This window comes from Helicobacter pylori SA213A (assembly GCF_000476275.1).
GTDB classification, from domain to species: Bacteria; Campylobacterota; Campylobacteria; order Campylobacterales; family Helicobacteraceae; genus Helicobacter; species Helicobacter pylori_CL.
Map to the genome: position 1 here is coordinate 1 of NZ_CBOM010000001.1, position 115,343 is coordinate 115,343.

General features: G+C 39.4%; 110 protein-coding genes, 1 tRNA gene and 4 pseudogenes (1 of these 115 running past the window's edge). 64 read left to right on the forward strand and 51 right to left on the reverse strand.

Annotation, left to right across the window (positions count from 1 at the left end):
- Together QT74_RS00005 and ppsA are read right to left on the reverse strand one after the other, a co-directional pair.
- Positions 1-823 (reverse strand): DUF874 family protein (locus QT74_RS00005; RefSeq protein ID WP_033763699.1); only part of this gene is annotated, 823 nt, incomplete at its 3' end.
- A gap of 103 nt (positions 824-926) precedes the next feature.
- A complete protein-coding gene (gene ppsA, locus QT74_RS00010) occupies positions 927-3,359 on the reverse strand; it encodes a pyruvate, water dikinase (protein ID WP_033763700.1) in 2,433 nt (810 codons plus the stop codon).
- Between the two features lie 180 nt (positions 3,360-3,539).
- On the opposite strand from ppsA, the gene QT74_RS08775 reads away from it, so the two are divergent.
- From QT74_RS08775 to QT74_RS00050, 7 genes and pseudogenes are all read left to right on the forward strand, one after another.
- Complete coding sequence (locus tag QT74_RS08775) at positions 3,540-3,671, forward strand: hypothetical protein (RefSeq protein ID WP_001892720.1); 132 nt, start codon at positions 3,540-3,542, stop codon at positions 3,669-3,671.
- Positions 3,672-3,710: 39 nt separating this feature from the next.
- Positions 3,711-5,549, forward strand: coding sequence for a threonine--tRNA ligase (gene thrS, locus QT74_RS00020; protein WP_033763701.1), 1,839 nt, complete (start codon positions 3,711-3,713; stop codon positions 5,547-5,549).
- Positions 5,546-6,157 (forward strand): translation initiation factor IF-3, encoded by a 612-nt coding sequence (infC, locus tag QT74_RS00025; protein WP_000089212.1) that lies wholly within the window; start codon positions 5,546-5,548, stop codon positions 6,155-6,157. The genes thrS and infC overlap by 4 nt, the downstream gene beginning before the upstream one ends.
- Positions 6,138-6,332: a 50S ribosomal protein L35 gene (gene rpmI, locus QT74_RS00030; protein WP_001125542.1), complete on the forward strand. Its 195-nt coding sequence runs from the start codon at positions 6,138-6,140 to the stop codon at positions 6,330-6,332. The genes infC and rpmI overlap by 20 nt, the downstream gene beginning before the upstream one ends.
- A gap of 94 nt (positions 6,333-6,426) precedes the next feature.
- Positions 6,427-6,777 carry a 50S ribosomal protein L20 gene (rplT, locus tag QT74_RS00035; RefSeq protein WP_033763703.1) on the forward strand — a complete coding sequence of 117 codons (351 nt, stop codon included), beginning with the start codon at positions 6,427-6,429 and terminating at the stop codon, positions 6,775-6,777.
- A gap of 199 nt (positions 6,778-6,976) precedes the next feature.
- Complete coding sequence (locus tag QT74_RS00040; RefSeq protein WP_000750179.1) at positions 6,977-7,837, forward strand: outer membrane protein; 861 nt, start codon at positions 6,977-6,979, stop codon at positions 7,835-7,837.
- Positions 7,838-8,206: 369 nt separating this feature from the next.
- A pseudogene (locus tag QT74_RS00050) lies at positions 8,207-8,637 on the forward strand (DUF1104 domain-containing protein).
- Positions 8,638-8,936: 299 nt separating this feature from the next.
- On the opposite strand, the pseudogene QT74_RS08860 reads toward QT74_RS00050, so the two are convergent.
- A pseudogene (locus QT74_RS08860) lies at positions 8,937-9,127 on the reverse strand (hypothetical protein).
- Between QT74_RS08860 and QT74_RS00055 the strand changes: the two are divergent.
- On the forward strand, positions 9,051-9,911 hold the full coding sequence (locus QT74_RS00055) for a hypothetical protein (protein WP_033763705.1): 861 nt from the start codon (positions 9,051-9,053) through the stop codon (positions 9,909-9,911). The pseudogene QT74_RS08860 and the gene QT74_RS00055 overlap by 77 nt on opposite strands.
- Before the next feature lie 617 nt (positions 9,912-10,528).
- Here QT74_RS00055 and QT74_RS00060 read toward each other — a convergent pair.
- Complete coding sequence (locus QT74_RS00060) at positions 10,529-11,896, reverse strand: L-serine ammonia-lyase (RefSeq protein WP_033763707.1); 1,368 nt, start codon at positions 11,894-11,896, stop codon at positions 10,529-10,531.
- Positions 11,896-13,137, reverse strand: a complete 1,242-nt coding sequence (locus QT74_RS00065) for a serine/threonine transporter (RefSeq protein WP_033763708.1) — start codon at positions 13,135-13,137, stop codon at positions 11,896-11,898. Before QT74_RS00065 ends, QT74_RS00060 begins: the two co-directional genes overlap by 1 nt.
- Before the next feature lie 181 nt (positions 13,138-13,318).
- On the opposite strand from QT74_RS00065, the gene QT74_RS00070 reads away from it, so the two are divergent.
- The gene (locus QT74_RS00070; RefSeq protein ID WP_033763709.1) at positions 13,319-14,668 is read left to right on the forward strand and encodes a class II 3-deoxy-7-phosphoheptulonate synthase; all 1,350 of its coding nucleotides are present in this window, start codon (positions 13,319-13,321) and stop codon (positions 14,666-14,668) included.
- A gap of 289 nt (positions 14,669-14,957) precedes the next feature.
- Complete coding sequence (locus QT74_RS08780; protein WP_001222899.1) at positions 14,958-15,092, forward strand: hypothetical protein; 135 nt, start codon at positions 14,958-14,960, stop codon at positions 15,090-15,092.
- Positions 15,093-15,340: 248 nt separating this feature from the next.
- Here the strand turns inward: QT74_RS08780 and QT74_RS00080 are convergent, their stop codons facing one another.
- The 4 genes from QT74_RS00080 to QT74_RS00095 are packed head-to-tail and all read right to left on the reverse strand — an operon-like array spanning position 15,341 to position 18,641.
- Complete coding sequence (locus tag QT74_RS00080) at positions 15,341-15,799, reverse strand: peroxiredoxin (protein ID WP_033763710.1); 459 nt, start codon at positions 15,797-15,799, stop codon at positions 15,341-15,343.
- 9 nt (positions 15,800-15,808) lie between these two features.
- On the reverse strand, positions 15,809-16,444 hold the full coding sequence (locus tag QT74_RS00085; protein WP_033763711.1) for a LutC/YkgG family protein: 636 nt from the start codon (positions 16,442-16,444) through the stop codon (positions 15,809-15,811).
- Positions 16,437-17,882 (reverse strand): LutB/LldF family L-lactate oxidation iron-sulfur protein, encoded by a 1,446-nt coding sequence (locus QT74_RS00090; protein ID WP_033763712.1) that lies wholly within the window; start codon positions 17,880-17,882, stop codon positions 16,437-16,439. Before QT74_RS00090 ends, QT74_RS00085 begins: the two co-directional genes overlap by 8 nt.
- 30 nt (positions 17,883-17,912) lie before the next feature.
- Entirely contained in the window at positions 17,913-18,641 is a 729-nt protein-coding gene (locus QT74_RS00095; protein WP_033763713.1) for a (Fe-S)-binding protein, read from the reverse strand.
- Between the two features lie 218 nt (positions 18,642-18,859).
- On the opposite strand from QT74_RS00095, the gene QT74_RS00100 reads away from it, so the two are divergent.
- On the forward strand, positions 18,860-20,509 hold the full coding sequence (locus QT74_RS00100; RefSeq protein ID WP_033763714.1) for an L-lactate permease: 1,650 nt from the start codon (positions 18,860-18,862) through the stop codon (positions 20,507-20,509).
- A 56-nt stretch (positions 20,510-20,565) separates the two neighbouring features.
- Positions 20,566-22,221 (forward strand): L-lactate permease, encoded by a 1,656-nt coding sequence (locus QT74_RS00105; RefSeq protein ID WP_033763715.1) that lies wholly within the window; start codon positions 20,566-20,568, stop codon positions 22,219-22,221.
- Between the two features lie 23 nt (positions 22,222-22,244).
- Here QT74_RS00105 and QT74_RS00110 read toward each other — a convergent pair whose 3' ends face one another.
- The gene (locus tag QT74_RS00110; RefSeq protein ID WP_080247105.1) at positions 22,245-23,231 is read right to left on the reverse strand and encodes an adenine-specific DNA glycosylase; all 987 of its coding nucleotides are present in this window, start codon (positions 23,229-23,231) and stop codon (positions 22,245-22,247) included.
- Positions 23,232-24,680 carry a DASS family sodium-coupled anion symporter gene (locus tag QT74_RS00115; protein ID WP_033763717.1) on the reverse strand — a complete coding sequence of 483 codons (1,449 nt, stop codon included), beginning with the start codon at positions 24,678-24,680 and terminating at the stop codon, positions 23,232-23,234.
- Between the two features lie 169 nt (positions 24,681-24,849).
- Between QT74_RS00115 and ccoN the strand changes: the two genes are divergently transcribed.
- From ccoN to QT74_RS00155, 8 genes are all read left to right on the forward strand, one after another.
- Complete coding sequence (gene ccoN / locus QT74_RS00120; protein WP_033763718.1) at positions 24,850-26,316, forward strand: cytochrome-c oxidase, cbb3-type subunit I; 1,467 nt, start codon at positions 24,850-24,852, stop codon at positions 26,314-26,316.
- 12 nt (positions 26,317-26,328) lie between these two features.
- Positions 26,329-27,027, forward strand: a complete 699-nt coding sequence (gene ccoO, locus QT74_RS00125) for a cytochrome-c oxidase, cbb3-type subunit II (protein ID WP_000490777.1) — start codon at positions 26,329-26,331, stop codon at positions 27,025-27,027.
- Positions 27,028-27,037: 10 nt separating this feature from the next.
- Positions 27,038-27,256 carry a cytochrome c oxidase, cbb3-type, CcoQ subunit gene (locus tag QT74_RS00130; protein WP_001847091.1) on the forward strand — a complete coding sequence of 73 codons (219 nt, stop codon included), beginning with the start codon at positions 27,038-27,040 and terminating at the stop codon, positions 27,254-27,256.
- A 1-nt stretch (position 27,257) separates the two neighbouring features.
- Positions 27,258-28,136, forward strand: a complete 879-nt coding sequence (ccoP, locus tag QT74_RS00135) for a cytochrome-c oxidase, cbb3-type subunit III (protein WP_000346835.1) — start codon at positions 27,258-27,260, stop codon at positions 28,134-28,136.
- A gap of 10 nt (positions 28,137-28,146) precedes the next feature.
- Complete coding sequence (locus tag QT74_RS00140) at positions 28,147-28,353, forward strand: DUF4006 family protein (RefSeq protein ID WP_033763719.1); 207 nt, start codon at positions 28,147-28,149, stop codon at positions 28,351-28,353.
- Positions 28,354-28,453: 100 nt separating this feature from the next.
- On the forward strand, positions 28,454-29,041 hold the full coding sequence (locus tag QT74_RS00145; RefSeq protein ID WP_033741318.1) for a hypothetical protein: 588 nt from the start codon (positions 28,454-28,456) through the stop codon (positions 29,039-29,041).
- Positions 29,042-29,053: 12 nt separating this feature from the next.
- Entirely contained in the window at positions 29,054-29,635 is a 582-nt protein-coding gene (locus QT74_RS00150) for a hypothetical protein (RefSeq protein WP_033741320.1), read from the forward strand.
- 88 nt (positions 29,636-29,723) lie between these two features.
- A complete protein-coding gene (locus QT74_RS00155; RefSeq protein WP_033763720.1) occupies positions 29,724-30,491 on the forward strand; it encodes a hypothetical protein in 768 nt (255 codons plus the stop codon).
- Here QT74_RS00155 and QT74_RS00160 read toward each other — a convergent pair.
- Positions 30,488-31,351 carry a menaquinone biosynthesis family protein gene (locus QT74_RS00160; RefSeq protein ID WP_033763721.1) on the reverse strand — a complete coding sequence of 288 codons (864 nt, stop codon included), beginning with the start codon at positions 31,349-31,351 and terminating at the stop codon, positions 30,488-30,490. The two genes, QT74_RS00155 and QT74_RS00160, sit on opposite strands and share 4 nt — an antisense overlap.
- 97 nt (positions 31,352-31,448) lie before the next feature.
- On the opposite strand from QT74_RS00160, the gene recA reads away from it, so the two are divergent.
- The 6 genes from recA to QT74_RS00190 are packed head-to-tail and all read left to right on the forward strand — an operon-like array spanning position 31,449 to position 36,137.
- A complete protein-coding gene (recA, locus tag QT74_RS00165; RefSeq protein WP_000952098.1) occupies positions 31,449-32,492 on the forward strand; it encodes a recombinase RecA in 1,044 nt (347 codons plus the stop codon).
- Positions 32,493-32,504: 12 nt separating this feature from the next.
- The gene (gene eno, locus QT74_RS00170; protein WP_033763722.1) at positions 32,505-33,785 is read left to right on the forward strand and encodes a phosphopyruvate hydratase; all 1,281 of its coding nucleotides are present in this window, start codon (positions 32,505-32,507) and stop codon (positions 33,783-33,785) included.
- A complete protein-coding gene (locus tag QT74_RS00175) occupies positions 33,778-34,053 on the forward strand; it encodes a hypothetical protein (protein ID WP_000146212.1) in 276 nt (91 codons plus the stop codon). Before eno ends, QT74_RS00175 begins: the two co-directional genes overlap by 8 nt.
- A 16-nt stretch (positions 34,054-34,069) precedes the next feature.
- A complete protein-coding gene (locus QT74_RS00180) occupies positions 34,070-34,666 on the forward strand; it encodes an AMIN domain-containing protein (RefSeq protein ID WP_033763723.1) in 597 nt (198 codons plus the stop codon).
- Between the two features lie 4 nt (positions 34,667-34,670).
- Positions 34,671-35,159 carry a shikimate kinase gene (locus tag QT74_RS00185; protein ID WP_001164288.1) on the forward strand — a complete coding sequence of 163 codons (489 nt, stop codon included), beginning with the start codon at positions 34,671-34,673 and terminating at the stop codon, positions 35,157-35,159.
- A gap of 21 nt (positions 35,160-35,180) precedes the next feature.
- Positions 35,181-36,137 (forward strand): PDC sensor domain-containing protein, encoded by a 957-nt coding sequence (locus tag QT74_RS00190; protein ID WP_000952271.1) that lies wholly within the window; start codon positions 35,181-35,183, stop codon positions 36,135-36,137.
- On the opposite strand, the gene rfaJ is transcribed toward QT74_RS00190, so the two are convergent.
- On the reverse strand, positions 36,134-37,252 hold the full coding sequence (rfaJ, locus tag QT74_RS00195) for an HP0159 family lipopolysaccharide 1,6-glucosyltransferase (protein ID WP_033763724.1): 1,119 nt from the start codon (positions 37,250-37,252) through the stop codon (positions 36,134-36,136). The two genes, QT74_RS00190 and rfaJ, sit on opposite strands and share 4 nt — an antisense overlap.
- Before the next feature lie 151 nt (positions 37,253-37,403).
- Here rfaJ and hcpD point away from each other — a divergent pair, with 151 nt between their 5' ends.
- Entirely contained in the window at positions 37,404-38,324 is a 921-nt protein-coding gene (gene hcpD / locus QT74_RS00200; protein ID WP_033763725.1) for a Sel1-like repeat protein HcpD, read from the forward strand.
- Between the two features lie 662 nt (positions 38,325-38,986).
- On the opposite strand, the gene QT74_RS00205 is transcribed toward hcpD, so the two are convergent.
- From QT74_RS00205 to QT74_RS00265, 13 genes are all read right to left on the reverse strand, one after another.
- Positions 38,987-39,709 carry a YebC/PmpR family DNA-binding transcriptional regulator gene (locus tag QT74_RS00205; protein ID WP_033763726.1) on the reverse strand — a complete coding sequence of 241 codons (723 nt, stop codon included), beginning with the start codon at positions 39,707-39,709 and terminating at the stop codon, positions 38,987-38,989.
- The gene (hemB, locus tag QT74_RS00210; RefSeq protein ID WP_033763727.1) at positions 39,710-40,681 is read right to left on the reverse strand and encodes a porphobilinogen synthase; all 972 of its coding nucleotides are present in this window, start codon (positions 40,679-40,681) and stop codon (positions 39,710-39,712) included.
- 74 nt (positions 40,682-40,755) lie between these two features.
- Complete coding sequence (arsS, locus tag QT74_RS00215; RefSeq protein ID WP_033763728.1) at positions 40,756-42,039, reverse strand: acid-sensing histidine kinase ArsS; 1,284 nt, start codon at positions 42,037-42,039, stop codon at positions 40,756-40,758.
- Between the two features lie 23 nt (positions 42,040-42,062).
- Positions 42,063-42,740: an acid response regulator transcription factor ArsR gene (gene arsR, locus QT74_RS00220; RefSeq protein ID WP_033763729.1), complete on the reverse strand. Its 678-nt coding sequence runs from the start codon at positions 42,738-42,740 to the stop codon at positions 42,063-42,065.
- A gap of 234 nt (positions 42,741-42,974) precedes the next feature.
- Complete coding sequence (locus QT74_RS00225; protein ID WP_033741354.1) at positions 42,975-43,466, reverse strand: CiaD-like domain-containing protein; 492 nt, start codon at positions 43,464-43,466, stop codon at positions 42,975-42,977.
- Entirely contained in the window at positions 43,457-43,720 is a 264-nt protein-coding gene (locus QT74_RS00230) for a tetratricopeptide repeat protein (RefSeq protein ID WP_033763730.1), read from the reverse strand. The genes QT74_RS00225 and QT74_RS00230 overlap by 10 nt, the downstream gene beginning before the upstream one ends.
- A 46-nt stretch (positions 43,721-43,766) precedes the next feature.
- Complete coding sequence (locus tag QT74_RS00235; RefSeq protein ID WP_033763732.1) at positions 43,767-45,035, reverse strand: peptidase U32 family protein; 1,269 nt, start codon at positions 45,033-45,035, stop codon at positions 43,767-43,769.
- A gap of 2 nt (positions 45,036-45,037) precedes the next feature.
- Positions 45,038-45,757 carry a protein phosphatase CheZ gene (cheZ, locus tag QT74_RS00240; protein ID WP_033763733.1) on the reverse strand — a complete coding sequence of 240 codons (720 nt, stop codon included), beginning with the start codon at positions 45,755-45,757 and terminating at the stop codon, positions 45,038-45,040.
- Between the two features lie 69 nt (positions 45,758-45,826).
- Positions 45,827-46,918, reverse strand: coding sequence for a peptide chain release factor 2 (gene prfB, locus QT74_RS00245; protein WP_033763734.1), 1,092 nt, complete (start codon positions 46,916-46,918; stop codon positions 45,827-45,829).
- Between the two features lie 60 nt (positions 46,919-46,978).
- Positions 46,979-48,154, reverse strand: coding sequence for a molybdopterin molybdotransferase MoeA (locus tag QT74_RS00250; RefSeq protein ID WP_033763735.1), 1,176 nt, complete (start codon positions 48,152-48,154; stop codon positions 46,979-46,981).
- A 9-nt stretch (positions 48,155-48,163) separates the two neighbouring features.
- Positions 48,164-48,931 carry a flagellar biosynthetic protein FliR gene (gene fliR, locus QT74_RS00255; RefSeq protein WP_033763736.1) on the reverse strand — a complete coding sequence of 256 codons (768 nt, stop codon included), beginning with the start codon at positions 48,929-48,931 and terminating at the stop codon, positions 48,164-48,166.
- The gene (locus tag QT74_RS00260) at positions 48,925-49,653 is read right to left on the reverse strand and encodes an EI24 domain-containing protein (protein ID WP_033763737.1); all 729 of its coding nucleotides are present in this window, start codon (positions 49,651-49,653) and stop codon (positions 48,925-48,927) included. The genes fliR and QT74_RS00260 overlap by 7 nt, the downstream gene beginning before the upstream one ends.
- A gap of 103 nt (positions 49,654-49,756) precedes the next feature.
- Positions 49,757-49,981: a hypothetical protein gene (locus tag QT74_RS00265; RefSeq protein WP_033763738.1), complete on the reverse strand. Its 225-nt coding sequence runs from the start codon at positions 49,979-49,981 to the stop codon at positions 49,757-49,759.
- Between the two features lie 147 nt (positions 49,982-50,128).
- Here QT74_RS00265 and cbf2 point away from each other — a divergent pair, with 147 nt between their 5' ends.
- From cbf2 to efp, 3 genes are read left to right on the forward strand one after another with little or no spacing between them, the layout of a single operon-like run.
- Positions 50,129-51,028 (forward strand): peptidylprolyl isomerase CBF2, encoded by a 900-nt coding sequence (gene cbf2 / locus QT74_RS00270; protein WP_033763739.1) that lies wholly within the window; start codon positions 50,129-50,131, stop codon positions 51,026-51,028.
- 16 nt (positions 51,029-51,044) lie between these two features.
- Positions 51,045-51,968 carry a class II fructose-bisphosphate aldolase gene (locus QT74_RS00275; protein WP_000960451.1) on the forward strand — a complete coding sequence of 308 codons (924 nt, stop codon included), beginning with the start codon at positions 51,045-51,047 and terminating at the stop codon, positions 51,966-51,968.
- 21 nt (positions 51,969-51,989) lie between these two features.
- Entirely contained in the window at positions 51,990-52,553 is a 564-nt protein-coding gene (gene efp / locus QT74_RS00280; protein WP_033763741.1) for an elongation factor P, read from the forward strand.
- 540 nt (positions 52,554-53,093) lie between these two features.
- Here the strand turns inward: efp and pseI are convergent.
- Genes pseI through QT74_RS00295 form a run of 3 tightly spaced genes read right to left on the reverse strand, consistent with a single transcriptional unit; the run spans position 53,094 to position 56,034 of the window.
- Positions 53,094-54,116: a pseudaminic acid synthase gene (gene pseI, locus QT74_RS00285; RefSeq protein ID WP_033763742.1), complete on the reverse strand. Its 1,023-nt coding sequence runs from the start codon at positions 54,114-54,116 to the stop codon at positions 53,094-53,096.
- Positions 54,117-54,118: 2 nt separating this feature from the next.
- On the reverse strand, positions 54,119-54,760 hold the full coding sequence (locus QT74_RS00290; protein WP_000588202.1) for an ABC transporter ATP-binding protein: 642 nt from the start codon (positions 54,758-54,760) through the stop codon (positions 54,119-54,121).
- A gap of 2 nt (positions 54,761-54,762) precedes the next feature.
- Positions 54,763-56,034, reverse strand: a complete 1,272-nt coding sequence (locus QT74_RS00295; protein WP_033763743.1) for an apolipoprotein N-acyltransferase — start codon at positions 56,032-56,034, stop codon at positions 54,763-54,765.
- A 223-nt stretch (positions 56,035-56,257) separates the two neighbouring features.
- Here QT74_RS00295 and QT74_RS00300 point away from each other — a divergent pair, with 223 nt between their 5' ends.
- Genes QT74_RS00300 through QT74_RS00320 form a run of 5 tightly spaced genes read left to right on the forward strand, consistent with a single transcriptional unit; the run spans position 56,258 to position 61,108 of the window.
- Positions 56,258-56,959: a CvpA family protein gene (locus QT74_RS00300; RefSeq protein WP_033763745.1), complete on the forward strand. Its 702-nt coding sequence runs from the start codon at positions 56,258-56,260 to the stop codon at positions 56,957-56,959.
- Positions 56,960-56,968: 9 nt separating this feature from the next.
- Positions 56,969-58,474 carry a lysine--tRNA ligase gene (gene lysS / locus QT74_RS00305; RefSeq protein ID WP_033763746.1) on the forward strand — a complete coding sequence of 502 codons (1,506 nt, stop codon included), beginning with the start codon at positions 56,969-56,971 and terminating at the stop codon, positions 58,472-58,474.
- On the forward strand, positions 58,474-59,724 hold the full coding sequence (locus QT74_RS00310) for a serine hydroxymethyltransferase (RefSeq protein WP_000323130.1): 1,251 nt from the start codon (positions 58,474-58,476) through the stop codon (positions 59,722-59,724). Before lysS ends, QT74_RS00310 begins: the two co-directional genes overlap by 1 nt.
- Before the next feature lie 10 nt (positions 59,725-59,734).
- Positions 59,735-60,277 carry a DUF1882 domain-containing protein gene (locus QT74_RS00315; RefSeq protein ID WP_000138102.1) on the forward strand — a complete coding sequence of 181 codons (543 nt, stop codon included), beginning with the start codon at positions 59,735-59,737 and terminating at the stop codon, positions 60,275-60,277.
- Between the two features lie 21 nt (positions 60,278-60,298).
- Positions 60,299-61,108, forward strand: a complete 810-nt coding sequence (locus QT74_RS00320; protein ID WP_033763748.1) for an SPOR domain-containing protein — start codon at positions 60,299-60,301, stop codon at positions 61,106-61,108.
- 381 nt (positions 61,109-61,489) lie between these two features.
- Here the strand turns inward: QT74_RS00320 and QT74_RS00325 are convergent.
- Positions 61,490-63,204, reverse strand: a pseudogene (locus QT74_RS00325) (DUF262 domain-containing protein).
- 151 nt (positions 63,205-63,355) lie between these two features.
- On the opposite strand from QT74_RS00325, the gene QT74_RS00340 reads away from it, so the two are divergent.
- Positions 63,356-63,889, forward strand: coding sequence for a TIGR00645 family protein (locus QT74_RS00340; protein WP_000890457.1), 534 nt, complete (start codon positions 63,356-63,358; stop codon positions 63,887-63,889).
- 6 nt (positions 63,890-63,895) lie between these two features.
- On the opposite strand, the gene clsC is transcribed toward QT74_RS00340, so the two are convergent.
- Genes clsC through QT74_RS00360 form a run of 4 tightly spaced genes read right to left on the reverse strand, consistent with a single transcriptional unit; the run spans position 63,896 to position 69,076 of the window.
- Entirely contained in the window at positions 63,896-65,404 is a 1,509-nt protein-coding gene (clsC, locus tag QT74_RS00345; protein WP_033753705.1) for a cardiolipin synthase ClsC, read from the reverse strand.
- 20 nt (positions 65,405-65,424) lie between these two features.
- The gene (locus QT74_RS00350) at positions 65,425-66,162 is read right to left on the reverse strand and encodes a fumarate reductase iron-sulfur subunit (RefSeq protein ID WP_001282382.1); all 738 of its coding nucleotides are present in this window, start codon (positions 66,160-66,162) and stop codon (positions 65,425-65,427) included.
- On the reverse strand, positions 66,155-68,299 hold the full coding sequence (locus QT74_RS00355; protein ID WP_033763750.1) for a fumarate reductase flavoprotein subunit: 2,145 nt from the start codon (positions 68,297-68,299) through the stop codon (positions 66,155-66,157). Before QT74_RS00355 ends, QT74_RS00350 begins: the two co-directional genes overlap by 8 nt.
- Positions 68,300-68,308: 9 nt before the next feature.
- Complete coding sequence (locus QT74_RS00360) at positions 68,309-69,076, reverse strand: fumarate reductase cytochrome b subunit (protein ID WP_001183639.1); 768 nt, start codon at positions 69,074-69,076, stop codon at positions 68,309-68,311.
- Positions 69,077-69,290: 214 nt separating this feature from the next.
- Between QT74_RS00360 and QT74_RS00365 the strand changes: the two genes are divergently transcribed.
- The 10 genes from QT74_RS00365 (at position 69,291) to QT74_RS00410 (ending at position 76,530) form a co-directional block, all read left to right on the forward strand.
- A complete protein-coding gene (locus tag QT74_RS00365; RefSeq protein WP_033763751.1) occupies positions 69,291-69,995 on the forward strand; it encodes a triose-phosphate isomerase in 705 nt (234 codons plus the stop codon).
- 9 nt (positions 69,996-70,004) lie between these two features.
- Complete coding sequence (fabI, locus tag QT74_RS00370) at positions 70,005-70,838, forward strand: enoyl-ACP reductase FabI (protein ID WP_033763752.1); 834 nt, start codon at positions 70,005-70,007, stop codon at positions 70,836-70,838.
- Entirely contained in the window at positions 70,838-71,848 is a 1,011-nt protein-coding gene (gene lpxD / locus QT74_RS00375) for a UDP-3-O-(3-hydroxymyristoyl)glucosamine N-acyltransferase (RefSeq protein ID WP_033763753.1), read from the forward strand. Before fabI ends, lpxD begins: the two co-directional genes overlap by 1 nt.
- Before the next feature lie 64 nt (positions 71,849-71,912).
- Positions 71,913-73,070 carry a methionine adenosyltransferase gene (gene metK / locus QT74_RS00380; protein ID WP_033763754.1) on the forward strand — a complete coding sequence of 386 codons (1,158 nt, stop codon included), beginning with the start codon at positions 71,913-71,915 and terminating at the stop codon, positions 73,068-73,070.
- A 66-nt stretch (positions 73,071-73,136) separates the two neighbouring features.
- Positions 73,137-73,550 (forward strand): nucleoside-diphosphate kinase, encoded by a 414-nt coding sequence (ndk, locus tag QT74_RS00385; RefSeq protein ID WP_000813730.1) that lies wholly within the window; start codon positions 73,137-73,139, stop codon positions 73,548-73,550.
- 25 nt (positions 73,551-73,575) lie between these two features.
- Positions 73,576-73,932: a DUF177 domain-containing protein gene (locus tag QT74_RS00390; RefSeq protein ID WP_001159170.1), complete on the forward strand. Its 357-nt coding sequence runs from the start codon at positions 73,576-73,578 to the stop codon at positions 73,930-73,932.
- A 15-nt stretch (positions 73,933-73,947) separates the two neighbouring features.
- Positions 73,948-74,094: a 50S ribosomal protein L32 gene (gene rpmF, locus QT74_RS00395; RefSeq protein ID WP_000290431.1), complete on the forward strand. Its 147-nt coding sequence runs from the start codon at positions 73,948-73,950 to the stop codon at positions 74,092-74,094.
- 77 nt (positions 74,095-74,171) lie between these two features.
- Positions 74,172-75,191, forward strand: a complete 1,020-nt coding sequence (plsX, locus tag QT74_RS00400; RefSeq protein WP_033763755.1) for a phosphate acyltransferase PlsX — start codon at positions 74,172-74,174, stop codon at positions 75,189-75,191.
- Between the two features lie 24 nt (positions 75,192-75,215).
- Complete coding sequence (fabH, locus tag QT74_RS00405; protein ID WP_033763756.1) at positions 75,216-76,208, forward strand: ketoacyl-ACP synthase III; 993 nt, start codon at positions 75,216-75,218, stop codon at positions 76,206-76,208.
- Between the two features lie 19 nt (positions 76,209-76,227).
- Complete coding sequence (locus tag QT74_RS00410; RefSeq protein ID WP_001912884.1) at positions 76,228-76,530, forward strand: hypothetical protein; 303 nt, start codon at positions 76,228-76,230, stop codon at positions 76,528-76,530.
- A gap of 724 nt (positions 76,531-77,254) precedes the next feature.
- Here QT74_RS00410 and QT74_RS00415 read toward each other — a convergent pair.
- On the reverse strand, positions 77,255-77,638 hold the full coding sequence (locus QT74_RS00415; protein WP_033763757.1) for a hypothetical protein: 384 nt from the start codon (positions 77,636-77,638) through the stop codon (positions 77,255-77,257).
- Between the two features lie 15 nt (positions 77,639-77,653).
- Positions 77,654-80,762: pseudogene (locus QT74_RS00420) on the reverse strand (ATP-binding protein).
- On the opposite strand from QT74_RS00420, the gene QT74_RS00425 reads away from it, so the two are divergent.
- Positions 80,727-81,965: an Mrp/NBP35 family ATP-binding protein gene (locus tag QT74_RS00425; protein WP_080247116.1), complete on the forward strand. Its 1,239-nt coding sequence runs from the start codon at positions 80,727-80,729 to the stop codon at positions 81,963-81,965. The pseudogene QT74_RS00420 and the gene QT74_RS00425 sit on opposite strands and share 36 nt — an antisense overlap.
- A gap of 51 nt (positions 81,966-82,016) precedes the next feature.
- Here the strand turns inward: QT74_RS00425 and QT74_RS00430 are convergent, their stop codons facing one another.
- Both QT74_RS00430 and QT74_RS08625 read right to left on the reverse strand, forming a co-directional pair.
- A complete protein-coding gene (locus tag QT74_RS00430; RefSeq protein ID WP_033763759.1) occupies positions 82,017-83,057 on the reverse strand; it encodes a glycosyltransferase family 8 protein in 1,041 nt (346 codons plus the stop codon).
- A gap of 26 nt (positions 83,058-83,083) precedes the next feature.
- A complete protein-coding gene (locus QT74_RS08625; protein WP_033763760.1) occupies positions 83,084-83,209 on the reverse strand; it encodes a glycosyltransferase family 8 protein in 126 nt (41 codons plus the stop codon).
- Between the two features lie 144 nt (positions 83,210-83,353).
- Between QT74_RS08625 and hofA the strand changes: the two genes are divergently transcribed.
- Both hofA and htpG read left to right on the forward strand, forming a co-directional pair.
- Complete coding sequence (gene hofA / locus QT74_RS00440; protein ID WP_033763761.1) at positions 83,354-84,706, forward strand: outer membrane beta-barrel protein HofA; 1,353 nt, start codon at positions 83,354-83,356, stop codon at positions 84,704-84,706.
- Positions 84,707-84,809: 103 nt separating this feature from the next.
- A complete protein-coding gene (htpG, locus tag QT74_RS00445) occupies positions 84,810-86,675 on the forward strand; it encodes a molecular chaperone HtpG (RefSeq protein ID WP_033763762.1) in 1,866 nt (621 codons plus the stop codon).
- Positions 86,676-86,875: 200 nt separating this feature from the next.
- On the opposite strand, the gene hcpA is transcribed toward htpG, so the two are convergent.
- From hcpA to mnmG, 4 genes are all read right to left on the reverse strand, one after another.
- Positions 86,876-87,628: a Sel1-like repeat protein HcpA gene (gene hcpA / locus QT74_RS00450; protein WP_033763763.1), complete on the reverse strand. Its 753-nt coding sequence runs from the start codon at positions 87,626-87,628 to the stop codon at positions 86,876-86,878.
- Positions 87,629-87,960: 332 nt separating this feature from the next.
- Positions 87,961-88,107, reverse strand: coding sequence for a hypothetical protein (locus tag QT74_RS08035; protein WP_162971673.1), 147 nt, complete (start codon positions 88,105-88,107; stop codon positions 87,961-87,963).
- Entirely contained in the window at positions 88,104-89,255 is a 1,152-nt protein-coding gene (gene dapE / locus QT74_RS00455; RefSeq protein WP_033763764.1) for a succinyl-diaminopimelate desuccinylase, read from the reverse strand. Before dapE ends, QT74_RS08035 begins: the two co-directional genes overlap by 4 nt.
- A 10-nt stretch (positions 89,256-89,265) precedes the next feature.
- Positions 89,266-91,131 (reverse strand): tRNA uridine-5-carboxymethylaminomethyl(34) synthesis enzyme MnmG, encoded by a 1,866-nt coding sequence (mnmG, locus tag QT74_RS00460; RefSeq protein ID WP_033763765.1) that lies wholly within the window; start codon positions 91,129-91,131, stop codon positions 89,266-89,268.
- A 95-nt stretch (positions 91,132-91,226) separates the two neighbouring features.
- Here mnmG and QT74_RS00465 point away from each other — a divergent pair, with 95 nt between their 5' ends.
- The 4 genes from QT74_RS00465 to QT74_RS08465 are packed head-to-tail and all read left to right on the forward strand — an operon-like array spanning position 91,227 to position 95,003.
- The gene (locus QT74_RS00465; protein WP_033763766.1) at positions 91,227-92,885 is read left to right on the forward strand and encodes an SLC13 family permease; all 1,659 of its coding nucleotides are present in this window, start codon (positions 91,227-91,229) and stop codon (positions 92,883-92,885) included.
- A 12-nt stretch (positions 92,886-92,897) separates the two neighbouring features.
- A complete protein-coding gene (locus tag QT74_RS00470) occupies positions 92,898-93,698 on the forward strand; it encodes a phosphatidate cytidylyltransferase (protein ID WP_033763767.1) in 801 nt (266 codons plus the stop codon).
- Complete coding sequence (gene dxr / locus QT74_RS00475) at positions 93,699-94,799, forward strand: 1-deoxy-D-xylulose-5-phosphate reductoisomerase (RefSeq protein ID WP_033763768.1); 1,101 nt, start codon at positions 93,699-93,701, stop codon at positions 94,797-94,799.
- Positions 94,800-94,832: 33 nt separating this feature from the next.
- The gene (locus QT74_RS08465) at positions 94,833-95,003 is read left to right on the forward strand and encodes a hypothetical protein (RefSeq protein WP_154195316.1); all 171 of its coding nucleotides are present in this window, start codon (positions 94,833-94,835) and stop codon (positions 95,001-95,003) included.
- 68 nt (positions 95,004-95,071) lie between these two features.
- Here QT74_RS08465 and QT74_RS00480 read toward each other — a convergent pair whose 3' ends face one another.
- Positions 95,072-95,623 carry a YbhB/YbcL family Raf kinase inhibitor-like protein gene (locus QT74_RS00480; protein ID WP_033763769.1) on the reverse strand — a complete coding sequence of 184 codons (552 nt, stop codon included), beginning with the start codon at positions 95,621-95,623 and terminating at the stop codon, positions 95,072-95,074.
- A 145-nt stretch (positions 95,624-95,768) separates the two neighbouring features.
- On the opposite strand from QT74_RS00480, the gene QT74_RS00485 reads away from it, so the two are divergent.
- The 6 genes from QT74_RS00485 to msrB all read left to right on the forward strand — a co-directional run bounded on the left by QT74_RS00485 (position 95,769) and on the right by msrB (position 101,612).
- Complete coding sequence (locus QT74_RS00485) at positions 95,769-96,230, forward strand: helix-turn-helix domain-containing protein (RefSeq protein ID WP_000444096.1); 462 nt, start codon at positions 95,769-95,771, stop codon at positions 96,228-96,230.
- Between the two features lie 169 nt (positions 96,231-96,399).
- Positions 96,400-97,563, forward strand: coding sequence for a NifS family cysteine desulfurase (locus QT74_RS00490; protein WP_033763771.1), 1,164 nt, complete (start codon positions 96,400-96,402; stop codon positions 97,561-97,563).
- Between the two features lie 21 nt (positions 97,564-97,584).
- Positions 97,585-98,565, forward strand: coding sequence for an iron-sulfur cluster assembly scaffold protein NifU (locus tag QT74_RS00495; protein ID WP_033763773.1), 981 nt, complete (start codon positions 97,585-97,587; stop codon positions 98,563-98,565).
- A gap of 154 nt (positions 98,566-98,719) precedes the next feature.
- Positions 98,720-98,953 (forward strand): ribbon-helix-helix domain-containing protein, encoded by a 234-nt coding sequence (locus QT74_RS00500; protein WP_000750558.1) that lies wholly within the window; start codon positions 98,720-98,722, stop codon positions 98,951-98,953.
- Between the two features lie 109 nt (positions 98,954-99,062).
- Positions 99,063-100,409: a DNA repair protein RadA gene (gene radA, locus QT74_RS00505; protein WP_033763774.1), complete on the forward strand. Its 1,347-nt coding sequence runs from the start codon at positions 99,063-99,065 to the stop codon at positions 100,407-100,409.
- Between the two features lie 123 nt (positions 100,410-100,532).
- Positions 100,533-101,612: a peptide-methionine (R)-S-oxide reductase MsrB gene (gene msrB, locus QT74_RS00510; protein WP_033763775.1), complete on the forward strand. Its 1,080-nt coding sequence runs from the start codon at positions 100,533-100,535 to the stop codon at positions 101,610-101,612.
- Between the two features lie 380 nt (positions 101,613-101,992).
- Here the strand turns inward: msrB and QT74_RS00515 are convergent, their stop codons facing one another.
- Both QT74_RS00515 and hopM read right to left on the reverse strand, forming a co-directional pair.
- A complete protein-coding gene (locus tag QT74_RS00515; protein WP_033763776.1) occupies positions 101,993-102,826 on the reverse strand; it encodes a sulfite exporter TauE/SafE family protein in 834 nt (277 codons plus the stop codon).
- A gap of 212 nt (positions 102,827-103,038) precedes the next feature.
- On the reverse strand, positions 103,039-105,126 hold the full coding sequence (gene hopM / locus QT74_RS00520; RefSeq protein ID WP_033763777.1) for a Hop family outer membrane protein HopM/HopN: 2,088 nt from the start codon (positions 105,124-105,126) through the stop codon (positions 103,039-103,041).
- Positions 105,127-105,389: 263 nt separating this feature from the next.
- On the opposite strand from hopM, the gene QT74_RS00525 reads away from it, so the two are divergent.
- Positions 105,390-106,547, forward strand: a complete 1,158-nt coding sequence (locus QT74_RS00525; protein WP_021436565.1) for a SulP family inorganic anion transporter — start codon at positions 105,390-105,392, stop codon at positions 106,545-106,547.
- Positions 106,548-106,596: 49 nt separating this feature from the next.
- On the opposite strand, the gene QT74_RS00530 is transcribed toward QT74_RS00525, so the two are convergent.
- The 3 genes from QT74_RS00530 to kdsB form a co-directional block, all read right to left on the reverse strand.
- Positions 106,597-106,671 (reverse strand) — tRNA-Asn (locus tag QT74_RS00530).
- A 112-nt stretch (positions 106,672-106,783) separates the two neighbouring features.
- Positions 106,784-108,235, reverse strand: coding sequence for a porin HopA (gene hopA / locus QT74_RS00535; protein WP_033763778.1), 1,452 nt, complete (start codon positions 108,233-108,235; stop codon positions 106,784-106,786).
- Positions 108,236-108,427: 192 nt separating this feature from the next.
- Positions 108,428-109,159: a 3-deoxy-manno-octulosonate cytidylyltransferase gene (gene kdsB, locus QT74_RS00540; RefSeq protein WP_033763779.1), complete on the reverse strand. Its 732-nt coding sequence runs from the start codon at positions 109,157-109,159 to the stop codon at positions 108,428-108,430.
- 104 nt (positions 109,160-109,263) lie between these two features.
- Here kdsB and dsbK point away from each other — a divergent pair, with 104 nt between their 5' ends.
- The 4 genes from dsbK to QT74_RS00560 are packed head-to-tail and all read left to right on the forward strand — an operon-like array spanning position 109,264 to position 112,444.
- Positions 109,264-110,055 carry a protein disulfide-isomerase DsbK gene (gene dsbK, locus QT74_RS00545; protein WP_033763780.1) on the forward strand — a complete coding sequence of 264 codons (792 nt, stop codon included), beginning with the start codon at positions 109,264-109,266 and terminating at the stop codon, positions 110,053-110,055.
- 15 nt (positions 110,056-110,070) lie between these two features.
- Entirely contained in the window at positions 110,071-110,721 is a 651-nt protein-coding gene (locus QT74_RS00550; RefSeq protein ID WP_033763781.1) for a UPF0323 family lipoprotein, read from the forward strand.
- Positions 110,722-110,741: 20 nt separating this feature from the next.
- Positions 110,742-111,914, forward strand: coding sequence for a glutathionylspermidine synthase family protein (locus tag QT74_RS00555; RefSeq protein ID WP_033763782.1), 1,173 nt, complete (start codon positions 110,742-110,744; stop codon positions 111,912-111,914).
- The gene (locus QT74_RS00560; protein WP_033763783.1) at positions 111,914-112,444 is read left to right on the forward strand and encodes a membrane protein; all 531 of its coding nucleotides are present in this window, start codon (positions 111,914-111,916) and stop codon (positions 112,442-112,444) included. Before QT74_RS00555 ends, QT74_RS00560 begins: the two co-directional genes overlap by 1 nt.
- 778 nt (positions 112,445-113,222) lie before the next feature.
- Here the strand turns inward: QT74_RS00560 and hcpE are convergent.
- The 3 genes from hcpE to hemC form a co-directional block, all read right to left on the reverse strand.
- Positions 113,223-114,290, reverse strand: coding sequence for a Sel1-like repeat protein HcpE (gene hcpE / locus QT74_RS00565; RefSeq protein ID WP_033763784.1), 1,068 nt, complete (start codon positions 114,288-114,290; stop codon positions 113,223-113,225).
- Positions 114,291-114,403: 113 nt separating this feature from the next.
- Complete coding sequence (locus QT74_RS00570; RefSeq protein ID WP_033763785.1) at positions 114,404-114,775, reverse strand: c-type cytochrome; 372 nt, start codon at positions 114,773-114,775, stop codon at positions 114,404-114,406.
- On the reverse strand, positions 114,775-115,343 hold the 3' portion of the coding sequence (hemC, locus tag QT74_RS00575; RefSeq protein WP_033763786.1) for a hydroxymethylbilane synthase. 352 nt of this gene lie beyond the right edge of the window; only the last 569 of its 921 coding nucleotides appear in the window; its start codon lies off the right edge, out of view — the gene reads right to left on this strand; it ends in the stop codon at positions 114,775-114,777. Before hemC ends, QT74_RS00570 begins: the two co-directional genes overlap by 1 nt.

Here is a 115,343-nt window from a genome sequence, read left to right on the forward strand (position 1 = left end):
GGTTTGTTTTTGCAGGTTTAGGGGTTTTGCATTCAGCTTCTATTTCTATAGCAATACCGGTAGTAATACCGGTCTTAATTCTTGCTCTTTTAATAAATAATTGACCATGTTTTTCTTGGCAATTTTGTTCTGTTTCTTTAATGAAATCTTTCTGTTCTTTAATCAAATCTCTTTGTGTATTAATTGTCTTTTGTTTTTGCTGTTCTAACTCTATCCCACTCTTATTTGCTTTTTGTTTTTCTTGTTCTGTCTTTTGTCTTTCTTGTTCTGCTTTTATTTGACTATTAGCGAGTTCTATCCCACTCTTGTTTGTTTTCTGTCTTTCTTGTTCTAACTCTATCCCACTCTTATTTGTCTTTTGTCTTTCTTGTTCTGTTTTCTGTCTTTCTTGTTCTAACTCTATCCCACTCTTATTTGCTTTTTGTTTTTCTTGTTCTAACTCTATTTGTTTATCAATATCACCAACATTACAAGCGGCTAATAATAAACTTGTCGCTATTGTTAATCCTGAATATTTCCACCAATTGATTTGATTTTCTTTTTCAGCCTGTTTGGATTTATCTTGGACTTTATCGTCTAATTCTTTTGCCCTCTTGCATGCAGCATGGGTTAATACTACTAATGCCGCCTTGCTTTTCTTGGGGTGTTTTTTTACAAGTTCTCTAACTCTCTTCATAATCTTTGTAAAAAACCCACCAATTGATCTGATTATATTTGTAATGGCACTCACTTGTTTAAAATGAGTCTCTTTATTTGCCTTTGCGTTAACCATCTCTGTGTTCTTGCCAACCTTATTTGTTTTTCCTATTTTTACTGATTCCATTACCAACCTTTTTTCAAAAAACAATCTTACCCATCAAATCTCTAAATTATATCATGGAAACTAATACGAAAAATCCACTCAAGTTAGATCAACCCCTTTATTATCAAGTTAAGCCATGTTCTTTCAACTCTTTTTCTAACTTGGCTACAGCGTTCCAAGTGGGGATCACGCTATCAGGGTTTAAAGAAATGGAAGTGATGCCCTCTTTGACTAAAAACTCTGTTACTTCAGGGTAATCGCTTGGGGCTTGCCCACAAATCCCGCAATATTTGTTGTGCCTTTTACAAGCTTCAATCGCTTTTTTAAACATTCTTAGCATCGCTTCATTCCTTTCATCAAAGACATGGCTGACTAATTCGCTGTCTCTATCCACGCCTAAAGTGAGCTGGGTTAAATCATTAGAGCCAATAGAAAAGCCATCAAACAAGCTTAAGAAATCATCAGCCAAAATGACATTCACCGGTAATTCACACATGATATAAATTTCAAGCCCGTTTTTACCGGATTCTAAATTGTTTTTTCTTAAGATTTCTAGGACTTTTTTACCCTCTTCAATGGTGCGCAAAAAAGGGATCATCACTTTCATGTTCGTTAAGCCCATTTCTTCCCTTACTAACGCTAAGGCTTCACACTCCCACGAAAACGCTTCGTTATAGCTTTCTGAATAATACCGACTAGCCCCCCTATAGCCAAGCATGGGGTTTTCTTCATTGGGTTCATAGCTAGAGCCGCCAAGCATGCGCATGTATTCATTGGATTTGAAATCGCTCGTTCTCACAATGACAGGTTTAGGGTAAAACGCCGCACTGATCATGCCAATGCCTTCAGCGATTTTTTTCACAAAAAAATCTTTAGGGTTAGCATAGCCTGCCATGAGGTTTTCAATTTCATTTTTTTCTTTCACGCTTTTTTTGTGGTGCAAATCCACTAAGGCTAAAGGGTGGGCTTTGATTTGATTTAAAATAATCATTTCCATTCTGGCCAGCCCTACGCCGTGATTAGGGAGCTGAGAAAAGCCAAAGGCTTTTTCAGGGTTTCCAATATTGATATAAATTTTTGTTTGGGTTTCTTGCATGTTAGAAAGCTCCACCCTTTCAATTTCATGCTCATAAATGCCCGCATACACATAGCCCTCTTCGCCCTCAGCGCAAGAAACCGTGATTTCCATGCCGGTATAAAGGCTATCAGTCGCCCCGCTCACCCCAACAATGGCTGGCACGCCAATTTCTCTCGCCACAATCGCCGCATGGCAAGTGCGCCCTCCACGATTAGTGATAACCGCGCTCGCTTTTTTCATGCAAGGCTCCCAATCCGGATCGGTATTATCCGTAACTAAAATTTCGCCCTCTTTAAAAGAATTCATGTGTTCTAAATCATTGATGATGCGCACTTTCCCTGAGCCAATTTTACTCCCAATCGCTCTGCCTTGCAAGATAATTTCTTTCTTTTCGTTAGGGTTTTTGAATTTGAATTTTTCAAAGACTTGATTTTCTTCTTTACTTTTTTGGCTTTGAACGGTTTCTGGGCGCGCTTGAACGATAAAGATTTCCCCACTATCGCCATCTTTAGCCCATTCTATATCCATGGGGCGGTATTGTTTGGCTTCTTTAGAGTAGTGTTTTTCAATTTCAATGGCGTATTTGGCTAAAATCAGCACGTCTTCATCGCTCAATGAAAAGGATTGCCATTCTTTTTTGGTGGTTTTAATGTTTCTAGTAGGGTGTTCGCTACCCCTTGGGGCATAGACCATTTTTTGCGTTTTATTGCCGAGTTGGCGTTTGATAATGGGGCGTTTGTTTTGCTCTAAAGTAGGCTTAAACACATAAAATTCATCAGGGTTTATCGTGCCACCCACCACATTTTCGCCTAACCCCCACGCTGAAGTGATAAACACCGCGTCTTTAAAACCGGTTTCAGTGTCAATAGAAAACATCACGCCTGCGCTGCCTTTATCCGCTCGCACCATTTTTTGCACCCCCACGCTGAGTGCGACTTTTAAATGATCAAACCCACGACTCGCTCTATAACTAATCGCTCTATCGGTAAAAAGCGATGCTAAACAAGATTTGATATAGTGGATCAATTCTGTTTTACCCTTAATGTTTAAATAAGTGTCTTGCTGCCCGGCAAAAGAAGCGTCCGGCAAATCTTCTGCAGTAGCGGAGCTTCTTACAGCCACATCGGCTTCTTTCATGTGGTATTGCTGGCTTAAAATTTCATAAGCTTGGAAAATCTCATCTCTTAAATCGCTTGGAAAAGGCGTGCCAAAAATAAGCTCTCTGATTTGTTTGGAGCGGATTTTAAGCACATCAATTTCCGTGGCATCAACATTTTCTAAAAGCTCTATGATTTTTTGTTTAGCCCCCCCTTGCTCTAAAAGATACCAATACGCTTCGCTAGTGATCGCAAAGCCATCAGGCACTTTAATCCCAATCGGCACTAATTCTTGAAACATCTCGCCAATGCTAGCGTTCTTGCCCCCAACCAGATTCACATTTTTATTATTCAACTCTTTGAAAAACTTGATATATCGCACAAAACTCCCTTAAAATTATCATTAAGTCTTTTAAAACAAAAATATGATAATGATAGCATGATAGAGCTTTAGTTTTAGCTAGTTTGTATTCTAAGCTTTCCAATAGGGGGTATTTTTTGGTTTATGATTTTATTGTATAATAGTCAGTTAGCTAGGTATTTTTGAATAGAAAGGGTAGTTTTGTATAGGCGGTTGTTATTGAATTTGCTTTGTATGGTGTTTTTACAAGCGTGTTTAAAGCCTATGAGCGACCCTAAAGCTGAGAAAGTGGATTCGCAAGTGCAATGCGGGTTTGGCTCAAAAGATTGTTAAATTTTAAGGTTTAAAGAAAGGAAACATAAGTTTTAAAGAATGAGTGCGGAACTGATTGCCGTTTATAAAGACGAGCAAATAATAGATTTAGAGAGCGCAAAAGTCTTAGGACTGAGCGATGGGGTTAAGGCGTTAAAAGGGAGCGAGCCGATATTTTTTGATGATTCGCCTTTGGCTTTAGAAGTGATTAGGCATTCATGCGCGCACTTGCTTGCACAAAGCTTGAAAGCCCTTTATCCGGATGCGAAATTTTTTGTAGGCCCTGTGGTGGAAGAAGGCTTTTATTATGATTTCAAAACCGCTTCAAAAATCAGCGAAGAAGATTTGCCTAAAATTGAAGCGAAGATGAAAGAGTTTGCAAAATCAAAGCTTGCTATCACTAAAGAGGTTTTAACCAGAGAGCAAGCCTTGGAGCGTTTTAAGGGCGATGAATTAAAGCATGCGGTGATGAGTAAAATCAGTGGCGATATATTTGGCGTGTATCAACAAGGCGAGTTTGAAGATTTGTGTAAGGGGCCTCACCTCCCAAACACCCGTTTTTTAAACCATTTCAAGCTCACTAAATTGGCTGGGGCTTATTTGGGCGGCGATGAAAACAATGAAATGCTCATTAGAATCTATGGCATCGCTTTTGCCACCAAAGAGGGCTTAAAAGACTATCTTTTCCAAATAGAAGAAGCGAAAAAACGGGATCACAGAAAGCTAGGTGTGGAGCTAGGGCTTTTTAGCTTTGATGATGAAATAGGAGCGGGCTTGCCTTTATGGCTGCCTAAAGGGGCAAGACTTAGGAAGCGCATAGAAGATTTATTGAGTAAGGCGTTACTTTTAAGAGGCTATGAGCCGGTCAAAGGCCCTGAGATTTTAAAAAGCGATGTGTGGAAAATCAGCGGGCATTATGACAATTACAAAGAAAACATGTATTTCACCACGATTGATGAGCAAGAATACGGCATAAAGCCTATGAACTGCGTGGGGCATATTAAAGTCTATCAAAGTGCTTTACACAGCTACAGAGATTTGCCTTTAAGATTTTATGAATACGGCGTGGTGCATCGGCATGAAAAAAGCGGCGTGTTGCATGGGCTTTTAAGGGTTAGGGAATTTACCCAAGACGATGCACATATTTTTTGCTCTTTTGAACAGATCCAAAGCGAAGTGAGCGCGATTTTAGATTTTACGCATAAGATCATGAAAGCGTTTAACTTTAGCTATGAAATGGAATTATCCACTAGACCGGCTAAATCCATAGGCGATGATGAAGTTTGGGAAAAGGCCACTAACGCTTTAAAAGAAGCCCTAAAAGAGCACCGCATTGATTATAAGATTGATGAAGGGGGAGGGGCTTTCTATGGGCCTAAGATTGACATTAAAATCACTGATGCTTTAAAGCGTAAATGGCAGTGCGGCACGATTCAAGTGGATATGAATTTGCCTGAACGCTTCAAGCTCGCTTTCATTAATGAACACAATCACGCTGAACAGCCGGTGATGATCCACAGAGCGATTTTAGGCTCGTTTGAAAGGTTTATTGCGATTTTGAGCGAACATTTTGGGGGGAATTTCCCTTTCTTTGTCGCGCCCACTCAAATCGCTCTCATTCCTATTAATGAGGAGCATCATGTTTTTGCTTTGAAATTAAAAGAGGAATTAAAAGAGCGCGATATTTTTGTAGAAGTGCTGGATAAAAACGACAGCTTGAATAAAAAGGTGCGATTAGCCGAAAAGCAAAAAATCCCTATGATTTTAGTGTTAGGGAATGAAGAGGTGGAGACCGAAATTTTATCCATTAGAGACAGAGAAAAACAAGCTCAATATAAAATGCCCTTAAAGGAGTTTTTAAACATGGTTGAATCTAAGATGCAAGAGGTTAGTTTTTGAGTAGAAACGAAGTGTTGTTAAACGGAGACATTAATTTTAAAGAAGTGCGTTGCGTGGGCGATAATGGCGAAGTGTATGGGATTATTTCTTCTAAAGAAGCGCTCAATATCGCTCAAAATTTAGGTTTGGATTTGGTTTTGATTTCAGCGAGCGCGAAACCTCCCGTGTGTAAGGTGATGGATTATAATAAATTCCGCTACCAGAATGAAAAGAAAATCAAGGAAGCCAAGAAAAAGCAAAAGCAAATTGAAATCAAAGAGATCAAGCTTTCCACTCAAATCGCGCAAAACGATATTAACTATAAAGTCAAGCATGCGAGGGAATTTATTGAAGCCAATAAGCATGTCAAATTCAAAGTGGTTTTAAAGGGTAGGGAGAGTCAAAATTCAAAAGCCGGGTTGGATGTGCTTTTTAGAGTCCAAACGATGATGCAAGATTTAGCCAACCCTGAAAAAGAGCCAAAAACCGAGGGGCGTTTCGTTTCGTGGATGTTTGTGCCTAAGGCTAAAGAAACCCCCAAAAACGAAAAGAAAACCAAAGAAAATAACCCGCCTTTTAATCGTATTAACCTTATGAAAGGAGAAAATCATGCCAAAAATGAAGACTAATCGCGGCGCGTCTAAGCGTTTTAAAGTTAAAAAGAACTTGATTAAGCGTGGCAGCGCTTTTAAAAGCCATATTTTGACTAAAAAAAGCCCTAAGCGTAAAGCCAATTTAAACGCGCCAAAACATGTGCATCACACTAACGCGCATTCTGTCATGTCGTTGCTTTGCAGGGCTTAAGAATGTTAATTAGAAAGTGGAGTTAATCCCCTTGTTTAAGGGAAAGTCGTTTAAAAAACGCACCTAAAAATATTTTAAAAAGAAAGGTAAAGAAATGAGAGTTAAAACAGGCGTTGTGCGCAGAAGACGCCACAAAAAAGTCTTAAAACTCGCTAGAGGGTTTTATAGTGGCAGAAGAAAGCATTTTAGAAAGGCTAAAGAACAGCTTGAAAGAAGCATGTATTACGCTTTTAGGGATCGCAAACAAAAGAAAAGAGAGTTCAGGAGTTTGTGGGTGGTAAGGATTAATGCGGCTTGCAGAATGTATGAAACAAGCTATTCGCGTTTCATGCATGCTTTAAAAGTGGCTAACATTGAATTAGACCGCAAGGTTTTAGCAGACATGGCGATGAATGACATGCAAGCCTTTAAGAGCGTGTTAGAGAGCGTGAAAGAGCATCTTTAATCTCTATTGGCTGTTAGGTTTTAGTTTTAGCCTAAAAAAGGTGAGAGGATTTAGGAATTTTTACTAAAAAGTTCCTAAAATTGATTTTTGTTTCAATTTATTCTCATTCAATCGCTATATTTAATCAAAAAGAAAGCAATTTTATAGTAGAATGTAGCATTTAGAACTCAAGTAGAGAAAATGTAGAAGGAAGGAATACATGAAGAAATCTGTTATAGTAGGTGCTATCTCTCTAGCGATGACAAGCTTGTTGTCAGCAGAGACCCCTAAGCAAGAAAAAGCTATTAAGACTAGCCCTACCAAAAAAGGTGAAAGAAATGCTGCTTTTATAGGGATTGATTACCAGTTAGGTATGCTCAGCACTACCGCTCAAAATTGTTCCCATGGGAATTGTAATGGTAATCAAAGTGGGGCTTATGGCTCTAACACGCCTAACATGCCCACAGCAAGCAATCCAACAGGAGGGCTTACCCATGGTGCTCTAGGGACTCGTGGGTATAAGGGCTTGAGTAACCAACAATACGCTATCAATGGTTTTGGGTTTGTTGTAGGGTATAAGCATTTTTTTAAGAAAGCCCCGCAATTTGGAATGCGTTATTACGGATTCTTTGATTTTGCAAGCTCTTATTATAAGTATTACACTTATAATGATTATGGCATGAGAGACGCTCGCAAGGGTTCTCAAAGTTTCATGTTTGGCTATGGGGCTGGCACAGATGTGTTGTTTAACCCAGCTATTTTCAATCGTGAGAACTTGCATTTTGGGTTTTTTCTTGGCGTTGCGATCGGCGGTACCTCTTGGGGTCCAACAAACTATTATTTTAAGGACTTAGCTGAAGAGTATAGAGGGAGTTTCCACCCATCGAATTTCCAGGTCTTAGTGAATGGAGGGATTCGCTTAGGCACGAAACACCAAGGTTTTGAAATTGGCTTGAAAATCCAAACCATTCGCAACAATTATTATACCGCTAGCGCGGATAATGTTCCTGAAGGGGTTACTTATAAATTCACCTTTCACCGCCCCTATGCCTTTTATTGGCGTTACATTGTAAGCTTTTAAGGTGTTTTAGGGTTAATTTATGGGGGGGCATAGAAAAGGGCTTTTGCTCTTTATGGCCTTTTATGATTTTCTTGTATCAAAGCCGTTGCTTAATCAATACGGCCACTCAGTAAAAATTAAATCGTAATCCTTACAAACAATCGCAATCTTTATAAGCAATTGAATTCACCAACAACCGCACACAGACAAGTCTTTGAAAAATCAAAAATGAGTTCATTATTTTTAAAAATAAGGGATATAGGTTAGCTGTTTTATAATAGAGTGCTGATCATAAAATCTAAAAATCAATTTGCTATTAAAACGCTATAAGTTATCTTTAATCAACCAGATGATAGAATTTATTCTTTATTTTTGAATTGGGAGCATTTGATGAAAAAATTAGCGGTTTCTTTATTATTTACAGGGACTTTTTTGGGGCTTTTTTTGAATGCGAGTGATTTTAAGAGCATGGATAATCAGCAACTATTAGAGCAAGCAGGGAAAGTCGCTCCTAGCGAAGTCCCGGAGTTTCGCGCAGAAGTCAATAAACGATTAGCGGCGATGAAAGAAGAAGATCGTAAAAGTTATAAAGCGGATTTTAAGAAAGCGATGGATAAGAATTTAGCTTCTTTAAGCCAAGAAGATCGCAACAAGCGTAAAAAAGAAATTCTTGAAGTGATTGCTAACAAAAAGAAAACAATGACCATGAAAGAGTATCGTGAAGAAGGGCTAGATTTGCATGATTGCGCATGCGAAGGCCCTTTTCATGACCATGAAAAAAAGGGAAAAAAGGGAAAAAACCAAGCCATCATAAGCATTAACGCTTAGGGTGTGCTAACTTTTTTTGATTTTTGTAAAACCACGCCATAAGTCCCTAGCTTTTGGCTAGGGGGATGTAAGGCGTTTTTTTTGTTATAATTCTGTCATAGCGTTTAGGTATTGACTCTTAAAATAGAGGCTATTTGCTTGGTGGGTGGGCTTTGTTGCTCTCAAATCCTTTAGCTGTAAAGAGCGTCTCAAATTTTTAGGGTTAAAGTTTTTGGAGTGTTTGTATTTTTTGGATATTTATAGTATCATACCCAATAGTAAAGACCCTTTGAAAGTCTGTATTTTAAGACGGCTAAGACAGCTTGAATTCTAGGTGGTTTTTTATCAATAGAATATTTCAAAAGAGAGCTTTTATGAAGAACGGTATCTATTTTTGTTGCGGTTATATATTAATTAGGAGTTTGGTGTGAAACGGATTTTATTTTTTTTAGCGGCTACGACTTTTTTGTTGAGAGCAGAAACGGATTCTGCCACTATTAACACTACAGTTGATCCCAATGTTATGTTTTCTGAAAGCTCCACAGGGAATGTGAAAAAAGACCGCAAGAGGGTTTTAAAGAGCATGGTTAATTTGGAAAAAGAGCGCGTGAAGAATTTTAACCAGTATTCTGAAACCAAGATGAGTAAGGGCGATTTATCCGCTTTTGGAGCTTTCTTTAAGGGGAGTTTGGAAAGCTGTGTGGAGCAAAAGGTCTGTTATTATGAGCATAAAGATGGTAAGGTTTCTTTTGTGGTGAATGACAGAGAAAAGTTTTATAAACATGTGCTTAAAGACTTAGGGACAGAGCTTTCACTCCCCTTGTTCAATTGGCTTTACAAAGGCTCGGATTTTGGGGCTTTGCATGAGCAGTTTGGGGATATGTATGATGGGTATATCAAATATTTGATCAGCATGGTTAGGGTGAGCCAAAAAGAAAAGGCTAGAAAACTGGATGCAGCCACTTTTAAGAAAATGGAAGAACAAGCTGAGAAAGACACTAAGGCAGCGTTTCAAAAGAGGAGCAGTGGGGAGCTTGAAAGCCATACTGATAGCCCTGAATTTATAAGCTCTTCTAAGAAAACACAGACTTCTTCTAACCCGGATCTAGATTCTACGACCAATGCTAACGCACTCAAAGAAACAGCTTCAAAAGAGCCAGAGACTTCTTCAAAAAAAGAGAAAAAGTCTAAGAAAAAACGCCGCCTTTCAAAGAAAGAAAGGCAACAACAAGCCTTGCAACAAGAGTTTGAAAAACAAATTAGCGACTCTAGTAAGTCTGAAAAATAGCAAAACAGCCCTAGCTTACTTTTGAGTAGGGGGCTTTAAATAAGTTTCTTAAGCACTCCTTTTTAGGCTTTTAGCTTTCTATCACTCTGTCTTATGTTAAGGCTATCTCTTGAAAAACCACCGCTTTTTTAGAATCTTTAAACTTTTTGGCTTTCTTTTGTGGTAACGATTGGTAATAATTAGCTTAAGGTTTTGTTGCGCAAAAATCTTTGAATATAATGGTTGATAGAGTTAAACATAAGACATGCCAACGCATTTCATAGAGCGTGTAAAAATATTTTAATGGAGTGTTGGTAATCAAATTGATGCCTTTGAGTGTTTTTGCCATCAAAATAAAAGAGCCTGCGTAGAGAGTGATAGTTTTTCATGACGCACTTTTATAGGGTTATGGGGAGTTTTGGGGGGTTAGGGGAATGATTTCAAAATGCTTCCTATCCTTTTATGAGTTTTAAATAAACTTTTTACTACAAAATGGAATCCAAAACGATGCAATAACGCTTTAAAACCCTATGTTTAAAAATTTTTGAAGGATATTAAAATTGGATAAGATTTATTTGCATTTGATAAAAACAAAGCCTTTTTAGGAACTTAAAACCCCTAAAGGTTTATTTTATCCCTTAGCATTTTAAGGTTTTAGCTAACCCCCCTAACGAAGTCTCTTTGTATTTTTCATTCATGTCTTTCCCGGTCGCATACATCGTAGCGATCACTTCATCTAGGCTCACTTTAGGCTTGTATTCATCTTCTAAAGCCAGTTTAGAAGCGCTGATCGCTTTAATCGCTCCTAAAACATTGCGTTCAATGCAAGGGATTTGCACCAAGCCCCCCACCGGATCGCATGTCAATCCTAAATGGTGCTCCATAGCGATTTCACTAGCGATCAAAACCTGTTGCGTGGTCGCTTGGCACAAATGAGCTAACCCCCCCGCAGCCATAGAGCTTGCCACGCCAATTTCAGCCTGACACCCCGCTTCTGCACCGCTCAAGGAAGCGTTTTTCTTGTAAAGATAGCCAATCGCCGCGCTGGTGAGTAAAAAATCATTGATGGCCTTTTGCGATAAATTTTCAAACAAATGGTTTTTAGCGTATAAAAGCACGCTTGGCACCACCGCACACGCTCCATTAGTGGGGGCGGTTACCACCTTGCCTCCACTAGCGTTTTCTTCAGCAATGGCGCGAGCGTAAAGCGAAATGTAATCAATCAACGCTAAGGGATCTTTCCCGCTTGTGGGGTGTTTTTCTAAACGCACTTTAATGCTTGGGGCTAATCGTGTTACTCTCAAAGAACCAGGCAGATACTTTTCTTTAGAATTAGCCCCATTATCATAACACTCAAGCATCGCATGATAAATTTTAACCATCGTTGCATCAGGGCGGTTTTTCAGGGCATATTCTCTCAAACGCACGATTTCAGCGATGTTTTTTTGGTGTTTTTGGCATAATTCTAGCAATTCCTTAGCGCTTGAAAAATCATAAGCAATACTTCCATTCCCGTCCTCTTCAGACAAGTTGTCTAATTCTTTTTCAGTATAGACAAACCCTCCACCGACAGAATAATAAGTCTCTTCTTTTAAAACTTCATTTTTAGAGTTAAAAGCTTTTAGAATGAGAGCGTTTTGGTGTCTGGCTAAAGGTTTGTTGTCAAAAATCAAATCTTTAGAATAATCAAAATGAATGCGATGCTGGTTAGCGAGTTTTAAAACCTTGTTTTCAAGCGCTTCATGCAATAAGGCTTTTTTGGTTGTTAACTCTAATTCGTTAGCGTAAATGCCATGCAAGCCAATTAAAACCGCCTCATCGCTCAAATGCCCTTTACCGGTTAAAGCTAATGAGCCATGCAAGGTGATTTGAACGCGCACAACCTGCTCTAAAACGCCTTTTAACGACTCGCAAAATCTCGCTCCCGCTTCCATAGGCCCTATAGTGTGTGAAGAGCTAGGCCCCACGCCGATTTTAAAAATGGATAAAATAGAAAAACTAGCCATTAAAATAGTCCTAAAAACACGCTCAAAGCCGTCAAGCTCCCAAAAATAAACACAAAAATATCCACTTTGAAATTTCTAAAACGCTTCAAACTAGAAACGCTATAAAAAGCTATCATGGGCATCACAAACAGAATGAGCGCGATAATGGGGCCGCCTAAATTTTCAATAAAATCCAAGATATTAGGGTTAATATAAGCCACAAGCGTGATAGTCAGCCATAAAAAAATCGTTACGCTAATACTCAAGGGTTTAGAAGCTTTTTTCAATTTTAAACTTTGAATAATAATGCCCTCTAAACCCTCCTTAGCCCCATAATAATGCCCAAAAAAAGATGAAAAAATCGCTAAAAAAGCCACCACAGGCCCCGCATAATTGATTAAAGGGTTGTTTAAAGTGTTAGCAAAATAGCTTAAAATGGGGATGTTTTGTTCCCTTGCTTTCACAAAATCATCAGCATTCAAGCACATGACGCACGAAAACACAAAAAACATCACAAACCCCAAAAGCATCAGCGATGTCCCTAATTCAATTTGATTGAGTTTATACTCTTTGAAAGCGCCGTATTCTTTTTCCACATTTTGGGTGAAAGTTGAAATGATGGGGCTATGGTTGAATGAAAACACAAGCACCGGTAAGGTTAGCCAAATCGCTAACACAAATTCTTTGAAACTCGGCACCACAAAAAGATTAGCGCCTTGCCAATAAGGGATAAGATACAAAGAAAAAAGCAATAAAATCAAGCATAAAGGATACACTAAAGCGTTACAAATGCGCGTAACAATCATAGCGTTAAAGACCATTACAAGCATCATTAAAGAGACTAGCGCTACAGCCAGTAAGCCCCGATGAAAAGGCGCTAAATGTAACTGGTTAGTGAAAAAATGATCAAACACATTAGTGATACCCACCCCATAAGCCAAACAAATAGGATAAATCGCCAAGAAATAAAGCAAAGTGATAAGAAAACCCCATTGAGCGCCAAAATGAGAGCGAACGACCATGGTAATGTCTTCTTTATCTTTAGATCCTATGAAATAAGCTAAAGCTCTATGCCCCAGATAAGTTAAAGGGAAGATGATCGCGCTCATCACCACAATAGCCCATATCCCATGCCCACCGGCTCTAATAGGCAAAAATAAAATCCCAGCCCCCACCGCCGTGCCAAATAAAGACGCCATCCAACGCAAATCAAACGCGTTGAGTTTTTTAGGATCTTTGATGACCGCTTTTTCTTGTGCCATGCTATTAAACCGCCCTTTTATCGTGTTAAAGAGCTCTCATTGTAGCATAAAGCTTTTTATGATTGGGGTTTTTTGAGATTATGGGGGTGGTTTTTAGCGCGCATTTATTTTCTAAAATCCACGATTTAACCCGCACAAGCTATAATAACGCTTAAAAAAAGATTAATAAAGGATTGTAGAAATGTCAAAAACAACTTGGTCGCCCGCTTCATGGCATTCTTTTAAGATAGAGCAACACCCCACTTATAAAGATAACCAAGAATTAGAAAGGGTCAAAAAAGAATTGCGCTCCTACCCTCCATTAGTGTTTGCTGGCGAAGCGAGGAACTTGCAAGAGCGTTTAGCCCAAGTCATTAACAATAAAGCGTTTTTGTTGCAAGGGGGCGATTGCGCGGAGTCGTTTTCTCAATTTAGCGCCAACAGGATTAAAGACATGTTTAAAGTGATGATGCAAATGGCGATTGTCTTAACTTTTGCTGGCTCTATACCGATCGTGAAAGTGGGGCGCATTGCCGGGCAATTTGCCAAGCCTCGCTCTAATGCGACTGAAATACTAGATGATGAAGAAGTGCTAAGCTATAGGGGGGATATTATCAACGGGATTTCCAAAAAAGAAAGAGAGCCAAAGCCTGAAAGAATGCTTAAAGCCTACCATCAAAGCGTAGCGACTTTAAACCTTATCAGAGCTTTTGCTCAAGGCGGGTTAGCGAATTTAGAGCAAGTGCATCGTTTCAATTTGGATTTTGTCAAAAACAACGACTTCGGGCAAAAATACCAGCAAATCGCTGACCGAATCACGCAAGCTTTAGGGTTCATGCAAGCGTGTGGGGTGGAGATAGAAAAAACGCCTATTCTTAGGGAAGTGGAATTTTACACCAGTCATGAAGCGTTACTGCTCCATTATGAAGAGCCTTTGGTGCGTAAGGATAGTTTGACTGACCAGTTTTATGATTGCTCCGCGCACATGCTGTGGATTGGCGAAAGGACAAGAGATCCTAAGGGTGCGCATGTGGAGTTTTTAAGGGGGGTTTGTAACCCTATTGGCGTGAAAATCGGGCCTAATGCGAGCGTGAGCGAAGTGTTAGAATTGTGCGATGTTTTAAACCCGCACAACATTAAGGGGCGTTTGAATTTGATCGTGCGCATGGGTTCTAAGATGATTAAAGAGCGCTTGCCTAAGCTTTTACAAGGGGTGTTGAAAGAAAAACGCCATATTTTATGGAGCATTGATCCCATGCATGGCAACACGGTTAAAACCAGCTTGGGGGTTAAAACAAGGGCTTTTGATAGCGTGTTAGATGAAGTGAAAAGCTTTTTTGAAATCCATAGGGCTGAAGGGAGTTTGGCTTCAGGGGTTCATTTGGAAATGACAGGTGAGAATGTTACAGAATGTATCGGTGGCTCGCAAGCAATCACCGAAGAGGGTTTGAGCTGCCATTACTATACGCAATGCGATCCAAGACTAAACGCCACCCAAGCCCTAGAACTCGCTTTCTTAATCGCTGACATGCTTAAAAAACAACGCGCTTGATTGAAATCAAGATAATAAGAGGCTTTAGTCAAGCGATCGTTTCTTGTAATGCGTTCTATAGGGGGATTTAGTTGGGGGTTGTAGGGGGGGAGTTATTTCAAAATACCCCAGTTATCCCCTTAAGAGAATGAGTTTTGTGTAAAGTAAAGTTTTAAAAATTAAAGGATAATAAGGTTAAATAAGGTTTTGAGTGCCGACATTTGATGAAAACAGAGCCAAATATTAATCTATCTTTAACTCTTTTTCTTTATAATTATCGTAAGCATTTTAATATTCAAAGGAGCTTGAAATGAGAATTTCTCTTTTAGCTGTAATTTTAGCGTTATTGTTTGTGGCTTGCCACGAAACTAAAAAACAAATCTTACAAAACGAAGCCGATAGCACCCCTTCAGAAAAAACCATTTGGCAGCCTGAACAAAAATAAAAATTGTAAAAATCCTCAAAGGCGTTTTTTAAAAAACATAATAAAAAAGCTAGTGGGTGATAGTTTTTTGTAAAGCGATCTTAGGGTTGTAGGGGAATGGTTTCAAAAACATTCCCTATCCCTTATGAGTTTTTATTATCAAACTAAAACGGAGTTTAAAAAAACAAGTTTTTAAAAGCAAAAGAATAGCTAAAAAGCCTAAAATTAAAAAATCTCAAATTAAAATGGGCGAAATCTAGAGAGTTAAACTACAAACTCTCTAAAACCTTTTGAGCATGGCCTTTCGCTTTGACATTGTAGAAGCATTTTTCTAAAACGCCTTGCGTGTTGATAATGAAAGTGGAGCGGATAACCCCCAAATGCTCCTTCCCATAAAGCATGCGTTTGCCATAAGCTTTGTAAAGATTGGCGGCTTTTTTATCTTCATCGCAGAGCAAAATCACATTCAAAGAGCATTGGCTGATAAATTTTTGATGCGATTGCGCGTTATCAGGGCTTACGCCTACGACAACAGCGTTTTTCTTTTCAAATTCACTAAACAGAGCACTAAAATCTTTGGCTTCTAAAGTGCATCCGGGGGTGTTGTCTTTAGGGTAGAAATACAGCACCACTTTTTTATGGAGCAAATCTTTTAAAGAAATTTCTACGCCATCGCTGTTTTTCAATCTAAAATCAGGGGCTAATTGCCCTACTTCTAATTTTTCCATTCTTATCCTTTAGTAGAGAATGATAGCGACTTTTTGAGGCCCATGCACCCCAAAAACGGTTTTTAATTCAATATCGGCTGTCCGGCTAGGCCCGCCAATAAGGAGCATGTTTGTGGGTAAGACGCCGTTTTTACTCTGGTTTTTTAAAGCTTGCACGCCCTCGCTTAAATTGCGCACAATGGATTCTTTTTTCAATAAAATGATGCAATTAAGGGTGATGAGTGAAAGCAATCGCGGGCTTGCATGCGAAGAAACCGCCCCAATCATGCCCAAGCTTGAAATCCCACAAACCCCATGCAATAAAGCCGTATCAATCTCAAACAATTCTTCACGCATCGCTTCAATTTCTTTATCATAAGGCTGCAAAGTAAAATCCTTAAACGCTTCAAAATTCAAATTCAAATCTGTAGAGTGTAAGACTTTTTTGCTTTTAAAATTTTCTAAAGCCTTTAAGATGGCTTGCTCTAAATTTTCTTTAGCGCTTTCAATGACTTCAGCTTTATTCAACACCTGGAAATGCTTGTATTCTTCCACCAAGTCTTCAAACTCCACTTTAATGATATTCCTATAAATAGGGTTCGCTCCTTGAATGGCATGCTTGGCTCTGGCTTCTTTAATGCACTTTAAAATAAGCTCTTTACTCATAAATCACCCCTTCTAAGCGCTGGACTTTTGCATGCAAGCTTGTGTCCATATTGGGTAAGGTTCTCACGCTCGCCCACTCTTTGACTAAAGGCAGTATGGGAGCTAAAAGCTTGCCTAAAGGCGAGAAAAATTGAGCCATTTTCAATTGGAAACGCCACTTAGCCCCATCGCTTGCCATTTTGGCAAACATTTTCATAGAGAATTTTTCCATCCCGCTGTGTTGGGTGCTTTTAGCCCCCTTAATTACACCCCTGCCCTCGCCCACTTTATCCGATCGTAAATCTCTAATGAGTTCGGCTAAAGGGATTTCTACGGGGCAAACTTCAGTGCAACGCCCGCAAAGACTGCACAAATTAGGGATATGCCCGTAATTATTCAGGCCAAAGAGTTGGGGGGATACCACCACGCCTATAGGGCCAGGATAAGTGGAAAGATAAGCATGCCCACCGATCTTATCATACACAGGGCAGTGGTTCAAGCAAGTCCCGCAACGGATGCATGAAAGAGCGCGATAATACTTTTCATCAGCCAAAATATTAGAGCGGTTGTTGTCTAATAAAATGATGTGGGCTTCTTTAGGGCCGTCTAAATCGCCCTCTTTTCTGGGGCCTGTGATAATGTTTTGATAACATGTGATAGGCACACCCACAGCGCTTGGAGCGAGCAGATTGTTTAAAATCGCCGCATCATCAAAGCTTTCTACTAATTTTTCAATCCCGCAAATTGCGACATGCACATCGCATGCGGTGGTGCTCATTCTGCCATTGCCTTCATTTTCCACTAACCAGATCGCTCCTTCGTTAGCGATAGCGAAATTAACCCCACTAATCCCCATTTTAAAGCTTTCAAATTCTTTGCGCATGTGTTTTCTGGCGATCGCATTAAGCTTTTCAGGCTCTTCTTCATAAGCGGCGTTGAGTTTTTCTTCAAAAATTTTACCGATTTGCTTGCGGTTTTTATGGATAGCTGGCACGACAATATGCACGGGGTGTTCATTGATGAGCTGGATAATCAATTCACCCAGATCCGTTTCTTGCGCTTGAATGCCCTTTTCTTTCAAGTAATGGTTCAAGCCAATTTCTTCGCTCGCCATGGATTTTTGCTTTAAAATGCGCTTGATATTTTTTTCTTTAGCGAGGTTGTAAATGATTTCATTAGCTTCATCGCCGTCTTTAGCGTAATGGATTTTAAAGCCGTTTTGAGTGGCGTTTTTTTCAAACAATTCCAAATATTCATCAAGCCTGGATAAGATTTTAAGCTTGACTTCTTTGCCTAATTCCCTTAAATTTTCCCACTCGCTGTAACGATTTTTAAGGAGATTCTTACGATTAGCCCTTAAGGTATCCATTGCAGAACGCAAATTTTCCCTTAATTGCATATCGCCTAATTGGTCGGTGATGATTTCTTCGTATTCTTGGTCGCTATGATATTTTTCCATTGATTATTCCTTAAAACAATTCTTTAAATGTTAAAGCCCAAGTCTTGAGGCTAAAAAGTCATAAAAATGCATGGGTTTTGTGGATGAGCCCATTTTTTGCATAGCGGTGCTGATATTCATCAAACACCCAGCATCCGCTGAAACAATCACATCCACATGACGGCTTTCTATGTCTTTAATCTTTTCTTTGACCATAACCGCTGAAATTTCAGGCTCTTTAACCGAAAAAGTCCCCCCAAACCCGCAGCATTCTTCTTCTTTTTCCAATTCAATGAGTTCCACATTTTTAAGCTGTCTGATGAGGTTTTTCGCCGAGTCAATCACTTTAGCCACCCTTAAGGCATGGCAATTAGAATGCCATGTGATTTTAAGGGGTTCGCCCTTATCTTCATATTTGACTTGCAATTTTTTATCCAAAAATTCGCTCAATTCATACACCCTAGAGCAAAAATCTTTAACCATGTTAAATTCCGCATGCCCTTCAAACAATTCCAAATAATCATGCCGCATCATCCCTGTGCATGAACCGCTAGGCAAAATAATAGGATAGTCGTTATTGGAATAAAGTTTGATATTGTATAAAACGACTTTTTTTGTCTCTTCATAATATCCTGAGTTATAGCTTGGCTGGCCACAACATGTTTGGTCTTTTTTAAAAACCACTTCCAAATTTTCCTTACGGAGTAATTTGATAGCGTTAAGCGATGCGTTGCTGTATATGGCTGCTCCTAGACAAGTAGCAAAGAAATTGACTTTCAAAGAAGGCTCCTTAAAATTCCAAATTAAGAGTTTCAAACACAATATAATACTCAAAATTAGTAAGATTGTAACCACAAGTTGATAAACCACTCGCTCAAACATTGTTACTAAAATAAACCACAAGCCCATTAAATTTGACTTAATATTAAATGCTACTTAAAATTAGTTTTTTCTTTTAAGTAAGATAAAAAATACTTTTAATTATTCAAGGAAAATTTATGGAATTTTATCAAGTTTATGACCCATTAGGCCATATTTGGCTGAGCGCTTTAGTCGCACTTTCGCCCATTGCACTCTTTTTTGTCTCTCTTATTGTTTTTAAACTTAAGGGGTATAGCGCTGGGTTTTTAAGCTTATTGCTTTCAATCATTATTGCGTTATTTGTGTATAAAATGCCCGCTCAAATGGTGAGCGCGAGTTTTTTCTATGGCTTTCTTTATGGCTTGTGGCCGATCGCATGGATTGTGATCGCTGCGATTTTTCTTTACAACCTTTCAGTGAAATCCGGGTATTTTGAAATTTTAAAAGAAAGCATTTTAACCCTAACGCCAGATCACCGCATTTTAGTGATTTTGATTGGCTTTTGTTTTGGCTCGTTTTTAGAAGGAGCGATCGGTTTTGGAGGCCCGGTAGCGATCACAGCGGCGATTTTAGTCGGCCTTGGGCTAAACCCCTTATACGCTGCCGGGTTGTGCCTGATCGCTAACACCGCTCCTGTAGCTTTTGGTGCGGTGGGTATCCCTATTACGGCAATGGCTAGCGTGGTGGGTATCCCTGAATTAGAGATTTCTCAAATGGTGGGCAGGGTGTTGCCCATTTTTTCCATTGGTATTCCTTTTTTCATCGTGTTTTTAATGGATGGTTTTAAAGGGATTAGAGAGACTTTTCCTGCAGTGGCCGTTACCGGGTTTAGCTTCGCTATCGCGCAATTTTTAAGCTCTAATTATCTAGGGCCACAGCTCCCGGATATTATTTCAGCTTTAGTGTCATTGATTGCTACTACTTTGTTTTTAAAATTCTGGCAGCCCAAACGCATTTTCACCAGCAATGGCAAAGAGCCCACGATAAACACAGAAAAACACCATATTTGTAAGGTGGTTGTGGCGTGGATGCCTTTTGTGTTGCTCACGATTACGATTATCATATGGACGCAACCCTGGTTTAAAGCGCTCTTTAAAGAAGGCGGGGCTTTGGCGTTTTCTAGCTTTGCGTTTGAATTTAATTCTATCAGTCAAAAGATTTTCAAAACCGTTCCCATTGTTACTGAAGCGACCAATTTTCCTGTCGTGTTCAAATTCCCTTTGATTCTAACGACAGGCACTTCCATTTTTGTAGCCGCTCTTTTAAGCGTGTTTTTGTTGCGCGTGAAAATCAGCGATGCGATAGGGGTGTTTGGGGCCACTTTAAAAGAAATGCGTTTGCCGATTTTAACCATTGGCGTGGTTTTAGCGTTTGCGTATGTGGCTAATTATAGCGGCATGAGCGCCACACTCGCTTTAGCGCTAGCGGATACTGGGCATGTTTTCACTTTCTTTTCGCCTGTTGTAGGCTGGCTTGGGGTGTTTTTAACCGGAAGCGATACAAGTTCTAATCTTTTATTTGGCTCTTTGCAAATGCTCATCGCTACACAGCTTGGCTTGCCTGAAGTGCTTTTCTTAGCGGCAAACACTTCAGGGGGTGTTGTGGGTAAAATGATAAGCCCTCAAAGTATCGCTATCGCTTGCGCGGCGGTGGGGTTAGTGGGGAAAGAGAGCGAATTGTTCAGATTTACAGTAAAATACTCTATCGCTTTGGCAATCATTATGGGGATTGTCTTCACTCTTATTGCTTATGTCTTCCCCTTTATTATCCCCATCATTCCTAAATAAGGGGGTTTTTAAAGAGAACTAGCGCTAAGAGAATATTTTTAAAAAGGGATTTTTTAGTGCTAGAATTTCATCAAGTTTATGACCCTTTGGGTAATATTTGGTTGAGCGCTCTTGTAGCCTTATTGCCGATTTTGTTATTTTTCTTATCTTTAATGGTTTTTAAACTCAAAGGTTACACAGCGGCCTTTTTGAGCGTGGCCTTATCAGCCATTATTGCGGTTTTAGTGTATAAAATGCCTGTTAGCATGGTGGGTTCAAGCTTTCTTTATGGCTTTCTTTATGGCTTGTGGCCGATCGCTTGGATCATTATTGCGGCGATTTTTTTATACAAACTCAGCGTTAAATCCGGCTATTTTGAAATTTTAAAAGAAAGCGTCCAGTCCATCACTTTAGATCACCGGATTTTAGTGATTTTGATTGGCTTTTGTTTTGGCTCGTTTTTAGAAGGGGCGATTGGTTTTGGAGGGCCTATTGCCATTACCGCGGCGATTTTAGTGGGCTTAGGGTTAAGCCCTTTATATTCTGCCGGATTGTGCCTAATCGCTAATACCGCTCCTGTAGCCTTTGGCGCAGTGGGTATCCCTATAAGCGCTATGGCGAGCGCGGTAGGGGTGCCAGCGATTTTAATTTCAGCCATGACGGGTAAAATCCTCTTTTTTGTGAGCTTGTTAGTGCCGTTTTTCATTGTGTTTTTAATGGATGGCTTTAAGGGGATTAAAGAGACTTTTCCGGCCGTTTTTATCGCGGCTTTTTCTTTCGCTGGCGCGCAATTTTTAAGCTCTAATTATTTAGGGCCAGAATTGCCCGGCATTATTTCAGCCCTTGTTTCACTCGTTGCAACGGCGCTCTTTTTGAAATTTTGGCAGCCTAAAGCGATTTTTAGAAGCGACGGCAAAGCAGCTTCATTCACTAAGAGTAACCATCATATCTGTAAGATTTATGTCGCTTGGTCTCCTTTTGTGATTTTAGTTTTAGTGATTGTGTTATGGATACAGCCTTTTTTTAAAGCTTTATTTGAAAAAGACGGCTTGTTAGCTTTTTCTAATTTTTATTTTGAGTTCAATAACATCAGCAACCACATCTTTAAAAGCCCGCCTTTTGTAGAAGCCAATCAAAGCGTGAGTTTTCCGGTGGTGTTTAAATTTCTCTTAATCAACACGGTTGGCACTTCCATTTTTTTAGCCGCTCTTATTAGCATGCTCGTTTTAAGGGTGCGAGTGAGCGATGCAATGAGCGTTTTTGGCGAGACTTTAAAAGAAATGCGCTACCCCATTCTCACCATTGGTTTAGTCTTAAGCTTTGCCTATGTGTCTAATTACAGCGGGATTTCTTCCACTCTAGCCTTAGCGCTCACCCATACGGGTTTGGCTTTTACTTTTTTCTCGCCCTTGATCGGGTGGGTAGGCGTGTTTTTAACCGGGAGTGATACAAGCTCTAATCTTTTATTTGGCTCTTTACAGCAACTCACCGCCCAACGATTGCACCTCCCTGAGATTTTAACCCTAACGGCTAATACCGTGGGTGGCACTTTAGGCAAGATGATAAGCCCTCAAAGCATCGCTATCGCTTGTGCGGCAGTGGGATTAGCCGGGAAAGAGAGCGATTTATTCAAATTCACGGTTAAATACTCCCTTATTTTTGTAGCGATCATGGGAGTCGTGATCAGCGCGATTGCGTATTTGATCCCTGAAGTGGTGCCTGCGATAAAGTAGAGCCATTTTGGATTTGGCAGGGTTTAACCCCCAAATAAATTTTTTTGTTTTAAAAAATTCAAGATTTTAAGCGTCATAGAGCTTATGGGTAAGGTTTCTAAGTCTTTAAGGCTATAAAAACGAACGGGGTTTTTTAGATCCTTTATTGTAGCTGAATAGAGGTTTAAATTGAGCTTGAATTTAGTGTGGCTGTGTTTGATGGTGCCTAAAAAGGGGAGTTTGCATTCTAAATTTTCTTTTAAGTCAGGGAAATGGTGCATCCCCAAATAGAGTTTTTGCTCTATTTTTTCTAAAGCGATTTGGTTATTTTGGATCACAACGCCTAAATAACGCTCTTCTTGAATGATCTCTTGTTTTTTCTTAAGCGTGTGTTTTTCTAGGTGGTTTTTACCTAAACAATAAGGATTGAAAGGGCAAATCGCGCATTTGGGTTTAGGGGAGCAGATTAAAGCCCCTAGATCAATTAGGGCTTGGTTGTGATTAAAGCTTTCATTAAGATTGAGAAAGTCATTCGCCTTAATTTGTAAGTCTTTAGCGTGGATATTAGGATCCAAACCAAAAAGCCTTAAAAGCACGCGCTTGATATTAGCGTCCACGCATGCGCTCTTTTCTCTAAAGCCAAAACATAAAATCGCATTAGCCGTGTATGCACCAATCCCAGGGAGTTTTAACAGGCTTTGATAGTCATTGGGTAGCTGTGAGTGGTGTTCTTTCACGCAAATTTCAGCACTTTTTTTTAAATTTTTAGCCCTTGAATAATAGCCAAGCCCTCTCCAAAGCAATAAAACCTCCTCTAATTGAGCGTTCGCTAAGTCTTTTAAAGTGGGGAAAGCTTCTAAAAAAGGGGAATAAAAACGCTCAACCACCGTGTTGATTTGGGTTTGTTGGCTCATCACTTCACTGATATAGACTTCATAAGGAGCGTTAATGCCCTTTAAATTCCTAAAAGGTAAATCCTTTCGCCCACATTCTTCATACCATTTTAAAAGGGCGTTGTGTAAAGTTTCCAGCTACAACCACCTATAAGCGATGAATTTGACCCAAGGTGTGCACACGCTTAAAAACACGATCAAATACACCATACCAAAAATAAACCCCCATTTCCAAAAATCCTTGCTTGGAATATACCCGCTCCCGTAATAAATGGTGGATGGGCCTGTGCCATAGGGCGTTAAAATCCCCATAATCCCTAAAGAAAGCATTAAAAACAAGCTCAATTCTTGCAAATTGACCCCTTGAATGTGTGAACCAATCCCTACAAAAAGCGCGAATAACGCGCTCACATGAGCGGTGATGCTAGCGAAAAAATAGTGCGACAGATAGAATAAAGCTACAATAAACAATACCGCTATTAACGGATCCAAGTGAGCATGCTCTAAAAAATTTTGAGCCGCATTGCCGATAAAATTTAAAAAACCCACATTTTTAAGCCCGCCAGCCATCGTGAGCAGCGATCCTAGCAATAAAAAAATGTTAAACGCACTCTTGTTTTTAATGATGTCTTCATAGCTTACAATCTTACAAAACGCCATTAAAACCATGACAATCAAAGCCGTCGCGCTCGCATGCAGGCCTAAAGGTTTGCCAAAAATCCAACCTAATAAAGCCAATAAAGTGAGGCTGAGCATTAAAATTTCTTTTAAAGAAAACCTCCCCATGCCCTCTAATTCTTTTTTGGCCCACAAACTCACTTCTTTTGAGCCTTTTAAGGTGGGTTTGCAGATTTTATACGCTAATAAAGGCACAAGCAAGATCAAAACCACCCCACAAGGCAAGAACGCTAAAAACCACGAAAACCATGAGATTTCATTCACGCCCATTTTGGTAGCGATCTCCATTGCTAGGGGGTTAGGAGCGAGCGCGGTTAAAAACATGGACGAAGTGATGCAAGTTGAAGCCAAAGCGACCCACATCAAATACGCGCCGATTTTGTCAGGGTTATTATTGGGAGTAGAACCCATTAAAGGCGGGATAGATGAAACGATTGGATAGAGTATACCCCCACTTCTAGCGGAATTGCTAGGGATAAAGGGGGCTAGACACAATTCGCTCAAACCAATCGCATAGCCTAAACCTAAAGGGGTTTGCCCTAAAAACCTAATGAGCAAAAGAGCGATCCGTTTCCCTAACAAGCTTTTTTCATACCCTAAACCCAAAATAAAAGCGACAAACACAAGCCACACCGTTTTATTCGCATACCCGCTCAAACCCCATGAAATAGCCTTATTAGCGCTCGCTACTTCACTGCTCGCTCCAATTTTTAACGCCACGCACAACACTAACGCACTCAACGCTATCAAACCTGCTGGCACTGGCTCTAAAACTAGCCCTATAATCATGCCTATGAAAATACAAAAATAAAGCCATGCGTTAGGGTTTAGCCCGTCCGGTGCACCTAAAAAATACAATAGCGTTGCGATAAAAAAAGGGGCAAGAATGGTGAGGGTTTGTTTAATCATGTTTAACCTTTAGCCAAAGATAGTAATAATTTGGCTTAAAAATGCCATTCAAATTGGATTGAGTTATTACAATGTTACAGAAAAAGATTAAAAATTAAGCTTTTTGAAAAAGATAAAGTTTTATAATTGTATTTGTCTTTGTTGAATTTACTACAAATAGGAGTATTGCATGCAAGAAAATGTGCCTTTGAGTTATGATTATTCCATTAGCAAATTGTTTCTTTATGCGATGGTTGGCTTTGGGATAGTGGGCATGTTAATAGGGATCGTGTTAGCTTTTGAATTGTCTTTCCCTAACTTGAATTACATTGCAGGGGAGTATGGCGTTTTTGGCCGCTTACGCCCCTTACACACGAATGCTGTGATTTATGGATTCACTCTTGGGGGGATTTGGGCGAGTTGGTATTATATCGGTCAAAGGGTGCTTAAAATCACTTATTACCAACACCCCTTTTTGAAAATTGTAGGGTTATTGCATTTTTGGCTTTGGATTCTTCTTTTAATTCTAGGGGTCATTAGCCTGTTTGCTGGTCTTACTCAATCTAAAGAATACGCCGAATTGATGTGGCCTTTAGATATTATTGTGGTTGTGGCATGGGTGCTATGGGGGGTTAATATGTTTGGGAGCATGAGCGTTAGGAGAGAGAATACCATTTACGTGTCTTTATGGTATTACATCGCTACTTATGTGGGTATAGCGGTGATGTATATCTTCAATAACCTTTCTGTCCCCACCTATTTTGTCGCTGATATGGGGAGTGTTTGGCATTCTATTTCTATGTATTCAGGCAGTAATGATGCGCTCATTCAATGGTGGTGGGGGCATAATGCGGTCGCTTTTGTCTTTACGAGTGGGGTGATTGGCACGATTTATTATTTCTTGCCTAAAGAGAGCGGCCAGCCTATCTTTTCTTACAAACTCACTTTGTTTTCCTTTTGGAGCTTGATGTTTGTTTATATTTGGGCGGGCGGGCACCATTTGATTTATTCCACCGTGCCTGATTGGGTGCAAACCCTTTCTAGCGTGTTTTCAGTGGTGTTGATCTTGCCTTCGTGGGGGACAGCCATTAACATGCTACTAACGATGAGGGGGCAATGGCACCAGCTCAAAGAAAGCCCTTTGATCAAATTCTTAGTTTTAGCTTCAACTTTCTACATGCTTTCCACTTTAGAAGGCTCTATTCAAGCCATTAAGAGCGTGAACGCCTTAGCCCACTTTACCGATTGGATTATAGGGCATGTGCATGACGGCGTGCTTGGTTGGGTAGGCTTCACTTTGATTGCGAGCATGTATCACATGACGCCTAGGCTTTTCAAAAGAGAGATTTATTCAGGTAGGCTTGTGGATTTCCAATTTTGGATCATGACTTTAGGGATTGTGCTTTACTTTTCGTCCATGTGGATTGCAGGGATCACGCAAGGGATGATGTGGAGGGATGTGGATCAGTATGGGAATCTCACTTACCAGTTCATTGACACGGTTAAGGTGCTAATCCCTTATTACAATATTAGAGGCGTTGGGGGTCTTATGTATTTTACCGGATTTATTATTTTTGCTTACAATATTTTTATGACAATCACGGCAGGCAAAAAATTAGAGCGTGAGCCCAATTACGCCACGCCTATGTCTCGATAGGGGAGGTTGGAAATGTTTAGTTTTTTAGAGAAGAATCCGTTTTTTTTCACTCTTGCGTTTATTTTTGTGTTTGCGATCGCAGGCTTGGTGGAGATTTTGCCTAACTTCTTCAAATCCGCTCGCCCCATTGAAGGCTTACGGCCTTATACGGTTTTAGAGACAGCAGGGAGGCAAATTTATATCCAAGAAGGTTGCTATCATTGCCATTCCCAACTCATTCGCCCTTTCCAAGCTGAGGTGGATCGATATGGCGCGTATAGTTTGAGCGGGGAATATGCGTATGACAGGCCATTTTTGTGGGGTTCTAAAAGGATTGGCCCTGATTTACACAGGGTGGGGGATTATCGCACAACCGATTGGCATGAAAAGCACATGTTTGATCCTAAAAGCGTTGTGCCGCACAGCATCATGCCAGCCTATAAGCATTTATTCATAAAAAAGAGCGATTTTGATACCGCTTATGCGGAAGCTTTGACGCAAAAAAAGGTTTTTGGTGTGCCTTATGACACCGAAAACGGCGTGAAATTAGGGAGCGTAGAAGAAGCGAAAAAAGCCTATTTAGAAGAAGCTAAAAAAATCACAGCCGACATGAAAGACAAGAGAGTGCTAGACGCCATTCAAAGAGGTGAAGTGTTAGAAATTGTGGCTTTGATCGCTTATTTGAATAGCTTGGGTAATTCCAGGATCAACGCTAATCAAAACGCTAAATAAGGGGTGAATGATGGATTTAGAAAGTTTGAGAGGTTTTGCGTATGCGTTTTTTACCATTCTTTTTACGCTCTTTTTGTATGCCTATATTTTTAGCATGTATAGAAAGCAAAAAAAGGGTGTCGTGGATTATGAGCGATACGGGTATTTAGCGTTAAATGACGCTTTAGAAGATGAGTTGATTGAACCACGCCATAAAGAAGTTCATGATAAGGGCATAAAGGAAAGTTGAAATGGATTTTTTAAACGACCATATAAATGTTTTTGGCTTGATTGCAGCGCTTGTGATTTTAGTTTTAACCATCTATGAATCCAGTTCGCTCATTAAAGAAATGCGCGACAGCAAATCTCAGGGTGAGCTTATGGAAAATGGGCATTTGATTGATGGGATAGGGGAGTTTGCCAATAATGTGCCAGTAGGCTGGATCGCAAGTTTTATGTGCACGATTGTGTGGGCTTTTTGGTATTTTTTCTTTGGCTATCCGCTGAATAGCTTTTCTCAAATCGGGCAATACAATGAAGAGGTTAAAGCGCACAACCAAAAATTTGAAGCCAAATGGAAGCATTTGGGTCAAAAGGAATTGGTGGATATGGGGCAAGGCATCTTTTTAGTCCATTGTTCGCAATGCCATGGCATCACCGCTGAAGGCTTGCATGGGAGCGCTCAAAATCTGGTGCGTTGGGGTAAAGAAGAGGGCATTATGGACACCATTAAGCATGGCTCTAAGGGCATGGATTATCTCGCTGGGGAAATGCCCGCTATGGAATTGGACGAAAAAGACGCTAAAGCGATCGCGAGCTATGTGATGGCAGAAATTTCTAGCGTTAAAAAAACCAAAAACCCTCAACTCATTGATAAGGGCAAGGAGCTGTTTGAAAGCATGGGTTGCACAGGCTGTCATGGCAATGATGGTAAGGGCTTGCAAGAAAATCAAGTGTTTGCAGCCGATTTGACCGCTTACGGCACAGAGAATTTTTTGAGAAATATCTTAACGCATGGTAAAAAGGGCAATATAGGGCATATGCCATCATTCAAGTATAAAAACTTTAGCGATTTGCAAGTTAAAGCGTTAGCCGAATTTATCCAATCGCTAAAACCCTTAGAAGATTAAAGGAAAAGAGATGAAATTTTTAAACGGATTAGCAGGGAATTTACTGATTGTGGTTATTTTATTGTGTGTGGCCGTTTTTTTTACGCTCAAAGCGATCCATATCCAAAAAGAGCAAGCCACCAATTATTACCGCTATAAGGATATTAACGCTTTAGAGACAAAAAACACCCAAAACCGGGCCAATTATGAATTGATCAATCAAGGGAGTAAAAAATGAAATTCACGACTTTAGAAAAAATCTTAGCCTTAATGGTAGTAGCGACCATTTTAATGACGATTGTTATTTCTTTTGTGCCTAACTTGTTTTTGTTTAGCACATGAGGATCTTATGGCTTGCAATAGCCTTTGTTTGTTGTTTAGGGGCTGATGAGTCCTATGTTTTTAATAACGCTAAAGGGCGTTTGGTAGAAAAAAGCGTTGCGTTTGTGGAGGGCGTTTCTAAAGAGCTTTATCTTAAAACAGGCGTGCGTTTTGTGATTGATATGACGGATTTTGAAAAAAATCCTATCGCTTTGGCGGATAAAAATGAACGCCAAAAGTATCAAGAGGGCTTTTTAAAGCAGCTCAAACCCCCTTTTGTGGTATTCTTTTTCTACCATGACGCTCAAAAAATAGAATTAGTGGCTAACCCTAAAGATTTGCTAGACACTGATAAAATCTTTTTTGAAAAAATCGCTCCCTTACTCCCCACAAACGCTAAAGAATACACGCCCCAAAGGATTTCAGCCATGCTCATTAACGGCTATTCGGTCGCAGTAGATGCTTTAGCGGAAAAATATCGTGTGAATATCACGCAGAATTTTAACGCTCCTAAGGGAGTAACTTTTGTAAAGGTGATCATTTATATTTTGTTATTGACGCTTTTGGGCGCGTTTTTGGGGCTTTATTTTTTTAAAAAATCTTAAGAGGGAAAATCAATGAAAGAAAAAAACTTTTGGCCTTTAGGGATCATGAGCGTGCTTATTCTTGGGCTTGGGATCGTGGTGTTTTTGGTAGTGTTTGCCCTAAAAAATTCGCCTAAAAACGATTTAGTGTATTTCAAAGGGCATAACGAAGTGGATTTAAACTTTAACGCTATGCTTAAAACTTATGAAAATTTTAAGTCTAATTATCGTTTTTTGGTGGGTTTAAAGCCCCTTATTAAAAGCCCTAAAACCCCCATTTTGCCCTATTTTTCTAAAGGCACGCATGGGGATAAAAAACTCCAAGAAACCCTTTTAAACAACGCTTTGATTTTGGAAAAATCCAACACGCTTTATGCGCAATTGCAACCGCTCAAACCCGCTTTAGATTCGCCAAATATTCAAGTGTATTTAGCGTTTTATCCCAGCCCATCACAGCCCAGATTTTTAGGAACGCTTGATTGTAGAAGCGCATGCGAGCCTTTAAAATTTGATTTGTTGGAGAGCGATAAAATGGGGCGTTATAAGATCCTTTTTAAATTTGTTTTTAAAAATAAAGAAGAATTGATTTTAGAGCAACTGGCTTTTTTCAAGTAGTGCATTTAAAAAATGCCTTTAGCGTTTTTTATTAACACGCAATCATTAAAAAGCCTAAATTTTCTATCCAAACGGGTATAATAAAGCTATGGGTTTTTTAAAAGTTTTTAAGCATGACGCCTTGGGGCAATTAGGGAATGTTGTTGTGGGGAATTTTTTAATAACGCTCACTATTTTAGCGGTTTGTTTTTCCTCTCAAGGTGCTGAAGAAACGACCATGCTCACTTTAAGCTACACGCTCTTTTTTGTCTTGGGGGCGTTTTTACTGATTGCAATCAGTGTGGGAGCGATCAAAAACCTCAACGCGCTTTTTTCTAAAAGGGGGGTTTTAAGCTTTTCTTTACCCGTTAGTTTAGAGTCTTTATTGCTCCCTAAAATCTTGCTCCCCATGGTGTTTTTTATCTTCAGTTTGTTCTGGTTTGTGGCGAGCGTGCGTTTGGGCTATTCTCTTTTTAACGCGCAATCCAGTGTGCTGTTTATCTTGCACACCGCTTTAAAAACCTTTGTGTTAAAACCCACTAAAACCATAGGCGTTGCGCTGTTTTTAGGGCTTGTTTTAATGAAATTTTTATTTGTTTTGAGCGTTTTAAACGCTGCTAGGATCAAAAAGGCGCGTTTTTTACTCGGAGGGCTGTTGTTCATTCTGGTGGGGGTTGTTTTGGAATTAGCGTTTAATTCGCTGCTGCCCTTAATGAGTTCTCATTTAAGCATCAATGAGGGGTTTTATTATTTCTTGCAACAACAAGAATTACAAGAAAAACAATACTATCTTTTATGGGGAGTGGATTTTTTAAAAATCCTTTTATTGTATGGGGTGATCCGTTACTTGCTTATGCATAAACTAGAATTGGATTAAGAAAAACGGTATTTTAAATATTCATCAGTGAGCAAGCAATCTTTAGTCTTTAACAAGTTAGCATAAAATCCGTGCTGATAGCCTAATTCAAAAAGCTTGTCTATGGCGAGAATTTGAATCTCACTTAAGCGCGTTGAAGTTTCATTCGCATACAAGCTTAAATAAGTTTGTAAGCGCTCTTTATTGACACGAATAAGCGAGCGCTCTAACAGCATGCCAGAGAGCAAATTTTGGTGTTTTAAAGCGGCTTCAACCGCTTTAATTAAAGCCTTTTTAATCAAGATCGCGCGATACAAAGGGATAGAGCGCCTAATCGCCATGCCCCCTAAAGGCAGGGGTAAATCCATTTTAATGAGTTCTTTCCAAACATCCCACAATTCTTTTTCCACTTCTAATTCATTATGGAAATCCAAGATATTTTCATGAATGAGCACGCCTGCATGCACTTTTTCTTCCAAAACCGCTTTTTCAATGTCTAAAAAATTCATGTAAGCGATGCGCGCATGTTTGTAATAGATCTTAAACAAGAGGGCGTTGGTGGTGTGTTCCCCACTTAATGCGACTCTAAAATCTTTTTTCAATTTCACGCCCTTTTTTTTCACTAATTTAGGCCCATAGCCATTCCCAAAGCTCGTCGCTGTAGGGAGCAAAGCGTAATCGTTCGCAATTTTAGGGTATAATCCGAAACTAATCGCGCTCACATCATAAGTGTTTTTTAGGGCTTCTTGGTTTAGGGTTTCAATATCAAGGGCAATATTGTGGAATGTTTTATTTTTAATGGGGCAATCTATCCAGCCAAACTTAATCGCATAATACATGAAAATATCATCAGCATCAGGGCTATGAGCGACACTAATCAAAGTAAAATCCTTTTGTGATAGGGTAAGTCCTTTTATTATAATAGATTTTAGGCTAGGATTTGATAGAATAAACAAATCAAATTCAATAAGGTAATTTATGGCAATAGATGAAGACAAACAAAAAGCGATTTCTTTAGCGATCAAACAAATTGATAAGGTTTTTGGTAAGGGGGCGTTGGTGCGCCTTGGGGACAAGCAAGTAGAAAAGATTGACGCTATTTCTACAGGCTCGTTAGGATTGGATCTGGCTTTAGGGATTGGGGGCGTTCCAAAGGGCAGGATCATTGAAATTTATGGGCCAGAGTCAAGCGGGAAGACCACTCTAAGCTTGCACATTATTGCAGAATGCCAAAAAAATGGCGGCGTGTGCGCGTTCATTGACGCTGAACATGCCCTAGATGTGCATTACGCTAAGAGATTGGGCGTGGATACGGAAAATCTACTCGTTTCCCAACCTGATACAGGCGAGCAAGCTTTAGAGATTTTAGAAACGATCACTAGAAGCGGAGGGATTGATTTAGTGGTGGTGGATTCTGTGGCGGCTCTTACGCCTAAAGCGGAGATTGATGGGGATATGGGCGATCAGCATGTGGGCTTGCAAGCAAGGCTTATGAGCCATGCGTTAAGAAAAATCACCGGTGTCTTGCATAAGATGAACACTACTCTCATTTTTATCAATCAAATCAGAATGAAGATTGGCATGATGGGTTATGGGAGTCCAGAGACCACAACCGGGGGTAATGCCTTAAAATTCTATGCGAGCGTTAGGATTGATATTAGAAGGATTGCGGCTTTAAAACAAAACGAACAGCATATCGGTAATAGGGCTAAAGCCAAAGTGGTTAAAAATAAAGTCGCTCCGCCCTTTAGAGAAGCGGAATTTGACATCATGTTTGGGGAGGGGATTTCTAAAGAGGGCGAAATCATTGATTATGGCGTGAAATTAGACATTGTGGATAAGAGTGGGGCATGGCTTAGCTACCAGGATAAAAAGCTAGGGCAAGGCCGAGAAAACGCTAAAGCCTTACTGAAAGAAGATAAAGCCCTAGCGAATGAAATCACTCTTAAGATTAAAGAGAGTATTGGCTCTAATGAAGAGATCATGCCCTTACCCGATGAGCCTTTAGAAGAAATGGAATAAAAAAGGATTTTGATGCTAACCATTAAAGATATTCATGCTTTAGAAGTGATGGATAGTAGGGGCAATCCTACCATTCAAGCCAGCGTGGTTTTGAGCGACAACACTAAGGCGAGCACGATTGTGCCTAGCGGGGCGAGCACCGGTAAAAGAGAAGCGTTAGAATTAAGGGATAATGACAAAACCCGTTTTTTGGGTAAAGGGGTTTTAAGGGCATGCGAAAATGTCAATAGCGTGATCAAACACCATTTAATAGGGCTTGAAGCGATCAATCAAGCCTTTGTGGATGAGAGGTTAAGGGCTTTAGACGGCACGCCTAATTACGCTAATTTAGGGGCGAACGCTGTTTTGGGCGTTTCTATGGCGTTAGCAAGGGCTAGCGCGAAGGCTTTAAATCTACCATTATACCGCTATTTAGGGGGGGCTAACGCTCTGACTTTGCCGGTGCCGATGCTCAATATTATTAACGGCGGAACGCATGCGAACAATTCCATAGACTTTCAAGAATACATGATCATGCCTTTAGGGTTTGAGAGTTTTAAAGAAGCCTTAAGAGCGAGCGCAGAAGTCTATCACACGCTTAAAAAACTTTTAGATGGAAAGAATCAGCTCACAAGCGTGGGCGATGAGGGGGGTTTTGCGCCTAATTTTAACAATAATGTAGAACCCCTTGAGGTCATTTCTCAAGCCATTGAAAAAGCCGGCTATAAATTAGGCGAAGAAATCGCACTCGCTTTAGATGTAGCGAGCAGTGAGTTAGTGGATGAACATTTCAATTACCATTTAAAGGGTGAAAATAAGATTTTAGATGCGCATGAATTAGTGGCTTATTACAAAGAGTTGGTGGCAAAATACCCGATCGTGTCCATTGAAGATGGTTTGAGCGAAGACGATTGGGAGGGTTGGGCGTTTTTGAGCAAGGAATTAGGGCGTCAAATCCAATTAGTGGGCGATGATTTGTTTGTAACGAACGCAAACATTTTACAAAAAGGCATTGAAAAAAACATTGCGAACGCCATTTTGATCAAACCCAATCAAATCGGCACCATTAGTGAAACTTTAGAGACCATAAGATTAGCCAAACACCATGCCTATCAATGCGTGATGAGCCATAGAAGCGGGGAGAGTGAGGACAGCTTTATCGCTGATTTTGCAGTCGCATTGAATACGGGAGAAATCAAAACCGGATCCACCGCAAGGAGTGAAAGGATCGCTAAATACAACCGCCTTTTAGAGATTGAGCATGAATTAAAAGGGGGGATTTATATCGGTAAAGAGTTGTTTAAGCATGGCTAGTGGCCTTTTTGAAAACGATGAAATCAAAGACAACAAAGCACGAGATTTTTTTTATAGCCATAGCTCCCTTATTGTCTTTTTCCTTTTACTGCTTGGGTTTGGGTATTATTTAGGGAAGTTGCTTTTTGGGGGTTCTTCTTTAGAGGTTTATTTGGATTTAAGAGACAAGCATGAACGATTGCAACAAGAAATCACCGAATTGCAAAGCAAGAACGTGCGCTTGCAAAAGCGTTTGTTTGAATTGAGGGAATTACGGCCTAGAGATTAGATTTAAGGAAATGGCAGTGTTAAAAAAGATGATAGGTTTGATGGTGGTTTTAAGTGTCTTATTAGCCAGAGACAACCCTTTTGAGCCTGAAATCAATTCCAAGAATTTGCAAGGGGGCTTTAATGGGATCTATGATAGCTATTTTAAGGAAATCCATGTGGATTTGCCCACGAGCGCTAGGATTTTAAAACAAATCACGCTCACTTACCAGGATATTGATGGCTCTATCCATTCTAAAGTCGTGGGCATTGATAAAAGCATTGATTGGCATTACCCCTTAAAGCTCTCCCAACACACCCTTAATCAAGACGCCTTTGAAAAACGCTACCAGATCCAAGATTTTGATTTTTTAATGGCAAACAACACGATGATTTTGCGCTCCCCTTATAAAATTTTGCGCTCTTTTGTGCTGGTCAATCCTTATAGAATCGTGTTAGACACGCAAAAAGGCCCTTTGGATATTTATCAAAACATGGATTTAAACCAGAAGTTTTTTTCTCACATTAAAGTCGGCACGCACAAAGATTATTACCGCATCACGCTCATTTTAGACGGGAAATACCGCTATCTTTTGGAAGAAAAAAACGGGGCGTATGAATTGAAATTGAAATAAAAGCATGCAGCATTTAGTCTTAATCGGTTTTATGGGGAGCGGTAAAAGCTCTTTAGCGCAAGAATTGGGGTTGGCTTTGAAATTAGAAGTGCTGGATACGGATATGATCATTAGCGAGAGGGTGGGCTTGAGCGTGAGGGAGATTTTTGAAGAGCTTGGTGAAGACAATTTCAGGATGTTTGAAAAAAATTTGATTGATGAATTAAAAACGCTCAAAACCCCCCATGTTATTTCTACCGGTGGGGGCATTGTGATGCATGAAAATCTTAAGGGTTTAGGCACAACTTTTTACCTCAAGATTGATTTTGAGACCTTGATTAAGCGTTTGAATCAAAAAGAAAGGGAAAAACGCCCCCTTTTGAATGATCTCACTCAAGCCAAAGAGCTTTTTGAAAAACGCCAAGCCCTCTATGAAAAAAACGCCTCCTTTATCATTGATGCAAGGGGTGGTTTAAATAATTCTTTAAAACAAGTGCTACAATTCATCGCATAAATTTTTTTTAAAGGCCTTTTGATGTTAAGTAGAGACATTGTCCAGTATTCCAAGATCCGCACCGAGTTATACGCTTATCTTACCTATTTGTTTTCGCACAATATCCGCAACCACCTCCCTGAAATCACTTTGGATTATTTAAACAAACAGATCAGAAAAATGCACGCTGAAATCAAAATGGCAAAAAGTTTTTTTGTGTTAGACGCTAAAGGCATGCTAATTCTTAAGCCAAGCCAACTTAAAGAGGAAGGGCATAAGGAAGGGATATTAGAGCATGATTTAACAGAAGGGATTGAATTAGAATCGCATGCCAGTTTTAGCGATAAGTATTATTTTTATCAAGCCGTGAGTGAAAAGCGTTGTATTTTAACCGACCCTTACCCTTCTAAAAAAGGAAACCATTTGGTAGTGAGCGCGTCTTACCCGGTGTATGATCAAAATAACGATCTGGCGTTTGTGGTGTGCTTGCAAATCCCTTTGAGGGTGGCGATTGAAATCAGCTCGCCTTCAAAGTATTTCAGGACCTTTAGCGAAGGGAGCATGGTCATGTATTTTATGATTTCTATCATGCTCACTTTAGTGTCGCTGCTTTTATTTGTGAAATGCATTTCTAGCTTTTGGACAGCGATTGTCAATTTTAGCAGTTTTGACATTAAAGAAGTGTTCCACCCCATTGTGCTTTTAACCCTAGCTTTAGCCACCTTTGATCTAGTCAAGGCGATTTTTGAAGAGGAAGTTTTGGGTAAAAATAGCGGGGATAACCACCATGCGATCCACCGCACGATGATCAGGTTTTTAGGCTCTATCATTATCGCCTTAGCCATTGAAGCGTTAATGTTAGTGTTTAAATTCAGCGTGAGCGAACCGGATAAAATCACTTATGCGGTGTATTTGGCTGTCGGCGTGGCAGTGCTTTTGATCAGTTTGGCGATTTATGTTAAATTCGCCTATAGCGTGTTGCCCAAACGAGAACGCTAAGAGTTAAAAAATTTTTCTTTTAAGCGTTTGAAAATCCTATTCAATCTAAAAAAGACGTATTCTAAAAGGGTTTTTTTGTTGAGTAGGGGGGCAAGAAATTCAAAGGTTTTTTGTTTGTCTTTAAGGCTTAAAAAATCTGTTATTTGTTTAAGGAATTTCACGGAATATTCAGCGTAAAAAAGGGTTTTTAAAAGAGTCTCATGCCATTCTTTAGAATATAAAGCAGTGGGTGAAATCCAAGGTTTTCCTACAAAATAAAAATGCAGCATGACGATTTCTTTTTTGTCAGGGATAAAACGTTTTTGATTGGCCATGAAAGGGTGGGTGTTGTAAATATAAGGCAAGATTAAAACTTTTTGATAGCATGCGAGCGTTAAAAGATCCTGTTCAGGGCAAAACACGCACTGGCCTTTTTGACGGGTTAAATTGAGTAAGCGTTCTTCTAAACGATCAGCGCGCCACAGCTTTAAATTCACGATTAAAAACCCAACATTATAGTGGTTTTCATAAAGGATTTTTATGTCTTTTTCTTTAAGGTAATGCTCATAAAGGGAAAAGGCTTGACGAGGGTCTTTTTCTCGCACTATTTGAAAATGTTTAAGGTTTTTAGGAGAAGAAAAATCTTTAGCCGCTCCAAAATAATAGCCATCTAGCGGGATGAAAAAACTCTCGCTCACATCGTTTAAAAACAAAGTGTCCGCATCAAACATGATGATTTTGTCGTATTGTGGGAATAAAGAAGCCAAAAACAAGCGGCACATGACCATTTTAGAAAAGCGAGTCTTAGCGTAAATATTGAGTTGCAAAAAAGCTTCATGGATTTTATCAATCGCAGAGGGTTCTACTGAAGGGGTGTAAAGATTAGGGGTTGAAATGTCTAAAAAATCCACGCTCATAAAAGCGCTAAAGGGGGCTAGAGTTTCTTTCAATTTGCGCTGGTTTTCAAGGCTTAAGTTATCCACCAGGCAGTGGATTTTATAAAAAAGTTTTTCACTATCATTTTGTGATTGGGGGTGTTCTGTTTTAGCGCAAGCTAGCATGGAATACAAGCTCACGCCCGCCGGAATGGCATAATGATTGTCAAAAGCGATGGCAATAGGAATAATAATACTCATTTTAAGTGGTTTTCCTAAAATAGGTTTTTAATTGAATTTAATCCAAAAGTTGAATTTATTTTTATGAATATTATACTATAATAACCAATTAGATTGGGGTTTTACTGATTTTTCTTTGTGTGAGCTTTGGCTTAGTTTTGTAAGGAATGAGATGATAAAGAGTTGGACTAAAAAGTGGTTTTTAATTTTATTTTTAATGGCAAGTTGTTTTGGTCATTTGGTGGCTACAACCGGTGAGAAATATTTTAAAATGGCTACTCAAGCCTTTAAGAGAGGGGATTACCATAGAGCGGTGGCTTTTTATAAGAGGAGCTGTAATTTAAGGGTGGGGGTTGGTTGCACGAGTTTAGGCTCTATGTATGAAGATGGCGATGGCGTGGATCAGAATATTCCAAAAGCCGTTTTTTATTACAGAAGAGGGTGCAATTTAAGGAATCATCTCGCTTGTGCGAGTTTAGGCTCTATGTATGAAGATGGCGATGGCGTGCAAAAAAACCTTCCAAAGGCTATCTATTATCATAGGAGAGGGTGCCACTTAAAGGGTAGGGTGAGCTGCGGGAGTTTAGGTTTTATGTATTTTAATGGCACGGGTGTTAAGCAAAATTATGCCAAAGCCCTTTCTCTTTCTAAATACGCTTGCAGTTTGAATTACGGCATTAGTTGTAACTTTGCAGGGTATATGTATAGGAACGCCAAAGGCGTACAGAAGGATTTGAAAAAAGCCCTTACGAATTTTAAAAGAGGGTGTCATTTAAAAGACGGGGCGAGTTGTGTGAGCTTGGGATACATGTATGAAACCGGTATGGATGTCAAGCAAAATGGAGAGCAAGCCTTGAATCTTTATAAAAAGGGTTGTTATTTAAAAGAGGGGAGTGGTTGTCATAATGTGGCGGTGATGTATTACACGGGTAAGGGCACTCCAAAGGATTTAGATAAAGCCATTTCGTATTATAAGAAAGGGTGCACTTTAGGCTTTAGTGGTAGCTGTAAAGTGTTAGAAGAAGTGATTGGCAAGAAGTCTGATGATTTGCAAGATGATGCGCAAAACGACACGCAAGATGATACGCAATAAGCCAAAGCTTAAAGGCTAGAAACAATCCTTAAAACTCATATTCTTACTATCAAAATAGGGATTGAAGCGTTTCTATTGATGGATATTGAGACGCAATAAAATTTAAACGCTTGGAATTTGGATCCGCTCTCATCTGCTAATAACTAAAGCCTTATTGATTTTTTAATTTTTTAAAAAATGGGGTTTTGATCACTCTATTTTCAAACTCATTTCCTTAAGGGGGTAGGGGGTATTTTGAAATAATCCCCTTACAACCCTCCCTTAATTCCAAGACCGCTTCTAAAAAGCTATCGTTTGACTAGGAATCAAGCTCTTTACTATTTTTATTTTTAAAAATACTTTGAGTATTTTTAAACGCCTTAGCAGAAAGCCCAAATACCTTTAGCGTTTGAATTGAACGCTACTCATTCACAATTATAATATCCCCATGCATTCGCATCTATGGTAGGAAGCGTTGGGAGTTACGCCTTTTAAAGGTATGATGCGTAAAAGATCGAATGCGCTTTGGACGCTCAAACTCTGTAAAATCCCTATGATAGAAACACAGAGTGAAAGCCAAACTCTCCCCCCAACATCAGTCTAAAAAAGCCTAAATGCTTTTAGCGTTTGGGCGTTTCACTTTCACTATGGATTGTAAAAATGCCTTTGAGCCTTTTTGCCTTTCACTCAATATTCGTATAAAGCGCGACCACATCATCATCGTCTTCAATCCTATCCAATAATTTTTCGGTAAGCTCCATTTGTTCGTCATTCAATTCAATGGGCGTTGTGGCGATGCGTTGCAAACCCGCTTTCAAAATGGGTAATCTCAAGCTTTCAAACCCCTCATTTAAGAGCTTGAAGCTGTTATAATCCCCTCTAATAATAATTTTATCCTCCACTTCTTCTAATTCTTCCAAACCATAATCAATGAGGGCGAACTCTAAATCTTCTAGGCTGAGTTTTAAATTTCCCACTTCACTTTTCAAGCATTCAAACACGCTTTTTCGGTTGAACATAAACTCTAAAGAGCCATTAGGCACGATGCTCGCCCCTTGCGTTTTATTGAAATAGCTTTTAAGGTTGGCAATGGTTCTTGTGGGGTTATCAGTCATGCATTCCATGATGATTAGCACGCCAAAATTCGCCTTACCTTCATAAGTGATTTCACTCAAATTCCCCTCTTTACTGCTCGCTCTTTTAATCGCTGCATCAATGTTGTCTTTAGGCATGTTTTGCGCTTTAGCGTTTAAAATCGCTGTTCGTAGCTTGGCGTTCGTGTCCGGATCGCCCCCGCCATCTTTTGCCGCTAGGGTGATCGCTTTGGCGAGTTTGGGGAAAACCTTACTCATTTTATCCCATCGTTTTTCTTTAGCCGCTCTTCTGTATTCAAACGCTCGTCCCATTCAATTCCTTTGTAATAAGTTAGCCACTTCTTTAGCATGATAGCTAATAATCATATCCGCTCCCGCTCTTTTAAAACAAGTCATCGTTTCTAACAGCACGCTTTCATAGTTGATCAGGTTGTGTTTTTGCGCGAGTTTGAGCATGGCGTATTCCCCACTCACATTATAGAGCGCTAAAGGGAGCAAAGTGTGATTTCTAATCTCTTTAACAATATCCAAATACGCTAAAGCCGGTTTGACCATTAAAATATCCGCGCCCTGTTTTTCATCTTCTAAACTTTCTAAAAGCGCTTCTTTTTGATTAGCGTAATCCATTTGATAGCTTTTGCGATCGCCAAAACTCGGTGCAGAGTTGGCCACATCTCTAAAAGGCCCATAATAGCTGCTCGCAAATTTAGTGGAATAGCTCATAATGGGCGTGTAAAAATACCCGGCCTTATCCAGCGCGTTTCTCAAGCTTAAAACGTTCCCATCCATCATGTTGCTTGGGGCTAGAATATCCACACCACTTTCAGCTAAAATAAGCCCTTGAAGGTTTAAAATCTCTAGCGTTTTATCGTTGGAGACAGAAGCGTTTTCTAAAATCCCGCAATGCCCATGATCAGTGTATTCGCAAAAACACAAATCCGCTATAACGATCAAATCCTTAAATCGTTTTTTAATTTCTTTGGTGGCTTTTGCAACAATGTGATTTTTATTTAATGCATGGCTTCCTGTGGCGTCCTTATTTTTAGGGATACCAAACAATAAAACGGCTTTGATACCCAGACCCACTAACTCTTCGCATTCTTTCAAAAGAGGCTCAATACTCATTTGATAAACTCCGGGCATGGAGCTGATTTCATTTTTAATGCGTTCATCGCTTTCTATGACAAATAGGGGGGCGATGAAATCATTGATATTTAAATGCGTTTCTCTCAGCATGGCCCTTAAATTTTCACTGCTTCGTAATCTTCTCAATCGTTTGAACATGTTTTCCCTCTATTATTGGCTTTCTTTAGCCCCATAATTGGCTTTTTTTGTTTCTTTCATCTCTTTCATCTCTTTCAAATTTTTTTCGGGGGGGGGGGTAGCTCTTCTTCATCATCTTCTAAATCGTAAAAACTATTAAAAACGCAATCATGGATAGTGAAACAAATCCTTCCATTGCTATAATGATAGCTCAATTTCAACTCCATAGCCTCTAAAGCGTTTTTAATGATATACATGCCTAACCCAAAACCATGGGCTTGGCTCGGGTTAGAAGACTTAAAATAAGGTTGCAAATACTTTTCAAAATCTTCTTTTAAAGGTTTGCTTTTATTAGACACCACTAAATTATTCCCTATGAAATCCAAAAACACCTGTTTGTCATCGCTGTATTTGATTGCATTGTCTACCATGTTTTTTAACGCTATAGAAAACAATTCAAAATCCGCTTCAATAATGTAATTGGAAGAGGATACATGGATGGGGCTTTTTTTATCCTCATCAATCAAAAGCATTTTTTCAATCTTGTCTATCAAATCGCTCATTAAAAATTTTTCTTTATTGCTCCCATAATTTTTGGAAGCGAGCTGCTCAATGCGGGCAAATTGCTCAATCAGCGTGTTTAGGTGATCAAAAATGGAAATGAAGCGTTTTTGTGGCAATTCTTCTTTGAGCATAGAGCTTAGTATCTTGCCCTTAGTGATAGGGGTGCGTAATTCATGCATGATAGAGCGCAAAAATAAAACCCGAGATTCATTCATCGCATTGATTTTTTGGATGCAATTGTCAAATTCGTTAGCCAAATCCCCTATTTCATCTTTTTGTTTGCTCTTGCAACTCACGCTTTTATCCCCTTGAGCGAAGCGTTTCACTTGGGATCTTAACTCTCTTAAGGGCAATAAACTCTGCAAAACAAATAAAAAGAGGAATAAAATCAATAATAAACCCACCGTAATCGCTAAGAAATAATTCCTGTAAGAAACCGAATGCAAATCTTTATAAAGCACAAAATGTTCATTCTTTTTTAAAAGGATAAAAACCATGTCGCTGAATTTAAACACTTCCGCATACCCAATATTCCTGTGGTGCAACTGGTAGCGTCTTTTGGCCAAAACCTTTTCTAAATTTTCTATTGTGGTTTCTCTAAAACCAATTTTATAGAGGTAATCTTCCACAGCTGTATAGTCAGAGTAGTTGTTTAAAATTTCATTGATAGTGGTAACAAACTGGTAATGGCGCATTTCGTTTTGATAGTTTTCATGACTGATTTGAGAAGACACGAAATAGTAAGCGAACGCTCCAAAACTAAAGAGCGTTATCATAAACAAAGCGACAACTTTAAAAAAGATAGAGAAACGCAAAACCCCTTAACTCCTTATTAGAATCAGTATTCTAATTTATAGCCAATCCCTCTAACAGAGATGATATATTGCGGTTGCTTAGGGTTTTTTTCAATTTTAGATCGCAAACGGCCAATGATCACATCAATGCTTTTATTAGAGCTTTCAGGGTTGATGCTCTCGCTCTCAATCGCAATGCTTTCACGGCTAAACACATAACCTTTTTTGCTAATGAGGAGCGAAAGGATTTCGTATTCAGCCCTGGTTAAGTCTAGCTTTTTTTCATGCATATACACTTCTCGGCTATCCTTATCCACTCTAAAGATATTCACATCGCCTGGCTCACTCATTTCTTCTTTTTTATGAGAACGTCTGAGTAGCGATTGGATACGAGCTAATAATTCCTTAGGATCATAGGGTTTAGGGAGGTAATCATCAGCCCCATAATCTAGCGCTTTAATCTTATCTTCCACATCACTTCTTGCTGAAGAAATAATAATAGGGATATGTTTTTGTTTGGAAATGCGCCTACACACTTCAAGCCCGTCTAAATTAGGCAAAGTCAAATCCAACAACAACAAATCATAATTTTGTGTGTTAGCCGCACTAATGCCGGTGTATGGCTCATCGTAATTGGTTACATGAATGCCATGCTGGAGCAAAAATTCGCTCAAAAACTCGGCTAATTCTATATCATCTTCTATCATTAAAACTTCTATCATATTTCAACTAACTCCTTCAATGATTTTTATAGCTTTAAAAACGATTAACTCTGTTAATGTTTTAAGGGACTAATTCTAGCATTTTATTACTAAAGATACCTTAAAGACGCCTTAAAAATAAAAATTCAAAACATTATCATAGTTATTAATGGAAATTAAGGCTTTGTTTTCATGAAATGTTGAAAATTAAAGCCTTATTCTTTAATGTTTTTAAACAATTCCTTTGATCATTTTTCACTCTGTGTTTTCTCGCTCCAAAGATTCTAATCGTTTTTCAAGCACGCTCAATTGGTATTGCAAGAAACGCGCCACTAAATCCAAACGCTTCATGGCTTCTTTTTCTTCTAAAGCTTGCATGCCTTGAAACAACACTAAGGTTCTTTCTAGTAAGTTTTTTAAAAAAACCCTCTCGTTTGAAATTGGCGCTTGCGTGGGGTTTTTGGGCGTGATTTCTTCTATAATGATTTCTTGTGCTTCTTCTTCTTTTTCTTCTGTATTTTCTTCTGTGATTTCTTCTGTGATTTTTTCTTGGGTTTCTATTTTAGGAACACTTTTTGGCTCCGTGTTACTCATTGGTGGCGTTTCAGCGTTTTTGGCGTTTTGCAAATAAGGGGGCGTTTTGAAAAAAGAGGGCGTTTTTTGCACCGCATCAAAGTTATTATCAATGGTTTTAGCCATTTTTTCAATTTCATTAAGGGTTTCTGAAATAATGTTTTTCAATTCCATTCTACCAGCCATTTTTCTAAATTCTCAACGCTCAAAAAATCCCCTTTGATAAAATTTAAATAGTGCCGCTCTAGTATTGCGTCGTGTTTGAAAGGAGCGCCATTTTTTTGGATTTTTTCCAAACGCTTCATTTGTTTTAACGCCTCTATATGGTCAGGGGTTTTGTTTAAAATATTAGTATAAATTTGCAACGCTTCTTCAAAAAATCCTTGTTCTTCATAAATATGAGCGAGCGTGATAGTTTCTAAGGGCATGCGTTTCTCTTAATCGTTTGTAATCCCTAATCTCTAAACGCCATTTTTAGACTCTGACTTGGGTGCGTAAAAAACTAAAAGCCGGCAAGGGTGCGGGCAATCGCACTAAATTCACATTCCCGCTATGGATGGTTTCTAACTCGGTGTTATTTTCTAAAAGGATTTTATAAAGCACCAAATAATAGCGTTTTTCAAAGGTATAAATCTTACCAATTTCATTGACTATGGGCGTGATAGTTGCATTTTTGGGGGCGATGATTTCATAAGCGGTGTTCGTGGTAGTGGTGAATTTGCACGCAAAAAAACGCCCGTCTTCGGTTACTTCGCCATTGACTTGAAAATCCCCTTCGCTAATGGCTGTTTGGTGGTTTTGAGTGTCTAGCCTTTCAAAAGGCCTTCGCATCAAATAGCCATCGGTAAAACCCCTGTTTTTAAGCGTGTTCAATTCGCTAGTATAAAAGTTGGGCCTAAAGGCGTTATGGTAAAAATCATCAACCGCTAAACGATAGATGCGCGTGGTTTGCGCGGCATAATAACTGGACTTGGTGCGCCCTTCAATCTTAAGCGCGCTAATAGCGTTGGAGCTTAAAATTTCAGCGATATGGCTGGAGAGATTCAAATCTTTAGCGTTAAAAATATGCGTGCCTACGCCCTCTTCTTCAACTAATCGCATCATCACGCCGTTATCAGGGTTTTTGACATAATATTCATAATCAAAACGGCAATCATTCGCGCAACTCCCTCTATTAGGCACGCGCCCATTCTGTAAGGCTGAAATCAAGCAACGCCCTGAAAAAGCAAAGCACATGCTCCCATGCACAAAAATTTCTAATTCTAAATCGGGTAAGGCTTTTTTAATTTCAACCGCATCATTCAAGCTTAATTCCCTAGCGCACACAATGCGTTTAACCCCTAAATCATAAAACACTTGTGCATCTAACACATTTAAAACATTCGCTTGCGTGGATAAATGGATAGGGATGTGCGGGGCGATTTTTAAAGCGAGTTTCACCACACCAGGTGCAGCAATAATGAAAGCGTCTGGTTTTAGCTCTGCCATTTTATAAATATGTTCTTCTAAAAGTTTGAGCTGGGAATTGAAAGGGAAACCATTGATCGTGGCATAGACTTTTTTATTTAACGCATGCGCGTAATCAATGCCTTCTTTAAAGGTCTCCAAAGTGAATTCTTTGCTTGCGCGATTGCGTAAAGAAAAATGGCTCACTCCCCCATAAACCGCATCAGCCCCATAGTTGAGAGCGATTTTAAGTTTTTTTAAATTACCGGCTGGAGAGAGCAATTCAACTTGGTTCAAAACTACTTGGCTCCAAAAGAAGCGATCAACGCTTCAATATCATCAGCGCTGGCTAGATCTTTATCGTCATCGCCGGTGATAAAAGTCGCTGAACTCACGCGCTTGGAATCATCAATTTTGCCTTCAAAAAGCGAATTCATGTATTGGCTGAGCGCTCGCATGACATTGACCACTCGTTCAATTTTTTGGCGGTGGATATCTTGAAATTGCATAATATCCATCGCTTGCATGGAGCTATCTGAGCAATTATTGGCTTCTTCTTCAATCGTTTTTAGGGCGTTTAGGATTTCTTGCTGCTCATTGAATGCGGTTTTAAAAGATTCAATATTAGGGAAATGCGCTTGCAAATTTTCAAAAATTTCTTGGTGTTTTTTTAGGGGTTCTTGGATTTTTTTAACCATTTTGGCGATTTTTTCAGCGCTAGCTCCGATCAAATCCAATTGATCAAAAATTTGCGTGGCTTTCACCTCAGAATCTCTTGTAACATCATCTAGTTGATGCACGACTTTATGCTCTTCAGTGGGGGGAGGGGGTGGCCATTCATTGGGGCTAATCTTGCCGTATTTTTCAGCGTCTTCTTTTTTGACGGTCATTTTTTGGCTAGAGCTTTCTTTATTCTCTTTAGCGGACTCTTCTTTAGTTTCTTTAGTCTCAGCCTCTAAAGCTTCTAAATTTTCCAAATCGCCCCCATTCATTAAGGCGTCTAATTCTTCTTGTGTCATTGTCGTTCCTTATGCGTTTTAAAAGCGTTTTATAGCAACCATAATTTATGAGTTGTCATTTTAGCGCACTTAAGCTTTAGCGATCAAAACGCCCTCTAAAATAGCGTCAATATCGCCATCTAAAATCGCTTCCACATTGCTATAAGCGATATTAGAGCGAGCGTCTTTGACTTGCTGGTAGGGGGCTAGGACATAGCTTCTTATTTGATGCCCCCAGCCGATCTCGCTTTTTTCTTCATTTTTGGCGCTATTTTGTTGTTTTTCCAATTCCAATTCATAAAGCTTGGATTTAAGCATTTTTAATGCGCTCGCTTTGTTTTTATGCTGGCTCCTGTCGTTTTGGCATTGCACCACAATACCGGTAGGGAAATGCGTGATCCTAACCGCGCTTTCTGTTTTATTGACATGCTGACCGCCTGCCCCACTGGCTCTATAATAATCATAACGGACATCTTTTTCATCAATTTCAATATCAATATCATCGTCTAATTCAGGGCTAATTTGCACGCTCGCAAAACTCGTGTGCCGTTTGGCGTTCGCATCAAAGGGCGAAATCCTTACAAGCCTATGCACCCCATTTTCATTTTTCAAATAGCCATAAGCGTTTTCGCCCTTAATGATAAAGGCGACCCCTTTAATGCCCGCTTCTTCGCCATCTTGATAATCTAAAATCTCGCTTTTAAAGCCCCTTCTTTCCGCCCACCTCAAATACATGCGATACAAAATACTCGCCCAATCCTGGCTTTCAGTCCCCCCCGCTCCAGGCTGAATGGTGATAATAGCGTTTGAGGCGTCGTTTTCACCGCTTAGCATGATTTCAATTTCCACTTTTTGGACGCTGTGTTCTAAAGTAGGAGCCTCTTCATAGAGCAAGGATAAAGTAGTCTCATCGTTATCGTTTTGAGCGAGTTCAAACAATTCCACGCTTTCATCTAGAGAATTTTTGGTTTTTTGATAGGTTTCTAGCAAGCGGTTCAGGCGCACTTTTTCTTTATTGGTGTCTCTAGCCTTTAAGACATCTTGCCAAAAATTAGGATCTTCTTGCTCTTTTTCAATGCGTTCTAATTCTTGTTTGATCTTTTCAGGCTTGATGATTAAAGCGATATTATCGCATTTGTTTTGCAAGCTTTTTAACAATTCGCTATAGGTGTAGTTATCCACAAACAGAACCTTTATGAGTGGGGTTTTAAAGTGGTCATTATAGCATTGTTAAAAGCCATTTTAATTTTCAAACCTTAAAATTTCAATTTCGCCCTGAACTAATCCCACTCCTTCATCAATTAAAGCGATAGAATCCACTCGCGCAAGGGCTTGAATCGCTCCTGATTCATAGCGGTTGTTGTTGTAAGGAATGAATTGGTGGTTTGAATAGTTGCCTAAAATTAAATGCGCGCGTTCGCCTTTAAGCTTTAAGGGGGCATTGATTTGAGCCTTAAAGGGTTTTAGCTTAAAATCTTTATCTAAAGATAAGCGCTCCAATAAGGGTAGAATCAAAACTCGTAAAACGACTAAGCAACTTAAAGGATTACCCGGTAAGCCTATAATGATACTTTGATTGAGTCGGGCTAAAGTTACCGGTTTTCCAGGTTTGAGATTGACTTTTTCATAATAAAAAAGGGCGTTTTTTTCTTTCAAGGCGTCTTTAAAAAAGTCTTTATCCCCTACGCTCACCCCCGCGCTTGAAAGGATGACATCATAGTCTTGTGATTCAAGTATTTTGAGCTGTAAATTTTTATCATCTTTTAAAACCCCTAGAAAATGCGTGTTGTAGTTTTTAAGCATGTTGAAAATACCCACTGAATTAACATCATAAACTTGGCATTCTAGGGCGTTTTGCCCTAAAGGCACTAATTCATCGCCACTGCTAAAGAGAGCGATTTTTAATTTTCTAAACGCTTTGATTTCTTTGAACCCTTGAGAGGCAATGAGCGCGATATGCCCGTAATTCAAACGGGTATTTTTAGGGACTAACACGCTGTTTAAAGAAGCGTTCTCGCCCTTTTGACGGATATTGGCGTTTATTTTAAAATCTTTGGGAGCTAGGGCGGAATTTTTATGGCTTTCTAGCATGCACTCTATAGGGATAATCGTTTCTATTCCCTTTGGCACCATCGCTCCAGTCATGATTTTAACGCATTCATTTTCTTTAACTTCTAAAGCGCTCACATCATCCCCGGCAAAAATGTGTTGGATGACTTGAGTTTTTTGGCCTAAATCTTGCATTTTAAACCCATAGCCATCCATTGCGCTTTGATTGAATTTGGGCAAAGCGTGAATGCAAACAATATCCTCTGCTAGAATACGCCCTGTGCTTTCAAACAAAGAGACAACCTCTATTTCTAAGGGTTTTAAGGGAATGCTAGAATGGATTTTTAGAGCTTCTTTAAAACTAATCATGTTTATCCTTTAAAAGATTTTGCTAATGGCGCTAAAGGCCAGGCTGATTTCTTCTTTAAAACGCCCCATGATAGCCGAAGCGATTAAAATAATGCCCACAAACCCGATCGCAATTTTAACCGGAAACCCGATAGCGAGCAGGTTGAATTGAGGGTGGGTTTTCATGATCATGCCAAAAATAATATCGCTCAATAACACCAAGCATAAAATAGGGAACGCCATAGAAAACCCTATGACAAACAAATGCGAAAAGGCTTTAACGATGTTTTTAGCTAACGCTGGCTCAAAGACAAATTGCCCTAAAGGGACGGCTTTTAAGCTGTGATCCACAAACAAAATGATCTGATGGTGGAACGATAAATCCAATAAAATTAAAATCGCTAACAATAAAAGGGCTTGCCCCACAATGGGTTTTTGCGATCCTGAAATAGGATCATACGCGCTCGCCATCGTAAGCCCCATAGAAAAGCTGATGCTATCGGTTGCAAACACTAAGCTCGCAAAAACGATTTGTAAAAAGACAGACGCGCACACCCCTAAAAACAGCTCGCATAAACAAGCAATGATAAAACCCTCTGGCGTGTAAGCGGCGTTTGAAAACTCTAAAGTGGGGTAAAAAATCGCGCTCACATACAAACTCAAAGCCCCACGCACCGATAAAGGCACTAAATAGTTTTCAAAAAAAGGGAAAAAAGATAACACGCCACTAACCCTTAAAAACAACAAGAAAAAATCCCTAACATGGGGGGTGCTAAGCTCTTGAATAAAATCTAGCATTCTTTTTCTTTAAGGATAAAAAAGTAGTGCGTTAGCATAAGGGTTTGCAATAAGGTGGCAAAAAAATTAAAAAAAGGGATTAAGGAAAAAAGATAGCAAAAAAATGAGAAATGATAATGCTTTAACCGGTGTTGTTTGAGTAAATTTTGATAGCTTTGATAATTAAAAATCATGCTGGCTATATCCCAACTCATGGTGTTTTTGAAAAAAAGAAAATGCGGAATTATAGAAAGAAAGACCCCAAAGACCCCTATAAAGGGAATGAAATAAAAGGGCGTTAAAACCGCTAATAATAAAAGCATAAAAATGAGCGATTTTAAAAAATATTTAATAGAAAAAAGGATAGAGCCAAATTCTTCTAAAACGACATGGGGATAATATTTTTGGTGCAAATAAGAAACCACTAAAGGGGTGTAAAAAATAGACGCAAAAATATTGATGACCAAACTCAAAAGAATCGCAATCCAAAAAATAAGAAGATACACTAACGCTTTAAAAACCCAAACAAACACACCAGCAAAAAAGCCTTGAGAATGAGAGTAATCGCTTAAAGATTGCGGTAATAAAGTTTGGCAATAACCCACAATACTCCCGCCATTGTAATAAAAGATAGCTCCAAAAAACGCCAAACTCAAAAGGATAGGGCCAAGATTGATTAAAAGCATTCTAGCGCTTAAAAAATCATTAAAGCTTTTTTTAAGGATAGATAAAGATAAAACCATAACCTGAAATCCTTCTCGCTTTGATAGGGTAATTTAAGCACAAAGTCCCTTAATCTTACATAGCAAGCTTATAAATGAGATTGACTAAAGGTATAGAAATTACTTAATATGGAATAACATGCAATGCTAAAAAACCAAATATATAAAATAATAACCCTGGTAACCAAGGAAAGAAAATACATGCAACAATAATTACGAATATTATATTCATCATTGCATCGAGGATTGTCTTTTCCTTTCCAAAAAAGAATAAAACAACACCTCCAAAAAAGGATAAAACAACAAAACAAAAGATAATAAATATTGTAACACCTGCTGCGGAAAACATTTTTACCCGCTTTGAATGGAATGAATAACTTTAAGCGTTTCTTACCCCTCAATGTGAGTTTTCTGTAATCATGAAAGCTGATTTTGTTTTAAATTTGCTATAATGTGAATTTAATGATGAAAATTAGTTTAGAGTGGAGAACACACAATGAAAAAAAATATCTTAAATTTAGCGTTAGTGGGCGCGTTGAGCGCGTCGTTTTTGGTGGCTAAGCCGGCTCATAACGCAAATAACACTGCACATAACACGAAAAAAACGACTGATTCTTCAGCAGGCGTGTTAGCGACAGTGGATGGCAGGCCTATCACCAAAAGCGATTTTGACATGATTAAGCAACGAAATCCTAATTTTGATTTTGACAAGCTTAAAGAGAAAGAAAAAGAAGCCTTGATTGAGCAAGCTATCCGCACCGCACTTGTAGAAAATGAAGCTAAAACCGAGAAATTGGACAGCACTCCAGAATTTAAAGCGATGATGGAAGCGGTTAAAAAACAGGCTTTAGTGGAATTTTGGGCTAAAAAACAGGCTGAAGAAGTGAAAAAGATCCAAATCCCAGAAAAAGAAATGCAGGATTTTTACAACGCTAATAAAGATCAGCTTTTTGTCAAGCAAGAAGCCCATGCTAGGCATATTTTAGTGAAAACCGAAGATGAAGCTAAACGGATTATTTCTGAGATTGACAAACAGCCAAAGACTAAAAAAGAAGCCAAATTCATTGAGTTAGCCAATCGGGATACGATTGATCCTAACAGCAAGAACGCACAAAATGGCGGTGATTTGGGGAAATTCCAAAAAAACCAAATGGCTCCGGATTTTTCTAAAGCCGCTTTCGCTTTAACTCCTGGGAATTACACTAAAACCCCTGTTAAAACAGAGTTTGGTTATCATATTATCTATTTGATTTCTAAAGATAGCCCTGTAACTTATACTTATGAGCAAGCTAAACCCACCATTAAGGGGATGTTACAAGAAAAGCTTTTCCAAGAACGCATGAATCAACGAATCGAGGAATTAAGGAAGCACGCTAAAATTGTTATCAACAAGTAATTGATGAGGTGTTATCATGTTAGTTAAAGGCAATGAAATCTTATTGAAAGCCCATAAAGAAGGTTATGGGGTGGGGGCGTTTAATTTCGTGAATTTTGAAATGCTAAACGCTATTTTTGAAGCAGGAAACGAGGAAAATTCCCCGCTTTTCATTCAAGCGAGTGAAGGAGCGATCAAATACATGGGGATTGATATGGCGGTGGGCATGGTGAAAATCATGTGCGAACGCTACCCACACATTCCTGTAGCCTTACACCTAGATCATGGCACGACTTTTGAAAGCTGCGAAAAAGCTGTGAAAGCGGGTTTCACTTCTGTGATGATTGATGCCTCTCATCATGCTTTTGAAGAAAATTTGGAATTGACTTCTAAAGTGGTCAAAATGGCGCATAACGCTGGAGTGAGCGTGGAAGCGGAGCTGGGGCGTTTGATGGGGATTGAAGACAATATTTCAGTGGATGAAAAAGACGCTGTGTTAGTGAATCCTAAAGAAGCGGAGCAATTTGTCAAAGAATCTCAAGTGGATTACTTAGCCCCAGCCATTGGGACAAGCCATGGAGCGTTTAAGTTTAAGGGCGAGCCAAAATTGGATTTTGAACGCTTGCAAGAAGTCAAAAGGCTCACTAATATCCCTTTAGTTTTGCATGGAGCGAGTGCGATACCAGATAATGTGAGGAAATCTTATTTGGATGCTGGAGGCGATTTGAAAGGCTCTAAGGGCGTGCCTTTTGAATTTTTACAAGAATCCGTAAAAGGGGGGATCAATAAGGTCAATACCGACACGGATTTAAGGATCGCTTTCATCGCAGAAGTGCGCAAGGTGGCTAATGAAGATAAGAGCCAATTTGATTTGAGGAAGTTTTTTTCTCCGGCCCAATTAGCGCTTAAAAATGTGGTCAAAGAGCGCATGAAACTTTTGGGTAGCGCTAATAAAATTTAATCAACAAGGAAAGAGTGTAACATGGCAATTGGGATGAGCGAGCTCAAAAAGGGCTTGAAAATTGAATTGGGTGGTGTGCCTTATAGGATCGTAGAATACCAACATGTCAAGCCCGGCAAGGGTGCGGCTTTTGTGCGTGCGAAAATCAAGTCGTTTTTAGATGGTAAGGTGATTGAGAAGACTTTCCATGCGGGGGATAAGTGCGAAGAGCCTAATCTGGTTGAAAAAACGATGCAATACCTTTATCATGATGGCGATACATACCAATTCATGGATATAGAGAGCTATGAGCAAATCGCTTTGAACGACTCTCAAGTGGGTGAGGCTTCTAAATGGATGCTAGATGGCATGCAAGTGCAGGTTTTATTGCATAATGACAAGGCGATTTCAGTGGATGTGCCGCAAGTTGTGGCTTTAAAGATTGTGGAAACGGCTCCTAATTTTAAGGGCGATACTTCCAGCACGAGCAAAAAACCAGCGACTTTAGAAACCGGTGTGGTCGTGCAAGTGCCTTTCCATGTTTTAGAAGGTGAGGTGATTAAAGTCAATACGGAAACAGAAGAGTATCTTGAAAAGGTGAAATGAGATTATCTTTTTATTGATCTAGTGCTTTAGACACAGCCTTTTTGTAAATGAGTGTTTATTCCCTTATTTGGGCTTTGCTTAATGAACTTTATTTAAAGCGTGCGTGAAGTCTGTGATTAAAAATTATTTAGAATTTCTTTTCTCTGTTCTCGTTTGGAATTGATTATTATAAAATATAAAAAATGCTTTAGTATTTTTTGCAATCTAAAAAGAGATTGATTTAACCAAGCGGATAATCTCTTAAAAAGCATTCTTTGGGGGTTATGGAATTTGATTGGGGGTTAAGAGGGTAAAAGTGCAAAATATTTCCCTAAAAAATGGGATTTATTATAAGGTTTAAAACGATAACAACAAAGTAATCTTGTTTTTATTAAAAAATTGAAGTTAATTGGAATTTAAATAAGGCTCTAGTTGCAATATGTGATGAGAGTGATGCCCCCTATCCCCTTAAGAGTTTATAAAATAAAGAAAATGAGTCTAAAATCAAATCTAAAACCATAAAACAAAATTTAAAACCCCCATTTTTTAATCAAAACAAACCTACAATGAGCGTTCTATATCATCAGCGCTTAAAGGGGTGTTGGCTTTTAAAAATTTTGATGCCTTTTGTCCTAAAATTTCTTTATAAAATTTAGGGTGTAAGCCAAGGTTGGGGCGTAAGGCTTTGATATTATCGCTAGTCAATGCTTCGCCTTTTTGAATATCCTTAATGACGAATAAAGAGCGCGCGAAGAATCTTCGCTTTTCTAAAGTCTTTGGATTGATTTTTGGCTCTTCTTCGCCTAAGGCTAAAACGCTTTGCTTGATGGCTTCAACCATGCTTTTAAATTCGTTAAAATCCATGCTAAAAGCGCTGTCTGGGGTTTGTAAGGATTTGTTTAAAATGAAATGCTTTTCTATCATGCTCGCTCCTAAAGTGGTGGCTAAAATGGGACAAAGAGAACCAATCGTGTGATCGCTTAAGCCAAATTTAACGCCAAAGGTTTCGCCTAATTTAACCATGCTCAATAAGTTAGCGTCTTCTATTTGGCTGGGATAAGCGCTCACGCATTTTAAAAGGGTGATGTCAAAATTATTCACGCCTTTGCACAATGAGATAGCGTCTTGTAATTCGGTGTGTGTAGCGATACCGCTAGAAAGGATAATGGGCTTTTGTGTGCGAGCGGCTTTTTCAATCAAGTCTAAATCAACGATTTCAAAACTAGCGATTTTATACATGGGGCAATTCAAGCTCTCTAAAAGCTCTAAAGCTTGTGAACTAAAAGGCGAGCTAAAAATGCCTAAATCAAGTTTTTTAGCCAATTCAAACAATTCCGCATGCCATTCTATGGGGGTAGAAGCCTTTTGATACAATTCATACAGATTTTCTTTATCCCATAAAGTGCCTTGAATGATGAAAGGATCTTCTTTGGAGTTTAAAGTCATGCAGCTTGGCGTGTAGGTTTGGAGCTTGACAAAATCCGCACCGCTTTCCTTAATGGCATGAAGGCTTTCTTTGGCTAGGTTTAGATCCTGGTTATGATTAGCGCTCAATTCAGCGACAATTTTAGGGCGTTGTAACATTTTTATTTTTCCTTAATCAAAACTTCTTTTTCTAGGCGATAGACTTGAGAGCAAGTGAAGGCTAAATGCTCATCATGCGTGGCTAGAACTAACGCCCCTTCGTTTTCTGTGATGTAATTTTGCAGCATGCTGATGACTTGATTAGCGCTAGTGGTGTCTAAATTCCCGGTGGGTTCATCAGCGATAATGATTTTAGGTTTTTTAGAAAGCACTCTGGCGATGCTTAAGCGTTGTTGTTGGCCGCCGCTCAATTCACCCACGCCTTGTTTTAGGGTGTGGGCTATGCCTAATTGTTCTAAAAGGGAATGATTTATTTCTTGCTTGGCTAGGATGGAAGCGACTTGTAAGTTTTCTAAAGCGCTAAAACCCTTAAAAAGGTAATGCGATTGGAAGATTATGCCCACTTTTAAGCGCCGTAGTTCCAAAAGCTTTTTGGAATTTAAGGCATAAATATCCTGGTGTTCTAACAAACTAATCGTCCCACTATTGGGTTTTAGCATGGTGGCTAAATGGCTTAGAAGCGTGCTTTTACCGCTCCCGCTCACGCCTAAAATCGCTAGGCTTTCTTTGGGCTTGATGTGCAAATCCACGCCATTATAAAGAGGCTTTTCAAAAGCATGAGAAATATTAATCGCTTTAATCATGATCATTTCCTAAAAAAAATATCGCCCAATAAGCTAGGGCTTAAAATGTAAGAAGTTGAAAAATTCGCGCTGTGCAAGATGATCTTATCATAACGCCTTGCGTAGTATTTTAAAAGCATTTTTTGTAGGGTGGGTTCAATGCTTGGGCTAAACCATGCGTTATTGCTCATCACGATAAAAATTTTTGAAGGGCTGTTTGAATAAGCGGCTTTGGAAGTGCCTTCATAACAAATCAGAGGGCGAAAAGTAAAATCATTTAATGTAAAATCGCTGAAACTAGAAGCGTTGCGGTATAAATAAGCGCTCTCGCCAAAAAAGAGCTTTTCAAGGGGTTTTTGAAGAAACTTGGGTAAAGGCATGGTCTCGCCAAAGGGGGCTAAGATCACTTTATCAGCGATCTGAACGCTTTCTTTAGAAAATAAAAACGAGCTGTTATAAAGGCTATAGTCTTGGGTGCGTAATGTCCCTATTAAAATAGCAATATTATCGCTTAAATCCTCTAGCTTAGCTTTAAAGGGGGAGTTCTCTAAAGCGATGGGGTAGGCGGTCTCTGGAAAAACAATCAGGGTTTTTTGCTTGCTTTGAGCGAGCTTGATTTCTTTAAGAATGTTGTTTTCAATATTATTAAGGTAGTTTGAGTCAAATTTCACATCTTGGGGCGTTCTTGTAGAGACTAATTCAATATTTCCAACCTTTTTTAAATCGCTTGTCTTGAAACCATTAAAATCCAACGCGCCAAGTAACAATAAAACCCCTATGATCCTATATTTTTTAAGATTTTGAGCACTCAAAAAAATGCAAGCTAAAAAAACAAGCCCTAGCGATAACTTATCCACTCTAAACACGCTATAAGAAAAAAAGCTATCTGGGACTAACCAATCAAATCCAAAAGGGTGGATAAAACTAGAGCCTAAAAAACTCAAAAGCCTAAAATAGGGGTTTTCAAAATAGAGCAACAAATAAAATAAAACCCCATAAACTAACGCTATTAAAACAATGATTAAGGGCAATAAATAAGTGAAATCCGAGTAGCGAAAGCTTAAAGCGCACCAATAAAACAATAACGCCCCCACAAAAAACCCCAAAGCAAAAGCGCTGTTTCTAGGGGTTTTTAAAAACGCTAGCATGCTTAAAGGGGCTAATAGGCTTGTGAGTGTGATAGTGATATAGAGGTTTTCAATTGCATAAGCGTCCAAAACAGCGTTCACATACACGCTTGAAACAAACATGCACGCTAATAAAAAAGCGTTTTGATTGAATAGAAGAAGACGCATGGCTAAATTGTGAAACCTTGAGATTGTTTTAGTGTATTATAGCTATATTTTAATTTAAGAATTTTAGATTGATTTTTTTAAGGGTAGTTTTTTTTAAGTTGTGTTATTATTTTCAAATTTCAAGTCTAAAGAGTGTGAATTGGCATGATTTAAGAGTAATGGGTGTTTTTGAGCGCTCACTATCTTTATGCGAATATATGAGAGAAAGGTTTGGGTTTAGGGTTTGAATTATATTGATTTGGCGTTACTTGTGGTGGTGGTGGCCTTTGGGATTAGGGGATTTTATCATGGCTTCGTGAGTGAAGTGGCGGGGACTTTAGGGATTGTGCTTGGCGTGTATTTGGCGTCTCGCTATTCTGTGGCTGTTGGGAATTTATTTTCAGAGCATTTGTATGATTTAAGAAATGAAACCATGACGAATCTCATCGGTTTTTTATTGGTGTTAGCGTCTATTTGGGTGTTTTTTTTAGCTTTTGGAGTGTTGCTAGGCAAGGTGTTAGTCTTTAGCGGGTTAGGCATTATAGACAAAGCGTTAGGGTTTATTTTTTCATGTTTAAAGACTTTTTTAGTGCTTTCTTTCGTCCTTTATGCACTCTCTAAAATGGAAGTCATGAAAGACGCTAACGCCTATTTGCAAGAAAAAAGCGCTTTTTTTTCTACCATGAAAAGCGTCGCTAGTAAAATCATGCGCCTTGATGGCGTCAAACATGTGGAGCAGAACCTTAAAGACAACCTTGAAGAAATGAGCGATGAAGTCAAAAATAAAGAATCTTTTAATAAAAATAAACAATCTTTTGATAAAGCGATGGATAAGGGCGTGGAATCTTTAAAAGAAAAGGCTAAAGACTTGCCTAAAAACATTCTAGATCCAAAAGCTAACCAAACCCCACCAAACCCCACCCCATCTAATAAAGAACCCCTATAAAGGCATAACATGTTTTCTAACCAATACATCCAACAACGCATCCATAAAGCCAATAGCTTGAGAGAAGAAGGGAAAAACCCTTATCAAAATGGCTTGAAACGAAGCCTCACCAACGCCGCTTTTTTAGAAAAATACGCTTATGTTAAGGGTTTAGAAGAGCCTAAAGACAAAGAAAAATGCGAGAGTATTGTAGGGAGGGTCAAGCTTTTGCGCTTAATGGGCAAGGCATGTTTTATTAAAGTTGAAGATGAAAGCGCGATTTTGCAAGCTTATGTTTCGCAAAATGAATTGAACGATGAATTTAAAAGCCTGAAAAAGCATTTAGAAGTGGGCGATATTGTGTTGGTGAAAGGCTTCCCTTTTGCTACCAAAACCGGTGAATTAAGCGTTCATGCATTAGAATTTCATATTTTAAGCAAAACCATTGTGCCTTTACCTGAAAAGTTTCACGGACTGAGCGATATAGAATTGCGTTACCGCCAGCGCTACTTGGATTTAATCGTCAATCCTAGCGTTAAAGATGTGTTTAAAAAACGCAGTTTGATTGTTTCTAGCGTGCGGAGATTCTTTGAAATGGAAGGGTTTTTAGAAGTGGAAACCCCCATGATGCACCCCATTCCTGGCGGGGCGAACGCAAGGCCTTTTATCACTTACCATAACGCTTTGGAGGTGGAGAGGTATTTGAGAATCGCTCCAGAATTATACCTCAAACGCTTGATTGTGGGGGGGTTTGAAGCGGTGTTTGAAATCAATCGTAATTTCAGGAATGAGGGCATGGATCACAGCCATAACCCCGAATTCACGATGATTGAATTTTATTGGGCGTATCACACTTATGAAGATTTGATTGAACTCAGTAAGAGGCTGTTTGACTACTTGCTAAAGACTTTAAATTTGGATTCAAAAATTATCTATAACGATATGGAAGTGGATTTCAACCAAACGAGCGTGATTTCCTATTTGGACGCGTTAGAAACGATAGGGGGCATTAGTAAGGATATTTTAGAAAAAGAAGACAGGCTTTTGGCTTATTTGTTAGAGCAAGGCATCAAAGTAGAGCCAAACCTCACTTATGGTAAATTGCTCGCTGAAGCGTTTGATCATTTTGTAGAATACCAACTCATTAATCCCACTTTTGTAACCCAATACCCTATTGAGATTAGCCCCTTAGCCAGACGCAACGATAGTAACCCTAATATTGCTGACAGGTTTGAATTATTTATTGCAGGAAAAGAAATCGCTAACGGCTTTAGCGAGTTGAACGATCCTTTAGATCAATTAGAACGCTTTAAAAATCAAGTGGCTGAAAAAGAAAAAGGCGATGAAGAAGCCCAATACATGGATGAAGATTATGTATGGGCCCTAGCCCATGGAATGCCCCCCACTGCAGGGCAAGGCATAGGCATTGACAGATTGGTGATGTTACTCACTGGAGCTAAAAGCATTAAAGATGTGATTTTATTCCCAGCGATGCGTCCTGTTAAAAACGATTTTAATATTGAGAGTGGAGAATAATGGCGTATTTTTTAGAACAAACGGATAGTGAAATTTTTGAATTGATCTTTGAAGAATACAAGCGGCAAAATGAGCATTTAGAAATGATAGCGAGCGAAAATTACACTTTTCCTAGTGTTATGGAAGCTATGGGAAGCATTTTAACGAATAAATACGCTGAGGGCTATCCTAACAAGCGCTATTATGGAGGCTGTGAAGTGGTGGATAAAATAGAAAGCCTAGCCATAGAAAGGGCTAAAAAGCTTTTTAATTGCCAGTTCGCTAACGTGCAAGCGCATTCAGGCTCACAAGCCAATAACGCTGTCTATCACGCTCTTTTAAAGCCTTATGACAAGATTTTAGGCATGGATTTAAGCTGTGGAGGGCATTTAACGCATGGCGCTAAAGTGAGTTTAACCGGCAAGCATTATCAGAGCTTTTCTTATGGCGTGAATTTGGATGGCTATATTGATTATGAAGAAGCGCTAAAAATCGCTCAAAGCGTTAAGCCAGAAATCATTGTGTGCGGGTTTTCAGCCTATCCAAGGGAAATTGATTTTAAGAAATTTAGAGAAATCGCTGATGAAGTGGGAGCGTTACTACTAGGCGATATAGCCCATGTGGCAGGGCTTGTGGTCGCTAATGAGCATGCCCATCCTTTCCCGCATTGCCATGTGGTTTCAAGCACCACTCATAAGACCTTAAGAGGGCCTAGAGGGGGGCTTATTCTAACTAATGATGAAGAGATAGCGGCTAAGATTGATAAAGCGATTTTTCCAGGGACTCAAGGCGGGCCTTTGATGCATGCGATTGCTGCTAAAGCGGTGGGGTTTAAAGAGAATCTAAAACCAGAATTTAAAGCTTATGCAAAATTAGTGAAATCTAACATGCAAGTTTTGGCTAAAGCGTTAAAAGAAAAAAACCATAAATTAGTGAGTGGTGGCACTTCTAACCATTTGCTTTTAATGGATTTCTTGGATAAGCCTTATAGCGGGAAAGACGCTGATATTGCATTAGGGAATGCCGGAATCACCGTGAATAAAAACACCATTCCTGGCGAAACGCGCAGCCCTTTTGTAACGAGCGGGATAAGGATTGGCTCAGCGGCATTGAGCGCAAGGGGCATGGGAGCTAAGGAATTTGAAATCATAGGGAATAAAATATCAGATATTTTGAATGATATTAACAATGTTAGTTTGCAATTGCATGTGAAAGAAGAATTGAAGGCGATGGCTAATCAATTCCCTGTGTACCACCAACCTATTTTTTAAGGGAGTCAAGATGACAGAAATGGAATTAAAGCTCATTAAGATAGACACAAGCCATTATTTTGAAAAAAAACCAGGCTTGGGGGAGAGGGTGGATTATGCGGGGCGTTGCTACTATAATAAATTCCAAAGAGTGAATGCCATGCTCACAAGCTCGCTCATTCAAAAGCATTTGAAAAGGGAGATAGAAATCGCGCACAATCTCATCTTGCGTAACGATAAGGTGGAAAACATTGTGTTTGATTATAACGGGAGAAACCCGGAGCGTTTTTACCATAAGGCGCAGTTATTGCTTCGTGAGGAAGGTTTTATGAATTTTACCGCTTATAACACCAAAACGCCTGGGCATTTGCATTTGTATGTGCATAAGGGGCATACGGAGTTAGGCGAGGGTGAAAGGTTGGTTAAAACTTTGTCTATGAAATTAGCACAAGGGTTGCCTAAAGAATGGAAGGTTTTCCCTAGCAATGAATGGCCTAAGGAATTTAATATTTTAGCTTTACCTTATGAAGTGTTTGCAAAAGAGCGAGGGAGCTCTTGGGCGAAGCATTTATAACCATTTTTGAAAGGATTTTTGATGTCAGAAAAAGAAAGACTGAATGAAGTGATCTTAGAAGAAGAAAATAATGGGGGCGGCACTAAAAAGGTGTTTTTGATCGTGGCTATAGCCATTATCATTTTAGCGGTGCTTTTAATGGTGTTTTGGAAAAGCACGAGAGTCGCTCCTAAAGAGACTTTTTTACAAACCGATAGCGGGATGCAAAAAATAGGCAACACTAAAGACGAGAAAAAAGACGATGAGTTTGAAAGCTTGAATTTGGATCCTTCCAAGCAAGAAGACAAGCTAGACAAAGTAGCGGATAATGTTAAAAAACAAGAAAATGATGCGTTTAACATGCCCACTCAAACCAATCAAACTCAAACGGAGATGAAAACAGCAGAAGAAACGCAAGAAGCTCAAAAAGAATTAAAAGCTGTTGAGTCTATTCCCATGAGCGCTCAAAAAGAATCTCAGGCTGTAGCTAAAAAAGAAACCCCCCATAAAAAGCCTAAAGTAGCGCCAAAAGATAAAGAAGCACATAAAGATAAAGCTAAGCATGCGGCTAAAGAGCCAAAAGCTAAAAAAGAAGCTCATAAAGAAGTTCCTAAAAAAGCCAATTCTAAAACCACTCTTACTAAAGGGCATTATTTGCAAGTGGGGGTTTTTGCACACACGCCCAATAAAGCCTTTTTGCAAGCGTTTAACCAATTCCCCCATAAGATTGAAGATAGGGGAGCAACGAAGCGCTATCTCATAGGCCCTTATAAGAGCAAGCAAGAAGCCTTAATGCATGCTGATGAAGTCAGTAAAAAGATGACTAAACCGGTTGTCATAGAAGCGCATTAGGGGTTTGGGCTAAAAATTCTTATTTCTTTCTTGGGCGTTTTTAGTGGATCGCCCAAGCTCTAAAACGATGGGTTAGCTTACTCCATCGGCTCGGATAATTTTAACAGAGAATGAAGATAAACAGATTTTTTTGATCAATATACCTATTTGGTCTTTGAGAAATTCAGATAATTCTTGCGTTTGAATTCAGCCTTAAAGAGCATTCATTCGTTAAAAGTATTTGTTTGTTGTTTGAAAACTACGGAGCGTTTAAATCTTATGAAATTATTGTTTGTTGTTTGATAACCCCTAACCCTCCAAAGAAGAGATCGGTTTGGAACTAGCTTTATGGGTGGTGGGGCTAGAAGCAAGAGAGCAAGCGCGCTCACGCTTCTTTAATCCTTAGTGGGCGGCAAAATCTTTAAAAAAGGTGTTGATCAGCCATTCTTGCATTTCATCATTCCTTGCTATCAAGGCCTTTTTATTGAAACCTTTTACATTAAAGCACCTATTAAAAGGGATTCTACTCTCCTTATAGATTTCATCTTTCCCATACAGATCCTTATCGCTTGCCTTACGATTGAGCGAGTTTTCTAGGGAGATGAGGTTGCCGTATGTGTTAATATAAGCTCTAAGATCTTCCTTGTCTTCAAAACCAAGATCTCTGCCCTTATTGCTGAATTTCTGTTCTGATAAATTGATGGGGATGATGTGTTCTATGTCTTGGGAGAGTTGCTTCCCAGGGATCAATTTTTTGAGATCGGCAAGACCCATCTCTTGGCAGTTCTTTTCAAAGAAGATATAATGGAAGCATGATGGGTTGGGTGCGTCCTTTACAAGTTTCCAAGAAGCCTGCTCTATATCATTTCTGCATTGAGCGATCATCTTGCTCTTCAATCCCTCTTTACCCTTGTCAAGATACTCATGAATCAGGTTGTAGGCTACTGAATCCACTCCTTTGCGACCTTTGGAAAGCAAGATATAGGTTTTGGCAAAGAGTCTCAGCGTTTCATCGTCTAGTTCGTTGTTGATTTTCAGGCGGATGAGCGAATTGAAAAAAGACGGTTTGATCTTGTTGATGAGCATGACTTTAAAGGTGGTTGGGTTGGTGTCAATCTCGCTCAATAGATCAAAGAAAGCCTGATAGAAGTTTTTCAAATCGCTGACATAGGATTGGATGAAACTTTTCAATTTGCTTGTTTTGCTTGTTTTGTTTTTGATTTCTTTTAGTTCATCTTTGAGTTGTTCGTATGTGTTGTCTGTGCTTGCTTTGTAGTGCCCTAAAAAATCGATCCCATCAAATCTTTGACTCCCTGCGTGGTAGCGGAAGATGTCGCCTTCATCAAAGTTTGAGCCTCCAACGCTAGAGATGTGGTTGCTCTTTTTGATCTTGGCAAAGATCTTAAAAATTTCTCCAAAATGATCGTTGATGAACTGGTCTAGCCCCCTTTTCCCATCGCAAAAAGTGTTGGAGTAATAGATGAGGAGGGATTTTAGTTTGTCTAGCAAGAGAAGAGGCACGCCTCTGTCATTCACGCTTTGAAAGGTTCTGATGGCTCTTCCAGGATCGGGCTCTTCAAGCCGCATCAAAACCATTTCCAAAAGTGCTTCCAAACGCTCATTCACTTCTTCTTTATTCAATTTGCTGACCTTATCCAAGATGGCCTTCAAAACTTCAAAGAGATTTTGCTTACCCTCAGTGTCTGCATCTTTTTCTGGCTGATATTCCCCTTTTCTGCCGCTTCCAAGAGCACTTTGAAGAAGCTTTGGTTTTGAGGAGCGACTTCTAATTTTAATTCTCCCTTTTGGTATAGATATTTTCTTGTCTCTTGCTTGTCTTTCTCATTTTGTTTGTTCGCCAAGACATGCAAGAGCATGAAGATGGTAGTCGTTCGTTGCTGGCCGTCAATGATGTCATACAATTTTTTGTTGTCTTCATTATTAGCGACAACCATGGTGCCTATAAAATGCCCCTGACCCTTTTTGTTGTAATCTATCGCTTCTTCTAGATCTTCCCACAGATCCCTAAAATTCTTGTCCTTCCAAGCGTAATCCCTCTGATAGTTGGGGATGCTGTACCCTTCCTCTTGAAAAATCTTTTTTATAGTGGTTTTCATTCACTTCTCCTTATGTTGGTATTCAAATTTATACCATAAACACCATAAGAATGGCTTGAGATTTCACTCCATCAAGGCGTTCTGTTAGCCACTCGGGGCGTTTTATTAGCTATAATCAAGGCTTCAAAAAGCCATAATTAAAAGAGTTGAGATGCTAGAAAAATTGATTGAAAGAGTGTTGTTTGCCACTCGTTGGTTGCTAGCCCCTTTATGCATTGCCATGTCGTTAGTGTTAGTGGTTTTAGGCTATGTGTTCATGAAAGAGTTGTGGCACATGCTCAGCCATTTAAACACGATCAGCGAAACGGATTTGGTTTTATCGGCTTTGGGTTTGGTGGATTTGTTGTTTATGGCCGGGCTTGTTTTAATGGTGTTGCTCGCCAGCTATGAAAGCTTTGTTTCTAAACTAGACAAGGTAGATGCTAGCGAAATCACTTGGCTAAAGCATACGGATTTTAACGCCTTAAAATTAAAGGTTTCGCTTTCCATTGTGGCCATTTCGGCGATTTTCTTGCTCAAACGCTACATGAGTTTAGAAGATGTTTTATCTAACATTCCTAAGGACACGCCCTTATCGCAGAACCCCATTTTTTGGCAAGTCGTGATCCATTTGGTGTTTGTGTGTTCAGCGCTCTTAGCCGCCGTTACCAATAACATCGCTTTTCCGCAAAACAAAGGGCATTAAAAGGGTTTAAAGTTCTCTTTCAGGAAGGACTTTAGACCATTCTTTAATCAAGCGTAAAAAAAAGGAAGTGTCAGGCGAATTTTTTTCGTGGATTAAAATACCTTCTTCTACCGCTTCCCAAATCACTCTATGCCGATACAAAACCAAATGCCATGATTGTTGGGCATGATCTTTGAGCGACAAACGCACCCTTTTAGCAAAAGATGGGTTGTCAAACAAGACCGCGCTTTCAGTGTTGATATAGGCAGAGCGCGGATCAATGTTAAAACTCCCTAGAAGCGTCAAAGCGTCATCAAAAACGATCGTCTTGCCGTGTAAGGAATGTTTGGTGCTAAAGCGCCCTTTAATCTGGCGGTTGAAAAAATCGTTTCGTATTTCATAGACATTCGCTCCCATTCTCACTAATTTATTACGATACCTTTCCCACGCCCCATAGACCACGATAGCGTCCGTTGATGAAAGAGAATTGGTAAGAATATTCAATTCAATCCCCTTAGCAATCTGATTTTTAAAGATTTTCATCATCTTTTTGCCTGGAATAAAATACGACGAAGCGATAAAAACGGAGTCTTTGGCGTTTTTAAGGGCTTTTTCAAAAGCGGTTTTGATGGGCGAATACAAGGGCGTGTCAATTTTTTCAGGCGAATCGGCCAAAAAATCTGCATTCCCATAATAAATAGGGTATTGGTATTTTTGAAAGCGTTCTATAAAATCATTGACTTTTTTTTCAAACTCATTAATATCTTCAGCGCTGATAGGGATTTTTTCATGGAGTTTAGCGATTTCTTTGGCGTTGTTTTTGAGTCTTTTATGGGTTCTTAACAATGAAACAGGAATGGAGCGGTGGAATTTCCAATAATTTTCAAAACTTTCTTTAGCCTTTGAAGCAACCCCCCCAAAAAACAAAGCGTCTAAATCTAAAAAATTCGTTTCTAAATCGTTGTCAAAATAATTGTCCCCAATATTACGGCCCCCTATGATGACAGCGAAATTATCCACGATAAAAAGCTTGTTGTGCATGCGTTTTTTAATGCGTTCATAGTCTGCGAGCATTTCAAAATAGCGCAAGCCTTTATTGCGGATATAGTAGGGGTTAAAAATTTTCACTTCAATGTTTTTGTGGAAATTTAAAAGCATAATATCTGAAAAATCTGAATCTAGCCCGTTGTCATCTAAAAGGATACGCACTTTTACCCCACGATTAGCCGCATTTAAAAGCTCTTTAGCGATCACTTGAGAAGAAAGATCGTTCTTATAGATATAAGTTTGCATGTCAATGCTTTTTTGACTCATTCTAATAAGGCCCACTCTATGCAATAAAGCGTCAAAGCCATCTTCTAAAAGAATGGCCGCACTATAGTTAGGGTTTTCTTTTAGATTTTTGGCATACAAACTCCCAATGGTGGTGGTATAAGGGTCATAAGAGATAGGGGGGTTTGAAATGGGAGTTTTATAAACTAACCCAAAACACCCACTAAAAAAAAAGACGCTTAAAAGAACTAAAAAGATTTTCAAAAACGACCCACTAAAAGAAATTAGCGGCTTTTACCCACTTTCAACATTCGGTTGCGCAAAGTAGCAATACTGCTTTGCAAGGGTAATTCTTTAGGGCAAGTGTCATGGCAAGCGATTAGGCTCATGCACCCAAAAACGCCATCATCATCGCCGACTAATTCATAGAAATCATCATCGCTTCTTTCATCGTGGCTGTCAATCATAAAACGCATGGCTCTGTTCATGCCAGCAGCTCCAATGAAATTGGGGCGCATGAGTTTGGTCCCGCAAGATGCAATACAGCACCCGCATTCAATGCACCTGTCTAATTCAAAAACCTCTTGAGCTTCATCAGGCTCAATCCTTTTTTCCGGTTTGGTAATATCCACTTCTTCTTTAGAATGCGCCCAACTCTCCACTCTTTTAGTCATGTCCAAAAACCAATCGCCGGTATTCACGCTCAAATCTTTAATGAGTGTAAAACTGGGCATGGGCATGAGCGTTATTACTCCGCTTTCAAAACTAGAAGTTAGGGTTTTGCAAGCCAGCCTCGGCCTCCCATTAACCATCATCGCGCAAGATCCGCAAATCCCAGCGCGGCACACAAAGTCAAAGCTCAAATCCGGATCCTGATGCTCTCTGATGAGGTTTAAAGCGATAAAGAGCGTCATGGACGGCGTTTCTTTCAATTGATACTCTTTAAAATGCGGCTTACTCACCGCGCTTTGAGGGTCAAACTTTAGCACTCTAACGATAATCGTTCGTTCATTATCACTCATGGTGTTCTCCTTTTAGATTGGCGTTGTGTTTGTCTAATAAATCATGGACATTGAAAGAATACAAATGTTCCCCCCTAGCCCTAACTTCTTCATCTTCTAAACGCATATTCCTAGCTTTGTATTTTTCTTGCAATTCAAAAGGCATGAGTGCATGCTGGACTTCCACTCTGTCTTTTCCAAGCTTTTCTAATTCTAAAATCGTTTTTAAAATTTCAGCGTCGCGCTCTTCTTTTTTGGGGTGGGGAATGAAATTACCCTTTTTGCCATAGCCCCTAAAATCAGGGCTGATTTCCATTTTCATCACATCTAATTCTTCGTATTCAATCGTGGGCATGTCTTGCTCAGCGCTAGGCCAGCTCGCTAAAGTCCGGTTAAGCCATTTTTCATCGTCTCTTTTAGGGTAATCAATCCTTGTGTGAGCCCCTCTGCTTTCAGTGCGCAGTAACGCCCCTTGAGTGATGCAAAGCGCGAGTTTGAGCATTTTTTTGGTGCGGTAAGCGTCCTCTAATTCAGGGTTATTGTGCAAAACCTTGTTTTTCACGCAAATGTTTTTGGAACGCGCATAAAGCTCTTGCAATTCTTTAAGGGCTTCTTCTAACCTTTTACCTTCTCTAAAAACGCCCACTTTTTCATCCATGACTTCTTTCATGCGCTCTCTGATTTCATACACATCTTCCTTGCCTTCATTGTGCAATAAAAAGTGCATGTAATCTTGGCTTTCTTTAATGAAAGCTTCAACTTTTTGCGTGTTGATTTCAATTTGCGCTTCCAAACAATGCGAGGCGAAATAATCCCCTATAATCATGCCAGCCACCACGGCCTCGCTCACAGAATTTCCCCCCAAGCGGTTAAACCCATGCAAATCCCAGCATGCCGCTTCGCCCGCACAGAACAAGCCTTTCAAATGGGTTTCGCCTTTAGGGTTTGTCCTAACCCCACCCATAGAATAGTGTTGCATGGGTTTTATGGGAATCCAGCCTTTTTGCTTAGCCACCGCTTGCCCGTATTCAGGCTCATTAGTGGGCGCTCCTTGCATGTTGTCTTTGGTTTGCTCTTCGCTATCAGCCGGATCAATACCCGCAAAAGTCATGGCAATATCGCGCACATCCCTTAAGTTTTTTTCCACATGGTTACGCCCTAAAATAGCAATATCCAACCACACATGATCCCCGTAGGGCGATTTGGCTCCATAGCCTTTTTGGATATGCTCTAAAATCCGCCTTGAAACCACATCTCTGCTCGCAAGCTCTTTTTTCTCCGGCTCATAAGCGGGCATGAAGCGTCTGCCAAACTTGTCTCTTAAAACGCCGCCATCGCCCCTACAACCTTCGGTCATTAAAATCCCGCTTGGCACTAAAGCGGTAGGGTGGAATTGCACCGCTTCCATGTTGCCTAATTTAGCCACGCCGGTTTCTAAAGCGCTCGCCGCCCCGGCTCCATCGCAAATCACGGCGTTAGTGGTGTGTTTATACACGCGCCCATAACCTCCGGTAGCTAAAAGCGTGCCTTTAGAAACATACGCTGAAATTTCGCCTGTGATCAAATCCCTTACCACCGCCCCATAACATTTATTATCATGATGAATGAAAGCGAGCATGTCCTTTCTGTCTTGAATATCCACTTTGTGGTGTAAGGCTTCATTAGCGACCGCATAAAGCATGGTATGCCCTGTAGCATCAGCCGTAAAACATGTGCGCCATTTTTTAGTGCCGCCAAAATCACGGCTTAAGATATAACCATGCCTGTCGTCTCTTTCGGTAATGATAACATGCTCACCATTGACGACCGCAGGCCTATCGCCCTTTTTAATCCTAGTCCAAGGCACCCCCCAACTGGCCAATTCCCTAATGGCTTTAGGGGCAGTGGTTACAAACATTCTAGCCACTTGCTGATCGCACCCCCAATCGCTCCCCTTAACCGTGTCTAAAAAGTGTAAATCTTCATTATCACCCTCGCTTTTTTTAGCGTTCGCAAGACTCGCTTGCATGCCCCCTTGAGCGGCCGCAGAATGCGAACGCCTGACAGGTACTAGGCTTAAAACGATGGTGTTTAAACCCTTTTGTTTGCATGCGATACTAGCCCTTAACCCGGCCAATCCGCCTCCAATAATTAGCGCATCACAATATGTTATTTTCATTTTCTACCCTTATTCTTTGTGGAATTTCCCATCAGCTTCTATGGCTTCTTGCATGGTTTTAATGCCATTGTCCTTATTTTCTAAACCTTTTTTAATGTAAGCCCCATAGGTGCAAAGCCCTAAAACAATAAAAAACACGCTCATCGCCCATTTGACTTTTCTCAAGCCTTGAATGCTCGCATTCTTAAACCACCCCCATTTAATCGCTAAGCGATACAACCCGATAGAGCCATGCAATTCTACGGCAAACAATAAGAAAATATACAAAAGCCAAAAGTTTTGCGTGACAAAACGATAGCTTGAGCCATGAGGCCCAATACTTTCAGGCTCTGTGAGCATGACAAACAAGTGGATACTCGCTAAGAAAAACATCGCAAACCCGGTTAAAGCCTGGATAAACCACAAACTCGTATCGCCATGTTTCATCAAATGCTTGTGGGTTTTAAAAACCTTGTATTGCCGATAATTGATAGGGAACTTTCTCAACGCCAAAAAAGCATGCGCGACTAAAATAAGAATAACTCCTGCTGCAACCACGCTCACAATAGCCGGCTCGCCCGCTTTTAAAAACAAGCTCCCTTCAAAAAATTTCGCCACTTTATACATGGCTTCATCGCTAATCAAGATGCTTGAGACCAAAAACATGTGTGCTATCATAAAGAGCGCTAAAATCAAACCCGTAGCGCTCTGTAAAAAATCCAGCTTGGCATAAATACCGCTCTTTTTAAGCCCTTTGCTAGCGCCATAATAACCCTCTATAATCTCTTCTTGTTGCATAAAAACTGCTCCTAAAAACTCAAAATTAACCTAAAATCGCTTGACGCAAAAACACTGCCTTAATTTTACTACATTTGAAATAATTTTTCTTATAAACAAAACCTAAATTGGGAAAAAATTCAATTCAAGGGGGCTATTGTTTAAAATTTACATTTTTTAAACGCTATTAGATATAATAAGGGATAGTTACCACCTATAAAATAAGGATCATTCAATGACAAAAATTGCCATGGCCAATTTTAAATCCGCTATGCCTATTTTTAAAAGCCATGCGTATTTAAAAGAATTAGAAAAGACTTTAAAACCGCAGCATTTTGATAGGGTGTTTGTATTCCCTGATTTTTTGGGGTTATTGCCTAATTCGTTTTTGCATTTCACTTTAGGAGTGCAAAACGCTTACCCTAAGGATTTGGGGGCTTTTACCGGTGAAATCACTTCAAAGCATTTAGAAGAACTCAAAATCCACACCCTTTTAATAGGGCATAGCGAGAGGCGGACGCTTTTACAGGAAAGCCCTAGTTTTTTGAAAGAAAAGTTTGATTTTTTTAAAAATAAAAATTTTAAAATTGTCTATTGTATTGGCGAAGAATTAACAACCAGAGAAAAGGGTTTAGTGGCTGTAAAGGAATTTTTAAGCGAGCAATTAGAAAATATTGATCTTAATTATTCCAATTTAATTGTGGCGTATGAGCCTATTTGGGCGATTGGCACCAAAAAAAGCGCTTCTTTAGAAGATATTTACCTCACGCATGGTTTTTTAAAGCAAATCTTAAATCAAAAAACGCCCTTGTTGTATGGGGGGAGCGTGAATGCGCAAAACGCTAAAGAAATTTTAGGGATTGATAGCGTGGATGGCTTGTTGATCGGGAGCGCGTCTTGGGAATTAGAAAATTTTAAAACAATCATTTCATTTTTATAAAGGAAAATCATGGGATTTTTAAAAGATAAAAAAGGGCTTATTGTAGGGGTGGCAAACAATAAATCCATCGCTTATGGGATCGCTCAATCTTGCTTCAATCAAGGGGCTACTCTGGCTTTCACTTATTTGAATGAGAGCTTAGAAAAGCGCGTGAGGCCTATCGCGCAGGAATTGAATAGCCCCTATGTGTATGAATTAGATGTGAGCAAAGAAGAGCATTTCAAGCCGCTATACAATAGCGTTAAAAAGGATTTAGGCTCATTGGATTTTATCGTTCATAGCGTGGCCTTTGCCCCTAAAGAGGCTTTGGAAGGGAGCTTGTTAGAAACTTCTAAAAGCGCGTTTAACACCGCTATGGAAATTTCTGTTTATTCTTTAATAGAGCTGACAAACACTCTAAAACCTTTATTGAATAACGGGGCGTCTGTTTTGACTTTAAGCTATTTGGGCAGCACCAAATACATGGCGCATTACAATGTGATGGGGTTGGCTAAAGCGGCCCTAGAGAGCGCGGTGCGTTATTTAGCGGTGGATTTAGGCAAGCATCATATAAGGGTGAATGCCCTATCGGCTGGGCCTATCAGGACGCTCGCTTCTAGCGGGATCGCTGATTTTAGGATGATTTTAAAATGGAATGAAATCAACGCTCCTTTAAGGAAAAATGTGAGTTTAGAAGAAGTGGGCAATGCCGGGATGTATTTGCTCTCTAGCTTGTCTAGTGGCGTGAGTGGGGAAGTGCATTTTGTGGATGCTGGCTATCATGTTATGGGCATGGGGGCTGTGGAAGAAAAAGATAATAAAGCTACGCTATTGTGGGATTTGCAGAACAATAAGGGGTATTGATGAAATTAAGCGAATTGTTGAGTGCCTATTCTATTGAAACGGAATTTTCAAACGATTTTGAAGTGCATGCCTTAGCGGAATTGGATAAGGCCACGCCTAATGATATTAGCTATATTGACCAAGCGCGTTACCTTAAACTTTTAAAAGATTCCAAAGCCGGGGCGGTGTTTATCCGTAAAAAAGAATCTTCTAAAGTGCCAAAACGCATGCAAGCTTTAATCGTGGATAACCCGCATTTAGCCTTTGCCAAAGCTTCGCATGCCTTTAAAATCCCTTTTTTTAAAAACCCACAAAGCGTGAATGAACCTAAACATTTTGAAAAAGTAACGATCATGCCTAATGTGATGATTGGAGAGGGCGTAGAAATTGGCGAAAACTCTTTGATTTATCCGGGCGTGGTGATCGCTGATGGGGTCAAAATTGGTAAAAATTGCGTTTTGTATCCTCGTGTGATCTTGTATCAAAACACGATTTTAGAGGACAATGTCATCATCCATGCAGGCAGTGTGATCGGAGGCGATGGCTTTGGTTATGCGCACACCGCTTTAGGAGAGCATGTCAAAATTGAGCATGTGGGGATTGTTAGGATTCAAAAAAATGTAGAAATTGGCGCTAACACAGCGATTGATAGGGCGGTGTTTGGCGAGACTTTGATTAAAGAGGGCGTTAAGATTGATAACCTGGTTCAAATCGGGCATAATTGCGTTTTAGGCGAGCACAGCATCGTCGTTTCTCAAGTGGGCTTGAGCGGCTCTACAACCACAGGCCGTAATGTGGTTTTTGGCGGTCAAGTGGGCATTGGAGGGCATTTGCATGTGGGCGAATTCACTCAAATTGGGGGTAAAAGCGCGGTGGGTAAAGACTTGCCCCCTAACACTAATTTTGCCGGAGCGATCCCTGCTATGGAAATCCATGAATGGCACCATTTCTTGGCTCATTTACGAACGAATTTCAGGAAACAGCAAAAAACGAGTTTGTTGCAAAAAGCTAAAGGGTTTTTTAAGTCTTAAAGAATGAAATAAGCTATAATAAGCCCATTTTGAATACGAATGATTATTTTAATAAGGACAATCAATGAAAGATAGTTTTCTTTTCACTTCCGAATCAGTAACCGAGGGGCATCCTGACAAAATGGCTGATCAAATCAGCGATGCGGTTTTAGATTACATTATTGATCGGGATCAAAAAGCCAAAGTCGCATGCGAGACTTTAGTTTCTAACGGGTTTTGCATGATCACTGGCGAGTTAAAAACTTCTGTTTATGCCCCTATGCAAGAGATTGCAAGAGAAGTGGTTAAAAAGATTGGCTATACAGACGCTCTTTATGGCTTTGATTACAGAAGCGCGGCGGTTTTAAATGGCGTTGGCGAGCAAAGCCCTGATATTAATCAAGGCGTAGATAGAGAAGATGGCGAGATTGGGGCAGGGGATCAAGGGCTTATGTTTGGTTATGCATGCAAAGAGACTGAAACGCTCATGCCCTTACCCATTCATTTAGCGCACCAGCTCACTTTCGCTCTGGCTCAAAAAAGAAAAGACAACACTTTGCCTTTTTTAAGGCCTGATGGCAAGTCTCAAGTGAGCGTGCGTTATGAAAACAACAAGCCTGTAAGCATTGATACGATTGTCATTTCCACCCAACATTCTCCAGAAGTTTCACAAAAGCATTTAAAAGAAGCCGTGATTGAAGAGATCGTGTATAAGGTTTTACCCAAAGAATATTTGCATGACAATATCAAGTTTTTTGTCAATCCTACAGGAAAATTCGTTATCGGTGGGCCGCAAGGCGATGCGGGTTTGACGGGCAGAAAAATCATCGTGGATACTTATGGGGGGAGTTGCCCGCATGGTGGGGGAGCGTTTAGCGGGAAAGACCCTAGCAAAGTGGATAGGAGCGCGGCTTATGCGGCCCGCTATGTGGCTAAAAATTTGGTAGCGAGTGGGGTTTGCGATAAAGCGACCGTGCAGCTTGCTTATGCGATTGGGGTGATAGAGCCAGTGTCTATCTATGTGAACACGCATAACACGAGCAAGTATTCAAGCGCGGAGTTGGAAAAATGCGTGAAATCGGTTTTCAAACTCACGCCAAAAGGCATTATTGAAAGCTTGGATTTATTAAGACCCATTTATTCGCTCACTTCAGCTTATGGGCATTTTGGGCGCGAATTAGAGGAATTCACTTGGGAAAAAACCAACAAAGCTGAAGAGATTAAAGCGTTCTTTAAGCGTTAAAAAAATACTTTAAGGGTAATATTTTAAAAAATTTTTGTATAATCAACAATTCACAAGGAGTTTAAATTGAAACAAAGAACGCTGTCTATTATTAAACCGGATGCACTTAAGAAAAAAGTGGTAGGTAAAATCATTGATCGCTTTGAAAGTAACGGCTTGGAAGTGATTGCTATGAAACGCTTGCATTTGAGCGTTAAAGACGCTGAAAATTTTTATGCGATCCACAGAGAGAGACCCTTTTTTAAAGATCTAATAGAGTTTATGGTCAGTGGTCCGGTGGTGGTTATGGTTTTAGAGGGCAAGGATGCCGTGGCTAAAAACAGAGATCTTATGGGAGCGACTGATCCCAAACTCGCCCAAAAAGGCACTATCAGAGCAGATTTTGCTGAAAGCATTGACGCTAATGCGGTGCATGGGAGCGATAGCTTGGAAAACGCACACAATGAAATCGCTTTCTTTTTTGCCGCTAGAGATCTTTAAGGTTTAAGGGCGTTTTTAAGTAAGCATGCAATTTGAAATGCGTAAAATCGCTTTTAATGCGCCTAAAGCGTTTTCTTTAGAGCATGAGGGAGTGGTTTTAGAGGGCGAAGTTATACGAGTGGGGGCGAAATTGTTTCGTTTGGAAGCGCGCCTTAAGGGTGAATTGATGCTTATTTGCGATACAAGCGGTAAAGAGTTTAAAAAAAACCTTGATGAGTCGTTGGTTTTGCATATTTCAGACGGGTTGTGGGATACGCAAAGCCAAAGTTTGGATTTTGATAATTTAGATGTTATTGAATCTTTCAATGGTTTTATTGATTTGAGCGAAATTTTACGCTCTGAAGTGGAGTCTATTAAATTAGACTACCATTATGCAGATTGAAATGAAGGAGAATTTATGGCAGTACCTGATAGAAGAGTGAGTAAGACAAGAGCGGCAAAAAGGCGTACGCATTATAGCGTTAAGTTGGCTAAACCTGTGAAAGCCAAAGATGGCACTTGGAAGCTTCCCCACCATATTAACAAATTTACTAAAGAATACTAATATAAAAGCTATCTTTAGTGATAGAAAGTATTTTAAAGGATTGCAACGGATTGCAACAAGCCTTTTAAGGACGCATGATGAAAATTGTAATAGACTTAATGGGGGCTGACCATGGGGTTTTACCCATTATTGAGGGAGTCTCAAGGGCTTTAGAGAATAAGAGTTTTAGTGCGGTTTTAGTGGGGGATAAAGACAAAGCGACCCCTTTTATTTCTAAAGAGTTAGCCAGCAAAGTGGAAATGATCCACACGCAAGATTATATTAAAATGGAAGAAGCCGCCACTGAGGCGATTAAGCGTAAGGAATCTTCCATTTACTTGGGCATGGATATTTTGAAAAATGGGGCTGACGCTTTGATTTCAGCGGGGCATAGCGGAGCGACTATGGGTTTAGCGACCTTGCGTTTAGGACGCATCAAGGGGGTTGAAAGGCCTGCTATTTGCACTTTAATGCCTAGCGTTGGCAAACGCCCTAGTGTGCTGTTAGACGCAGGAGCGAACACGGATTGCAAGCCTGAATATTTGATTGATTTTGCTCTTATGGGGTATGAATACGCTAAAAGCGTGTTGCATTATGACAGCCCTAAAGTGGGTCTTTTGAGTAATGGCGAAGAAGATATTAAAGGGAACATGCTCGTTAAAGAAACGCATAAAATGTTGAAAGCTTATGACTTCTTTTATGGCAATGTGGAGGGGAGCGATATTTTCAAAGGGGTTGTGGATGTGGTGGTTTGCGATGGCTTTATGGGGAATGTGGTCTTAAAGACAACAGAAGGGGTCGCTAGCGCGATAGGCTCTATTTTTAAAGATGAAATTAAAAGCTCTTTTAAATCTAAAATGGGGGCTTTGATGCTTAAGAATGCGTTTGGTATTTTAAAACAAAAAACCGATTACGCTGAATATGGGGGAGCACCGCTTTTAGGCGTGAATAAAAGTGTGATCATTAGCCATGGCAAGAGCAACGCTAGAGCGGTTGAATGCGCGATTTATCAGGCCATTAGCACTGTTGAAAGTCAGGTTTGTTTGAGGATTACTCAAGCGTTTGAGAGCTTGAAGCCTAGCGTTTCTGCACATCAAAGTGATCAGCAAGACGCTTAAAGATGACTATGTTAAGGGGATTGAATGGAATTTTACGCCTCTCTTAAATCCATTGCGATGCATGTTCCAAGCGAGCGTGTGAAAAATGCAGAGTTTCAGCAATTTTTGGATACCAGCGATGAATGGATAGAAAAAAGAACCGGTATCAAAGAGCGCCGTTTCGCTAACGATGAAGAAAAAAGCAGCGATTTAGGGGTAATAGCGGCTAAACAAGCCATAGAGAGAGCGCATTTAACCCCAAAAGACATTGATTTGGTGGTTGTAGCGACTTTAAGCCCTGATTTTTTGGCCATGCCTTCAACTGCTTGCGTGTTGAGCGCGAAATTAGGCATTGAAAACAAGCCGGCGTTTGATATTTCAGCCGCTTGCACGGGTTTTATTTATTTATTATCGGTGGCTAAGGCTTATGTTGAGAGCGGGATGTGCGAAAATGTGCTGATTGTGGGGGCAGAAAAAACGAGCAGCGTGTTGGATTTTAAAGATAGGGGGACTTGTATTTTATTTGGCGATGGGGCTGGGGCGTGCGTGATAGGCAGAACCAAACATTTAAAAGAAAGCATTTTAGACGTGCAGATTTCAGCGAACGGGAATTTTTCTAATTATCTTTATACGCCAAGGACTCTAAAACTCACGCCCTTTAACGCTAAAGAAGAAGCTTTAGAGCCTTTTTTGTGCATGAAAGGCAATGAAGTGTTTAAACTGGCGGTGAAAACGCTTTTAAAAGATGTGGAAATGATCTTAGAAAAAAACGCTCTCAAACCTGAAGATGTGCGTCTGTTTATCCCGCATCAAGCTAATTTTAGGATCATTCAAGCGGTGCGAGAGCATTTGGATTTTAAAGATGAGCAAGTGGTTTTAACCGTGCATAAATACGGCAACACTTCAGCAGCCAGTATCCCTATGGCCATGGGTGAAGCTTATGAAGAGGGGCGTTTGAAAAAGGGCGATTTAATGCTTTTAGACGCTTTTGGTGGGGGATTGACTTGGGGTTCAGCGTTGGTGTATTTTGGCGGATAAAAAGGATAAAGGAGTATTGATGAAAAAGATAATTTTTTTATTTTTAATGGTGTTGGGGGGGTTAAAGTCGCAAAGCAGTTATTGTAGCGATTTTTGCGAAGGCACTCCAGATAGCCGTATCCCTCCTATGGGGTTTCATTTCAGTTTTGTGCATTCAGTGAAATATTATTTGCAAGACCCGCAAGAGCGCGATCACAAGCTTAAAAAATGCCATCAAGCCTTTGATTCGACGCTTAAGGTTAATTTTATTACGAAGTCTTTTAAAAAGGATTGCAAGCATGCGCAAATGGCTTTAGAGCAAGCTCAAAAAGGGACTCCATAAAAGGGGTTTCTTTAGGGATTTTATTTCTTATAGCAGAAATTATTTTTAAAGTAAAAGACAGATAAGGATTAGGAGCTAGTAGTTATTTTAATACCTATTGTTATTATTGGGTTAGTATTAACAGCTATTAGAGCTACCATAATGGCATTTAGAGGCGATACTGATGACGATGAAGTTGAGAGTGATGGTTTTTTAGTAGAATATAATTCGTTGAATATCTCGGCTCTATTCTAGTTACTATAATAATATTTTCCTTATATAATTGGACCAGTTATCGCTTTAATATTTATCTTATCTAATTAGGTTATATAACTTTCTTTAATTTTATAAGATAAATAACTGACTATTATAATAGTCGGTTATACTCATCCTTTTGTTATTTTTTATATTTTTTTTGAACAGAATTCTTCCAATGATTAGTAGCGTCTCAACCAAAAACTCAACCAACAACCAATTGAGAACCTAATATAGAAATTAATATTCTTTAGTCTGTTTTTTTAAAAAAGGGGGCTTTGGTTGCTTTATTTTATGGCAAACTTTTAAAGGGATAGGGGGATATTTTGCGCTTTAATATCCCTTTAACCACCCCAACTAAATCCCCCCTAACCCCATAATACTGCATTACAAGAAGCTATCGTTTGCTACGAAAACTTTTATATTAAAAAATACTTTTAGCATTTTTAAATTTTATCACCAACACCCCATTAGAACAAAAATCAAATTTTTATTTGGAAAATTTATGGTAATACTCGCCCTTGTCCGTGATGATTTTAATTTCTAACAATTGGTTAGGCTTGCAATCCAAGCGGTAAAATATCTGTTGCGAATACTTTAATTCATGATCAAAGAGTTTTTCTTTTTTAAACTTATCGCCCAATTTGGGTTCTACTTTTTTAGTCGCTTCGCATGAATTTCCCCTATTGACAATAAGGTTTTTAATCACCACCGGTTCATCGTTCATGGAAGTGATGCTTAAAAGACTAGAGTCCGTCATTTTCCCCATGAGTTTCCCCCCAGTCGCGCGATAATCCAGCTTGAAATTCAAATCCTTTGCCCCCACACAAACACCGCTTATCATCAGCAGGCTTAAACACATTTTTTTAAACATCAAAATCCTTTCACTTTATAATATTTGTGGGGTATTATAATCAAATTTGATATATTCTTTTTTAATCGTTGGATTATTGCACTCTTTTTTTATCCACTCAAACAATTTTTTAAAATTCTCTTTTGTTTCTTCGCTCACCGCATCGTCTTTTTCGCCATACAAAAGCCTTGTTTTGAACGCCATGGCCAATTCCATTCGCTTATTTTTAGCGTATTTTTTTCTATCGTTCGCGCTGAAACAATCTTCAATTTGTTTGAAATTTTCATCGCAGTCTGAGAGTTGTAGGATTGTGATGGGATCATGCATTTCTTCATTAGCCCTTTTAAATCGTTCGCTCGTTGCTTTTTGGTTAAAAACGCATTTTCTGTCATCATCTGTCAAAACAATAGGGTGATTGTCTAACTCGCAAAGTTTTTTAATGGTTTCTTTCATATCGTTTGGATTGTTTTTAAGCCCTGAAATGGGTAAGAAAGTGAAAGGAATGGGGTTGTCTTTGTATTCTTTGTAGCACAAATACAATTTAAAAGCGCTCAAATAACAATAATCCGTGATGCCTTCTACAAAGATGATTCGGTGTTTTTGGGGGTTGTGGAAAACATGCTGACCCACCCCTAAAGAGCGTTTGATTTTATCTAGGGCGTCGGAGTCTTTGCTTGCATTATTTAGGGGATAGTTAAAGTGATTCTTGATTACAGAGCCATATGTTTCTTTTTCTGCAATCCTTATTTCATCTAAATGATCCGTATCCACTAAAAAGGGGTCATGAGTGGCTAAAACAAAAGTAACATGGTTTTTATGAGCGTATTCTTTTAAAAACTTCCTAAACTCCTTTCTAGATGGCACGCTCAAGTGAGTGGCTGGCTCGTCCATGACATAGATAATATTATGGTTAAAACTAAAATTTGATCCTACATTGTAGAGAAAACCAAACATGAAATTAAACGCCCATTGGAAGCCGGTGCTTTGCTGGCTTAAGATGATTGGCTCATTTTGATCGTGGGATTTTCTGCAATCATAAACTTCAAGTTTTATTTCATATGCCTTGTATTCCTTCTCTTCAGAAAGCTCATTATTGTGTCGGACATGAATTTTCAATTGGTAACTATCTTGAGAACTATCTTCAGCGATCGCTAAAAGCCTGTTAAATTCTTTTGTAATCAAAGAATCTATTTTTAATTGCATGTTGTATTCCAAGATTTCTGCAAGATTTTCTAATATTTCTGTAAAATTTACCTTAAATAAAAGATGGCTTGTGTCTTTTTTAAAAAATTCAAATTGACATACATTATTATTGTATTTGCGTTTTACTTCAATTGGAAAAAGATGTTTTGATTGTCTGATCTCTTTTAGTGATTCTTGGTCTATTTCTTGCAAGTATTTTTCAGGGATATTGAACGATTTTTCAGAATCATAGATTACTAAATCATTATTTTTATCAAACATTATTATTTGTAACGCTTGACCATCTTTTAAAATGCTCCCAAAAAAATTCCAAATTGCATTAGGGTGAAAGTCCATTTTCCTAAACAATGAATTTCTAAAGAACCAATCCCATTGGTCAAATTCAGAAGGGGAAGAATAATCAATGCAAGTAAATAATACAGCCTTAAAGTCGTTATCTGTGATTTTTGGCTCTTTGTATTCTTTCATGGTTGGCACGAGTTTGTAAGACTTATAAGATAAACCACCGCTTAAAGGGAATTGAACTTTATTTCTTAAACCTTGAAACGCTGTATAGGGGTTACACTCTCGGCAATATTCTGCGAACTCAAAATAGTTTTTGCTTTGTTTGAATTTTTCCTTGTTTGTTTCAAATTTATCTTTGATTTCACCAATATTTTTAGGGAACAAATGAACGCCACTCTTTTCATCTAAAGTTTTTATGTCTTCCCACAGAAATTTTCTTGCTGATTCAAGAAAATCACTGTATCTGTATTGTTCGATTTCTGAATTGACTAATAAATCTATCTTTTTCAAATAAAGCTGACACATCATGGATTTAATATCTTTAGATACATCATTAACAGCATGACTTGCTATATAATTTTTGCATATTTGTTGGATATTATCCAACAAAACATCATAATTAATCTTTGACTCTTTTTCGCTGTTGTATTCACTTTCACAGTAATTTTCAATTTCTTTTATCCATGATTCTTTTTTTCGTTTAAAAATCCTTTTTTGTTTCATTAAGGTGTTTAACATTTGATTCAAACTCATCAAATTGCTTCTTAAAATTTTCATTGATAGGGTATTTTTCGTCTATCTCTTTAATAATATCTTTAATAAAATTTGACAATCTTTCTTGAGATTGTTCATTTTGTAAAACTTTAATTTTTGGTGCAAATTTTTCATCAAAGTCGGTAGTTCTAAAAATTTCATCTAAAGCTTCTATCTTTTTTAAGATATCTCCCATATTTTTTGGTTCAATTTTTCTTTCATTAAGTCTTTTTAAACGAGAATAAATTTCTGCTAATTGTTTTTGTTTGCCTTTCCCCATCATAAAAAATTGATTGGGTTTGTATTCTTTATTAGGAGCGTTGTATTCTATAATTTCTCTTATACACTGACAAAAATTTTTAACCAATTGATTATTACCACTTAAATGTTTAATTAATTTTTTGAAAAGCAGATGATTGGCTTGTCTAGTTGAAAATGCGCTCAATTTTAATTTTTCTTTGTAGGATTTTAAAAACGAATCTAATACACCATAAGACATGATGAGATTGATAAAACCCCCCACAAAAACACAAAAAGGATAGCTGATTAATATTTTTGATAATTCTTTTAATCCCTCGCCAATCTTTTCAGTCTGAATCTTCAAATCCACGCAAGAAAAACCTGTGATTTTATGATCAAGGATTGTTTTTTCTTCTAAACTTAAAAGGGTGTCTTTTTTATGGTTTTTGAAATAATCTTCTTCACTACAAAGTTTAACATCCGCATCATTAAAGATTGTCAAAGCTTCTAAAACATTGCTTTTGCCGACATTATTTTCCCCCACTAAAACCACCAACCCCCCATGTTTGTTTTCAAAACTTGAATTTAAAAGCAATTTGGCAGGCGATTTTCTACCCAAATTCCTAAAATGGTGCAATTTCAAAACACGCTTATAAAATTCCATGCCCTATCCTTTAAAAACGCAAATTTAATTTATAATGCAAAATTAAACAAAACATGCTATAAAGAAAATTCAAATACTATCATTTTAAGGATTAAAATGCTCACCCAAGAAGATGTCTTAAACGCGTTAAAAACGATCATTTACCCTAATTTTGAAAAGGATATTGTCAGCTTTGGTTTTGTTAAAAACATCACCTTGCATGACGATCAATTAGGGCTTTTAATAGAAATCCCCTCAAGCTCTGAAGAGACGAGCGCGATTTTAAGGGAAAATATCTCCAAAGCGATGCAAGAAAAGGGCGTGAAAGCTTTGAATTTGGATATTAAAACCCCGCCTAAACCGCAAGCCCCAAAGCCTACCACTAAAAATTTGGCTAAAAACATCAAGCATGTGGTCATGATAAGCTCAGGCAAGGGCGGTGTGGGTAAAAGCACCACCAGCGTGAATTTAAGCATCGCTTTAGCGAATTTAAACCAAAAAGTGGGGTTATTAGACGCTGATGTGTATGGCCCTAATATCCCTAGAATGATGGGCTTGCAAAACGCTGATGTGATCATGGATCCTAGCGGTAAAAAACTCATTCCTTTAAAGGCTTTTGGCGTTTCTGTGATGAGCATGGGGCTTTTGTATGATGAAGGGCAGAGTCTCATTTGGAGAGGGCCTATGCTTATGCGAGCGATTGAGCAGATGCTAAGCGATATTATTTGGGGGGATTTAGATGTGCTAGTGGTGGATATGCCCCCAGGAACAGGCGATGCGCAGCTCACGCTAGCCCAAGCTGTGCCTTTGAGTGCAGGAATCACCGTTACGACGCCTCAAATAGTGAGTTTAGATGACGCTAAACGGAGTTTGGACATGTTTAAGAAACTACACATTCCTATTGCGGGCATTGTAGAAAATATGGGGAGTTTTGTGTGCGAGCATTGCAAGAAAGAGAGTGAGATTTTTGGCTCAAATTCCATGAGTGGATTATTAGAGGCTTATAACACGCAGATTTTAGCCAAGCTCCCTTTAGAGCCTAAAGTGCGTTTAGGGGGGGATAAGGGTGAACCGATTGTGATTTCTCACCCTGATAGCGTGAGCGCTAAGATTTTTGAAAAAATGGCGCAAGATTTGAGTGCTTTTTTAGAGAGAGTGGAAAAGGAAAAACTAGCCGATAATAAGGACATCCAGCCCACGCAAACGCATGCTTGCTCGCATTGATTTTAAAAATTGTTTCATAAGGTGGCAAGAAAGCCAACTTCAAGAAGCTTTTTAGGTTATAGAAAACGCTTTTAGTATTTTTTTAATTAACCGCTTCACTTTTTGCTTGATTTTAAAAAGCAAAAATTCTATAAGGAGTTTAGAAGAAAGCCTAGGCAAAAGAAATTCAAAAGAATACCGTTTGTCTGAAAAAGATAGGACTTTGTTGCATTGGATTTCTTTATTTTTGTATTGGAGGGTATCAAAGAGGTGATCCAAAAAAGATGCGTTAAAATAATTCTCTTTAAAAGGCGTTTCAATCAAAACTTCATGCCATTTTTTCGCGCCAAAGACGCTTAAGAGTTTCCAGGGTTTATCGCCCCAAAAATGCAGCATGCGCGCTTCTTTAAAGCTAGGGAATGAGGGCGTATCAAGGAAACTAGGATGGGCATTATAGGAATAAGGCAATTCTAAAATCCTACCCCGGCACACAAAACATAAAGCATCTTGATCGCTAAATAAAAGTTTTTCATTTTTCAAAATGAAAAACCCGATCAATTGGTTTTCAAGGTTTTCTTTACGCCATAATGCTAAGTTTAAGGCTAAAAACCCTGCATTAAAGTAGTTGTCAAAAAGGATTTGAGCTTCTTCTAAATTAGGGAAAGCGTCAGTAACACCAATAGTTTCTGCTCGCATTTGGCGTAATTCGTATAAATCTTTAGCCGAATTCCTGTTCATAGCGATCAAATCCTTTTCCCTCGCAGCCCCAAAATAATGCATTTCAAGGGGGATAAAAAAGCTCTCGCTCACATCATTCACAAACAAAGTGTCCACATCAAACATGATCATCTTATCGTATTGAGGGAAAAGGGAAGCGAGTAAGAAACGGCACATGATCATTTTAGAAAAGCGTTTTTGAGAAAAAGAATTGAGTTTTAAATACAATTTTTCAATTTCACTAGCCACTAAAGCATCAAGCTTGCAATAATTATGGCGTGGTTCTAATTCTTTATGAGAAAGCGTAATATCCAAAAACTCTATGCTAGAAAAAGTGCTAAAAGGCGCGAGAGTTTCTTCTAGTTTTTCTATATTTTCAGCACTCAAATTCTCCACTAAACAATGGATTTTATAAAAGAGTTTTACTCTCTCTCTCTCTCTCTCTCTCGTTTAGCGTTCGCTAGCATGGAATACAAACTCACGCCAGCAGGGATGCAATAATTATTATCAAAAGCCACCACAATGGGGATAATCGCACTATCTTGCACACACAATCCTTAAATCTTTAAATTGAAGCCTCTAAAAAGGGTTTTGTCATTTTATCGTTTTTTTTTTTTCAAAACGACCATGAGCGGGCGAGTTCGTTTTATGGCATAATATTAAACTTCAATAAAAAAGGCGTTTAGTAAAGGGTGTTTAATCAAAAAGTTTGGCTAGGGTTTTTAGCTTTGCATGGGGTTTTTCTCAACGCTTTTGAGTATCAAATCAGCGCTAGAGTGGGATCGTTTTCACGCATCGCTTTCAATCAGTCGGTTATTAATTCAAAAAAAGGGATTTACCCTACAGGGAGTTATGTAACCACTACTGGGGCTTTGCAAATTGATTCTAGTTTGCTCCCTAAAAGGATTGAAAACCACAAACTGGGTTTTGGAGTGGGGGGCGAAATAGGAGCGTTAGCGTATGATTCCACGAAGTTTTTGATTGATGAAGCCAACCCTAAGGCAGGGTTTCAACCAGCAAACTGGTATTACATGGGGCGATGGGAGGGCTATTTGATGCAGCACAGCCAAAATTGGACCAGAGAGCAAAAGGCTCAAAACGCCAGGCCTTATGTGTTATACAATTTGTATTTAGATTATCAATATAAGGACATTTTTGGGATTAAATTAGGGCGTTACCCTTCTAAGGCTTTGTTTTTGAGTGGGTTTAATCAAGGGTTTGAGATTTTTTACCGGTGGAAAAAGTTTAAGATAGAGTGGTTTAGCACCTTTGGAAGGGCTTTAGCTAATGAGCAATACATTAGGGATTTTTACGCTCCTGTCAATTACAAGCAAAAAATCAACTACGGCATGCACAATTTCAACCTCATTTACGAAAATAAATACATTAGGATCGCGCCTTTTATTTGGTTTTACCCTAAGAATTTTAACGCTCCTGGATTTGAAATCACCCATGACACAAAGTCTTATTGGAAATCTCTTTGGCGCATCCAAACGACTTTTTACGCATGGTTCCCCCTTTATAGCGATTATTTGTCTAAAGATTATTACAGAGCCTCTTTAGTGGGTAAAAAAAGCGCGGCTTTGTTTGTGTTTCAAAGAGTGCATTTCCGCTCTTATCGTTTTGGCTGGAGCGTGTATAAGAATTTTGGGAATGGGAGCACTCAATTAGGCTGGAACGGCTCACCAGTGGATCCTTTTTATGACACTAAAGATGACACCCCTTATGAAGACGCTTATTCCAATTTTTACAACGCTAATTCCATGACCATTAACGCTTTTATAGGGAAGAGTATTAAGAATTTTTTGGTGCAATTGTATGGGAAATTGACCTATTCCCCAAGGGCTGATTCGCAAAGCTTAGGGGTTACTTTTAAATATAACCTTAAAAAACATATCTATTTAATGCTCATGTTTAATGGCTATCAAATCACGATGCATAAGGGTTATAAGGTAGGGTTTTTTACAAGCGGTTACAACCCTGATTTCGCTCAAACCATTCAAAACAGAAGCTATTTGATGAGCTCTATGAGTTATCGTTTTTAAAAAATTAAACGTTCTTTCATGTTCTTTTTTTAAGCCATAGCATACCCCTTTTAAGCGCGCTTTTATTGTATAATCTTAAAAATTTTATTAAAGGAAAAGATCAATGTCTAATCAAGAATACACCTTCCAAACTGAAATCAACCAGCTTTTGGATTTGATGATCCACTCTTTGTATTCTAATAAAGAGATTTTTTTAAGAGAGTTGATTTCTAACGCGAGCGACGCTTTGGACAAGCTGAATTATTTAATGCTAACCGATGAGAAATTAAAAGGGCTCAATACCACGCCTAGCATTCATTTGAGTTTTGATAGCCAGAAAAAGACCTTAACGATTAAAGATAATGGTATAGGCATGGATAAAAGCGATCTCATCGAGCATCTAGGCACGATCGCCAAATCAGGCACGAAGAGTTTTTTAAGCGCTTTGAGTGGGGATAAGAAAAAAGATAGAGCCTTGATTGGCCAATTTGGCGTGGGCTTTTATTCGGCGTTTATGGTAGCGAGTAAGATTGTCGTTCAAACCAAAAAAGTAACCAGCGAGCAAGCGTATGCATGGGTGAGCGATGGTAAGGGCAAGTTTGAAATCAGCGAATGCGTTAAAGAGGAGCAAGGCACAGAAATCACCCTCTTTTTAAAAGAAGAAGATTCTCATTTTGCGAGCCGTTGGGAGATTGATAACATTGTTAAAAAGTATTCTGAGCATATCCCTTTCCCTATTTTTCTAACTTACACCGATACGAAATTTGAAGGCGAAGGGGATAATAAAAAAGAAATTAAAGAAGAAAAGTGCGATCAGATCAATCAAGCGAGCGCTTTATGGAAAATGAATAAGAGTGAATTGAAAGACAAGGATTACAAAGACTTTTACCAATCGTTTGCGCATGACAACAGCGAGCCTTTGAGCTATATCCATAATAAAGTGGAAGGCTCTTTAGAATACACGACGCTTTTTTATATTCCTAGCAAAGCACCCTTTGATTTGTTTAGGGTGGATTATAAAAGCGGGGTCAAACTTTATGTTAAAAGGGTGTTTATCACTGATGATGACAAAGAATTGTTGCCGTCTTATTTGAGGTTTGTTAAAGGCGTGATTGACAGCGAAGATTTGCCCTTGAATGTGAGCCGTGAAATCTTACAGCAAAACAAGATTTTAGCCAATATCCGTTCGGCTTCAGTGAAAAAGATTTTAAGCGAGATTGAGCGCTTGAGCAAGGATAACAAGAATTACCATAAATTCTATGAGCCTTTTGGGAAAGTGTTAAAAGAAGGCTTGTATGGGGATTTTGAAAACAAAGAAAAACTTTTAGAATTGTTAAGATTCTATTCTAAAGACAAAGAAAAATTGATTTCTTTGAAAGAATACAAAGAAAATTTAAAAGAAAATCAAAAAAGCATTTACTACCTTTTGGGCGAAAATTTAGACTTATTAAAGGCGTCCCCCATTTTGGAAAAATACGCTCAAAAAGGCTATGATGTTTTGTTATTGAGCGATGAAATTGATGCGTTTGTGATGCCAGGCGTGAATGAATACGATAAAACGCCTTTTAGAGACGCTAGCCATAGCGAGAGTTTGAAAGAGCTTGGTTTGGAAGAAATCCATGATGAGGTAAAAGATCAGTTTAAAGATTTAATGAAAGCGTTTGAAGAAAATCTTAAAGATGAGATTAAAGGCGTAGAGCTTTCCAATCATCTCACTTCAGCGGTGGCTTTAATAGGCGATGAACAAAATGCGATGATGGCTAATTTTATGCGTCAAATGGGCCAAAGCGTGCCTGAAAGCAAGAAAACTTTAGAATTAAACCCTAACCATGCGATTTTGCAAAAACTCTTAAAATGCGAAGATAAAGAGCAGTTGAGCGCTTTTATCTGGTTGCTTTATGATGGGGCGAAGCTTTTAGAAAAAGGGGCTTTAAAAGACGCTAAAAGTTTTAATGAGCGTTTAAATAGCGTGCTGTTGAAAGCGTTGTAAGGGGTAAAACCCTTTTTAGGGGTTTGAATAAAAATGCTTAAACCCTTAAAATACCAATCTAAAAACGGCAATGAATGGGTGCGATATAAAAGCTTTATTATTATGATTAAAAGATTAGTTTGTAGGGTTTATGCTTCCATTAAAACATTAAAAAGCGTAAAAGCCAGCTAAACGTTGCGTTTAGCTTAACTTCATTAAAACTAAAGTTCTATTTTCAATCCCTTAAGAGCGTCGCATGCTTCTTTAACACCTAATTTGCAACCTTTTTTAAAGTTTTCTACCGCTTGCTTTTCGTCCTTTGCTGTGCCTTGGGCGTTGTATTGCATAACCCCTAAATTATAACACCCCCTGCCATCTTTTAACTCGCATGCTTTAGAGTAACGAACGATAGCCTCCTTAAAATTTTTTGCTACACCATACATGTATCCTGCATTAATGCACCCGGGGCTGTCTTTTAAATCGCAAGCTTTTTCATATAAATCAAGAGCCTTTCTTAAATCCTTAGGCGTGCCTACGCCATAATGGTGTAGGCTTCCTAAGACCGTACACCCTTCAGCATGGTTTAATTCACAAGATTTAGAGTAATATTGTGAGGCTTTTTTAGCGTCTTTAGACACGCCTTGTCCGTTATAGTATAAATTTCCTAGTAGGCGGCACCCATAACCATCATTTAATTCACAACCTTTAGTATAAAATTGAATGGCTTTTTTCAAGTCTTTTCCCACTCCTTTCCCTTCTTCATAGAACGCCCCTAAAAAAACACACCCAAAGCCATTTTTTAACTCACAAGCTTTTTCAAAATGCGTTTTAGCTTGAGCGAAATCTTGCTTCTTTGCGCTCTCTATACCTAAATTCACAAGCTCTTTAGCGTCTGGCTCTGCCATTAACCCTCTCAAACACAACGCACCCAAACACAAGAACCCAAAAAGGGTTTTTTTAACACTCCCTAGCATGATAATCTCCTATTGAAAAAATGTAATTCTCTATAACTATAATCAAATATTGACGATTAAAGCCTTATTGAATGCCATTTTATTGGTGCAATAAAGAAAATGATTGAGAATTGCTTCTCTTTTAAGCGCGTTCCAACGCTTGAGCTGGATTGCCATGCGATAGGGGATACTAGTGAGAAGCTGTATTAAAAGAGTTTGTTTTAAAAAGTTGATTGAGCCACCCCTTTAAGAGTGGCTTGGTAAAAGCCCTTAAGAATTTTAATTTTTAACAACAGGAGCATGTAAAAACTGCAAAAACAAAAAAGGGCATAAAAAATTGTAGCAAGCTTTGGTTACTTTGTCAAGCATTGCCCCACTCTTATAAGGCTATAATAAATGGATACTAGCGTGCTAAAGCTTGAGTTGGTTTGGTGGTTTTTGCCAGCGAAAAAGGCGTTGGTATTAAAAATAAAACCCTTACGCCAAAACTCCCCATTCATTTCTCGCTCAAATCCTCTAAAACCCCCAAAAACACTTTTTCTAAAAGCTCTAATTCTTTCAAGCTCACCCTTTCATCAATGGCATGGATCCTGTCATTAATGGCGCCAAACTCCACTACTTCTATGCCATAAGCGCTAAAAAATCGTGCATCGCTCGTGCCGCCTTTGGTGTTTAAAAGGGGGGTGGTGCGGCATGTTTTTAAAATATTTTCTTTTAAAACGCTGGTAAGTTTTGAATGAGAAGCCGTGATGAAAGGCGAACTGCTTGACTCTAATTCTAAAGTGTGAGGCAAATCTTTTAAAACTTTTTCTAAATATTCTTTCAAACTTTCTTTGGTGGTTTTTAAAGAATGGCGTGCATTAAAGGTAATTTCTACGCTTGCGGGCGTTACATTATTAGCCCCTAACCCTGCGTGCAAGTTGGTGATGACTAATTTTGAAGGGTCAAAACACTCATCGCCATCGTCTAAATGAACTCCTGAAATCAAGGGCAAAACCGAAGCGAGCGCATCAATAGGATTTTGGCATTTTTGCGGGTAAGCCACATGCCCTTGAACGCCTTTTAAAATGAGTTTGCCATTAATAGAGCCTCTTCGGCCAATTTTGATGCTATCGCCTAGGACTTTTTCGCAAGTGGGTTCAGCCACAATCGCCATATGAGGCAGCAAATCTTTTTCTTTGAGTTTTTCTAGCATGAGTTTTGTGCCAAAAATCCCTGGCCCTTCTTCATCGCTTGTGAGTAACATAGAAAGCAAAAAAGGGGTTTTAGGGTTAAAATTTAAACTCGCGCTCAAAAACGCCCCCACGCCCCCTTTCATGTCTTGCGCCCCACGGCCGTATAAAAACCCCTCTTTAATAATGGGTTTAAAGGGATCGCTTTGCCAATTATCTCCAGGAGGCACGACATCAATATGCCCCGCAAAGCAAAAATGCAAGGGCTTAACATTTTCTTTTATATGCTTTTCTTCTGCATGCTCTTTGGGGGGGTTAAAAATGCGGTATAAAAAAAGGTTTTTCACGCCATTTTCCCCACACTCTAGGGTTTTAAAAGCAGGAAAAAGCGATTTAATGTATTCAAAAATACCGCATTCTTTGGGCGTAATGGTGGGGTAGCTGATGAGCTTTTGGGTGATTTCTAAAGCGTTCATTAAAAATCCTTTAAGAGTTTTTTCGCAAATGGATATACAAATGCAAAACGTCTAAATTCGCCGGGGTGATCCCGCTGATTTCTGAGGCTTCAAAAAGGCTTTTGGGGCGGAATTTTTCTAATTTTTCTACCGCTTCTAGGCTTAGGCCTGGAATGCCTTTAAACACAAAACCTTTAGGGATAGAAACTTTGAGCATGCTATCCATTTTAGCGATATTTTCGTGTTGTTTTTCAATATAAATATTATACTTGCATTCAATTTTAATCTGCTCTAAAACCCGCTCATTCAAGGGGGCTAAAAAGCTAAAAAAGGAGCGCATTTTTTCTGTATTAAAACTATCGCGCGCTAAAAGGCTAACGCCATCAACCTTGTCATTGATAGGGTTTTCATCTAATTCATTCAAGCGTTTTAACACTTCTTTGCTAGGGGTAAGGACGCATTCTTTAAGGCGTTTCAAGTTTTCTTGTATTGCTTGTTGGTCTTTTTTCAATTCCTTATAAAAATCCTCTTCCATAAGCCCTAAACGATAGGCATGTTCGCCTAATCTAAAAAGCGTGTTGTCTTCTCTTAAAAGCAAGCGGTATTCGGCTCGGCTGGTAAACATTCTGTAAGGCTCATTCGTGCCTTTAGTGATTAAATCATCAATCAAAACGCCGATATAAGCTTCATTGCGCTTTAAAATAAAGGGGGCTTGATTCTTTAGGGCTAATGCCGCATTAATCCCAGCCATAAGCCCTTGAGCCGCCGCTTCTTCATAGCCGGTAGTCCCATTGATTTGCCCGGCTAAATAAAGCCCTTTGATTTTTTTGGTTTCTAAAGTGTGGGTCAATTCTGTAGGCTGGATAAAATCATACTCTATCGCATAGCCATAGCGCGTGATGAGGGCGTTTTCTAAGCCTTTGATAGAATGAATGACCTTTTCTTGCACATCTAGGGGTAAAGAAGTGCTTAAGCCGTTGATATAATATTCGCTTTTATGAATGGTTTGAGGCTCTAAAAACAGCTGGTGGCGTTCTTTCTCGCTAAAGCGGTTGATTTTATCTTCAATGCTAGGGCAATACCTTGGGCCTATGCCTTCAATTTGACCGCTAAATAGGGGGGCTCGGTGGAAATTATCCCTGATGATTTGGTGGGTAATGGGGTTAGTGTAAGTGATAAAACATGAGAGTTGGGTGGGGTTAAAATCTTTGGTTTTATAGCTGAAATAGGGAGGGTTTGTGTCCCCAAAATGCTCTTCTAATCCTTCAAAATCAATGCTATTGCCCGCCACTCTTGGGCAAGTGCCGGTTTTTAACCTCTCCACCTTAAAGCCAAGCTCCCTTAAATTCAAGGCTAAAGAATTGGAAGCGTTTTCCCCAAAGCGCCCGTTTTGGTTTTGGTGCTCGCCAATATGCACCACCCCTTTTAAAAAAGTGCCTGTGGTGATGATCACTTTTTTAGCTTTATAAGTGTTATTAATGTTTGTGGTTACGCCCACTACCTCATCATTTTCAAGGATTAAACTTTCGGTCATTTCTTGAGAGACGCTCAAATTAGGGGTGCTTAAAACAAGGTTTCTTGCAAAAATGCGGTAAGTGTCCATATCAATTTGCGCTCTAGTCCCTCTAACTGCCGGCCCTTTAGAAGCGTTTAACACACGATATTGCAAACCGCTATGATCCGTAATAATCCCCATAGCCCCCCCTAAAACATCCACTTCTTTAGTCAAATGCCCTTTACCCAAGCCCCCAATGGCCGGATTACAGCTCGCTAAACCGATCGTGTCTATGAGCATGGTGATTAAATGCACTCTAGCCCCCATTTTAGCCGCAATCAAGCTCGCTTCAATGCCTGCATGCCCCCCACCAACCACTAAAATATCACTTTCTTTTACCACTCTTTTTCCTATTTTGATATGATTTTTCTAAAATCTTAGTTTTGAAAAAGTTTTATTGTAGCATGTAGGTTAGTAATTTTAAAGGGTAAAATAAAATGGAAAATCATTCGCATGCCAATATGCATACCGACACGCACGCCGATGATAAAAGCACTAAGATCGTGCGCTTGTTGGGGTTAATAGGGGGAGCGTTAATCGCACTTGTTATCTATTACGCTTTAAACGCTCAAATGCCTCATATTGTAGAAGAAATCCCCAAGCTCAGTTCCTTAAATTATAAGGCGATGCCTGTTGTGGCGGGGGTGGCTGTTTTAATGGGGATATGGTGGATGACTGAAGCCATTGATTTGCCCGCAACCGCGCTTTTACCTTTGGTGCTTTTTAGCGTCTTTAGCGTGGATCAATTCTCTAGCGTTAGCTCTTCTTACGCATCGCCCATTATCTTTCTTTTTATGGGAGGGTTTATTTTAGCCTTAAGCATGCAAAAATGGAACTTGCACACGCGCATCGCTTTAAGCATTATTTTATTAGTAGGCACAAGCCCTAGGAGGTTGATTTTAGGTTTCATGATAGCCACAGGCTTTTTGTCTATGTGGGTGAGCAATACCGCAACGGCGGTGATGATGTTTCCTGTTGGCATGAGCGTTTTGCAATTAGTCGCTAAACTGGTGGGTAAAGAAAACGCCTCTAATGCATTCTATCAAAAAGAAGAAATCACCAAAGCGCATGGGGGTATTATGAGTAATATCGTGCATAAGGGCAAAGACATTACCCAAGTCATTCAAGAAAAGACTACTATCTATCGCACGAATTTCAGTATTTGCTTGATGCTTGGCATCGCTTATTCTGCTTCTATTGGCTCTTTAGGCACTCTGATTGGCACGCCGCCTAACGCTTTATTGGCCGGCTATATGAAAACCGCTTTCAATATTGAAATTGATTTCGCTCAGTGGATGGTGTTTGGGACGCCGTTAGCCTTTATCATGCTCATTTTAGCGTGGCTCTTGCTCACTTATGCGATTTTCCCTTTAAAGATTAAAGAAATCCCAGGGGGTAAGGAAGTCGTTAGATCAGAGTTAAACAAACTAGGCCGTTTGAGTCAGGCGGAAATCTCTGTGGGGATTATTTTTATCCTGGCGTCTTTAGGGTGGATTTTTTTAGATACGATTTTAAAATCTTTGGGCATTAAGATAGATAAAATTGATTCAGTGATCGCTATGGGGGTTTCTGCACTTTTATTCATTTTGCCCGCTAACAATCAGGGCGATAGGCTCATTGATTGGGGTGTTGCTAAAAAACTCCCTTGGGATGTGTTGCTTTTATTTGGCGGTGGGTTAGCCTTGAGCGCGCAATTTTCTAAAACCGGGTTGAGTTTGTGGATCGGGCATTTGGTTTCTGGCTTTTCGCATTTACCGATTTTATTCATCATTGTCATGGTCACTTTAATGGTCATTTTCTTAACCGAAATCACTTCTAACACCGCCACCGCTGCCGCGTTTTTACCGGTGATTGGGGGAGTGGCGATGGGCATGGGTTATGAAAACCATCAGAGCTTGTTATTGACCATTCCTGTAGCCTTGAGCGCGACTTGCGCGTTCATGCTCCCTGTAGCCACCCCACCCAATGCAATAGCTTATGGCTCTGGGTATGTTAAAATAACGGATATGATTAAAGCCGGTTTGTGGCTTAATTTGGTGGGCGTTGTTTTGATTAGCGCGTTCAGCTATTTTTTGGTTTCGTTAATATTTAATTGATTAAGGAAAAAAGTGAAAGAAGAGTTATTTAAAGAAAAGTCTCGTTACATTACAGGGTTTGTTTTAATCATTGTGGCAGGCTTGATTTTGTATGCGGACAATTTGTTGTTGTTTTGGGCGGTTTTAGGGGGGATTTATGCGGTGGGGTTTTCTGAAGCGTTAAGATTATTTCAAGTTAAAGCGAGCTTTAGCCTGTATCTCATTTTAGTGTTGTCATGGGTAGCGGCGTATTTTAACGGGTGCCCAATAGAATGCGCTCTTATCAGTGCCATGGTCATGGCTAGCATCATCGCTTATCAAAAAGCGCACCACAGCGAAGCCATTTTACCCTTTTTATACCCGGGCGTTGGGTTTTTTGCGCTTTTTGGGGTTTATAAGGATTTTGGCGCAGTAGCGATCATTTGGCTTTTAGTCGTGGTGGTGGCAAGCGATGTGGGGGCGTTTTTTGGAGGCAAGCTTTTAGGCAAAACCTCTTTCACGCCCACTTCGCCGAATAAAACCTTAGAGGGCGCGTTGATTGGCGTTGTTTTGGCGAGCGTTTTAGGATCGTTTGTGGGCATGGGGAAATTGAGCGGAGGCTTTCTTATGGCGCTCTTTTTTAGTTTTTTAATCGCTCTTGTGGCGGTGTTTGGGGATTTGTATGAAAGCTATTTGAAAAGAAAGGCCGGGATCAAAGATAGCGGTAAGATTTTACCCGGGCATGGGGGCGTTTTAGACCGATTGGATTCCATGCTTTTTGGGGCTTTAGGCTTGCATGCGTTGTTGTATTTTTTAGAAGTTTGGAAAGAGACGGCGGTATTTTTAGGGGATTGAATGGTTGTTTTAGGAAGCACCGGCTCTATTGGGAAAAACGCCCTAAAAATCGCAAAAAAATTTGGCGTAGAAATAGAAGCCTTAAGCTGTGGGAAAAATATCGCTCTAATCAATGAGCAAATCCAAATTTTCAAACCCAAGAAAGTGGCGATTTTAGATCCTAGCGATTTGAATGATTTAGAGCCTTTGGGCGCGGAAGTGTTTGTAGGGCTAGAGGGCATTGATGCGATGATAGAAGAGTGCGTTTCCAATTTAGTCCTTAACGCCATTGTGGGCGTGGCAGGATTGAAAGCGAGCTTTAAAAGCTTACAAAGGAACAAAAAACTAGCCCTAGCGAATAAAGAGAGTTTGGTGAGCGCGGGGCATTTATTAGACATTTCACAAATCACGCCTATTGATAGCGAGCATTTTGGTTTGTGGGCGTTGTTGCAAAACAAGACTTTAAAGCCTAAATCTTTAATCATTAGCGCGAGTGGGGGGGCTTTTAGGGACACGCCTTTAGAATTTATTCCTATTCAAAATGTGCAAAACGCGCTCAAGCACCCTAACTGGAGCATGGGATCTAAAATCACCATTGATTCAGCGAGCATGGTCAATAAGCTTTTTGAAATCCTAGAAACTTATTGGCTTTTTGGTGCGTCTTTAAAGATTGATGCGCTGATTGAAAGGAGTTCTATCGTGCATGCTTTGGTGGAGTTTGAAGACAACTCTGTCATCGCGCATTTAGCGAGCGCGGACATGAAATTACCCATAAGCTACGCCATTAACCCCAAATTAGCTTCCTTGAACGCTTCTATTAAGCCCTTAGATTTATACGCTTTAAGCGCGATTAAATTTGAACCCATTAGCATGGAGCGCTACACCTTGTGGCGTTATAAAGACTTGTTGCTAGAAAACCCAAAGCTTGGCGTGGTGCTGAACGCGAGCAATGAGGTGGCGATGGAGAAGTTTTTAAATCAAGAAATCGCTTTTGGTGGCCTTATCCAAATCATTTCTCAAGCCTTAGAATCATACGCTAAAACGCCTTTCAAGCTTTCTAATTTAGATGAAGTGCTAGAATTAGATAAGGAAGTTAGGGAGCGTTTTAAAAATTATAGGTAGTGTTGAATGAATGGTTTGATAAGGAGTTGATGCATGTTCGTGTTTAAAGTGTTTTTAATATCATTCTTTTTGTTGATTGTTGCATGTTTTGTAGTAGCGGCTATTGGCGAGGCACTTGAGAAAGCGGAGAAGTTTGGTCGTGAATATTATATCCTTGTTATTGGTATTTTAATTGTTATTTTGTTGTATATCATAAACCACTAAAAACCGCTTTTTAAAAAATTAAAAAGCGTTGGAAGCCAAACAAGGTTATTGGATCAAGCCCCTAAACTTTATTTCCTCACAAACTGCTTGTATAAAAATTCCTTTCTCCCTATGGCGATGATATGGTTGCGCATTTTGTCATGCAAATCGCCTAAGAAAAAAGGGGCTTTTAAGGCGAGTTTAGGAATGTCTAGGGCATACACTTGAATCAAGTAATGGTGATCGCCATTAGGGGGCATGGGGCCGATATAGACGCTGTTATTGAGATTGGAGCGTTGTTTTTCGCTTTCGTTGAGCGGTGAACGGATAAAGCCTTGAGTGAGCGAATTGACCCCTTGAGTAATCCTTTTATCCATCATGGAAGCGTTTTCTTCTAAAACATTATGAGCAATATTGCCCACGACCCAATGGACAAACGACATGCCGCACACTTTTTGAGCGTCATGATCAATAAGTTCTAACGCATAGCTTTGAGCGCCTTCCACTTTTTGCCATGAGATTTTAGGCGAATAAGTGGGTAAGCCGTTTGGGTTGAGAAACCCTCTAGGAGCGTTACCGCCAAATTTAGCGTCCAAATACCCTTGTGAATCGGTTTGAATCATTACTTCAAAAGTTTTCATTTTAAGCCCTTTTTCTTTGAAATCATTTTGTGTTTCCTTATTGTAGCATGATACTAAAAATACATCTTAATTTGGAGCATGGTATTAGAATAATCATTTTTAATGATTAAATAGTTATTTATTTTTACTAGTTACCATTGAACGCATGGAAAGTAAAATAAATCGTTTGAGTGCCAAGATAGACGCACTATTGGAACAGCAAAAAAGAGTGATTTCTTTACTAGAAACTTATTTGAGCGTTTATCCCGCCCAAGAGGCTTCAAATAAGTTTTTTAAAGGCGTTAGTCAAGGGATGGAGTTAGCCCCAGAAATCGCGCAAGAAGATGAAGAAAAACGCCTTTATGTGTTGCAATATTTAAGCCATGTGGATATTACTAAAAACAAGCAAGACTCCCAGCTCAAAAAAGATTGTTTGGAATTTATCCAAAGGTTTAATGTCCCAAAGCCCATTATCATTACCGCTCTTTATAACCTTAGGGGCATTAAGCCCACTAAAAAAGAAGTAGCGAAACAATTGCAAAAACTCTATGTGTGGGAGAAGCGTTACCAACAAGGGGGGATAGACGCTTTAAAAGACAGGCGCGGGAGACCCCTTAAAAAACCTTAAGCGGGTTGATAGCGGCTATGTTGGTTTTTAATGGGGGTGTTCGCATTTCTCAAAATGTTTTCAAAAATTCATCTTATTTTAAGTTAAAATTAAGAAAATATCTTGTATTTAATCATAATTTAGACTTAGATAAGAAATCTATGTAAAATTTTTAAGGAGAATATTAACCTTGTTACAACGAATTTATTTAGACAATAACGCTACAACTAGGATTGACCCTAAAGTCAAAGAGATCATGGATCCTTTTTTAAGGGATCATTACGGGAATCCTAGCTCGTTGCACCAGTTTGGCACAGAAACCCACCCAGCCATTGCAGAAGCGCTAGATAAGCTTTATAAGGGCATTAACGCTAGGGATATAGATGATGTGATCATCACTTCTTGCGCGACAGAAAGCAATAATTGGGTTTTAAAGGGCGTGTATTTTGATGAATGTTTGAAAAAGGGCAAAAACCATATTGTAACCACGGTTGCAGAGCATCCGGCGGTGCGATCCACTTGCAATTTTTTAGAAAGCTTGGGGGTGGAGGTTACTTACTTGCCCATTAATGAGCATGGGAGTATCACCGCCGATCAAGTCAAAGAAGCGATCACAGAAAAAACCGCTCTAGTGAGCGTGATGTGGGCGAATAATGAAACCGGTCTCATTTTCCCTATTGAAGAAATTGGGGCTATTTGTAAAGAAAAGGGCGTGTTGTTCCATACCGATGCGGTGCAAGCGATTGGTAAAATCCCTGTAGATGTGTTGAAAGCGAATGCGGATTTTCTTTCTTTTAGCGCACACAAGTTTCATGGACCTAAAGGCATTGGGGGGTTGTATATTAGAAGTGGGGTGGGATTGACCCCTCTTTTTCATGGCGGAGAGCATATGAATGGCAGGCGCAGCGGGACTTTGAATGTGCCTTATATTGTGGGCATGGGCGAAGCGATGAAATTAGCCGTAGAGCATTTAGACTATGAAAAAGAAGTGGTAGGGAAATTGCGCGACAAATTAGAAGAAGCGCTTTTGAAAATCCCTGATGTGATGGTGGTAGGGGATCGAATCCATCGTGTGCCTAACACGACTTTAGTCAGCGTGAGAGGGATTGAAGGAGAGGCCATGCTGTGGGATTTGAATCGCTCCAATATCGCCGCTTCCACAGGGAGTGCGTGTGCGAGTGAGGATTTAGAGGCTAATCCTGTCATGGTAGCGATTGGAGCGAGTAAGGAATTAGCTCATACCGCTATCAGGCTTTCATTGAGCCGTTTTAACACGGAAGTTGAAATTGATAAAACGATTGAAGTTTTCTCTCAAGCGGCTGTAAGATTGAGAAACATTTCAAGCTCTTATTAAAAAGAATATAAAGGAATCAAAATGGCAAAACATGATTTAGTGGGTTCGGTTCTCTGGGATGCGTATTCTAAAGAAGTTCAAAGGCGCATGGATAACCCCACGCATTTAGGGGTCATCACCGAAGAGCAGGCTAAAGCTAAAAACGCTAAGCTCATTGTGGCGGATTATGGCGCAGAGGCATGCGGTGATGCGGTGAGGTTGTATTGGCTTGTAGATGAAAGCACGGATAGAATTGTTGACGCGAAGTTTAAAAGCTTTGGTTGCGGGACAGCGATCGCAAGCTCAGACATGATGGTAGAGTTGTGTTTGAATAAAAGAGTCCAAGATGCGGTAAAAATCACGAATTTAGATGTGGAAAGAGGCTTGAGAGACGATCCAGACACGCCGGCTGTCCCTGGGCAAAAAATGCACTGCTCGGTGATGGCGTATGATGTGATCAAAAAAGCTGCCGGCATGTATTTGGGGAAAAACGCTGAAGATTTTGAAGAAGAAATCATCGTGTGCGAGTGCGCTAGGGTGAGTTTAGGCACGATTAAGGAAGTGATTAGGCTCAATGATTTAAAAAGCGTTGAAGAAATCACTAATTACACCAAAGCCGGCGCGTTTTGTAAAAGCTGCGTGAGACCGGGAGGGCATGAAAAAAGGGATTATTACTTGGTGGATATTCTTAAAGAAGTGCGCGAAGAAATGGAAGCTGAAAAACTTAAAGCCGCCGCGAATAAATCCCAAAATGGGGAATTGGCTTTCAGGGAAATGACTATGGTTCAAAAGATTAAAGCGGTGGATAAAGTCATTGATGAAAATATCCGTGCTATGCTTATGATGGACGGAGGGGATTTAGAGATTTTAGACATTAAAGAAAGCGATGATTACATTGATGTGTATATCCGCTACATGGGGGCATGCGATGGGTGCATGAGCGCGACTACCGGGACTTTATTTGCCATTGAAAACGCCTTGCAAGAATTGTTGGATCGTCATATCAGGGTGTTACCGATTTGATTTGTTCTTTTTAGGGGGTGAAAGCCTTTTTCAAGCGAGCGTTAATAAACTTAAAATGAGGAATGATTAGCGCTTGCGACATTATTCATTATACGCTACTTTTATGCTAATATGCTATTTTGAAGCGATTTGCGATGATGATTGAAGGAACTTGATGAAAAAGACAGAAAACACAGATGAAACTCACTTAAGGGGAACTAAAAATAAACTAGGACGCAAACCAAAAGCAGACGCTAATAAAAAAACTCGCGCTGTAAGCTTGTATTTTTCTGATGAGCAATACCAAAAACTAGAGAAAATGGCTAACGAAGAAGAAGAAAGCGTGGGATCTTATATCAAACGCTATATTTTGAAGGCTTTAAGAAAAATAGAACAAAATGGTGCTTGATAATTTTTTAACTTGTTTTGAGTTTAGCTTTACGAGTTTTATTATAGAACAAAACCAAACCCCGTTTTTATCTAGCCTTTAGCTGTGTGGTTTTAAAAAGAGTGGTATTTTGGCTAAAAAAACTTCTTTATTTGAGTGTCAGCATTGCGGTTTTACAAGCCCTAAGTGGTTGGGCAAGTGCGTTCAATGCAACGCATGGGAGAGTTTTATAGAATTGAACCAAACCCAAAAGGAAGTTTTACACGCGCTTAAAAAACCGCTCCCACAAGCGCAAAAAAGCGTTTCTATCGCTGCAATTGAGCATGAAGAAGTCATTAAGTTTTCTTCCACTCAAAGCGAATTGGATATTGTCTTAGGTGGAGGGATCGCTAAAGGGGGGCTGTATTTAGTGGGGGGGAGTCCTGGGGTGGGGAAATCCACTCTGCTTTTAAAAGTGGCTTCTGGCTTAGCCAAAAACCAGCAAAAGGTTTTGTATGTGAGCGGGGAAGAGAGCTTGAGCCAGATTAAAATGCGCGCCACTAGATTAGATTGCATAGAAAAAGAATTGTATCTGCTCAATGAAATCAATTGGCCTGTGATTAAGGCTAATATAGAAAGCGAAAATTATTTTGCTTGCGTGATTGATTCTATCCAAACGCTTTATTCGCCAGAGATTTCTTCAGCGCCCGGCTCTATTTCGCAAGTGCGAGAGATCACTTTTGAGCTCATGCGTTTAGCCAAAACAAGAAATATTGCTATTTTTATCATCGGTCATATCACTAAAGAAGGGAGCATCGCAGGGCCTAGAGTGCTAGAGCATATGGTGGATAGCGTGCTGTATTTTGAAGGCGATCCCAGTAGGGAATTAAGGATTTTAAGGAGTTTTAAAAACCGCTTTGGCCCTACGAGTGAAATCGGCTTGTTTGAAATGAAAGAGCAGGGTTTGGTGAGCGCTAAGGAAGCTTCAAGCTTGTTTTTTTCTAAAGAAGAGCCTATGGAGGGGAGTGCGATTACCATCACTTTAGAAGGCTCAAGAGCGTTGATTTTAGAGATTCAGGCGTTGGTGAGCGAGTGCAGTTTCGGATCACCCAAACGATTAGCGAACGGGTTTGACACCAACCGCCTTAACATGCTCATCGCTTTATTGGAAAAAAAACTAGAAATCCCCTTAAACCGCCATGATGTGTTTATTAATGTGAGCGGGGGCATTAAGATTAGCGAGCCGGCTTGCGATTTAGCGGTGATTGCCAGTATCCTTTCAAGCTTTAAAAACAGAAAAATTGACAATAAAACGGCGTTTTTGGGCGAAGTGAGTTTGAATGGCAGGATTTTAGAAGCCCCTAATTTGAACGCTAGATTGAAAGAAATGGAAAATTACGGCTTTTTAAAAGCCATTTTGCCTAAAAAACCCAGTCAAAAAACCTCTATCAAATGCTATGAAGCCAATGCGGTGGGTAAGATTGTTGAGTGGATGTGATTTTAACTTTTGTTATCTAATAGAACAAAGCCTTATTGAAATTTAAACTCAATTTAAAGAACAACTACCATTTTTTTTAGTTATAATGGCAAACACCATTAAAATTAAAACAAAGGTTATTCAATGAAGGTGTTATCTTATTTGAAAAATTTTTATCTTTTTTTACTAATAGGAGCGATCATGCAAGCGAGTGAAAACATGGGATCTCAACACCAAAAAACCGATGAAAGAGTGATTTACTTGGCTGGGGGGTGCTTTTGGGGGCTAGAGGCGTATATGGAGAGGATTTATGGCGTCATAGACGCAAGCTCTGGTTACGCTAACGGCAAGACTTCAAGCACGAATTATGAAAAATTGCATGAGAGCGATCATGCTGAAAGCGTGAAAGTGATCTATGATCCTAAAAAAATCAGTTTGGACAAGTTGTTGCGTTACTATTTTAAGGTGATTGATCCGGTGAGCGTGAACAAGCAGGGTAATGATGTGGGCAGGCAGTATCGCACGGGGATTTATTATGTCAATAGTGCGGATAAAGAAGTGATAGACAACGCCTTAAAAGCGTTACAAAAAGAAGTGAAAGGCAAGATCGCCATTGAGGTAGAACCCTTAAAAAATTATGTGAGAGCTGAAGAATACCACCAAGATTATTTAAAAAAACACCCCGGTGGTTATTGCCATATTGATTTGAAAAAGGCGGATGAAGTGATTGTAGATAGCGATAAATACACCAAACCCAGCGATGAAGTTTTAAAGAAAAAACTCACCAAACTCCAGTATGAGGTGACTCAAAACAAACACACTGAGAAACCCTTTGAAAACGAGTATTACAACAAAGAAGAAGAGGGCATTTATGTGGATATTACCACAGGCGAGCCGTTATTTTCTTCAGCGGATAAATACGACTCTGGTTGCGGGTGGCCAAGCTTTTCTAAGCCCATCAATAAAGATGTGGTGAAATACGAAGACGATGAGAGCCTTAATAGGAAACGCATTGAAGTATTAAGCCGTATTGGTAAGGCGCATTTAGGGCATGTGTTTAACGATGGACCCAAAGAATTAGGGGGCTTAAGGTATTGTATTAATAGTGCGGCTTTAAGGTTTATCCCCTTAAAAGACATGGAAAAAGAGGGCTATGGCGAGTTTATCCCTTATATCAAAAAGGGTGAATTGAAAAAATACATCCAGGATAAAAAAACGCATTGAGAGGTAATGACTAAGCCCCCTAATGGGGGGTTAAAATGAGGGGGGTTAAGTGTTTGGGTTATCTTAAACGCTAAAAACCGCCTTAAATAATTCATTTTTTGATTACCCTTACTTTGAAGACATTCTTTTTTAAGTTTTATGGCTCTGTTCTCATCAAATAAAGATAACTAAAACTTTTTATTTTTTTAAAAATGGGGTTTTTAATTTTATTTTTTGTTTCAAACTCATTTTTTAAGGGGGTAGGGGGTTATCCCATTACAACCCCCAAACTAAACCCCCCTAACCCTAAAGAAGCGCTTTTTAAGAAACTATCGCTTGTTAAAAATCAAGCTCTTTGCTATTTCATCTTTAAAAAATGCCCTTGATTTATTTTTAAATTTTTAACCCATAATGAGCTTGTGTAAAGTCGCTAAAATGCTTAAAGCATAAATGAGGAGCAACAGGATTTTATGCACCTTCTCATTAGCCAAAGCGATAAGCTTGATGCCAATGCCCACCCCTAAAAACGCTCCAATGCCGGTAATCACCCCCGCTTGAACGCTTATATTATCAAGAACCTTCCCGTTATAAAGAGAGATGACCCCAGATAAAGAAGCGAACACCACAAAAAATAGCCCCAAAGGCACGATTTTTTTAGAATCGTATTTCAAAAAATAGCCCAAAAACGGCACCATTAAAATCCCCCCACCCATGCCTAGCGGGATAGAAAAGATGCCGGTAACAAAACCGGCGAGCATCAAAACCCCATGCGTTCTGTCCATAGACACAAAGGGGATTGCGCGCTTTTTTTCGGGCGTTTTGTTATTCGCATGCAAATCAAAATGCATTTCTTCAAAATGCTCTGGTTTCTTGTTGCTAGAAAAAGCGTATTTGATAAAGGTGTAGCACACCACCACCACAAACACGCTCATTAAAATTTTATCGTTAATGATCTTTAAGATAAAGCTCCCTAAAATCGCCCCCATTAGCCCTCCAAGCGCGGCAAATGAGCCTTCTCTCAAATCCAATAAGCCCTTTTTGTAATTGATGATAGAGCCGACCACTGAAGAAAAAAGCATTTGCATGAGCGAAATACCCACCGCATGGCTATAACTAAAATGGGCAAAAATCGCGCTAGGGACGACAATCTCCCCCCCACCAATACCAAAAAACCCGGCGGTAATGCCGGTGAATAGCCCCACAAGAGCCAAAATGAACGCTGTTGATTCTTCCATAAAAAACTCCCTAAATTTTAAATTATTACTTTATCAAAAAAGAGTGATAATCTTTAAAAATTTTTCTTTAATGATTGCAAAAATAGGGTTTTGATCACTTTAATTTTATCGCTTGAGAGCGATTATAAGAGATTATCCAAGATCTCTTTATTTGCTTAATTTAAAAAGGCTTTTAAGCGTTTTTAAACAAGCCCCCTTTTTAAAGAGAGTTTTTAATAAGCAAACACATAATTGAGGAAAAGGCTATACATTCTTCTGTATTCTAGTTTAGCACCCATGAAAGAATAGTAGCTTGTGTTGATCGTAGGGATTTTAAAGCCTAGTTCAATGCCATGCTGAGCGCTATGATCGCTGTCTTTTTTCTTAGGCCTAGCGAGATTCATTCTCAAGCCTAAGTTGAATAAAAATTGGAAGTTAGAAGCGCTGACATTAGCGTTATAAATGCCATTCATCATGGTCAAATTCACTTGTTGGGAATTAAGCCACGAAGTCCCAGCTAACGCAAAGCCACCAAAAAGCCCCACAGAAAGCTTATTGTTCTTGCCTAAAAAGTTGGTGTTTTTATCGTTGATGAAGTTATAAAGAGCGTCCATGCCCACCCCATAAGTCCACACATCAGAAGCGGAGTTAAAAAAGCTGGATTTAATATAAGCATGGTTGTAATCAAAAAAGCCGTAATACCTTAACCCCCAATTCCTTTTTTTACCAAAGAATTGCTTGTAACCCACTTGCACGCCGATGCCGTTCATCGCGCCGTTATTGTTTTGGTAGTCAATCACGCCGATGCGCCTAAAGGGGTTTCTGCCTAATTCTTGATTGATGGTTTGGAGCTGGTCGTATTTGTTAGTATCCAAAGAATAAGTGAGCAAACCTTCTGGGGAATTAGGGTTTTGAGTTGCATGCGTCATGTTTTGGAGGGACTTGGCGTTAGGCAAATGAGAGAGATTGCTATTGATCGCTGTTGAGTCTTTGTTTAAAGCGCTAAGGGCTTCTTTAAAATTCAAAATGGTTTGAGCCAAAGCTTTTTCTTGATTGACCTGGTTGCCATAGTAAGCGGTGTGTTGCTCTAAAGAATTGAGAGTCTCTTTCACAAACGCGCAACCTGAACCCCAAGTGCTACTATTAATCACACCAGCTGATCCTGCTTTACATTCTTCTAAATCGCTTTGGATAGGCCCTTGAATGCTGTGGAAATTGTTCGCTACTTGTTGGGCTAGGCTTAAAATCTCTGCTTGAGCGTTAGCTCTGTTGAGCATTTCTTGAGCGAATTGTGTGTCTTTAGAAGTGTAGGGGTTAAAATTGTCTGGTTGCGTGATTTGGGTGTTTTCATTAGCGTTGAGCTGTTGGGTTTTTTCTAGGGCGGTTTGAGCGTTTTTAATCATTTCTTGGATAGCGCTAAAAGAAGGGCCAAAAATATCCACCACATTCCCAGGTGTAGAGCTCAACCCCCACGCTTTACCGCCATTGCTTGTTTGCACATGCGGTTTTTGGGTGGTAAGGACTTGCATGATGATACTAGCTTGTTGCAAAAGGTATTCAGCGTCATTCTTGTATGTCAATTGTATTGTAGGCGAGAATGCTGATCCGCCTGAATAAGAGGTTGGAATCTCTTTCCCGTTCTCCGTATAATAATGCTCTATGATATTGTTTTGTGTGGTGGTTCTATAATTGGTTTGTTGTATGTTGACTACCCCTGTTTTAGTGGTGTCATTCAAGGCAGGCATACCGCCCCCTTGATGTTGGTTTAAAGCGGTTTGGATGATTTGATAGGCTTGGTTGAGTTTTTGGTATTCTTCAATGGATAGAATGCCATTGGGGCCTGTCCCATACGCTTGATTGCAAGTGGTGGTGGTCCCATTAAGGGCTGGTGTGTTACCAAACGATTGATAGCTTTGATTGTTGGTAGGGCCTGGGCCACAGCCAATAAAAAGGGCTATAGTTTGCCACATGCCCACAGCGGCATTGAGCGCTAAAGCCACAGCTTGATAGGCCGGGGAAGTGGTGGTAGCGCTAGTGAGGTTAATCGCGCTTGAGCTTAAATTGTCAATCGCGCTTGTGATCGCGCTCGGTGTGCTGGCTAGATTGACTAAAGAGTTAAGGTAATTGTATTGGTTTAAAAGGTTGCTCAAGTTATCGTATCTGTCTGCAAGGTTTTGTAGTGCTCCTGTGTTTTTCACTTGTTGAACCGCTTCACCGATCTGATAGCCCACGCTCATGTAAAATCCGTCGTCTTCAGCCCTTGATAATGAAGCCATGAGAGAAAGAGAGAGCCAGAGGGTTTTTTTGATTTTCTTTTTCATTGTTTACCTTCCTTTTCTTTTGTTGATTTTACATTCCCATTCCCATGATAGTCATGTTTATGAAATTTCGCCATTCTACCATAAAATGCTTATTCTTAACTTAAAATTTATATTTTAAGAAAAAAAAAAAAACAATTTTGAGTATTTTTTACCATAAAATACCATAGAGCTTGACGCTATTTAAGAAAAGGAATTTTATTTGGTTTGGAATTGGTTTTTAAATCTTTGGTTACAATCAAGCCATTCTAATTAAAAAGAGCGGCATGTTTGAAAAGATACAAAAAGAATGGTTGAGCAACATTCAAAAAGATTTATTGTCTGGTTTTGTGGTGGGGCTTTCTGTGATTCCAGAGACCGCCGGCTTTGCGATCATGGTGGGTTTAGATGTGGGCGTGGCGTTTTATACGACTTTTTATATGGCTTTTGTTTTGTCTTTTTTTGGGGCTAGAAAGGCGATGATTAGCGCAGCGGCCGGCTCAGTGGCACTCATTTTAGTGGGTGTGGTCAAAAACTACGGGCTTGAATATGCAGGCGTGGCGACTTTAATGACAGGAATGTTGCAAATTCTTTTAGGCTATTTGAAAATAGGGAATCTTTTGAGATTTATCCCGCAATCAGTGATGTATGGCTTTGTGAATGCATTAGGTCTTTTGCTTTTAAAAGAACAATTCAAATTCCTTCAAAACCAAAATTTAGGGGTGTTTGTGTTGCTTTTTATAGGGATATTGATCATTTATTTATTCCCCCTAATCACTAAAAAAATCCCCTCTAATTTAATCTGTATCCTTGCAATCAGCGCAATCGCTTTGATTTTTGATGTGCATGCGCCGAATTTGGGGAGCATTGAGCAAGGGGTTTCAGGCTTTCATTTTCTCATTATTCCCAAAAATTTGGATTTTAAAATCGTTATAGAATTGTTGCCTTACGCTCTTTCTTTGGCGCTAGTAGGCACGATAGAAAGTTTATTAACGGCTAAAACTTTAGACATTATTTTAAAAGATGGCGTGAGCGATAAAAATAAAGAAACTAAAGCGCAAGGCTTGGGGAATGTGATCTCAGGGCTTTTAGGGGGAATGACAGGGTGCGCTCTAGTGGGGCAGTCTATCATTAACGCAAAATCCGGCGCTAGCACAAGGCTTTCTACTTTTTTTGCCGGCTTTTCTTTAATGGTGTTAGTGTTAGCGTTTAATGAATATGTGGTTAAGATCCCCATTGTGGCGGTTGTGGCGGTGATGGTGATGATTTCTTTCACCACTTTTAATTTCCAATCCATTATTAACATTAAAAAAATCAAACTCTATGACACGCTGAACATGCTTTTAGTCGTGGCGGTGGTTTTATGCACGCATAATTTGGCGATAGGGGTTGTGGTGGGGGTTTTAGTCAATGCGTTATGGATCAAATCCAACGGAATTGCATGAAGTTCTGTTTTAAAAAATCAGTAGATAAAAAATCAAGTAATTAGAAGTATGGCTCCAGATGTAGGATTCGAACCTACGACCAAGCGGTTAACAGCCGCCTACTCTACCGCTGAGCTAATCTGGAATTTCGCTCAAACAAAAAGAAATTTTAGTGTGTTTTTTGTAAAAAGTCAAGTGATATGATGATTTGAGGGCCAAAAAGTTGGCTTTGTCCTCAAATGAGAACAAATTCCATATCAATAGGCCAAAACATAATTGAGATACACGCTATAGAGTCTTCTATAGGCTAATTTAGCGCCCAGGAAAGAGTAATAATTCGTGTTAATGGTGGGGATTTTCACGCCTAATTCAATGCCATGGTGAATCCCCTGAAGCCTTAAACCGGTATTGAATAAAAATTGGAAATTGGTGTTGTTGATCTTAGCACTGTAGATGTTGGTGGTGGTTTTTAAATTCACGAATTGGGAATTAAGCCATGTGGTGCCGGCTAGCGCAATGCCTCCAAAAATACCAAAAGAGATTTTGCGGTTTCGATCGGATCCGCCATTGATGAAATTCAATAAAAGATCACTGCCCGCGCCATAAGTGAAAACATTGGAAGCGGAGTTAAAAAAGTTGGATTTGATATAGGCATGGTTGTAATCAAAAAAGGCGTAATACCGGATCCCAAAAAATTTATTTTTCCCAAAGAATTGCTTATAGCCTAATTGCACGCCCACGCCATTCATCGCCCCGTTATTGCTTTGAGAGTTGATTAATCCCACGCTTCTAAAGGGGTTATGGCCAAACTCTTTGGTGGTGGTTTGGAATTGAGAATACTGGGTTTCGTTTAAAGAATAACTATAACTAGACCGGCTCACCAAACTTTGAAACCCTTTAGAATTGGGCGATTTTTGAATGGTGTTATAGATGGTTTCTAAATTATCCCCTTTGAGGTAAGAGATGGTGTCATTAATAACGCTTGACACTTGGTTGAGGTTTTTAGTGAAATCAGGGTTGGTAAATGCACTTTGTTGGTTTGGACCTTCTGGGTTATTTCTTCGGGCTTGTGCAGCGGCTTCTTTAGCGCTATCAATCATGTTATTAATAGCACTAAAGGTGTTGCCAAAAATATTGCATGCGTTCCCGCTTGCATTAATCCCCCATGGTGTGCCATTGCCTCCATCTACGCCCGGGCATTGGTTTTGAAGGGTGGTAATGATGGTTTTAGCATCAGTTAAAAGCTTGTCATAGTCATTTGCAATCGTGAGTTCATTGTTTTTGTTTTCTATGGTGTTTTGGAGCAATTGAGAAATCGCATTGATTTCGTTGTATTTATTAGTGGGTAGCGAGTTATTGGCTAAATTAGAGGCTATCACTTGCCACATGCCCACTGCAGAGCTGAGCGCTGAAGACACGGCTTGATTAGCGGTATTGGGGGTCGTTTTCAATCTGTCAGCGCTTTGTTTTAAATTATTAATCGCTTGAGTGGTGCTTGAATCGGTGTTAGTAGCCGTTTGTTTGAGCTCGTTATAGCGGGTTAAAAGGTTGTCCAAATTTTCATAAGTGTCGGAGAGTTTTTGGATTTCGCCGGTGTTTTTCACCATTTGAGCGGCTTCACCGATTTGATAGCCCACGCTCATAAAAACGCCGTCATTTTCAGCGAAGAGCGATGACGCCACAAGAGAAAGTAAAATCGTTTTTTTCATAAAATGTTCCTTAAAGTAATGTTTTGTTTGTAAAATCGTGTCAAATTGAAACTTTATTTACAATGCGTTTAAATTGTGCCATAAATTTATTAAATTTTTAATAAAACTGAGCGAGAATTAATAAATTTTTGCTTTTTTTGGATTTTAAAAAAGGTTTTTGGTAGTGAAAAATGCTTTGAATGTTTTAAAATTTCACCGATCAAGGAGATTGGGGCTAAAAAGCTTCAAAGCGTTTTGCAAGTCTTCTTTCGTGTCAATGCCCACGCTTTCACTTTGAACGATTCTTACTGCAATATTTTTTTGATAATACAAAGCCCTCAATTGCTCTAATTTTTCTATATCCTCTAAAACGCAAGGTTTTAAAGTGCATAATTCTTCTAAAATCTCTCTACTATGAAACCCGTAAATACCAATATGCCCTAAAAGGGGCGTTTGGCGTTTCATATCAGCATCTCGTAAAAAGGGGATAAGGGAGCGCGAAAAATACAAAGCGTTATTTTGATGGCCTAAAACCACCTTGACTAAATTAGGGTTTTTGGCTTTTTCTTCATCAATGACTTTAGCGCAAGTCGCCATGAAAGGGGCGTTTTGAGTGGCTTCTAACAACGCTGTAATGACTTCTTTTTCTAAAAAAGGTTCATCGCCTTGCAAGTTTAAAACCCTTTCATCGTTTTTTAACCCTAAAATTTGAGCCGCTTCCAAACAGCGCTCCGTGCCGCTATTATGGCGTTTGGAGGTTAGCACCGCTTTAATGTGGAATTTTTGGCACGCTTTCATGATGCTTTCATCATCGCAAGCGACTACGCATTCATCTACTAAGCTCGCATTTTTAGCGCAACGGACCACCATAGGCAAGCCAAAAATATCTTCTAGCACTTTATTTTCAAAACGACTGGATTTTAATCTAGCAGGAATGATAATCATCTTTAAGCCTTATAAAATAGGGGATTTTTATGGTATTATACCCATTTAACAAGCTTATTCCTTTTATTATAGGGATTGAGACTATTGAACTTTAGGAGTTTTTAATGATATTAAGAGCGAGCGTGTTGAGCGCGTTACTTCTTGTAGGTTTAGGGGCAGCCCCTAAAAACCCAGCATCTAATAAACAAATGCAAGACAATTTAGTTAAGGTGATTGAAAAACAAACCAATAAAAAGGTGCGTATTTTAGAAGTCAAACCTTTGAAATCCAGCCAGGATTTGAAAATGGTCGTAGTAGAAGATCCGGACACTAAATACAATATCCCGCTTGTAGTGAGCAAGGATGGTAATTTAGTCATAGGGCTTAGCGGTATCTTTTTTAGCAATAATAGCGATGATGTGAAGTTGCTCACAGAGACCAATCAAAAAATCCTAGCCCTTAACACCACCCAGCAAAATAGCGCGAAATTGAACGCTATTTTTGATGAAGTGCCGGCTGATTATGTGATAGAGTTGCCTTCTACTAACGCTGAGAATAAGGACAAAATCCTTTATATTGTCTCCGATCCCATGTGCCCGCATTGCCAAAAAGAGCTCACTAAACTCAGAGATCACTTGAAAGAAAACACCGTGAGAATGGTTGTAGTGGGGTGGCTTGGGGTCAATTCGGCTAAAAAAGCGGCTTTGGTTCAAGAAGAAATGGCGAAAGCTAGGGCTAGGGGAGCGAGCGTGGAAGATAAAATCTCTATTCTTGAAAAGATTTATTCCACCCAATACGATATTAACGCCCAAAAAGAGCCTGAAGATTTACGCACTAAAGTGGAAAATACCACTAAAAAGATTTTTGAATCTGGCGTGATTAAGGGCGTGCCTTTCTTATACCATTATAAGGCATGATATAAGGCTACTCTCATGAAAAAACCCTACAGAAAGATTTCTGATTATGCGATCGTGGGTGGTCTGAGCGCGTTAGTGATGGTGAGCATCGTGGGGTGTAAGAGCAATGCTGATGACAAACCCAAAGAGCAAAGCCATTTAAGTCAAAGCGTTCAAAAAGGGGCGTTTGTGATTTTAGAAGAGCAAAAGGATAAATCTTACAAGGTTGTTGAAGAATACCCTAGCTCAAGAACCCACATTGTGGTGCGCGATTTGCAAGGCAATGAGCGCGTGCTGAGCAATGAAGAGATTCAAAAGCTCATCAAAGAAGAAGAAGCTAAGATTGATAACGGCACGAGCAAACTTATCCAACCCAATAATGGGGGAGGGAGCAATGAAGGCTCAGGCTTTGGCTTGGGGAGCGCGATTTTAGGGAGCGCGGCGGGAGCGATTTTAGGGAGTTATATTGGTAATAAGCTTTTCAATAACCCTAATTACCAGCAAAACGCCCAACGGACCTATAAATCCCCACAAGCTTACCAACGCTCTCAAAATTCCTTTTCTAAAAGTGCACCCAGCGCTTCAGGCGTGGGCGGAGCGAGTAAGGGGCAGAGCGGGTTTTTTGGCTCTAGTAGGCCTACTAGCTCGCCGGCGGTAAGCTCTGGGACAAGGGGCTTTAACTCATAAAATCTATTTAAGGCTAAAAAATGCAAGTGATTCCTTTAAAACCTTTAGACAATAAGACCTTAGAAGAAATCGGCTTAGATTGGCACACGAATGACGACATGTCATCTTATATCGCTGATGAAATGGTGGTTGTTTCTCAAAAAGAAGCGGACGCTTATTATGACGCTTGTAATGAGCTTTATGATATGTTTGTAGAGACGGCTGAAGAGGCCATTAAAAACGATCGCTTTTTTGAATTGGATATTCCTAATGCGCTCATTCCTATGATCAAACAGAGTTTTGAAGAAGAAGTGCATTGGCATATTTACGGGCGTTTTGATTTAGCCGGGGGGCTTGATGGCAAGCCCATTAAATTACTGGAATTTAACGCTGATACCCCCACCATGCTCTATGAAACCGCAGTGATTCAATGGGCGTTACTCAAAGCCAATGGCTATGATGAAAACAAACAATTCAATAATCTCTATGAAGCGCTTGGCGAGAATTTTAAACGCATGGTAACTTTAGGCGAAGACACGAGCCGTTTTGAAGAGTTGTATGAGGGGTGGAAAATCCTTTTTTCAAGCGTTAGGGGGAATATTGAAGAAGAGCGCACTATGCGTTTTTTGCAAGACGCTGCTCAGAGCGTGGGGTTTGAAACGGATTTTTCTTACATTGATGAAGTAGAGTTTAATATAGAAGAGGGCGTGTTTAAAAACGGCTTGAATTATGAGTTTTTATTCAAACTGATCCCATGGGAAAATATCGCTATTGATGAGCCAGAATTAGCCCTTTTGATGCAAGGCATGATGGAAAATAAAAACACGATTTTTTTAAACCCGGCTTATACGATCCTTTTCCAATCCAAGCGTTTTTTAAAACTTTTATGGGACAGATACCCCAACCACCCCTTATTGTTAGAAACGAGCTATGAACCTTTAGCCCATAAAAAGCAAATCAAAAAAGTGGCTTTTGGTAGGGAAGGGGCGAATAGTGAAATCTTTGAAGCTTCCATGCAATCGCTTTTGAAAACGGACGGCGTTTATTCTAACCACAAACCCGTTTATCAAGAATTTTACGAGCTCAATTTGCATAATGGGTTGTATTATCAGCCTAATGTGTTTTTTGCTTATGAATCTTGCGCGCTAGGGTTTAGAAAAGGGGGGTTAATCTTGGATAATTTTTCTAAATTCGTGAGCCACATGTTGCAATAATGACCACAATAATGCGTTATTTTCACATCTATGCGACCACTTTTTTCTTCCCTTTGGCGCTTCTTTTTGCGGTTAGCGGGCTTTCATTGCTCTTTGGGGTGCGCCAAGACACTGGCGCTAACATCAAAGAGTGGGTTTTAGAAAAATCCTTAAAAAAAGAAGAACGATTGGATTTTTTGAAAGACTTTATAAAAGAAAACCATATCGCTATGCCTAAAAAGATAGAGCCTAGAGAGCATAGAGGAGCGTTAGTCATTGGCACGCCTTTGTATGAAATCAACCTTGAAACTAAAGGCGATCAAACAAAAATCAAAACCATTGAAAGGGGCTTTTTAGGCGCACTCATCATGCTGCATAAGGCTAAGGTGGGCATCGTGTTTAAGGCGCTTTTGGGGATTTTTTGCGTGTTTTTATTGTTGTTTTATGTGAGCGCGTTTTTAATGGTGGCTTTTAAGGACACTAAACGCATGTTTATAAGCGTTTTGATAGGGAGTGTGGTGTTCTTTGGAGCGATCTATTGGTCTTTGTAGGGTTTTAAAATATCAGCTTTGTTTTGGATATTTGTCATGAAATCTAAAAAATACCTTTTGGGTGTTTTGACAACCAAAATAAAAAAGCTTGCGTAAGCGAGCGATAATTTCTCATAACGCGCTCTTAGGGGATTAGGAGAATTTAGTTTTGGGTTTGAAGAGGGCGTTAAAGCGTAAAATATCCCCTTATGAGTTTTAAAAACCCCATTTTTTAAAAAATAAAGAATAACTAAACCAACACAAAAAACCCCTAAAACTCTATCTTTAAACTAAAAGCGTTTTTATCTGTCTCATCTAACAACAATTTTTGAAAGAACGCTTGAAATTTAACTATTTTTCATTATTTTTATCAAGTCTTTTTATAGCACATGCATACCGCTCTGTTATCGTGTAATTCGTGTTTATAGCGTGCTTATAATAATAACCACGCAAAAGCCATAAATTAAAGCCATTGGAAAAACACAACCAAACGCATATCTATCCATAGCGCAAAAACACGCTAAAACATTTTTATTTTATAGGACTTTTAAACCTAAAACCCACTTCAAGCTAACCTAACAAAATTTATACTATAAAAACACGCTAACAAACACAACCAAACAACCGCAAAAAACATTCAAAAAGTTTTCTTTTTAAAAATAGACAAAACCCTAAAAACACTAAAGATTAAAAATTAATAGGGGGGGTTTCTGCTTTAGCTCTTAAAACAGAGCCAAATCTTTGAAAAATTTTGAGTTAAACAACAGATGATGATTAGGGGGGGGATTGATTAAGATTTTCAATACCCCCTGAGTTTGGTAAGGTTTTCGCATGCCTGTTTCATGCCCAATTTACAGCCCTTGTCATAAATCATTATGGCGTTTTCTTTATCTTTCATGTTGTAATACATGCCTGCTAGAGCGAAGCAACCCACTTCATCGCCCATATCGCAACCCCTTTCATAATTATCAAGGGCTTTCCTCAAGTCTTTTGGAACAGTGTCCCCTTGCGAATACATAAAGCCCATCCTAGAGCAACTCACCGCGCTCCCCATATCGCATGCTTGTTTGAAATAATTAAAAGCCTTGTGGGGATCTTTTTTGACATACCTCCCTAACATATACATAGAGCCTAAACTCGCGCAACCATCAGAGTTATTTAACCCGCAAGCTTTTTGCAAATAATCAAACGCCACTTCAAAATCTTCATCAAGCCCCGCATCGCCCGTTTCAAACAAAGTGCCTAACGCGCGACAAGCCTGCCCCTCATTCAATCGGCATGCTTTCAAATAGTAGATAACGGCTTTATGGTTGCTCTGTTTAACTTCTAAAAAGCCTTTTTCATAGGCAGTGCCTAGCACATAACACCCCTTAGCCATATCAAAATTACAGCTTTTTTGATAGTAAGTAACCGCTTGAGCGGCATTGCCTTTGATTTTTCTATCATAAATGATGCCTAAATTGTAGCAACTCTCAGGGTGTTTTAAAACGCACGCCTTAGCGTAAGCGTCAATGGCTTCTTGATAATTTTGAGTCGTGCCTAAACCCTCATCATAAAGCCCCCCCAAACCAAAACACCCTTCCCTATCATCAGCCTGGCATGCGGTTTTATAATATTCTAGGGCTTTTTTATAATCTATTCTAGTGCCTTGCCCGTTTTCATAAATAATCCCTAATTGCGTGCAGCCTTCACTCACCCCATCGTTGCATGCTTTCTTAAAATTAGACGCTGCTTTAGAATAATTCCCATTTTTATAGGCTTTTTCACCAATCCCTAGAAAACTATTGTCTTGTTTCGCCCACAAATGGGCGTTCAAGCCCCAAAAAAATAACCCACAAACGAATATTTTTAAAATTTTGACACTCATTCTTTTACCTTACTTTTATAATTTTAATCCTTGAGAGCGCTCAATCAGACTTTTTTAAATAACAAAAAAACAAAAATACAACGCCTTATTTTAACATAAATCAAGCGCTTTGATTAAGGCTTAGGAGAATCCTTACGCTCTTCTTTACGCTCTAAAGAGGTGATGTAAAGGTAAATCGCTTGGATTTCTTCTAAATTGAGATTGTATTTAGGCATCATGCCTTTGCCTAAACTTAGAGCGTCTTTAAAGGTTTTAAAATCCAAATGGTTGATTTTAGGGGCGTAAAGGATTTTTTTTTCGCCTTTTTCATAATAAAAGGTGATTTCTTGTTGTTCGCCTTTAATGCCATGGCATTTCGCGCACGCAACACCCCTAGGGTTTTTATAAAGAGCCATCCCGTATTCCAAATCAGAGATGAAATCCGCTTCTTTAGCGTTCAAACTTAACCACCACCAAAACAAAACCAGCGCGATAAACAAACGCATTAAAACAACTGCGCCTTTTCTAAAATCTCTTTGGCCCCGCTTTGCAAAAATTCTTCTAAAAGCTCTTGAACTAAATCAAACGCTTTAGTTTTATCCCCTTGCTTTTCTTTAGTGATGGCTTCTTTCCCATTAGGCAAGCCTAAAACCGCCTGGATTTTAACCCTATCGCCCATTAAACTCGCATGCACGCCTATAGGGATCTGACACCCCCCATTAAGCCCTTTGATAAACTCCCTTTCTAAACGGCAGCAAAACGCGCTTTTCTCATCGTTGAGTTTTTGAAGCGTAATAAAATGCTTGTGGTTTTTGAGCATTTCTACCCCTAAAGCCCCCTGACCCATGCTAGGAATCATTTCTTCCACGCTAAAAGCCTTGCGGTATTTCGCTCCTTGAATTTCTAGGCGGCACAACCCGGCTTCAGCTAAAATGATAGCGTCAAATTCACCGCATTCAAGCTTTTTCAAACGGGTTTGGACATTCCCTCTTAAGCTTTCTGTGTCTAGATCCTGGCGCTTTAATTTGAGCTGCATGGAGCGCCTTAAAGAAGTCGTGCCAACCTTTGCCCCTT

What these genes read in the sequence shown, in the direction of transcription:
- thrS (WP_033763701.1), top strand. Translation starts at nt 3,711, where the DNA reads ATGAGTGCGGAACTGATTGCCGTTTATAAAGACGAGCAAATAATAGAT.
- rpmI (WP_001125542.1), top strand. Translation starts at nt 6,138, where the DNA reads ATGCCAAAAATGAAGACTAATCGCGGCGCGTCTAAGCGTTTTAAAGTT.
- rplT (WP_033763703.1), top strand. Translation starts at nt 6,427, where the DNA reads ATGAGAGTTAAAACAGGCGTTGTGCGCAGAAGACGCCACAAAAAAGTC.
- QT74_RS00040 (WP_000750179.1), top strand. Translation starts at nt 6,977, where the DNA reads ATGAAGAAATCTGTTATAGTAGGTGCTATCTCTCTAGCGATGACAAGC.
- QT74_RS00060 (WP_033763707.1), bottom strand. Translation starts at nt 11,896, where the DNA reads ATGGCTAGTTTTTCTATTTTATCCATTTTTAAAATCGGCGTGGGGCCT.
- QT74_RS00065 (WP_033763708.1), bottom strand. Translation starts at nt 13,137, where the DNA reads ATGGCACAAGAAAAAGCGGTCATCAAAGATCCTAAAAAACTCAACGCG.
- QT74_RS00070 (WP_033763709.1), top strand. Translation starts at nt 13,319, where the DNA reads ATGTCAAAAACAACTTGGTCGCCCGCTTCATGGCATTCTTTTAAGATA.
- QT74_RS08780 (WP_001222899.1), top strand. Translation starts at nt 14,958, where the DNA reads ATGAGAATTTCTCTTTTAGCTGTAATTTTAGCGTTATTGTTTGTGGCT.
- QT74_RS00080 (WP_033763710.1), bottom strand. Translation starts at nt 15,799, where the DNA reads ATGGAAAAATTAGAAGTAGGGCAATTAGCCCCTGATTTTAGATTGAAA.
- QT74_RS00085 (WP_033763711.1), bottom strand. Translation starts at nt 16,444, where the DNA reads ATGAGTAAAGAGCTTATTTTAAAGTGCATTAAAGAAGCCAGAGCCAAG.
- QT74_RS00090 (WP_033763712.1), bottom strand. Translation starts at nt 17,882, where the DNA reads ATGGAAAAATATCATAGCGACCAAGAATACGAAGAAATCATCACCGAC.
- QT74_RS00100 (WP_033763714.1), top strand. Translation starts at nt 18,860, where the DNA reads ATGGAATTTTATCAAGTTTATGACCCATTAGGCCATATTTGGCTGAGC.
- QT74_RS00115 (WP_033763717.1), bottom strand. Translation starts at nt 24,680, where the DNA reads ATGATTAAACAAACCCTCACCATTCTTGCCCCTTTTTTTATCGCAACG.
- ccoN (WP_033763718.1), top strand. Translation starts at nt 24,850, where the DNA reads ATGCAAGAAAATGTGCCTTTGAGTTATGATTATTCCATTAGCAAATTG.
- ccoO (WP_000490777.1), top strand. Translation starts at nt 26,329, where the DNA reads ATGTTTAGTTTTTTAGAGAAGAATCCGTTTTTTTTCACTCTTGCGTTT.
- QT74_RS00130 (WP_001847091.1), top strand. Translation starts at nt 27,038, where the DNA reads ATGGATTTAGAAAGTTTGAGAGGTTTTGCGTATGCGTTTTTTACCATT.
- ccoP (WP_000346835.1), top strand. Translation starts at nt 27,258, where the DNA reads ATGGATTTTTTAAACGACCATATAAATGTTTTTGGCTTGATTGCAGCG.
- QT74_RS00140 (WP_033763719.1), top strand. Translation starts at nt 28,147, where the DNA reads ATGAAATTTTTAAACGGATTAGCAGGGAATTTACTGATTGTGGTTATT.
- QT74_RS00145 (WP_033741318.1), top strand. Translation starts at nt 28,454, where the DNA reads ATGAGGATCTTATGGCTTGCAATAGCCTTTGTTTGTTGTTTAGGGGCT.
- QT74_RS00150 (WP_033741320.1), top strand. Translation starts at nt 29,054, where the DNA reads ATGAAAGAAAAAAACTTTTGGCCTTTAGGGATCATGAGCGTGCTTATT.
- QT74_RS00155 (WP_033763720.1), top strand. Translation starts at nt 29,724, where the DNA reads ATGGGTTTTTTAAAAGTTTTTAAGCATGACGCCTTGGGGCAATTAGGG.
- recA (WP_000952098.1), top strand. Translation starts at nt 31,449, where the DNA reads ATGGCAATAGATGAAGACAAACAAAAAGCGATTTCTTTAGCGATCAAA.
- eno (WP_033763722.1), top strand. Translation starts at nt 32,505, where the DNA reads ATGCTAACCATTAAAGATATTCATGCTTTAGAAGTGATGGATAGTAGG.
- QT74_RS00175 (WP_000146212.1), top strand. Translation starts at nt 33,778, where the DNA reads ATGGCTAGTGGCCTTTTTGAAAACGATGAAATCAAAGACAACAAAGCA.
- QT74_RS00185 (WP_001164288.1), top strand. Translation starts at nt 34,671, where the DNA reads ATGCAGCATTTAGTCTTAATCGGTTTTATGGGGAGCGGTAAAAGCTCT.
- QT74_RS00190 (WP_000952271.1), top strand. Translation starts at nt 35,181, where the DNA reads ATGTTAAGTAGAGACATTGTCCAGTATTCCAAGATCCGCACCGAGTTA.
- rfaJ (WP_033763724.1), bottom strand. Translation starts at nt 37,252, where the DNA reads ATGAGTATTATTATTCCTATTGCCATCGCTTTTGACAATCATTATGCC.
- hcpD (WP_033763725.1), top strand. Translation starts at nt 37,404, where the DNA reads ATGATAAAGAGTTGGACTAAAAAGTGGTTTTTAATTTTATTTTTAATG.
- QT74_RS00205 (WP_033763726.1), bottom strand. Translation starts at nt 39,709, where the DNA reads ATGGGACGAGCGTTTGAATACAGAAGAGCGGCTAAAGAAAAACGATGG.
- hemB (WP_033763727.1), bottom strand. Translation starts at nt 40,681, where the DNA reads ATGTTCAAACGATTGAGAAGATTACGAAGCAGTGAAAATTTAAGGGCC.
- arsR (WP_033763729.1), bottom strand. Translation starts at nt 42,740, where the DNA reads ATGATAGAAGTTTTAATGATAGAAGATGATATAGAATTAGCCGAGTTT.
- QT74_RS00225 (WP_033741354.1), bottom strand. Translation starts at nt 43,466, where the DNA reads ATGGAATTGAAAAACATTATTTCAGAAACCCTTAATGAAATTGAAAAA.
- QT74_RS00230 (WP_033763730.1), bottom strand. Translation starts at nt 43,720, where the DNA reads ATGCCCTTAGAAACTATCACGCTCGCTCATATTTATGAAGAACAAGGA.
- cheZ (WP_033763733.1), bottom strand. Translation starts at nt 45,757, where the DNA reads ATGACACAAGAAGAATTAGACGCCTTAATGAATGGGGGCGATTTGGAA.
- QT74_RS00250 (WP_033763735.1), bottom strand. Translation starts at nt 48,154, where the DNA reads ATGATTAGTTTTAAAGAAGCTCTAAAAATCCATTCTAGCATTCCCTTA.
- fliR (WP_033763736.1), bottom strand. Translation starts at nt 48,931, where the DNA reads ATGCTAGATTTTATTCAAGAGCTTAGCACCCCCCATGTTAGGGATTTT.
- QT74_RS00260 (WP_033763737.1), bottom strand. Translation starts at nt 49,653, where the DNA reads ATGGTTTTATCTTTATCTATCCTTAAAAAAAGCTTTAATGATTTTTTA.
- QT74_RS00265 (WP_033763738.1), bottom strand. Translation starts at nt 49,981, where the DNA reads ATGTTTTCCGCAGCAGGTGTTACAATATTTATTATCTTTTGTTTTGTT.
- cbf2 (WP_033763739.1), top strand. Translation starts at nt 50,129, where the DNA reads ATGAAAAAAAATATCTTAAATTTAGCGTTAGTGGGCGCGTTGAGCGCG.
- QT74_RS00275 (WP_000960451.1), top strand. Translation starts at nt 51,045, where the DNA reads ATGTTAGTTAAAGGCAATGAAATCTTATTGAAAGCCCATAAAGAAGGT.
- efp (WP_033763741.1), top strand. Translation starts at nt 51,990, where the DNA reads ATGGCAATTGGGATGAGCGAGCTCAAAAAGGGCTTGAAAATTGAATTG.
- pseI (WP_033763742.1), bottom strand. Translation starts at nt 54,116, where the DNA reads ATGTTACAACGCCCTAAAATTGTCGCTGAATTGAGCGCTAATCATAAC.
- QT74_RS00290 (WP_000588202.1), bottom strand. Translation starts at nt 54,760, where the DNA reads ATGATTAAAGCGATTAATATTTCTCATGCTTTTGAAAAGCCTCTTTAT.
- QT74_RS00295 (WP_033763743.1), bottom strand. Translation starts at nt 56,034, where the DNA reads ATGCGTCTTCTTCTATTCAATCAAAACGCTTTTTTATTAGCGTGCATG.
- lysS (WP_033763746.1), top strand. Translation starts at nt 56,969, where the DNA reads ATGTTTTCTAACCAATACATCCAACAACGCATCCATAAAGCCAATAGC.
- QT74_RS00310 (WP_000323130.1), top strand. Translation starts at nt 58,474, where the DNA reads ATGGCGTATTTTTTAGAACAAACGGATAGTGAAATTTTTGAATTGATC.
- QT74_RS00315 (WP_000138102.1), top strand. Translation starts at nt 59,735, where the DNA reads ATGACAGAAATGGAATTAAAGCTCATTAAGATAGACACAAGCCATTAT.
- QT74_RS00320 (WP_033763748.1), top strand. Translation starts at nt 60,299, where the DNA reads ATGTCAGAAAAAGAAAGACTGAATGAAGTGATCTTAGAAGAAGAAAAT.
- QT74_RS00340 (WP_000890457.1), top strand. Translation starts at nt 63,356, where the DNA reads ATGCTAGAAAAATTGATTGAAAGAGTGTTGTTTGCCACTCGTTGGTTG.
- QT74_RS00350 (WP_001282382.1), bottom strand. Translation starts at nt 66,162, where the DNA reads ATGAGTGATAATGAACGAACGATTATCGTTAGAGTGCTAAAGTTTGAC.
- QT74_RS00355 (WP_033763750.1), bottom strand. Translation starts at nt 68,299, where the DNA reads ATGAAAATAACATATTGTGATGCGCTAATTATTGGAGGCGGATTGGCC.
- QT74_RS00360 (WP_001183639.1), bottom strand. Translation starts at nt 69,076, where the DNA reads ATGCAACAAGAAGAGATTATAGAGGGTTATTATGGCGCTAGCAAAGGG.
- QT74_RS00365 (WP_033763751.1), top strand. Translation starts at nt 69,291, where the DNA reads ATGACAAAAATTGCCATGGCCAATTTTAAATCCGCTATGCCTATTTTT.
- fabI (WP_033763752.1), top strand. Translation starts at nt 70,005, where the DNA reads ATGGGATTTTTAAAAGATAAAAAAGGGCTTATTGTAGGGGTGGCAAAC.
- lpxD (WP_033763753.1), top strand. Translation starts at nt 70,838, where the DNA reads ATGAAATTAAGCGAATTGTTGAGTGCCTATTCTATTGAAACGGAATTT.
- metK (WP_033763754.1), top strand. Translation starts at nt 71,913, where the DNA reads ATGAAAGATAGTTTTCTTTTCACTTCCGAATCAGTAACCGAGGGGCAT.
- QT74_RS00390 (WP_001159170.1), top strand. Translation starts at nt 73,576, where the DNA reads ATGCAATTTGAAATGCGTAAAATCGCTTTTAATGCGCCTAAAGCGTTT.
- rpmF (WP_000290431.1), top strand. Translation starts at nt 73,948, where the DNA reads ATGGCAGTACCTGATAGAAGAGTGAGTAAGACAAGAGCGGCAAAAAGG.
- plsX (WP_033763755.1), top strand. Translation starts at nt 74,172, where the DNA reads ATGAAAATTGTAATAGACTTAATGGGGGCTGACCATGGGGTTTTACCC.
- fabH (WP_033763756.1), top strand. Translation starts at nt 75,216, where the DNA reads ATGGAATTTTACGCCTCTCTTAAATCCATTGCGATGCATGTTCCAAGC.
- QT74_RS00410 (WP_001912884.1), top strand. Translation starts at nt 76,228, where the DNA reads ATGAAAAAGATAATTTTTTTATTTTTAATGGTGTTGGGGGGGTTAAAG.
- QT74_RS00415 (WP_033763757.1), bottom strand. Translation starts at nt 77,638, where the DNA reads ATGTTTAAAAAAATGTGTTTAAGCCTGCTGATGATAAGCGGTGTTTGT.
- QT74_RS00425 (WP_080247116.1), top strand. Translation starts at nt 80,727, where the DNA reads ATGGTGCAATTTCAAAACACGCTTATAAAATTCCATGCCCTATCCTTT.
- htpG (WP_033763762.1), top strand. Translation starts at nt 84,810, where the DNA reads ATGTCTAATCAAGAATACACCTTCCAAACTGAAATCAACCAGCTTTTG.
- hcpA (WP_033763763.1), bottom strand. Translation starts at nt 87,628, where the DNA reads ATGCTAGGGAGTGTTAAAAAAACCCTTTTTGGGTTCTTGTGTTTGGGT.
- QT74_RS08035 (WP_162971673.1), bottom strand. Translation starts at nt 88,107, where the DNA reads ATGAATGGGGAGTTTTGGCGTAAGGGTTTTATTTTTAATACCAACGCC.
- dapE (WP_033763764.1), bottom strand. Translation starts at nt 89,255, where the DNA reads ATGAACGCTTTAGAAATCACCCAAAAGCTCATCAGCTACCCCACCATT.
- QT74_RS00465 (WP_033763766.1), top strand. Translation starts at nt 91,227, where the DNA reads ATGGAAAATCATTCGCATGCCAATATGCATACCGACACGCACGCCGAT.
- dxr (WP_033763768.1), top strand. Translation starts at nt 93,699, where the DNA reads ATGGTTGTTTTAGGAAGCACCGGCTCTATTGGGAAAAACGCCCTAAAA.
- QT74_RS08465 (WP_154195316.1), top strand. Translation starts at nt 94,833, where the DNA reads ATGTTCGTGTTTAAAGTGTTTTTAATATCATTCTTTTTGTTGATTGTT.
- QT74_RS00480 (WP_033763769.1), bottom strand. Translation starts at nt 95,623, where the DNA reads ATGAAAACTTTTGAAGTAATGATTCAAACCGATTCACAAGGGTATTTG.
- QT74_RS00485 (WP_000444096.1), top strand. Translation starts at nt 95,769, where the DNA reads ATGGAAAGTAAAATAAATCGTTTGAGTGCCAAGATAGACGCACTATTG.
- QT74_RS00495 (WP_033763773.1), top strand. Translation starts at nt 97,585, where the DNA reads ATGGCAAAACATGATTTAGTGGGTTCGGTTCTCTGGGATGCGTATTCT.
- QT74_RS00500 (WP_000750558.1), top strand. Translation starts at nt 98,720, where the DNA reads ATGAAAAAGACAGAAAACACAGATGAAACTCACTTAAGGGGAACTAAA.
- msrB (WP_033763775.1), top strand. Translation starts at nt 100,533, where the DNA reads ATGAAGGTGTTATCTTATTTGAAAAATTTTTATCTTTTTTTACTAATA.
- QT74_RS00515 (WP_033763776.1), bottom strand. Translation starts at nt 102,826, where the DNA reads ATGGAAGAATCAACAGCGTTCATTTTGGCTCTTGTGGGGCTATTCACC.
- hopM (WP_033763777.1), bottom strand. Translation starts at nt 105,126, where the DNA reads ATGAAAAAGAAAATCAAAAAAACCCTCTGGCTCTCTCTTTCTCTCATG.
- QT74_RS00525 (WP_021436565.1), top strand. Translation starts at nt 105,390, where the DNA reads ATGTTTGAAAAGATACAAAAAGAATGGTTGAGCAACATTCAAAAAGAT.
- hopA (WP_033763778.1), bottom strand. Translation starts at nt 108,235, where the DNA reads ATGAAAAAAACGATTTTACTTTCTCTTGTGGCGTCATCGCTCTTCGCT.
- kdsB (WP_033763779.1), bottom strand. Translation starts at nt 109,159, where the DNA reads ATGATTATCATTCCTGCTAGATTAAAATCCAGTCGTTTTGAAAATAAA.
- dsbK (WP_033763780.1), top strand. Translation starts at nt 109,264, where the DNA reads ATGATATTAAGAGCGAGCGTGTTGAGCGCGTTACTTCTTGTAGGTTTA.
- QT74_RS00550 (WP_033763781.1), top strand. Translation starts at nt 110,071, where the DNA reads ATGAAAAAACCCTACAGAAAGATTTCTGATTATGCGATCGTGGGTGGT.
- QT74_RS00555 (WP_033763782.1), top strand. Translation starts at nt 110,742, where the DNA reads ATGCAAGTGATTCCTTTAAAACCTTTAGACAATAAGACCTTAGAAGAA.
- QT74_RS00560 (WP_033763783.1), top strand. Translation starts at nt 111,914, where the DNA reads ATGACCACAATAATGCGTTATTTTCACATCTATGCGACCACTTTTTTC.
- hcpE (WP_033763784.1), bottom strand. Translation starts at nt 114,290, where the DNA reads ATGAGTGTCAAAATTTTAAAAATATTCGTTTGTGGGTTATTTTTTTGG.
- QT74_RS00570 (WP_033763785.1), bottom strand. Translation starts at nt 114,775, where the DNA reads ATGCGTTTGTTTATCGCGCTGGTTTTGTTTTGGTGGTGGTTAAGTTTG.